General features: G+C 72.3%; 87 protein-coding genes, 1 tRNA gene, 1 pseudogene and 2 riboswitches. Of the genes and pseudogenes, 50 read left to right on the top strand and 39 right to left on the bottom strand.

Annotation, left to right across the window (positions count from 1 at the left end):
• The 5 genes from IH61_RS0112645 to IH61_RS0112625 form a co-directional block, all read left to right on the top strand.
• The coding region (locus IH61_RS0112645; protein WP_031068885.1) for a multifunctional oxoglutarate decarboxylase/oxoglutarate dehydrogenase thiamine pyrophosphate-binding subunit/dihydrolipoyllysine-residue succinyltransferase subunit at positions 1-3,453 on the top strand (3,453 nt) is incomplete at its 5' end.
• A 229-nt stretch (positions 3,454-3,682) separates the two neighbouring features.
• Positions 3,683-5,722: a serine/threonine-protein kinase gene (locus IH61_RS45870; RefSeq protein ID WP_031068883.1), complete on the top strand. Its 2,040-nt coding sequence runs from the start codon at positions 3,683-3,685 to the stop codon at positions 5,720-5,722.
• A gap of 32 nt (positions 5,723-5,754) precedes the next feature.
• Positions 5,755-5,934, top strand: a complete 180-nt coding sequence (locus IH61_RS0112635) for a DUF6104 family protein (RefSeq protein WP_031068881.1) — start codon at positions 5,755-5,757, stop codon at positions 5,932-5,934.
• A gap of 181 nt (positions 5,935-6,115) precedes the next feature.
• Complete coding sequence (locus IH61_RS0112630) at positions 6,116-7,030, top strand: DUF4097 family beta strand repeat-containing protein (protein WP_031068880.1); 915 nt, start codon at positions 6,116-6,118, stop codon at positions 7,028-7,030.
• A gap of 1 nt (position 7,031) precedes the next feature.
• Entirely contained in the window at positions 7,032-8,120 is a 1,089-nt protein-coding gene (locus IH61_RS0112625) for a PadR family transcriptional regulator (protein WP_031068879.1), read from the top strand.
• 96 nt (positions 8,121-8,216) lie between these two features.
• On the opposite strand, the gene IH61_RS0112620 is transcribed toward IH61_RS0112625, so the two are convergent.
• A complete protein-coding gene (locus tag IH61_RS0112620; RefSeq protein ID WP_031068878.1) occupies positions 8,217-9,179 on the bottom strand; it encodes a zinc-binding dehydrogenase in 963 nt (320 codons plus the stop codon).
• Positions 9,180-9,293: 114 nt separating this feature from the next.
• Positions 9,294-10,490 carry an NAD(P)-dependent malic enzyme gene (locus IH61_RS0112615; RefSeq protein WP_031068877.1) on the bottom strand — a complete coding sequence of 399 codons (1,197 nt, stop codon included), beginning with the start codon at positions 10,488-10,490 and terminating at the stop codon, positions 9,294-9,296.
• A gap of 815 nt (positions 10,491-11,305) precedes the next feature.
• Here IH61_RS0112615 and IH61_RS0112610 point away from each other — a divergent pair.
• The 4 genes from IH61_RS0112610 (at position 11,306) to IH61_RS0112595 (ending at position 14,752) form a co-directional block, all read left to right on the top strand.
• Complete coding sequence (locus tag IH61_RS0112610) at positions 11,306-12,241, top strand: ABC transporter substrate-binding protein (RefSeq protein ID WP_037972475.1); 936 nt, start codon at positions 11,306-11,308, stop codon at positions 12,239-12,241.
• Between the two features lie 37 nt (positions 12,242-12,278).
• A complete protein-coding gene (locus tag IH61_RS0112605) occupies positions 12,279-13,250 on the top strand; it encodes an amino acid ABC transporter permease (protein ID WP_051836919.1) in 972 nt (323 codons plus the stop codon).
• A 50-nt stretch (positions 13,251-13,300) separates the two neighbouring features.
• Positions 13,301-14,053 carry an amino acid ABC transporter ATP-binding protein gene (locus IH61_RS0112600; protein WP_031068871.1) on the top strand — a complete coding sequence of 251 codons (753 nt, stop codon included), beginning with the start codon at positions 13,301-13,303 and terminating at the stop codon, positions 14,051-14,053.
• Between the two features lie 111 nt (positions 14,054-14,164).
• The gene (locus IH61_RS0112595) at positions 14,165-14,752 is read left to right on the top strand and encodes a CGNR zinc finger domain-containing protein (protein WP_031068869.1); all 588 of its coding nucleotides are present in this window, start codon (positions 14,165-14,167) and stop codon (positions 14,750-14,752) included.
• Here IH61_RS0112595 and sodX read toward each other — a convergent pair.
• Complete coding sequence (gene sodX, locus IH61_RS40805) at positions 14,749-15,195, bottom strand: nickel-type superoxide dismutase maturation protease (RefSeq protein WP_267884007.1); 447 nt, start codon at positions 15,193-15,195, stop codon at positions 14,749-14,751. The two genes, IH61_RS0112595 and sodX, sit on opposite strands and share 4 nt — an antisense overlap.
• A gap of 189 nt (positions 15,196-15,384) precedes the next feature.
• On the opposite strand from sodX, the gene sodN reads away from it, so the two are divergent.
• The 7 genes from sodN (at position 15,385) to IH61_RS0112555 (ending at position 21,260) form a co-directional block, all read left to right on the top strand.
• A complete protein-coding gene (gene sodN, locus IH61_RS0112585; protein WP_031068859.1) occupies positions 15,385-15,780 on the top strand; it encodes a superoxide dismutase, Ni in 396 nt (131 codons plus the stop codon).
• Positions 15,781-15,862: 82 nt separating this feature from the next.
• A riboswitch (cobalamin riboswitch) is annotated at positions 15,863-16,011 on the top strand.
• A gap of 98 nt (positions 16,012-16,109) precedes the next feature.
• Entirely contained in the window at positions 16,110-17,171 is a 1,062-nt protein-coding gene (locus tag IH61_RS0112580) for a FecCD family ABC transporter permease (protein WP_031068857.1), read from the top strand.
• On the top strand, positions 17,171-17,950 hold the full coding sequence (locus IH61_RS0112575) for an ABC transporter ATP-binding protein (protein ID WP_031068855.1): 780 nt from the start codon (positions 17,171-17,173) through the stop codon (positions 17,948-17,950). Before IH61_RS0112580 ends, IH61_RS0112575 begins: the two co-directional genes overlap by 1 nt.
• Before the next feature lie 22 nt (positions 17,951-17,972).
• Positions 17,973-18,971, top strand: a complete 999-nt coding sequence (locus tag IH61_RS0112570; RefSeq protein WP_031068853.1) for an ABC transporter substrate-binding protein — start codon at positions 17,973-17,975, stop codon at positions 18,969-18,971.
• A 62-nt stretch (positions 18,972-19,033) separates the two neighbouring features.
• Positions 19,034-19,513 carry a GNAT family N-acetyltransferase gene (locus IH61_RS0112565; protein ID WP_031068851.1) on the top strand — a complete coding sequence of 160 codons (480 nt, stop codon included), beginning with the start codon at positions 19,034-19,036 and terminating at the stop codon, positions 19,511-19,513.
• 186 nt (positions 19,514-19,699) lie between these two features.
• Positions 19,700-20,110: an anti-sigma regulatory factor gene (locus IH61_RS0112560; RefSeq protein ID WP_031068849.1), complete on the top strand. Its 411-nt coding sequence runs from the start codon at positions 19,700-19,702 to the stop codon at positions 20,108-20,110.
• A gap of 157 nt (positions 20,111-20,267) precedes the next feature.
• Complete coding sequence (locus IH61_RS0112555) at positions 20,268-21,260, top strand: RNA polymerase sigma factor SigF (RefSeq protein WP_234327155.1); 993 nt, start codon at positions 20,268-20,270, stop codon at positions 21,258-21,260.
• A gap of 48 nt (positions 21,261-21,308) precedes the next feature.
• Here IH61_RS0112555 and IH61_RS0112550 read toward each other — a convergent pair whose 3' ends face one another.
• Positions 21,309-21,725 carry a hypothetical protein gene (locus IH61_RS0112550; protein WP_031068847.1) on the bottom strand — a complete coding sequence of 139 codons (417 nt, stop codon included), beginning with the start codon at positions 21,723-21,725 and terminating at the stop codon, positions 21,309-21,311.
• 50 nt (positions 21,726-21,775) lie between these two features.
• Here IH61_RS0112550 and IH61_RS0112545 point away from each other — a divergent pair, with 50 nt between their 5' ends.
• Positions 21,776-22,747, top strand: a complete 972-nt coding sequence (locus tag IH61_RS0112545; protein WP_031068846.1) for a diacylglycerol/lipid kinase family protein — start codon at positions 21,776-21,778, stop codon at positions 22,745-22,747.
• Positions 22,748-23,118: 371 nt separating this feature from the next.
• Entirely contained in the window at positions 23,119-23,370 is a 252-nt protein-coding gene (locus tag IH61_RS0112540) for a WhiB family transcriptional regulator (protein WP_014138019.1), read from the top strand.
• 524 nt (positions 23,371-23,894) lie between these two features.
• Here the strand turns inward: IH61_RS0112540 and IH61_RS0112535 are convergent.
• The 7 genes from IH61_RS0112535 to IH61_RS0112505 form a co-directional block, all read right to left on the bottom strand.
• Complete coding sequence (locus IH61_RS0112535; RefSeq protein ID WP_199823308.1) at positions 23,895-25,406, bottom strand: sensor histidine kinase; 1,512 nt, start codon at positions 25,404-25,406, stop codon at positions 23,895-23,897.
• A 442-nt stretch (positions 25,407-25,848) separates the two neighbouring features.
• Positions 25,849-26,901 (bottom strand): SIS domain-containing protein, encoded by a 1,053-nt coding sequence (locus tag IH61_RS0112530; protein ID WP_031068841.1) that lies wholly within the window; start codon positions 26,899-26,901, stop codon positions 25,849-25,851.
• A gap of 127 nt (positions 26,902-27,028) precedes the next feature.
• Positions 27,029-28,336, bottom strand: coding sequence for an extracellular solute-binding protein (locus IH61_RS0112525; RefSeq protein WP_031068839.1), 1,308 nt, complete (start codon positions 28,334-28,336; stop codon positions 27,029-27,031).
• A 303-nt stretch (positions 28,337-28,639) separates the two neighbouring features.
• Positions 28,640-30,193: a glycoside hydrolase family 3 protein gene (locus tag IH61_RS0112520; RefSeq protein ID WP_078911049.1), complete on the bottom strand. Its 1,554-nt coding sequence runs from the start codon at positions 30,191-30,193 to the stop codon at positions 28,640-28,642.
• Between the two features lie 6 nt (positions 30,194-30,199).
• The gene (locus tag IH61_RS0112515) at positions 30,200-31,027 is read right to left on the bottom strand and encodes a carbohydrate ABC transporter permease (protein WP_031068830.1); all 828 of its coding nucleotides are present in this window, start codon (positions 31,025-31,027) and stop codon (positions 30,200-30,202) included.
• On the bottom strand, positions 31,024-32,052 hold the full coding sequence (locus IH61_RS0112510; protein ID WP_031068829.1) for a carbohydrate ABC transporter permease: 1,029 nt from the start codon (positions 32,050-32,052) through the stop codon (positions 31,024-31,026). The genes IH61_RS0112515 and IH61_RS0112510 overlap by 4 nt, the downstream gene beginning before the upstream one ends.
• Positions 32,053-32,140: 88 nt before the next feature.
• Positions 32,141-33,430 (bottom strand): extracellular solute-binding protein, encoded by a 1,290-nt coding sequence (locus IH61_RS0112505; RefSeq protein WP_031068827.1) that lies wholly within the window; start codon positions 33,428-33,430, stop codon positions 32,141-32,143.
• 340 nt (positions 33,431-33,770) lie between these two features.
• Here IH61_RS0112505 and IH61_RS0112500 point away from each other — a divergent pair, with 340 nt between their 5' ends.
• The 4 genes from IH61_RS0112500 to IH61_RS0112485 all read left to right on the top strand — a co-directional run bounded on the left by IH61_RS0112500 (position 33,771) and on the right by IH61_RS0112485 (position 37,693).
• Positions 33,771-34,562, top strand: coding sequence for a GntR family transcriptional regulator (locus IH61_RS0112500; RefSeq protein WP_031068825.1), 792 nt, complete (start codon positions 33,771-33,773; stop codon positions 34,560-34,562).
• Positions 34,563-34,830: 268 nt separating this feature from the next.
• Complete coding sequence (locus IH61_RS0112495; RefSeq protein WP_031068819.1) at positions 34,831-35,094, top strand: DUF3311 domain-containing protein; 264 nt, start codon at positions 34,831-34,833, stop codon at positions 35,092-35,094.
• Positions 35,091-36,701, top strand: a complete 1,611-nt coding sequence (gene mctP, locus IH61_RS0112490; protein WP_031068818.1) for a monocarboxylate uptake permease MctP — start codon at positions 35,091-35,093, stop codon at positions 36,699-36,701. Before IH61_RS0112495 ends, mctP begins: the two co-directional genes overlap by 4 nt.
• 155 nt (positions 36,702-36,856) lie before the next feature.
• On the top strand, positions 36,857-37,693 hold the full coding sequence (locus IH61_RS0112485; RefSeq protein WP_078911047.1) for a histidine phosphatase family protein: 837 nt from the start codon (positions 36,857-36,859) through the stop codon (positions 37,691-37,693).
• A gap of 36 nt (positions 37,694-37,729) precedes the next feature.
• Here the strand turns inward: IH61_RS0112485 and IH61_RS0112480 are convergent, their stop codons facing one another.
• Positions 37,730-38,677 (bottom strand): helix-turn-helix domain-containing protein, encoded by a 948-nt coding sequence (locus IH61_RS0112480; RefSeq protein ID WP_031068813.1) that lies wholly within the window; start codon positions 38,675-38,677, stop codon positions 37,730-37,732.
• Between the two features lie 342 nt (positions 38,678-39,019).
• On the opposite strand from IH61_RS0112480, the gene IH61_RS0112475 reads away from it, so the two are divergent.
• The 9 genes and pseudogenes from IH61_RS0112475 (at position 39,020) to IH61_RS0112435 (ending at position 49,961) form a co-directional block, all read left to right on the top strand.
• Positions 39,020-39,514 carry a GNAT family N-acetyltransferase gene (locus tag IH61_RS0112475; RefSeq protein WP_031068812.1) on the top strand — a complete coding sequence of 165 codons (495 nt, stop codon included), beginning with the start codon at positions 39,020-39,022 and terminating at the stop codon, positions 39,512-39,514.
• Positions 39,515-39,588: 74 nt separating this feature from the next.
• A pseudogene (locus IH61_RS50255) lies at positions 39,589-39,699 on the top strand (DUF2510 domain-containing protein); the annotation flags it as partial.
• Positions 39,700-39,867: 168 nt separating this feature from the next.
• Complete coding sequence (locus IH61_RS45865; protein ID WP_234327154.1) at positions 39,868-40,710, top strand: hypothetical protein; 843 nt, start codon at positions 39,868-39,870, stop codon at positions 40,708-40,710.
• A gap of 191 nt (positions 40,711-40,901) precedes the next feature.
• Positions 40,902-42,914 (top strand): glycosyltransferase family 2 protein, encoded by a 2,013-nt coding sequence (locus IH61_RS0112460; RefSeq protein WP_051836915.1) that lies wholly within the window; start codon positions 40,902-40,904, stop codon positions 42,912-42,914.
• The gene (locus IH61_RS0112455; protein ID WP_063763189.1) at positions 42,914-44,227 is read left to right on the top strand and encodes a glycoside hydrolase family 26 protein; all 1,314 of its coding nucleotides are present in this window, start codon (positions 42,914-42,916) and stop codon (positions 44,225-44,227) included. Before IH61_RS0112460 ends, IH61_RS0112455 begins: the two co-directional genes overlap by 1 nt.
• A 62-nt stretch (positions 44,228-44,289) precedes the next feature.
• Entirely contained in the window at positions 44,290-45,558 is a 1,269-nt protein-coding gene (locus IH61_RS42835; protein WP_051836912.1) for a GH12 family glycosyl hydrolase domain-containing protein, read from the top strand.
• 65 nt (positions 45,559-45,623) lie between these two features.
• Positions 45,624-45,767, top strand: a riboswitch (cobalamin riboswitch).
• Between the two features lie 192 nt (positions 45,768-45,959).
• On the top strand, positions 45,960-48,371 hold the full coding sequence (locus IH61_RS0112445; protein WP_051836928.1) for a ribonucleoside-diphosphate reductase subunit alpha: 2,412 nt from the start codon (positions 45,960-45,962) through the stop codon (positions 48,369-48,371).
• Positions 48,371-49,393: a ribonucleotide-diphosphate reductase subunit beta gene (locus IH61_RS0112440; RefSeq protein WP_031068799.1), complete on the top strand. Its 1,023-nt coding sequence runs from the start codon at positions 48,371-48,373 to the stop codon at positions 49,391-49,393. The genes IH61_RS0112445 and IH61_RS0112440 overlap by 1 nt, the downstream gene beginning before the upstream one ends.
• 88 nt (positions 49,394-49,481) lie before the next feature.
• On the top strand, positions 49,482-49,961 hold the full coding sequence (locus IH61_RS0112435) for a hypothetical protein (protein WP_031068791.1): 480 nt from the start codon (positions 49,482-49,484) through the stop codon (positions 49,959-49,961).
• Here IH61_RS0112435 and IH61_RS48450 read toward each other — a convergent pair.
• The gene (locus IH61_RS48450; protein ID WP_234327157.1) at positions 49,891-50,265 is read right to left on the bottom strand and encodes a Scr1 family TA system antitoxin-like transcriptional regulator; all 375 of its coding nucleotides are present in this window, start codon (positions 50,263-50,265) and stop codon (positions 49,891-49,893) included. The genes IH61_RS0112435 and IH61_RS48450 overlap by 71 nt on opposite strands.
• A 72-nt stretch (positions 50,266-50,337) precedes the next feature.
• Here IH61_RS48450 and IH61_RS0112430 point away from each other — a divergent pair, with 72 nt between their 5' ends.
• Both IH61_RS0112430 and IH61_RS0112425 read left to right on the top strand, forming a co-directional pair.
• Positions 50,338-50,577 (top strand): hypothetical protein, encoded by a 240-nt coding sequence (locus tag IH61_RS0112430; protein ID WP_158844935.1) that lies wholly within the window; start codon positions 50,338-50,340, stop codon positions 50,575-50,577.
• Positions 50,578-50,695: 118 nt separating this feature from the next.
• A complete protein-coding gene (locus IH61_RS0112425) occupies positions 50,696-51,208 on the top strand; it encodes an NUDIX hydrolase (protein WP_031068789.1) in 513 nt (170 codons plus the stop codon).
• Positions 51,209-51,248: 40 nt separating this feature from the next.
• Here the strand turns inward: IH61_RS0112425 and IH61_RS0112420 are convergent, their stop codons facing one another.
• From IH61_RS0112420 to IH61_RS0112405, 4 genes are all read right to left on the bottom strand, one after another.
• Complete coding sequence (locus IH61_RS0112420) at positions 51,249-52,040, bottom strand: hypothetical protein (protein WP_031068788.1); 792 nt, start codon at positions 52,038-52,040, stop codon at positions 51,249-51,251.
• A gap of 15 nt (positions 52,041-52,055) precedes the next feature.
• On the bottom strand, positions 52,056-52,382 hold the full coding sequence (locus IH61_RS0112415) for a hypothetical protein (protein WP_031068787.1): 327 nt from the start codon (positions 52,380-52,382) through the stop codon (positions 52,056-52,058).
• Between the two features lie 3 nt (positions 52,383-52,385).
• A complete protein-coding gene (locus IH61_RS0112410) occupies positions 52,386-53,306 on the bottom strand; it encodes a hypothetical protein (RefSeq protein ID WP_031068786.1) in 921 nt (306 codons plus the stop codon).
• 161 nt (positions 53,307-53,467) lie between these two features.
• Positions 53,468-54,025 (bottom strand): ester cyclase, encoded by a 558-nt coding sequence (locus tag IH61_RS0112405; protein ID WP_037972466.1) that lies wholly within the window; start codon positions 54,023-54,025, stop codon positions 53,468-53,470.
• Between the two features lie 110 nt (positions 54,026-54,135).
• Here IH61_RS0112405 and IH61_RS0112400 point away from each other — a divergent pair, with 110 nt between their 5' ends.
• A complete protein-coding gene (locus IH61_RS0112400) occupies positions 54,136-54,741 on the top strand; it encodes a TetR/AcrR family transcriptional regulator (RefSeq protein ID WP_031068784.1) in 606 nt (201 codons plus the stop codon).
• A 51-nt stretch (positions 54,742-54,792) separates the two neighbouring features.
• Here the strand turns inward: IH61_RS0112400 and IH61_RS0112395 are convergent, their stop codons facing one another.
• Together IH61_RS0112395 and IH61_RS0112390 are read right to left on the bottom strand one after the other, a co-directional pair.
• Positions 54,793-55,983, bottom strand: a complete 1,191-nt coding sequence (locus tag IH61_RS0112395) for a trans-2-enoyl-CoA reductase (protein WP_031068782.1) — start codon at positions 55,981-55,983, stop codon at positions 54,793-54,795.
• Between the two features lie 128 nt (positions 55,984-56,111).
• Entirely contained in the window at positions 56,112-57,050 is a 939-nt protein-coding gene (locus IH61_RS0112390) for a LysR family transcriptional regulator (RefSeq protein ID WP_031068780.1), read from the bottom strand.
• Between the two features lie 128 nt (positions 57,051-57,178).
• On the opposite strand from IH61_RS0112390, the gene IH61_RS0112385 reads away from it, so the two are divergent.
• Positions 57,179-58,402, top strand: coding sequence for an MFS transporter (locus IH61_RS0112385; RefSeq protein WP_031068779.1), 1,224 nt, complete (start codon positions 57,179-57,181; stop codon positions 58,400-58,402).
• A gap of 18 nt (positions 58,403-58,420) precedes the next feature.
• Complete coding sequence (locus IH61_RS0112380; RefSeq protein WP_031068776.1) at positions 58,421-59,005, top strand: cysteine hydrolase family protein; 585 nt, start codon at positions 58,421-58,423, stop codon at positions 59,003-59,005.
• 56 nt (positions 59,006-59,061) lie between these two features.
• Here the strand turns inward: IH61_RS0112380 and IH61_RS0112375 are convergent, their stop codons facing one another.
• Entirely contained in the window at positions 59,062-59,979 is a 918-nt protein-coding gene (locus IH61_RS0112375) for an oxidoreductase (RefSeq protein WP_031068774.1), read from the bottom strand.
• A gap of 82 nt (positions 59,980-60,061) precedes the next feature.
• Here IH61_RS0112375 and IH61_RS0112370 point away from each other — a divergent pair, with 82 nt between their 5' ends.
• Both IH61_RS0112370 and IH61_RS0112365 read left to right on the top strand, forming a co-directional pair.
• The gene (locus tag IH61_RS0112370) at positions 60,062-60,649 is read left to right on the top strand and encodes a TetR family transcriptional regulator (RefSeq protein ID WP_031068772.1); all 588 of its coding nucleotides are present in this window, start codon (positions 60,062-60,064) and stop codon (positions 60,647-60,649) included.
• Positions 60,650-60,704: 55 nt separating this feature from the next.
• Positions 60,705-61,805, top strand: coding sequence for a threonine aldolase family protein (locus IH61_RS0112365; RefSeq protein ID WP_031068771.1), 1,101 nt, complete (start codon positions 60,705-60,707; stop codon positions 61,803-61,805).
• 32 nt (positions 61,806-61,837) lie between these two features.
• Here the strand turns inward: IH61_RS0112365 and IH61_RS0112360 are convergent, their stop codons facing one another.
• Both IH61_RS0112360 and IH61_RS0112355 read right to left on the bottom strand, forming a co-directional pair.
• Positions 61,838-62,860, bottom strand: a complete 1,023-nt coding sequence (locus IH61_RS0112360; protein ID WP_234327153.1) for an endonuclease/exonuclease/phosphatase family protein — start codon at positions 62,858-62,860, stop codon at positions 61,838-61,840.
• Positions 62,861-62,865: 5 nt separating this feature from the next.
• On the bottom strand, positions 62,866-63,483 hold the full coding sequence (locus tag IH61_RS0112355) for a M15 family metallopeptidase (protein WP_031068769.1): 618 nt from the start codon (positions 63,481-63,483) through the stop codon (positions 62,866-62,868).
• 172 nt (positions 63,484-63,655) lie between these two features.
• Between IH61_RS0112355 and IH61_RS0112350 the strand changes: the two genes are divergently transcribed.
• Positions 63,656-64,348: a response regulator transcription factor gene (locus IH61_RS0112350; protein ID WP_031068767.1), complete on the top strand. Its 693-nt coding sequence runs from the start codon at positions 63,656-63,658 to the stop codon at positions 64,346-64,348.
• Positions 64,345-65,463 (top strand): sensor histidine kinase, encoded by a 1,119-nt coding sequence (locus tag IH61_RS0112345; protein ID WP_031068764.1) that lies wholly within the window; start codon positions 64,345-64,347, stop codon positions 65,461-65,463. The genes IH61_RS0112350 and IH61_RS0112345 overlap by 4 nt, the downstream gene beginning before the upstream one ends.
• Positions 65,464-65,524: 61 nt before the next feature.
• Here IH61_RS0112345 and def read toward each other — a convergent pair whose 3' ends face one another.
• From def to IH61_RS0112305, 8 genes are all read right to left on the bottom strand, one after another.
• Positions 65,525-66,091 carry a peptide deformylase gene (def, locus tag IH61_RS0112340; RefSeq protein ID WP_078911053.1) on the bottom strand — a complete coding sequence of 189 codons (567 nt, stop codon included), beginning with the start codon at positions 66,089-66,091 and terminating at the stop codon, positions 65,525-65,527.
• A gap of 133 nt (positions 66,092-66,224) precedes the next feature.
• Positions 66,225-67,211, bottom strand: coding sequence for a tetratricopeptide repeat protein (locus tag IH61_RS0112335; protein ID WP_031068759.1), 987 nt, complete (start codon positions 67,209-67,211; stop codon positions 66,225-66,227).
• Between the two features lie 341 nt (positions 67,212-67,552).
• Positions 67,553-68,854, bottom strand: coding sequence for an HD-GYP domain-containing protein (locus IH61_RS0112330; protein ID WP_420713901.1), 1,302 nt, complete (start codon positions 68,852-68,854; stop codon positions 67,553-67,555).
• Positions 68,851-70,287, bottom strand: a complete 1,437-nt coding sequence (locus IH61_RS0112325) for an HD-GYP domain-containing protein (RefSeq protein ID WP_051836908.1) — start codon at positions 70,285-70,287, stop codon at positions 68,851-68,853. Before IH61_RS0112325 ends, IH61_RS0112330 begins: the two co-directional genes overlap by 4 nt.
• 337 nt (positions 70,288-70,624) lie before the next feature.
• Entirely contained in the window at positions 70,625-71,029 is a 405-nt protein-coding gene (gene rsrA, locus IH61_RS48445) for a mycothiol system anti-sigma-R factor (RefSeq protein WP_078911044.1), read from the bottom strand.
• On the bottom strand, positions 71,026-71,769 hold the full coding sequence (locus IH61_RS0112315) for a sigma-70 family RNA polymerase sigma factor (protein ID WP_031068745.1): 744 nt from the start codon (positions 71,767-71,769) through the stop codon (positions 71,026-71,028). The genes rsrA and IH61_RS0112315 overlap by 4 nt, the downstream gene beginning before the upstream one ends.
• 305 nt (positions 71,770-72,074) lie before the next feature.
• Positions 72,075-72,710, bottom strand: coding sequence for an alpha/beta family hydrolase (locus tag IH61_RS0112310; RefSeq protein ID WP_031068743.1), 636 nt, complete (start codon positions 72,708-72,710; stop codon positions 72,075-72,077).
• Between the two features lie 20 nt (positions 72,711-72,730).
• Positions 72,731-73,483, bottom strand: a complete 753-nt coding sequence (locus tag IH61_RS0112305) for an SOS response-associated peptidase (RefSeq protein WP_031068740.1) — start codon at positions 73,481-73,483, stop codon at positions 72,731-72,733.
• Between the two features lie 155 nt (positions 73,484-73,638).
• Here IH61_RS0112305 and IH61_RS0112300 point away from each other — a divergent pair, with 155 nt between their 5' ends.
• The 5 genes from IH61_RS0112300 to hisN all read left to right on the top strand — a co-directional run bounded on the left by IH61_RS0112300 (position 73,639) and on the right by hisN (position 78,161).
• Positions 73,639-74,373 carry a M50 family metallopeptidase gene (locus tag IH61_RS0112300; RefSeq protein WP_031068738.1) on the top strand — a complete coding sequence of 245 codons (735 nt, stop codon included), beginning with the start codon at positions 73,639-73,641 and terminating at the stop codon, positions 74,371-74,373.
• 66 nt (positions 74,374-74,439) lie between these two features.
• Positions 74,440-75,771: a 3-phosphoshikimate 1-carboxyvinyltransferase gene (gene aroA / locus IH61_RS0112295; protein ID WP_031068737.1), complete on the top strand. Its 1,332-nt coding sequence runs from the start codon at positions 74,440-74,442 to the stop codon at positions 75,769-75,771.
• 15 nt (positions 75,772-75,786) lie between these two features.
• The gene (gene rsgA, locus IH61_RS0112290; RefSeq protein WP_031068735.1) at positions 75,787-76,842 is read left to right on the top strand and encodes a ribosome small subunit-dependent GTPase A; all 1,056 of its coding nucleotides are present in this window, start codon (positions 75,787-75,789) and stop codon (positions 76,840-76,842) included.
• Positions 76,843-76,951: 109 nt separating this feature from the next.
• Positions 76,952-77,275, top strand: a complete 324-nt coding sequence (locus IH61_RS0112285; RefSeq protein ID WP_031068733.1) for a DMT family transporter — start codon at positions 76,952-76,954, stop codon at positions 77,273-77,275.
• 88 nt (positions 77,276-77,363) lie between these two features.
• Entirely contained in the window at positions 77,364-78,161 is a 798-nt protein-coding gene (hisN, locus tag IH61_RS0112280; protein WP_031068730.1) for a histidinol-phosphatase, read from the top strand.
• A 187-nt stretch (positions 78,162-78,348) separates the two neighbouring features.
• On the opposite strand, the gene IH61_RS0112275 is transcribed toward hisN, so the two are convergent.
• Complete coding sequence (locus tag IH61_RS0112275; RefSeq protein ID WP_031068728.1) at positions 78,349-79,824, bottom strand: catalase; 1,476 nt, start codon at positions 79,822-79,824, stop codon at positions 78,349-78,351.
• Positions 79,825-79,929: 105 nt separating this feature from the next.
• On the opposite strand from IH61_RS0112275, the gene IH61_RS0112270 reads away from it, so the two are divergent.
• Positions 79,930-80,355, top strand: a complete 426-nt coding sequence (locus IH61_RS0112270) for a Fur family transcriptional regulator (RefSeq protein WP_031068726.1) — start codon at positions 79,930-79,932, stop codon at positions 80,353-80,355.
• A gap of 7 nt (positions 80,356-80,362) precedes the next feature.
• Here the strand turns inward: IH61_RS0112270 and IH61_RS0112265 are convergent, their stop codons facing one another.
• From IH61_RS0112265 to IH61_RS0112255, 3 genes are all read right to left on the bottom strand, one after another.
• Positions 80,363-82,330 (bottom strand): tetratricopeptide repeat protein, encoded by a 1,968-nt coding sequence (locus tag IH61_RS0112265; protein ID WP_158844932.1) that lies wholly within the window; start codon positions 82,328-82,330, stop codon positions 80,363-80,365.
• A 353-nt stretch (positions 82,331-82,683) separates the two neighbouring features.
• Positions 82,684-82,757 (bottom strand) — tRNA-Met (locus tag IH61_RS0112260).
• A gap of 65 nt (positions 82,758-82,822) precedes the next feature.
• Positions 82,823-85,816: a UPF0182 family protein gene (locus IH61_RS0112255; RefSeq protein WP_031068724.1), complete on the bottom strand. Its 2,994-nt coding sequence runs from the start codon at positions 85,814-85,816 to the stop codon at positions 82,823-82,825.
• 166 nt (positions 85,817-85,982) lie between these two features.
• Between IH61_RS0112255 and IH61_RS0112250 the strand changes: the two genes are divergently transcribed.
• A complete protein-coding gene (locus IH61_RS0112250) occupies positions 85,983-86,555 on the top strand; it encodes a PPA1309 family protein (RefSeq protein WP_031068722.1) in 573 nt (190 codons plus the stop codon).
• Positions 86,556-86,582: 27 nt separating this feature from the next.
• Here IH61_RS0112250 and IH61_RS0112245 read toward each other — a convergent pair whose 3' ends face one another.
• The 4 genes from IH61_RS0112245 to IH61_RS0112230 form a co-directional block, all read right to left on the bottom strand.
• On the bottom strand, positions 86,583-87,677 hold the full coding sequence (locus IH61_RS0112245; protein WP_031068721.1) for a PDZ domain-containing protein: 1,095 nt from the start codon (positions 87,675-87,677) through the stop codon (positions 86,583-86,585).
• A gap of 42 nt (positions 87,678-87,719) precedes the next feature.
• Positions 87,720-87,911, bottom strand: coding sequence for a hypothetical protein (locus IH61_RS0112240; protein WP_031068720.1), 192 nt, complete (start codon positions 87,909-87,911; stop codon positions 87,720-87,722).
• Positions 87,912-88,105: 194 nt separating this feature from the next.
• Complete coding sequence (locus IH61_RS0112235; protein ID WP_234327152.1) at positions 88,106-88,546, bottom strand: molybdenum cofactor biosynthesis protein MoaE; 441 nt, start codon at positions 88,544-88,546, stop codon at positions 88,106-88,108.
• Positions 88,547-88,707: 161 nt separating this feature from the next.
• Positions 88,708-89,856 (bottom strand): NAD-dependent epimerase/dehydratase family protein, encoded by a 1,149-nt coding sequence (locus IH61_RS0112230; RefSeq protein WP_031068718.1) that lies wholly within the window; start codon positions 89,854-89,856, stop codon positions 88,708-88,710.
• Between the two features lie 199 nt (positions 89,857-90,055).
• Between IH61_RS0112230 and IH61_RS0112225 the strand changes: the two genes are divergently transcribed.
• Both IH61_RS0112225 and IH61_RS0112220 read left to right on the top strand, forming a co-directional pair.
• Complete coding sequence (locus tag IH61_RS0112225; RefSeq protein ID WP_031068717.1) at positions 90,056-91,663, top strand: zinc-dependent metalloprotease; 1,608 nt, start codon at positions 90,056-90,058, stop codon at positions 91,661-91,663.
• Entirely contained in the window at positions 91,660-92,247 is a 588-nt protein-coding gene (locus IH61_RS0112220) for an NUDIX hydrolase (RefSeq protein WP_031068714.1), read from the top strand. Before IH61_RS0112225 ends, IH61_RS0112220 begins: the two co-directional genes overlap by 4 nt.
• A 68-nt stretch (positions 92,248-92,315) precedes the next feature.
• On the opposite strand, the gene IH61_RS0112215 is transcribed toward IH61_RS0112220, so the two are convergent.
• Positions 92,316-92,903, bottom strand: a complete 588-nt coding sequence (locus IH61_RS0112215) for a M48 family metallopeptidase (protein WP_234327151.1) — start codon at positions 92,901-92,903, stop codon at positions 92,316-92,318.
• Positions 92,904-93,276: 373 nt separating this feature from the next.
• On the opposite strand from IH61_RS0112215, the gene IH61_RS0112210 reads away from it, so the two are divergent.
• The gene (locus IH61_RS0112210) at positions 93,277-94,365 is read left to right on the top strand and encodes a ThiF family adenylyltransferase (RefSeq protein ID WP_051836903.1); all 1,089 of its coding nucleotides are present in this window, start codon (positions 93,277-93,279) and stop codon (positions 94,363-94,365) included.
• Positions 94,366-94,710 lie beyond the last annotated feature (345 nt).

Raw genomic sequence — 94,710 nt, 5'->3', positions numbered from 1 at the left:
GCCCCCGCCGCACCGCTCGCCGCAGCCCCCGCCGCGCCCCCGGCGCCGAAGGCCGCCGCCCCGGCCGCACCCGCCGCCGCTGCCCCGGCCGGCCCCGAGCTGGTCCAGCTGCGCGGCCCGGCGAAGGCCGTCGCCACCAACATGGACGCCTCGCTGGAGGTGCCGACCGCGACCTCGGTCCGCGCCGTCCCGGCGAAGCTGTTGATCGACAACCGCATCGTCATCAACAACCACCTGCAGCGCGCCCGTGGCGGCAAGGTCTCCTTCACCCACCTGATCGGCTACGCCCTGGTCCAGGCCATCAAGGCTTCGCCGGGCATGAACCACAGCTACAAGGTGGAGGACGGCAAGTCCTACCTGGTCAAGCCGGAGCACATCAACCTCGGCCTGGCCATCGACCTGGTCAAGCCCAACGGCGACCGCCAGCTCGTCGTCGCGGCCATCAAGAAGGCCGAGACGCTCGACTTCTTCGGCTTCTGGCAGGCGTACGAGGACATCGTCCGCCGGGCCCGCGCCAACAAGCTGACCATGGACGACTTCACCGGCGTCACGGTCTCGCTGACCAACCCCGGCGGCATCGGCACCGTGCACTCCGTGCCGCGCCTGATGCAGAACCAGGGCACCATCGTCGGCGTCGGCGCCATGGAGTACCCGGCCGAGTTCCAGGGCTCCGCCCCGGAGACCCTCTCGCGCCTGGGCGTCTCCAAGATCATGACGCTGACCTCGACCTACGACCACCGCGTCATCCAGGGCGCGGCCTCGGGCGAGTTCCTGCGCGAGATCCACCGCCTGCTGCTCGGCGAGAACGGCTTCTACGACGAGATCTTCGAGTCGCTGCGGATCCCGTACGAGCCGGTCCGCTGGGCCACCGACGTCGCCACCACCCACGACGACGAGGTCAACAAGACCGCCCGCGTCATGGAGCTCATCCACGCGTACCGCGTGCGCGGCCACCTGATGGCCGACACCGACCCGCTGGAGTACAAGCAGCGCAAGCACCCCGACTTGGACGTCGTCCAGCACGGCCTCACCCTGTGGGACCTGGAGCGCGAGTTCGCGGTCGGCGGCTTCGGCGGCCAGAAGATGATGAAGCTCCGCGACATCCTCGGCCTGCTGCGCAACACGTACTGCCGCACCGTCGGCATCGAGTACATGCACATCCAGGACCCGAAGCAGCGCAAGTGGCTGCAGGAGCGCCTGGAGAAGCCGTACACCAAGCCCGAGCGCGAGGAGCAGCTGCGCATCCTGCGCCGCCTGAACTCCGCCGAGGCGTTCGAGACGTTCCTGCAGACCAAGTACGTCGGGCAGAAGCGGTTCTCCCTGGAGGGCGGCGAGTCCCTCATCCCGCTGCTGGACGCCACGATCGACGCCGCCGCCGAGCACCGCCTCGACGAGGCCGTCATCGGCATGGCCCACCGCGGCCGCCTGAACGTGCTGGCCAACATCGTCGGCAAGCCGTACGGCAAGATCTTCGGCGAGTTCGAGGGCAACCTCGACCCGAAGTCCATGCACGGCTCCGGCGACGTCAAGTACCACCTGGGCGCCGAGGGCACCTTCACGGGCCTGGACGGCGAGACCATCAAGGTCTCCCTCGCCGCGAACCCCTCCCACCTGGAGACGGTCGACCCGGTCGTCGAGGGCATCGTCCGCGCCAAGCAGGACGTCCTGGACCAGGGCGGCACCACCTTCCCGGTGCTCCCGATCCAGGTCCACGGCGACGCGGCCTTCGCCGGCCAGGGCGTCGTCGCGGAGACCCTGAACATGTCGCAGTTGCGGGGCTACCGCACCGGCGGCACGATCCACCTCGTGGTCAACAACCAGGTCGGCTTCACCGCCGCCCCGGCGTCCTCGCGCTCGTCGATGTACTGCACCGACGTGGCCCGCATGATCGAGGCGCCGATCTTCCACGTGAACGGCGACGACCCGGAGGCCGTGGTCCGCGTCGCGCGGCTCGCCTTCGAGTTCCGGCAGGAGTTCCACAAGGACGTCGTCATCGACCTCATCTGCTACCGCCGCCGCGGTCACAACGAGGCCGACAACCCGTCGTTCACCCAGCCGCTGATGTACGACCTGATCGACAAGAAGCGCTCGGTGCGCAAGCTGTACACCGAGGGCCTGATCGGTCGCGGCGACATCACCATGGAAGAGGCGGAGCAGGCGCTCCAGGACTTCCAGGGCCAGCTGGAGAAGGTCTTCGCCGAGGTCCGCGACGCGGCCCAGGCCCCGGCCGACGCCACCGCCGCCCGCCCGGTCGCGAACTTCCCGGTCACCATCCAGACCGGCATCTCCCAGGAGATGGTCAAGCGGATCGCCGCCTCGCAGGTCAACCACCCGGACTGGCTGACCGTCCACCCGCGCCTGCTGCCGCAGCTCCAGCGCCGCGCCGCCTCGGTCGAGGACAACACCATCGACTGGGCGACCGGCGAGGCCCTCGCCATCGGCTCGCTGCTCATGGAGGGCCACCCGGTCCGCCTGGCCGGCCAGGACAGCCGCCGCGGCACCTTCGGCCAGCGGCACGCCGTCCTGATCGACCGCAAGACCGGCGAGGACTACACCCCGCTGCAGTACCTCACCGAGGACCAGGCCCGCTTCACCGTCTACGACAGCCTGCTGTCGGAGTACGCGGCCATGGGCTTCGAGTACGGCTACTCGCTGACCCGCCCGAACGCGCTGGTCATGTGGGAGGCGCAGTTCGGCGACTTCGTCAACGGCGCGCAGACCATGGTGGACGAGTACATCGCCTCCGCCGAGCAGAAGTGGGGCCAGCACTCCGGCGTCACCCTGCTGCTGCCGCACGGCTACGAGGGCCAGGGCCCGGACCACTCGTCCGCCCGCCCGGAGCGCTTCCTCCAGCTGTGCGCGCAGGACAACATGACGGTCGCCATGCCGACCCTGCCGTCGAACTACTTCCACCTGCTGCGCTGGCAGGCGCACAACCCGCACCACAAGCCGCTCATCGTCTTCACCCCGAAGTCGATGCTGCGTCTGAAGGCCGCGGCGAGTGCGACCGAGGAGTTCCTGTCGGGCTCGTTCCGCCCGGTCATCGGTGACACCACCGTCGACCCGGCGCAGGTCCGCAAGGTCGTCATCACCTCCGGCAAGTTCTACTACGACCTGGCGGCGGCCCGGACCGAGCGCGGCGTCACCGACACCGCCATCGTCCGCATGGAGCGGCTCTACCCGCTCCCGGTCGCCGAGCTCCAGGAGGAGCTGGCCCGCTACGGCGAGAACGTCCAGTTCGTCTGGGCCCAGGAGGAGCCGGCCAACCAGGGTGCCTGGCCGTTCATCGCCATGAACCTGGTCGACCACCTCCAGGTCGTCGTCGGCCGCACCGGCGGCGACGCCCGTCTGCGCCGCGTGGCCCGTACGGCCTCCTCGGCCCCGGCGGTCGGCTCGGCCAAGCGCCACGGCGCCGAGCAGGCGGCCCTGGTGGACGAGGTGTTCACCATCTGACGACGGCCCCCGCGCCGACGCTCCGACGCCCGCGGCCCCCGCCCTCCCGACCAGGGAGGACGGGGGCCGCGGGCGTTCGCAGTTCACGGTTGTGCAACCGATGCGTATCCCCGCTGCACGCCCCACTGACGGGTCGATAGGTTATGCCTCGCCATGTCGGCCGCCCGGTGCCCGTCTTCGCGCCGGCGGCCCGGCCGTACGACCTCACCGCTCAGGGGGACCTCACCACATGACCGCCGACACTCCCCGGGATGCCAGCAAGCTCCCTCCGGTCTTCCAGCCTCTGCTCCCCGACGACCCCCGCGAGGTGGGGGGCTACCGGCTGTACGCCCGGCTCGGCGCCGGCGGCATGGGCCGGGTCTACCTCTCCTACACCCCCGGCGGGCGCCCGGTCGCGCTCAAGGTGGTGCGCCCCGAGTTCGCCGAGGACAGCGAGTTCCGCCGCCGCTTCGCCCAGGAGGTCAGCAGCGCCCAGCGCATCCACGGCCTCTACACCGCGCAGGTGATCGACTCCGGCGGCCTGGACTCGGACGCCCCATGGCTGGTCACCGCGTACGTCCCCGGCCCCTCCCTCCAGCAGGTGGTGCGCGAGCACGGCGCCCTGCCGGTGCGCACCGTGCTGCTGCTCATGGGCGGCATCGCCGAGGCGCTCCAGGCGATCCACAGCGTGGAGGTCGTGCACCGCGACCTCAAGCCGGCCAACGTCCTGGTCGCCGGGGACGGCCCCCGGGTCATCGACTTCGGCATCGCCCGGGCCGCCGACGCCACCGCCCTCACCGGCACCGGCTACCGGATCGGCTCCCCCTCCTTCATGGCCCCCGAGCAGGCCCAGGGCCGGGCCGTCACCCCGGCCACCGACGTGTTCGCCCTCGGCGCCCTGGCCGCGTACGTGGCCGGCGGCGCGGCGCCCTTCGGCGACGGCCCGGACACCGCGGTGCTCTACCGCGTCGTGCACGAGGAGGCCGACCTCACCGGCGTCCCCGAGGACCTGCGGGAGCTGATCCAGCGCTGCCTGGCGAAGTCCCCCGAGGACCGGCCGACGCCCGCCGAGATCATCGGCGTCGCCCGCAACCACCCGGAGGTCGGCGGACAGCTGCGCTTCGGGGAGGACTGGCTGCCGCGCCAGGTCAACACCGAGATCCCCCGCCGCTCGGACCTCCCGAAGACCCCGCCCACCCCGGTACTGGCCGCCCCCGTCGTCCCGGCCGCGCCCACCGCGCCTCCGGCCGCCCCCGCCACTCCCCCGCCGCCGGCCGCGGCGCCGACCAACCAGACCCACCCGACCCATCAGCCTCACCAGACCCACCCGGCCACCGCGGCCGCCCCGCTCCCGCCGCAGCAGCCCGTCACCCCGCCGCCCGGCTTCGCGCCGCCCGCGCTGGGCGCGTACGGCCCGCCGCAGCCCGTCACCGAGGCGCCCACCGCGCCGGTGCTCTCCGCCCCGCCGACCGTGCAGCTGCGCGCCGAGCCCCCGACCTTCGACACCCCGCCGCCGGGCCCGGTGGTCACCTCCGCCCCGGAGCCCGAGAAGAAGGAGCCGGAGCCCGCGAAGAAGAAGGGCGGGGTCTCCTGGAAGGTGCTGCTCGTCGTCGCCCTGGTGATGGCGATCGGCGGCACCGCGGGCGGCGTCGCCCTGATGAAGAAGCTGGACGACGGCAAGAAGGACACCAGCTCCTCCGCCCAGTCGCCGTCGACGGGCCCCGCGGCCAACCCGCCGGCGCCGATCGGGGGCGACACGTCGCCGAGCTCGGGCCCCGTCTCCAACGCTCCGGTGACGGCCTCGCCCTCGAAGACCCCCCGGAGCACCGTCTCGGCCCCCTCGCGGCCGACCGGCTACACCGCCGCGCTCAGCAAGGTCTCCCTCGCCATCCCCGGGGCGAACGACTCCACTGACGCCTACCGGATCGACCTGGAGTCGGGCAAGGTCGTCCCCCGGCAGACCAAGCTGAAGTGGGGCTTCGGCGTCGGCAAGAAGGACTGCTGCGGCGGCAAGGCCGACACCTTCTACGCCTTCGGCGACGACGCCTCCGACTTCGCGCTGATCACCGACGCCACGGTCACCCCCGAGCAGTGCCAGACGGCGATCGACTCCCGGCCCGACACCGACCTGAGCTTCAACCGCGTCACCGCGGGCCGGCTGCTCTGCATCCGGGACCGGGTCACCCGCAACATCTCGGTCGCGGCCATCGACTCCGTCGACACCACCTCCGGGGGCGTCACGGTGACGGTGAGCACCTGGCGGGCGAACGACCAGCCCGGTCTATCCTGACCAGGTCAATCCCCACCTGACCGGAGCGAACCGTGTACTTCACCGACCGCGGCATCGAGGAGCTGGAGAGCCGGCGCGGCGACGAGGAGGTCACCTTCGGGTGGCTGGCCGAGCGCCTGCGCGAGTTCGTCGACCTCAACCCGGACTTCGAGATCCCGGTCGAGCGGCTGGCCACCTGGCTGGCCCGCCTCGACGACGAGGACGACGAGTGACCTGAGGGCACGCCGATGAGGGCCCCCGGAGGCAACCGCCTCCGGGGGCCCTCGCGTTCTCCCGTAGGGGTCGCGTCCGGGACGGTCTCGGGGGCGGAACCACTTGCTTTTCCCGGCACGCGATATATCGTCTTTGGAAGAGAACGCGATACATCGCGATCCGGGACGGGAGGCGGCAGAGATGAACCAGTGGACGGTCGAGGGGCCCGAGAGGATCACCGTCGACGAGGCGATCCGGGCGCTGCACGTGCGCGTCATCGACGGCACGGTCAACGTCGTGGCCGCCGAGGGCCCGGCGCGTCTGGAGGTCACCGAACTGCGCGGCGAGCCGCTGCACGTGACGCTGGTGGACGGCGTGCTCACCGTGACGTACAAGGACCTCAACAGCTGGGGGGACTTCGGCAACGTCCTCAAGTCGATGGACTCGGTCAAGACCTGGTTCTCCGCCCTGCGCAACAAGCGGGTCGTCGGCGTCACCGTCACCGTCCCGGCCTCCACCGAGGTCAGGGTCGGCACCGTCTCCGCCGGCACCACCGTCTCCGGGGTCGCGGAGCACGTCTCGGTGCAGAGCCTCAGCGGCGACGCCACCCTGGTCGGCCTGACCGGCAGGACGGACGCCAACACCGTCAGCGGCGACGTGGACGCCCAGTCGGTGGCCGGCCAGCTCAAGGTCAACACCGCCTCCGGCCGGCTGACCGTGGTCGCCGGCACCGCCGACCGCGTCCAGGTGAACTCGGTGACCGGCGCCGTCACCCTGGACCTCGACGTCGCGGCCGAGACGGACGTCAAGGTCACCACCGTCAGCGGCGCGGTCGCCATCCGCATCCCCTCCCTGGCCGACGCCAAGGTCGAGGCCGGCTCCACCAGCGGCGACATCACCAGCACCTTCGAGCAGCTCAAGATCGCCGGCAACTGGGGCGCCAAGCGCCTGTCCGGCCAGCTCGGCGAGGGCCGCGGCAGCCTCAACGTCACCACCGTCTCCGGCGCCGTGACGGTCCTGCGCCGCCCCGAGAGCGAGGAGGAGGCCCCGGTCCGCGAGCTCCCCGGCCCGAACCTCGACAAGCCGGCCGGCCCCGACTTCACCAAGGAGGCGTGAGATGACCCCCGTCTTCGGCCACGGCCGGCTCCGGCTCTACCTGCTCAAGCTCCTCGACGAGTCCCCCCGGCACGGCTACGAGGTGATCCGCCTGCTGGAGGAGCGCTTCCAGGGCCTGTACGCGCCCTCCGCCGGCACGGTCTACCCGCGCCTGGCCAAGCTGGAACAGGAGGGACTCGTCAGCCACAGCACCGAGGGCGGCCGCAAGGTGTACCGGCTCACCGACGCCGGGCAGGCCGAACTCGAAGCCCGGGAGGGCGAGTTGGAAGAGCTGGAGCGGGAGATCCACGACTCGGTGGCGCAGCTGGCCGGGGCGATCCGCGAGGACGTCAAGGACAGCGCCAAGAACCTGCGCGAGGAGCTGTGGCGGGCCGCCGGCCAGGCGCCGAAGCCCGAGCGCTCCGAGGGCGGCGACCCGTGGTCCGGCCCCTGGGGCGACAACGAGTCCTGGCAGCGCGCCAAGGAGGAGTTCGCCCAGTTCAAGCAGCAGGCCAAGGAGCAGGCCAAGCGGGCCCGCGAGCAGGAGAAGGCCGCCAAGGCCAAGGCGAAGGCCGCCGAGGAGGAGGCCCGCCGGCTGCGCGAGGAGGCCAAGGCTTCGCGCACGGCAGCGCAGCAGGAGGCGCTGCGGATCAAGCGCCGGGTCGAGCAGCAGGTGCGCGAGCACGCCGCCAAGGGCGACTGGCCGACGGGGCTGGCCGAGGGCCTGTCCGAGCTGACCAAGGGCCTGGCCGGGCTGGCCGACGCGGCCCGCTGGGGCCACCCGGCAGGCGACCAGCCCTCGCCGTCCTCGCCGTCCTCGCCGCCGAGCCCGCCGTCCCCGCCCTCGGGCGAGCGGATCACCGTCACCCGGGTCGACCTGGACAAGCCGGACGAGCCGGTCGAGGAGACCGCCGAGCCCGCCGACCTGCCGGCCTGGGCGCACACCGACCCCGCCGGGGACCCGGCCCGCGAGCTGGAGCGGCTGCTCGACCGCTTCCGCGACCAGGTCCGCGACGCGGCCCGCGACGGCGGGGTCGACGCCGACCGCCTGGCCCGGGCCCGCACGGTGCTGGGCACGGCCGGCGAGCGGCTGCGACGACTGCTGGGCTGACGGGCTGACGGGCTGACGGGCTGACGGGCGACCGTACGGACGGACGGTCCGGTGCCTCCGGGGGGAGGCACCGGACCGTCTTTCACGTTCCTGCACTCAGGGGTTCAGCACGATCTTGCCGAAGAGGTCCCCGGCGGCGAGCCGGGCGAAGCCGTCCCGGGCCCCGGCCAGCGGCAGCACGCTGTCGATCACCGGCCGCACCCCGGAGGTGGCGCACAGGGAGAGCAGCCCGGCCAGCTCCTCCTTGGAGCCCATCGTCGAGCCGACCACCTTGAGCTCCAGGAAGAAGATCCGGTTCAGCTCGGTGGCGCTCGGGTTGGCGCCGGAGGTGGCACCCGAGATGACGATCGTGCCGCCCGGGCGCAGCGACTTCACCGAGTGCGACCAGGTCGCGGCGCCGACGGTCTCCATCACCGCGTCCACCCGCTCGGGCAGCCGGGCGCCGCTCTCGAACACCGCGTCGGCGCCGAGCCCCAGGGCCCGCTCCCGCTTGGCGCCGTCCCGTCCGGTGACCCAGACCCGCAGGCCCGCCGCCTTGCCGAGGACGACCAGCGCGGTCGACACCCCGCCGCCGGCGCCCTGCACCAGCACGGTGTCGCCGGGCTTGACCCCGGCGTTGGTGAACAGCATCCGGTAAGCCGTCAGCCAGGCGGTGGGCAGGCAGGCGGCCTGCTCGAAGCTCAGCTCGGCGGGCTTGGGCAGCAGGTTCCAGGTGGGCACGGCCACCTTCTGGGCGAAGGTGCCCTGGTAGCGCTCGGTCAGGATGGAGCGGGGCTCGGCCGGTCCCACCCCGTGGCCGCTCTGGCCGATCACGGAGTGGATGACGACCTCGTTGCCGTCCTCGTCGATCCCGGCGGCGTCGCAGCCGAGGATCATCGGCAGCCGCTCGGCGGGCAGACCGACCCCGCGCAGCGACCAGAGGTCGTGGTGGTTGAGGCTGGCGGCCCGGACGGTGACCACGCTCCAGCCCGGACGGGCCTGCGGCTCGGGCAACTCCCCGAGCTCCAGCCCGCTCAGCGGATCGTCGGCGTCGATGCGTGCGGCGTAGGCGGCGAACATGCCCAGGACGTTAGCCCGGCACGGCCGAGGCCGGGAAGCACGCGAACATGTGACGCGTGTCCCGGCCTCGGAAGGCACGGCTCAGGAAGGCACGGCCCAGACGGGTCGAAGCCCTTACGCCCGGGCGACGCCCTCCGCGCGGGCGGCCTCGGCGACGGCCTTGGTCACCGCCGGGGCGACCCGCTCGTCGAAGGGCGAGGGGATGACCTTCTGCGGGGTCAGCTCGTCGGCCACCACGCCGGCCAGCGCCTTGGCGGCGGCCAGCTTCATGCCCTCGGTGATCCGGGAGGCCCGCACCTGGAGGGCGCCCGCGAAGATGCCGGGGAAGGCCAGCACGTTGTTGATCTGGTTCGGGAAGTCGCTGCGCCCGGTGGCGACGACCGCCGCGTACCTGTGCGCGACCTCGGGGTGGATCTCCGGGTTGGGGTTGGCCATCGCGAAGATGAACGCGCCCTCGGCCATGGTCGCCACGGCCTCCTCCGGGACGGTGCCGCCGGAGACGCCGATGAAGACGTCGGCGCCCTTCAGCGCCTCGGCCAGGCTGCCCTTGAGGCCCGTGCGGTTGGTCCGCGCGGCGATCTCGGCCTTGACGTCGGTCAGGTCGCCGCGGCCGTCGTACACCACGCCCTTGCGGTCGCACACCGCGACGTCGCCGATCCCGGCGGCCACCAGCATCTTGGCGATGGCGATGCCGGCCGCGCCGGCGCCGGAGATGACGGCCCGCAGCGAGCCGATCTCGCGGCCGGTCACCTTGGCCGCGTTCCACAGGGCGGCGGTGGTGACGATCGCGGTGCCGTGCTGGTCGTCGTGGAAGATCGGGATGTCCAGGGCCTCCTGGAGCCGGCGCTCGATCTCGAAGCAGCGCGGCGCGGAGATGTCCTCCAGGTTGACGCCGCCGAAGGAGGGCGCCATCCGCACCACGGTCTCGACGATCTCGTCGACCCCGGTGCAGGCCAGCGCGATCGGCACCGCGTCCACGCCGCCGAACTGCTTGAACAGGATGGCCTTGCCCTCCATCACGGGCAGCGAGGCTTCGGGACCGATGTCACCCAGGCCCAGCACGGCGGTGCCGTCGGTGACCACCGCGACGACGTTGGACTTCCAGGTGTAGTCGTTGACCAGCTCCGGCTGCTCGGCGATGGCCGTGCAGACCCGGGCGACACCGGGGGTGTAGGCGAGGGACAGGTCGTCCGCGTCGCGCACCGGGACGGTCGACCGGATCTCCATCTTGCCGCCGCGGTGAAGCGCGAACACGGCGTCGACCGGATCGTCGGTGTCCTGGGTGCTGCTGTGGATGATCTCCGCTGCCACGATGACCTCTTCGTCATTGATCTGGCGAGGTGCGCGGCCGACGGACTGGGCGACCCGTCCGGGAAACCGGAAACCGGGTACGCGAAAGCGGTACCCGGGGGCGGGGTCGGGGCGCAGCCGCCGGGCGGCGCCCTCGGATGAGGGTTATGGGGTCTGTTGGACTGATGAGTGCTTCCGGGGCGAGCGTAGGTCGGACGAAGGCATCGCACCTATGCCTTTTCGTCCTCGTCGCGCACTGTTCATCGCCGTGCCGTCGCGTCACAGGGGCCCTGCGGCGAGGCGCCGGGGCTCCGGCGGCGGCAAGGTGGGAACACGCACTTACCCGCGGGAGTGAACGCGGACCTGGAGGGAGCCGGTGCCATGGATACGGAGCCTCGTGATGACTTCCGTTCCCGGGCACCCCGAGCCTGTCGGGGCTCGTCGGTCCGGTTCGAGCGTCCGGGGGTCACCCGGGTACCGAATTCTGGCACACCCACCCCCCGCCCCGGCAGGGCGGGCGGCCTCCGGAAGCCTCCGGCGGGCCTCCGGGCCGAGACCGGAGAGGTCTGCATACTTATACGGAGGGTGACAGGTTCACGATATTGGTCCGAATAGCGGACAGTATCCGCCCTCGTTATCCGATTTTGATCTGAATAAGGGCCACCTGACCGTCCTCAGATGGCAGGATTCCCCCCATCTCGGATCGAGCCGACCACTGGTCGAGGCGGTTCCGTCAACGTCCACCTCGGCGGAGGGTGGCGGACGCAGTACCCGCAAGCCCCCTGCGCGCCCCCGCGCCCAGGCACTGCTTCTCTCCCCAGGAGGAGATCCCCCTCATGACCGCCCGTACCCGCACCCGGCTCCTCGCCACCTGCGCGGTTGCCGCCTCCGTCTCCCTCGTCCTGACCGGCTGCGGCAGCAGCAAGTCCTCCTCCGGTACGACCGCCGGCGCGGGCACCAACCCGAGCGCCACGGTCGGGGCCGTGACGGCCGACCCGAAGCTGGCCGACCTCGTCCCGGCCGACGTCAAGTCCGCGGGCAAGCTCGTGGTCGCCGCCGACGCCTCGTACGCGCCCAACGAGTTCAAGGACGAGAAGGGCAACATCGTCGGCATGGACGTCGACCTGGCCGACGCCATCGCCAAGAAGCTGGGCCTGACCGCCGACGTCCAGAACGCCGACTTCACCTCGATCATCCCGGGCATCTCGGCGAAGAAGTACCAGGTCGGCATGAGCTCCTTCACCGACACCAAGGAGCGCGAGGCGACCGTCGACATGGTCACCTACTTCACCGCCGGCTCGGCCATCGCGGTGAAGAAGGGCAACCCGGACAAGATCGACCCCAAGGACCTCTGCGGCAAGAAGGTCGCCGTCCAGACCGGCACCACCCAGGCCGACGAGATCAAGGACAAGCGCAACCCGGACTGCACCAAGGCCGGCAAGCCGACCATCCCGAACGACGGCGACAAGTTCCCGCTGCAGACGGACGTCACCCAGGCCCTGTTCGCCGGCCGCGACCAGGCCATGATGGCCGACTCGCCGGTGATCGACTACGCCCTCAAGCAGACCAACGGCCAGCTCGAGAAGGTCGGCGACACCTACGACAGCGCCCCCTACGGCGTCGTCCTGGACAAGAACTCGCCGCTCACCAAGGCCGTTCAGGGCGCCGTCCAGTCGCTGATCGCCGACGGCACCTACAAGCAGATCCTGGCGAAGTGGGGCGTCGAGGCCGGCGCGATCGACAAGTCCGAAGTCAACGCCGCCAAGAGCTGACCCTCCGCACCACCACACCCCCTGAGGCCACTCAACTGTGAATTCTTCAGACCAGGGGCTGGCGAAGCCGGGACGGCCTGAGCCCATCAAGGCCGTCCCGGTCCGCCACCCCGGACGCTGGGCCGGAGCCCTCGTCGTCCTCGTCCTCGCGGCGATGCTGCTCCACGCCCTGATCTACAACCCCGCGTTCAAGTGGGACGTCGTCCGCGACACGATGCAGGACGACACGATCATCTCCGGCATCGGCACGACCCTCGAACTCACCCTGTTCGCCATGCTCATGGGCGTGGTCGGCGGTGTGCTCCTGGCGATCATGCGGCTCTCCCCGAACCCGCTGCTGTCCGGGACGGCCTGGTTCTACATCTGGGTGTTCCGCGGCACCCCCGTGCTGGTCCAGCTCGTGTTCTGGAACACCCTGGGCTCGCTCTGGCAGAACCTCTCGGTCGGCATCCCGTTCGGCCCGTCGTTCTGGTCCGAGAACACCAACACCCTCATCCCGACCTTCACCGCCGCGCTCCTCGGCCTCGGCCTCAACGAGGCCGCGTACATGGCGGAGATCGTCCGCGGCGGCATCCAGTCGGTCGACGAGGGCCAGAGCGAGGCCGCGCACGCGCTGGGCATGAGCCGGGCGGCGACGCTGCGCCGGATCGTCCTGCCGCAGGCGATGCGGGTGATCATCCCGCCAACCGGCAACGAGACCATCTCGATGCTGAAGACCACCTCGCTGGTCCAGGTCATCTCGCTGACCGAGCTGTTCACGGCCGGCCACGACATCTACTCGCGCACCTTCCAGACCATCCCGGTGCTGGTCGCGGTCAGCATCTACTACCTGATCATGACCTCGATCCTCACCGTGGGGCAGTACTACATCGAGCGGCACTACGCTCGTGGTGCGAACCGAACGCTGCCGCCGACACCGCTTCAGCGGGTGCGCAGGCTGTTCGGCGGAAAGCCGGCCCCGAAGGAGCACGACGTCGTCCCGGGGCTCGAGGGAGGTGGTCACGTATGACCGATCTGACCAAGACCCCTGCGGACGCCGCACCGGCCGCCACCCGGCCGATGGTCAGGGCCGAGGGCGTGCACAAGTCGTACGGCCTGGTCGAGGTGCTCAAGGGCATCGACCTGGAGGTCAAGCAGAGCGAGGTGTTCTGCCTGGTCGGGCCGTCCGGCTCCGGCAAGTCGACCTTCCTGCGGTGCATCAACCACCTCGAGAAGATAAACGGCGGCCGGCTGTGGGTGGACGGCGAACTCGTCGGCTACCGGCAGAAGGGCGACCGGCTCCACGAGCTGCGCGACCGCGAGGTCGCCCTCAAGCGGCGTGACATCGGCATGGTGTTCCAGCGCTTCAACCTGTTCCCCCACATGACGGCCGTCGAGAACGTCATGGAGGCCCCGGTCCAGGTCAAGAAGGAGAGCAAGGCCGAGGCCCGCGAGCGCGGCATGGCCCTGCTGGAGCGGGTCGGGCTCGCCGACAAGGCGAAGAGCTACCCCTCCCAGCTCTCCGGCGGCCAGCAGCAGCGCGTGGCGATCGCCCGGGCGCTGGCCATGAAGCCCAAGCTGATGCTCTTCGACGAGCCCACCTCGGCGCTCGACCCGGAGCTGGTCGGCGAGGTGCTGGACGTCATGCGCGGTCTCGCCGAGGAGGGGATGACGATGATCGTCGTCACCCACGAGATGGGCTTCGCCCGCGAGGTCGGCGACGCGCTGGTGTTCATGGACGGCGGCGTGGTCGTCGAGTCCGGCAACCCCCGCGAGGTTCTCACCAACCCGCAGCACGAGCGCACCAGGGCCTTCCTGTCCAAGGTGCTCTGAGCACGTACGATCGGCGCCCGGCAGGCGGATCCTGCCGGGCGCCGACGTTTTGCCTCTCAAGGTAATAGGCTGGAAGCTGTCAGCCCGTTACCGATACCTGGAAGGACCGCCGTGGAGCTGGCCTCGTACGCCGACCTCGCCGTTCGGCTGGTGAACACCGAGGAGCCCGAGCGCGGCACCGACACGCTGACCTCGGTGGACGCGGTGCGCGCCCTCTTCTCCGACTCCTCCCGGGCCGGCGCCCTGGCCGACGAGTCCGACGTGCCCCGGCTGCGGGCCGTGCGCACCAGGCTGCGCGGCGTCTTCGAGGCCGCCGCCGAGGGGGACGAGGTCCGCTCCGTCGACCTGCTGAACAGCCTGCTGATGGAGTACCCCGTCAGCCCGGTGGTCTCCGGCCACGACGTCCTGGACGACGCCGGCCGCCCGCGCTGGCACCTGCACCTGGCCGACAACTCCCCCACCGCCACCGCCCACTTCAGCGCGGTGGCCTGCATGGGCCTGGCCGTCCACCTCACCGAGCTGGGCGCCGACCGCCTCGGCATCTGCCAGGCCGCGCCCTGCCGCAACGCCTACCTGGACACCTCGACCAACCGCTCCCGCCGCTACTGCTCCGACCGCTGCGCCACCCGCGCCAACGTCGCCGCCTACCGCGCCCGCAAGCGCCTGGAGGCCGCGGCGGCCCTCCAGGAGCAGTCCTAGGGGGTCTCCTCGACCCACACGCCGAGGCGGCGGGCCAGCCCCGGCAGCCGTGCCAGCCGGGGGCCGAGCAGCAGCCTTTCCAGCCGCCGCCCCGGCGCCAGCCAGGCCGGGGAGGGGCGCAGTCGCAGCAGCACCCGGCCGAGGACCAGTTCGTCCGGCACCGGGCCGTAGGAGCGGCTGTCGCTGTCCACCGGGCGGTTGTCGGAGAGCAGCCACCAGCCCTTCGCCCGGCGCTCGGCGGCCCGCTTCACCACCAGCAGGTCCTGCTGGAGGGGGTGCCGGAAGAGCACCACGGCCCCGGGCCTGATCGGTGCCCCGTAGCGGACCAGCAGCTGGTCGCCCTCGCGCAGGGTCGGCACCATGGACGGGCCGGCCACGTCGACCACCCCGAACGGCAGCGCTCCGCCCTGGGCCACGCCCTCCGCTCCTGTGCTTCGCGCCACGACTCCTCCTCCCGCGCCGACCGTCCCCCAGTCTGCCGTACGGACCGTCACCGGTTCGACGTGCGCTTCGACTCGGCCACGGCCCGTACGCGACTCGGCCTTTTGCCCTAGGCCCACCGCCCGATCGCGAAACCACGAGGGGGTGACGGTAGTCTCGGCCGCGGGAAGACGATCTAAGGAAGGACTCCCATGTTCTCTCGTCTGTTTGCACCGCGCGTCACCGCGCACGCCCACTGCGACCTGCCCTGCGGTGTGTACGACCCCGCGCAGGCCAAGCTGGAGGCCGAGTCGGTCAAGGCCACTCAGGAGAAGTACCAGGCCAACGAGGACCCGCACTTCCGCGCCCGCGCCATCATCATCAAGGAGCAGCGCGCCGAGGCCGTCAAGCACCACATCTCGGTGCTGTGGAGCGACTACTTCAAGGCCCCGCACTTCGAGAAGTACCCGCAGCTGCACCAGCTGATCAACGACACCCTCAAGGCCGCCTCGGCCGCGAAGGCGTCGACGGACCCGGCCACCGGCCAGGCCCTGCTGGACCTGATCGCCGAGGTCGACAAGATCTTCTGGGAGACCAAGCAGGCGTGAGCCTGACGCGTCGCCACCCGACCGCCCCCGTCCGCACCGTCGGCCGGGGGCGGTCGCGCGTTCACGGCCGCCCCACCCCCGGTAAGGGTTGCCTAGCCTGAGTGGCTGTTATGCTGCCAGGGCGTCCGAGGGAGAAGTCCGGTGAGAGTCCGGCGCTGACCCGCAACGGTGAGCGGAGCCCGTACCCGTACGGCCCCGCCAGCCCGATCGCCCCCGGCCGCTGAACTCCCGACGACTCGCCGTGGACTGCGAGGGGACGGCCCCCCGGCGCAGCCCGGCAGGCGGCCCGGCCCGGCGCGCGCCCGGCCCGAGGCAAGGCGCAGCCGCCCGTGACCGTGAGCACCAGCCCGCCCCCACGCCGAACACCCGCCCTGCCCCTCGCACTCGGACTTTCCCTCGCCCTGCTGGTCTCGCTCGTCTGCGGGGTCGCCCTCGGCTCCGCCGGGCTGGGCCTCCCACAGGTCCTGCGGCTGCTGGGCGCCGGTCTGACGGGCGGCCGGCTGGGGGCCGACGAAGCGGCCGCGTACGCGATCGTCTGGCAGATCCGGCTGCCGCGCACCCTCCTGGCCGCCGTGGTCGGGGCGGGCCTGGCCGCCACCGGCGTGGCCGTGCAGGCGCTGGTGCGCAACGCGCTCGCCGATCCCTTCGTCCTCGGCATCTCCTCCGGGGCGGCGGTCGGCGCCAACGCCGTGATGCTGCTCGGCGCCTTCGCCGCGCTCGGGATCTGGGCGATCTCCGTCTCCGCCTTCGCCTCCGCGCTGGCCGCGATGGTGCTGGTCTACCTCGCCGCCCGCACCGCGTACGGGCTCACCCCGCTGCGGCTGGTGCTCACCGGCACCGCACTGTCCTACGGGTTCTCCGCCGTCACCTCCCTGATGGTCTTCGCCGCCGACCGCGGCGAGGCCGCCCGGGACGTCATGATGTGGCTGCTCGGGAGCCTGGGCGGCGCGACCTGGGGCTCGGTGCCGATCGCCGCCGCCACCGTCCTGGCCGGGCTGGTGTACCTGGCCTGCGCCGTTGGGCGCCTCGACGCGCTCGCGATGGGCGACGAGACCTCCGCCTCGCTCGGCGTGGACCCGGACCGGCTGCGCCGCGAGCTGTTCGTGGTGACGGCCGCCGTCACCGGCACCGTGGTCGCCGTCAGCGGGGCGATCGGCTTCGTCGGGCTGCTGATGCCGCATCTGGCCCGGATGCTGGTCGGCGCCTCGCACCGCCGGGTGCTGCTGGTCGCGCCGCCCGCCGGGGCGCTGCTGCTGGTCTGGGTGGACATCGCCTCGCGGACCCTGCTGGCGCCCGCCGAACTGCCCGTCGGGGTGTTCACGGCCGTGCTCGGGGTGCCCGCCTTCCTGCTGATGATGCGCCGCCGCGGCCAGTCCCTGGGAGGCCGGTGATGGCGAAGGCCGAAGAGCTGCTCGTCGAGGGCGTCTCCGTCGAACTGGCGGGCGCCAGGCTCGTCCACGAGGTGGGCCTGAGGGCCGCGCCGGGGCAGGTGGTCGGGCTGATCGGGCCCAACGGCAGCGGCAAGTCCACGCTGCTGCGCTGCGTCTACCGGGTGCTGCGCCCGGCGGGCGGGTCCGTACGGCTGGACGGCGAGGACCTGCACGCGCTGACCCCGCGCGAATCGGCCCGCCGGGTGGCCGCGCTGACGCAGGAGCACTCCGCCGAGTTCGACTTCACCGTGGCCGAGGTGGTCGCCATGGGGCGGCTGCCGCACCGGCGGGGCCTGTCCGGCCCCGGCGCCGCCGACGAGGCGGAGCGCTGCGCCTGGGCGATACGCCGGGTCGGGGTGGAGCACCTGGCCGAGCGGGGCTTCCTGAACCTGTCCGGCGGCGAGAAGCAGCGGACGCTGATCGCCCGCGCGCTCGTCCAGGAGCCGAGGCTGCTGGTGCTGGACGAGCCCACCAACCACCTGGACGTCGCCCACCAGTTGGAGGTGCTGGCGCTGGCCCGCGAGGCCGGCCCGACCGTGCTCACCGCGCTGCACGACCTCAACCTGGCGGCGGCCCACTGCGACCTGCTGTACGTGCTGCGCGCCGGCCGGATCGTCGCCTCCGGGCCGCCCGAGGAGGTGCTCCGGCCCGAGCTGCTGGCCGAGGTGTTCGGCGTGCGGGCCACGCCCGTACGGCACCCGCTGACCGGCGCCCTCCAGTTGCTGTTCGACCGCCTCTGACCTCTCCGGGAGGAGAACCCCCTTGCGTACCAAGGCCCTTGCCGCCACCGCCCTGCTCACCCTCGGCCTCACCGCCTGCGGCGCCGAGATCGCCCCCGCCGACCGGGCTGCCGGAGCCTCGGCGCACTACCCGGTGACCGTCGACAACTGCGGCACCGCGCTCACCTTCTCGCAGAAGCCCGCCCGGACGGTCACCAACGACGTCGGCATCACCGAGATGGTGTTCGCCCTCGGCCTCGCCGACCGGATGGCCGGCTACGTGATGCCCGACGACAGGGGGCGGGTCGACGCGGTGGAGTGGAAGGACGGGTACGGGAAGACCTCCTGGCTCTCCAAGAAGGAGATCACCAAGGAGATCGTCCTGGACGCCAGGGCCGACCTGGTCTTCGCCGGCTGGCACTACGGCTTCGACGAGGGCAGCGGCGTCACCCCCGCGGCGTTCAGGGCCCTCGGCGTGGACTCCTACGTGCTCACCGAGTCCTGCCGCAGCGGCGCGGGCCGCGAGCGCGGCGTGATGGACCCGCTGGAGGCGCTCTACACCGACCTCGCCAACCTCGGCGAGATCTTCGACGTCCGCGAGCGCGCCGACAGGCTGATCGCCCGCTTCAAGGCGCAGATCGACGCCACCCGGCGGCCCACCCGCAGCCCGTCCGTCTTCCTGTACGACAGCGGGAAGGACAAGCCGTTCACCGCGGGCAGGTTCGCCGCCGCGGACGAGATCATCGCCAAGGCCGGCGGTACCAACGTCATGCACGACCTGAACGACTCCTGGGTGACCGCCGGCTGGGAGAGCGTGGTGCAGCGCGACCCCGAGGTGATCGTGATCAACGACTACGGCTCGGTGAGCGCCGAGGAGAAGCGGAACTTCCTCAAGTCCCTGCCCGCGCTGGCCGGCGTCTCCGCGATCAGGAACGACCGGATCTTCGTGATGGACTACGTCGACCTGGTGGAGAGCCCCCGCAACCCGGCGGCGGTCGACTCGCTGGCCCGATTCCTCGGCAATGTGCCGGAAGCCCGCTGAGCTCGAGATCTTCATCGGCCGGGCCCTGGGAGAAGCGGGGCCCGGTCGGTACGCTCGGAGGCATGATCCGCACCGCCGTCGCGAGCGACGTCCCGCTCATCCGCGCCATGATCCGCGATCTCGCGGAGTACGAGAAGGAACCGCAGGCGGCCGTGGCCACGGACGAGCAGCTGCACGACGCGCTGTTCGGCCCCGAGCCCGCGCTGTTCGGCCTGATCGCCGAGGACGGGGCCACCGGCGAGCCGGTCGGCTTCGCGATCTGGTTCCTCAACTTCTCGACCTGGCGCGGCACCCACGGGATCTACCTCGAGGACCTGTACGTCCGCCCCGAGGCGCGCGGCGGCGGCCACGGCAAGGCGCTGCTGCTGGAGCTGGCGCGGATCGCCGTGGAGCGCGGCTACTCCCGCGTCGAGTGGTCGGTGCTGGACTGGAACCGGCCCTCGATCGACTTCTACGAGTCCCTCGGAGCCGTCCCGATGGCCGGCTGGACGGTCTACCGGCTCACCGACGAGGCTCTCACCCGGGCCGGGACCTCCGGGTGAACGACCGGTTCCCGATTGGACCGGCGGAGTCCGGCAAAGCCCCTGCCACCCTGCGTCGCAATGCCTTACCATGAGTAACTCCCGCACCGTGTGCGGAAGGCGATCGACCTCGATGCCGGGAACACCTGGCATCGAACCCCTTCACGGGGTACCAAGGAAGCACAGCACGCCACCCAGGAGGCAAGGGTGTCCCAGATCGACGACGATCTCGGAGTTCAGGACTTCGTGGAGGTCCGGCTGCCCGCAGCGGGGGCCTACCTCTCCGTGCTGCGAACAGCGACCGCCGGGCTCGCGGCCCGGCTGGACTTCACCCTCGACGAGATCGAGGACCTGAGGATCGCGGTCGACGAAGCCTGCGCCATCCTGCTCCAGCAGGCGGTGCCGGGCTCGGTGTTGTCCTGCGAGTTCCGCCTGGTCGGGGACTCGCTCAAGGTCACCGTCTCCGCGCCGACCACCGACGGCAAGGCCCCCGAGCGGGACACCTTCGCCTGGACGGTGCTCTCGGCGCTCGCCGGTGAGGTCGACTCCTCGGTCGGCGAGGACAAGACCGTCACGATCAGCCTGCACAAGAAGCGCGGCGGCTCCGCCGCCCACTAGCCGGCCCCTGAGCAACACCCGTGCAAGGGCCGTCCGCCACTCCCCGTCCGGGGGCGGGGCGGGCGGCTCCCGGTACCGCCCGACAAGCGGTACGACCAACGAGACGAAACCGGGGCCGGTGGCCCCGGTGCTCCCGGAACGGAACGGGGGAATGGCCGTGAGTGATCTGGACCGTACCGGCCTCGCGACGGCGGGCCCTGCCGTACCGACCCAGGCGAGCGTTCCCGGCCTCGCCGCCAACGACGAAGCGCACCCGAAGGACGCCCACCGGATGAGCCAGCCGACCGAGCCGACGTCTGATCCGTCGCACTCCTCGCCGAACCCGCCCGAACCGGCGGACGAGGCCGGGGAGCCGCACGGGGCGGTGCCCGTCCAGAGCGCGCACCGCTCCGGCGCGCCGGACCGGGAGGCGGCCAGGGCGCTGTTCGTCCGGCTGTCCGCGCTGCCCGAGGGCTCCTCGGAGCGCGTCGAGCTGCGCAACCAGCTGGTGCGGATGCACATCCCGCTGGTCGAGCACCTGGCCCGGCGGTTCCGCAACCGGGGTGAGCCGCTGGACGACCTCACCCAGGTCGCCACCATCGGCCTGATCAAGTCGGTGGACCGCTTCGACCACGAGCGCGGGGTCGAGTTCTCCACCTACGCGACGCCGACCATCGTCGGCGAGATCAAGCGGCACTTCCGCGACAAGGGCTGGGCGGTCCGGGTGCCGCGCCGCCTCCAGGAGCTGCGGCTGTCGCTCACCACGGCGACCAGCGAGCTCTCCCAGCGGCACGGCCGCTCCCCCACGGTGCACGAGCTGGCCGAGCACCTGGGGATCTCCGAGGAGGACGTCCTGGAGGGTCTGGAGTCCGCCAACGCGTACTCCACGCTGTCCCTGGACGTCCCGGACAGCGACGACGAGTCGCCGGCCGTGGCGGACACCCTGGGCGCCACCGACGAGGCGCTGGAGGGCGTCGAGTACCGCGAGTCGCTCAAGCCCCTGCTGGCCCAACTGCCGCCCCGGGAGCAGAAGATCCTGGTGCTGCGGTTCTTCCGCAACATGACCCAGTCGCAGATCGCCGCCGAGGTGGGGATCTCCCAGATGCACGTCTCCCGGCTGCTGGCCCGCACGTTGGCCCAGCTGCGCGAGAAGCTCCTCGTGGAGGAGTAGACCTGACGACGGCTCAGGACCTCTCAGGACCTCTCCGGCCCTGTGCGCTCAGCCCTCGTGCTGGGTGTACAGGGCCGCCGTCGTCCTCGGGTTCAGCAGCGCCCCGATGCCCACCAGCCCGAGCAGGCCGACGACCGCGCCGACCGCGATCATCGCCCCGCCGCTCTCGACCATGTAGTAGGCGACCGGCAGGCAGATCGAGTTGGTCAGCACGGCCGGGCTGCGTCCCCAGCGCCGCTCCTTGAGCAGGGCGCGGGCGGCCAGCACCGGCAGGACGCCGAGCAGCACGATGACCACGCCGCCGAACTCGTTGAGGGCCATCTGCTTGGACTGGCCGGACAGTGCGGACACCATGTCCCAGACGCCGACGACGGCCAGCGCGGCGCCCTCCAGGGCGGTGATGGCCGCGCCCAGGGTGAGCGGGACCGGGCGGGCGGTGGCGGGTGCGGTGGTTTCTGCGGTCACTCCAGCAGGGTAGCCGCCGGTTGCTCCGTACCGACCCGTAGGCTTTCCCCATGCGCGCTCTCCTGGTCGTGAACCACAAGGCCACCACCACCAGTGGCCGGACCAGGGACGTACTGATCCACGCCCTGCGCAGCGACCTCAAGCTGGATGTCGCGGAGACGCAGTACCGGGGCCACGCGCGCGACCTCGCGGAGGAGGCGGCCCGGGACGGTGCGGTGGACCTGGTCGTGGCCCTCGGGGGCGACGGCACCGTCAACGAGGTGGTGAACGGGCTGCTCACGCACGGCCCGGGCGAGAAGGTCCCGCGACTGGCCGTGGTGCCGGGCGGTTCGACCAACGTCTTCGCCCGCGCCCTGGGCCTGCCCAACGACCCCGTGGAGGCCACCGGGGCCCTGCTGGACGCGCTGGAGCGCGGGCGGGAGCGCCCGATCGGGCTGGGCAAGGCGATGACGGAGGGGCTGCCGGACCGCTGGTTCACCTTCACCGCCGGCTACGGCTTCGACGCCGGGGTGGTCGGCCGGGTCGAGGCGCAGCGCAGGGCCGGGAGAAAGTCCACCCACGCCCTGTACGTGGGGCAGGCCGTCCGGCACTACTTCACCCAGCGTGAGCAGCGCCGCCGGGGCCCGGTGAGCCTGGAACTACCGGGCCACGAACAGCTTCCGGGCCTGGTCATGGCCATAGTCAGCAACACCTCGCCGTGGACCTTCCTCGGCAACCGCCCGGTCTACCCCTCCCCCCAGGCTTCCTTCGACACGGACCTCGACCTCTTCGGGATCACCCGGATGACGGCGTTCGGTACTGCTCGAACGGTCCGTCAGATCCTGCGGTCGTACGCGCCTTCGAGCGACGGCGCCCCACCGGCCGGGCCCAGCGGGAAGCACGTCGTCTCCTATCACGACGTCAGACACTTCACCTTGGTTTCGGAGGAACCTGCCCCCTTCCAGGTCGACGGGGACCATCTTGGAGACCGGAGTCGGGTCAGTTTCACAGGCGTACGCCGGGCACTGCGTGTGATTGTGTGACCGGAAGGGGGGTTCGCCCTTCTTCTCGAACGCACAAGCCCCCTTCACTCCATAGAAGTACTGGCTGTGAGCTAGGCGACACCGAAGAATCAAAAATTCCTCGCCGAAGGGGGTTGTATCCGAGCCCGAGGTTTGCGAACCTCTACATGGCGATCGGGACACCTCGCAGCGACGGCCACCCCGGCATCACAGGGGAGCTGACCGCGAGACGCCCCTCGAATCGCCGAATCCCCTCCCAGCACAGACCTCCCGGGCCCTATGGGCCTTTGGTCTCTTTTGTTGTTGTGGGATTCGTGAAAGCGTTCACATTCACAAGGCCCATCGATTATGCCGAGCGGGTGACCCCCGTCGGCAGGAGGAGTTGGACGACCATGGACTGGCGCCACCGCGCTGTCTGCCGCGAAGAGGACCCGGAGCTGTTCTTCCCGATCGGGAACACCGGTCCTGCTCTGCTGCAGATCGAGGAAGCCAAGGCCGTGTGCCGCCGCTGTCCGGTCATGGAGCAGTGCCTGCAGTGGGCGCTCGAGACCGGCCAGGACGCGGGCGTCTGGGGCGGTATGAGCGAGGACGAGCGTCGTGCGATGAAGCGCCGCGCCGCCCGCAACCGCGCCCGCACCGCCTGAAACACGCCTTGAATTTCGCCGCCTGATCACACCACGTGACACAGGCTGCACACCAGCAGTAACCGCACCATCGATCGACTCATGATCACAGGCTTCCCTGCACCTCCTGGTGAAGCCTTCCGCACAAGGGGCCTTGCTGGACCGGGCCCTGCGACACCGGATTCGCCCAGGCACTTGATACTGTTCACAGAGAGCAATATCGTGGAGCTTAGGCGCTCACCGTGTGCAACGCACCGGTGAGGTGTCGCACCACCCAGAGCCCCTGCTCCGGCCGACTCCCCCCGACGGCCGGAACGGGTTGAGAGGCCCTGTCGACCCACCCCCCCCGGTCGACAGGGCCTCGTTTCTGTTTCCGCGCCCCTGCGGCCCCACTCCCCCGCCCCCGCACCGTCGCGTTCTCACGCCCGCGCGTGGAGCGTGCACCCGGCGCGTCGGCCGTGCGCACGCCCCCGCCGCACCTCACTGCTTCTCGCTGCTTCTCACTGCACATCCGCGCGTCTCAGCGGTCTCGCGGTCTCGCGGTCTCAGCGGACCGGGATCTCCAGGATCACCTTGGTGCCGCCGTCCGGGCCGGCCACCATGTCGAAGGTCCCGCCCAGCTCCCCGCAGGCGAGCGTGCGGACGATCTGGAGGCCCAGGTTGCCCGCGGACTGCGGGTCGAACCCCTCCGGCATGCCCCGGCCGTCGTCCTGCACCGTGATCAGCAGGTACTCCTCCGGCTTGGCGCCGCCGTTCCAGCTGTCCGACCAGCCCATGCCCGTGGCGGGCGCCCGTCCGCGCAGCGCGCTGACCTCCAGGTTGCCGGAGGCCGTCGGGCCGAACGCGTGTTCCAGCGCGTTCTGCAGCAGCTCGGTCAGCACCATCGACAGCGGGGTGGCCACCTCGGCGGAGAGGATGCCGAAGCTGCCCGTGCGCCGGGTGTGGACCCGGCCGTCCTGGGAGAGCTCCATCGCCATGGCCAGCACCCGGTCGGCGATCTCGTCGAAGGCCACCTGCTCGTCCAGCGCCTGGGAGAGCGTCTCGTGCACGATGGCGATCGAGCCGACCCGGCGCACGGCCTCGTCGAGCGCCGCCCGGGCGGGCTCGGACTCCATCCGGCGCGACTGGAGCCGCAGCAGGGCGGCGACGGTCTGGAGGTTGTTCTTCACCCGGTGGTGGATCTCCCGGATGGTGGCGTCCTTGGTCATCAGCTCGCGGTCGCGGCGGCGCAGCTCCGTCACGTCCCGGCAGAGCACCAGCGAACCGGTCAGCACGCCCTTGGGCTTGAGCGGGATCGCCCGCAGCGTCACCACTCCCCCCTGGGCCTCGACCTCGGTCTGCCGGGGTGCCCAGCCGCTGGCGATCTTCACCAGCGCCTCGTGGACGGCCGAGCGCGAGGGCGGGGCGAGGTCGGCGGTGGCGCGGCCCAGGTGGGTGCCGACCAGGTCGGTGCTCAGGCCGAGGCGGTGGTAGGCGGAGAGGGCGTTGGGGCTGGCGTAGGTGACGATGCCGTCCGCGTCCAGGCGGATCAGGCCGTCGCCGACGCGGGGGGCGGCGTCCATGTCGGCCTGCTCGACGCCGGGGAAGGGGAAGCTGCCGGCGGCGATCATCTGGGCCAGGTCGGAGGCGCTCTGCAGGTAGGTGAGCTCCAGCCGGCTGGGGGTGCGCACGGTCAGCAGGTTGGTGTTGCGGGCGATGACCCCGAGCACCTTGCCCTCGCGCCGCACGGGGATCGACTCGACCCGTACGGGCACTTCCTCCCGCCACTCCGGGTCGCCCTCGCGCACGATCCGGCCCTCGTCGAAGGCGGCGTCCAGCAGCGGGCGGCGCCCGCGCGGGACGAGGTGGCCGACCATGTCGTCCTGGTAGGAGGTGGGGCCGGTGTTGGGCCGCATCTGGGCCACGGAGACGTAGCGGATGCCGTCCCAGGTGGGGATCCAGAGCACCAGGTCGGCGAAGGAGAGGTCGGAGAGCAGCTGCCACTCCGAGACCAGCAGGTGGAGCCATTCCACGTCGGCCCCGGTGAGGGTGGTGTGGCGGCGGACGAGTTCGTTCAGCGAGGGCACAGGGCGAGGGTAGCGCCGTACGGGCGGGGCGCGCGGGTCCGGAGGGCTCCGTGGGTCCGGAGGGTTCGGTAGGCCCGGTGGGACCGGTTCGGACCTCCGGGGGTTGTTTAGACCAATTTGCCGCCGGGCCTGGACAAGCCCGATTGGTCTAGTCCACAATGAAAGGGCACCAAGGAGAGGCCCCCCGCGCAACTGCCCTGACCGCGCGAGGCCGCTCCTCGGTCGGACACCGTCGAACGAGGACCCCGCACAGTTCTCGATCGTCACCGGTGGCCGACGACAGCTCCGGGCTGCGGTGCCGCGTGGGTTGAGGGTCCCGCGTCGGCGCCGTGGCCCGTAGTGCTTTCCGCCCTCGGGCCGTTCTCCGCCGCTCACGGGATCGGGGGCCGTCCACAGGCTGTGGACGGCCCCCGATCCTGTCGGTCGGCGTCGGTCAGCGCGTCTCCGTCACCTTCGCCAGGGCGCGCGGGGCGTCCGGGTCCTGGCCGCGGGCGATGGTCACCTCGTACGCCAGCAGTTGCAGCGGCAGGATCTCCAGGATCGGCTGGACCTCCTCCGGCACGCCCGGCGGCAGGGCGAACCCGGCCGAGGCGGCGTCCACCTGGGCCTGCTGGCCGACGACCACCAGGTCCGCCCCGCGGCCGCGCAGCCGGTCCAGGACCGGCTGGAGGGCCTCGCCGCCCTTGCCGTCCGGCACGATCGCGATCACCGGCGAGACGTTGTCCACCATCGCCAGCGGCCCGTGCAGCAGGTCGGCGCCGGAGAACGGGGTGGCGGGGATGTAGGTGGTCTCCATCAGCTTGAGCGCCGCCTCGCGGGCGGTCGGGTAGCCGTAGCCGCGCGAGGTGATCACCAGCCGCTGGGCGAAGCGGTACCGCTCGGCCAGTGCCTTCACCTCGGCCTGGCGCGCCAGCACCCCGGCGGCCAGCGCGGGCAGCTCCCGGGCGGCCCCGCCGTCGCCGCCGCGCAGGCCCTCGACCAGCAGGTAGAGCGCGAGCAGTTCGGCGGTGTACGTCTTGGTGGCGGGCAGCGCCTTCTCCGGCCCGGCCAGCACGTCGATGTGGAACTCCGAGACCTCGGCGAGCGGGGAGTCGGGGTTGTTGGTGACGGCGAGGGTGACCGCCCCCGCCTCGCGGGCGGCCTTGGTGGAGGCCACCAGGTCGGGCGAGCCGCCGGACTGGCTGACGGTGATCACCAGCACGTCGGTCAGGTCGGGCTTGGCGCCGTACGCGGTGGTGGTGGACATCGAGGTCAGGCCGGCCGGCTTGCCGAGCAGGATCTCGATCAGGTACTTGGCGTAGAGCGCGGCGTTGTCCGAGGTGCCGCGCGCGGTCAGCAGGACGAAGCGGGGCTTGCGGGCGGCGATCTCGGCCGCGATCCCGCGGATCTTCGGGGCGCCCTCGTCGAGGATGCGCCGCAGGACGGCCGGCTGCTCGGCCATCTCCGCCGCCATGATCCGGCCGGGAGCGGTCTGGTGGTCGGACATCTGCTGTTGCCTCCGGTCTTCCGGGCCTTCCTGGCGGCAATCCTAGGAACAAACGGCCCGGTGTGCCCGCGATCGCGGGCGCACCGGGCCGTCGGGGTCCAAGGGCCTGTCCCGTGGGTCCCGCAGGTCAGGACTGGGTGTTGATGAGCTGGTCGATCGCGGCGTCGGCGTCCTTGGTGGCCTGGTCCACGGACTTGCCCTTGAGGATCGCGGTCAGCATGTCGGGCAGGATCTTCTGCTTCTCGATCGCGCCCCAGCCGGGGGCCAGCGGGGTGAACCAGGCGTCCGGCACGGCGTTGGCCGCGGCGGCGGTGGACGGCTTGCTCTTGAGCGGGGCCAGCTGGGTGAGGTTGTTCGGCAGGATGTCCTTGTCGGCGAGCGCCTGCTGCGACTTGCCGCTGGTGAACATCCGCACCCAGTCGGCGGCCAGCGCCGTCTGCTGGGACTTGGCGGTGACGGCGAGGTCGGAGCCGCCGATGAAGGTGGGCAGCGGCTTGCCGTCCGGACCGGGCATGGTGGCGAGCTTGACGGCGTCCTTGAGGCTCGGGTCGCCGGTGCCGGGCGCGGCGACGCTGGCGGCCTCGTAGCCGTTGCCGTAGAAGGAGGCGGCGCGGCCGCGCGCCATCGCCTCGTACTGGTTCTGCTCGTTGACCGTCAGGTCGCCCTTGTTGTACTTGCGCACCAGGTCGACGAAGTGGCTGATGCCCTGCTGGGACTTGGCGTCGTGCAGGGTGCCGTGCCAGTTTCCGGAGGAGTCGAACTTGGCGATGCTGCCGCCGTACGCGGCCACGTAGCTCGCCGCCGCGTACCAGTACGGGCCCGGCATGTAGAGCGGGGAGAAGGACTTGTCGGACTTGTTCTTCTCGGCGATGCGGTCCAGGGCGGCCAGCAGGTCGGTCTCCGTCTTCGGGAACTCCCCGCTGCCGGTGGCCTGCTGGAAGGCGGCCGAGTTGTAGATGGCGACGCGGGCGCCGGCGTAGTACGGCACGCACCAGAGCTTGTCCTGGTACGTACAGGTGTTGGCGAGCGCCTTGATCCAGGCGTCGGAGTTGTCGAAGCTGCTGCGGTCCACCGGGGCGAGCGCGCCGGAGAGCACGTACTTCATGGTCTCGGTGTTGCCGAGCTCGACCACGTCGGGGGCGCTGCCGTCGGCGAGGGCCTTGTCCAGCTTGGTGACCTTGTCGGCCCAACCCTGGTACACCAGGCGCAGGGTGACCTTGGGGTACTTCGCGGCGAACTCGTCGTTGACGCGCTGGACCAGGTCGGGCCAGTTCTTCTGGGCGTCGTCCATCAGCCAGACGGTGACGGTGCCGCTCGCGGCCTTGGGGTCGGAGGCGGGGCTTTTGTCGGCCGAGGTCGAGCCGGACGAGGAGCAGGCCGTCATTCCGATTGCCAGGGCTGCGATCCCGAACGTGGAAATGAGCTGACGCTTCATCACGTCATTCTCCGAGGTGCTAGAGCCAAGAGTGGTGCAGGAGGGATGAAGTGGACTTTGGCCTAGACCAAGAGTGCTGTCAACGGCCAACAGCCCTTGTCACCAAGGCCGTTGCAGAGCCGTTGTCACCGCGTGGCGATCAGTCGCCGGGCCATTACCCACAGTGGGATTTCCGGTGGATTTAAGGGCCCAATTGAGGGAGCACGGTCATTTCGGGAATCCGGAGGTCAATTCCTGGAAATGCGCGGGAAAACGAAAAGGGCCCGCCGTGCGCCGTGCGCACGACGGGCCCGCGCCCGGCTCTCAGCCGATCGCTCCCGACTGCCCGGTGAGGACCTCCACGGCCGCCAGCCCGCAGACCCGGGCGGCGCCGTGGGTGGCGATGTGGAGCGCGCCGGAGGGCTCGGACTGGGGCAGGCCCATCTCGACCACGGCGGCGTCCGGCCGGGCCGCCACCAGGCGGCCCAGCGCGGCGGACATCCAGGCGTGCCTGTGCGCGTCCCGGACCACCAGCACCAGGCGGCGGCCCTCGGCGCCGGCCACCAGCTCGTCGACCAGCGCGTCCAGCAGCTCCGGGGCCGCCTCGGCGGCCGACACGTCGCGGGTGCGGGTGCCGGGGAAGCGGTCGGCCAGCATGCCGGCCACGCCCCACGGGGTGACGTCGCCGACGGCGATGTTCGGCTCGTCCGAGAACGAGGCCACGTACGGGCGTTCGGTCACCGCCAGCACCTCGCGGCCCGGCGCCCGGACGACCCTGAGCGCCCGGCGGGCGGCGCGCAGGCCGACCGCGAGGTCCGGCTCCGGCTGGTCGCCCTGGGCCGCGATCCGGCCCCAGCTGCCCAGCGAGCGGACCCGCTGGGCCGCGTCGGCCAGCCGCTCCTCGGAGATCCGGCGCGAGCGCACGGCCGCCACGATGGCGTCGCGCAGCATCAGCACGGTCTCCTCGTCGGCCAGCCCGCCGCCGACGCAGATCGCGTCCGCGCCGGCCGCCAGGGCCAGGACGGTGCCCTCGCCCATGCCGAAGGTGTCGGCGATGGCGCCCATCTCGATCGCGTCGCTGACGATCAGGCCCTGGTAGCCGAGGCCGCCCTCGGCCGGGGCGGCGCGCAGCAGGTCGCGCAGCACGGTCGGGCTCAGGGTGGCCGGAAGCTTCGGGTCGAGCGCCGGGATCATGATGTGGGCCGTCATCACGGCCTTGGTGCCGGCGGCGATGGCTGCCTGGAAGGGCACCAGGTCGCGGGCGCGCAGCACGTCCAGGTCGACGTCGATGACCGGCAGGCCGTGGTGGGAGTCCACCGCGGTGTCGCCGTGGCCGGGGAAGTGCTTGGAGCAGGCGGCCACGCCGGCCGACTGCAGGCCCTCGACCCAGGCGGCGGTGTGCCGGGCGCACAGCTCGGGGTCGGCCCCGAAGGAGCGGACGCCGATGACCGGGTTGCGCGGGTTGGAGTTGACGTCGGCGGTGGGCGCCCAGTTGTAGTTGACGCCGGCGGCGGCCAGCGCCCGGCCCAGCTCGCGGGCGACGTCCCGGGTCAGCTCCGGGTCGTCGATCGCGCCGAGGGCGAGGTTGCCGGGCCAGGAGGAGCCGGAACCGGCCTCCAGGCGGGTGACGTCGCCGCTCTCCTCGTCGATGGCGATGAGGAGGTCGGGGTTCTCGGCGCGCAGCGCGCCGGTGAGCGCGGACAGCTGGTCGAGGTCGACCACGTTGCGGTCGAACAGCGCGACGGAGCCGAGCCCGGCGGCGAGGTGGCGGCGCAGCCACTCCGGCGGCTCGGTGCCGACGAAGCCGGGCTGCAGGACGGTCAGCGCGTCCCGGTGCAGCTGGTCGCTGTCCAGGGAGGTGGGGACGAGGATGCTCACGTCGGCTCAGCCCTTCACGGCGCCGTCGGTCAGACCGCCGACCGCCTTGCGCTGCAGGAAGATGAACAGGATCAGGACCGGCAGGGCGAACATCGTCGAGGCGGCCATGGTGGCGCCCCAGTCGTTGCCGAAGGCGGTCTTGAAGGAGGACAGCCAGAGCGGGAGGGTCTTGCCCTGCTCCTTGTTGAGGGTCAGGACGAGCGGGAACTCGTTCCACGCCGTGATGAAGCCGAACAGCGAGGTCGACATCAGGCCGGGGGCCAGCAGCGGGAAGATCACCTTCACGAACGCCTGGGTGCGGGTGCAGCCGTCCACCATGGCCGACTCCTCCAACTCCTTGGGCACGGCGGCGATGAAGCCGCGCAGCGTCCAGATGGTGAAGGGCAGGACCATCATCATGTAGAAGAGGGTCAGCGGGACCAGGCTGTTCAGCATGTCGTTGTCGCGCGCGATGAGGTAGACCGCGATGGTCATGACCTCCCAGGGCGCCATCTGCGCCATCATCACGACCAGCACGAACGCCTTGCGGCCGCGGAACCTCATGCGCGCGATGGCGAAGGAGGCCATGGTCGCGATCAGCAGCGACAGCAGCACCGCGGCGACGGTGACGACCACGCTGTTGGTGACGTACTCCCAGAACTTCTCCACGCCGGTGGCGGTGGTGTAGTGCTCCAGGGTGCCGTTGAACGGGATGAACACCGGCGTCTTGCTGGTGATGTCCTGGTCCTTCTTGAAGGACGTGGCGATCATCCAGTAGACGGGGAAGATGAAGAAGACGATGAGGACGGCCGCGATCGCGTTCGGCCAGGTACGTCCGAAGAGAGAGCGCCTCACAGCTCGTCCTCCTGCTTGATCAGGATGCGGAAGTAGTACGCCATCAGCACGCACAGCATCAGGATGGTGAGCACGGCGATCGTGGCGCCGACGCCGTAGTGCTGGCTGGAGGTGCCCTCCAGGTAGGCGTGCACGGGCAGGGTCCGGGTGAGCTTGTCGGGGCCGCCGGCGTTGATGGCGTAGACCTGGGTGAAGCTCTTGAAGATCCAGATGATCTCCAGGAACGTCGTGGCCAGGAAGAACGGCTTCAGGTTGGGGAAGATCACCAGGCTGAAGATCTTGCCGGAGCCGGCGCCGTCCATGCGGGCGGCCTCGTACAGCTCCTTGGGGATGGTCGTCAGCGCGGCGTACATGTTGAACGCCACGAACGGGATCGACTGCCAGACGATCAGCAGGGTGACGACGAAGAACGTCGTGTACTCGTCGCTCATCCAGTTGTAGCCGGCCATCGAGTGCCAGCCGGCCTTGTCCAGAAGCCAGTTGACGACGCCGTACTGGGAGTCGAACAGCCAGGTGTAGACGGTGGTGGCGGCGACGATCGGCATGGCCCAGGCCAGGACCAGCGCGATCGACAGCCCCAGGCGCATCTTCTTGCCGAGGATGTTGAGCAGCAGGCCCACCAGGGTGCCGGCGACCATGGTCAGCGCCACGTTGACGCCGGTGAAGACGACGGTGCGCCCGGTGACGGCCCAGAACTCCGGGTCCTTCAGCTGCTCGGAGTAGTTGTCGAAGCCCACCCACTCCGTGAGGTGCATGATGATCTGGCGCCGGTTGAGGTTCTGGAACGACACCAGGAAGATCTTCACCAGCGGCCAGCCCAGCAGGGCGAGGGTCGCCACGGTGGCGGGCAGCAGCAGCGCATACGGCGCGAAGCGGGCGCCCAGGCTCGGACCGCCCGCGGATCTGGTGCCCTTCGGCACGGAGCGCCTGCCCCCGCCGTTCCCGGCACCGCTCACTTCCCTGGCCACGACCTCGTCCCCCGCCTCCGGGGCCGGGGTCTGCACCCGCTCCGAATGCACAGCCATCGTTCTCACTTCCTCACAACCGGCCACGACGGACAGGCGCCGCCCACCGGCCCCCCGCCGGGGGCCGGTGAGCGACGCCGCTCAGCACTTACTGCTTCTGGTTGAGACGCTTCGCGATCTCGTCGTCCGCCTTCTTGGCGGCGGCGGCGTAGTCACCCGTCAGGGCCGCGGTCAGGAACTCCTTGACCGGGTTCGGGTTGTCCTCGACGCTCGCCCAGTTCGGGGTGTTCGGGGTGATGGCACCGACCGCGGCGGCCTTCTGCGCGGCCACGGCGAAGTCGCCCTTGATCTGGCTGTTCAGCTTGGCCTTGTTCGGGATGCTGCCGGCCGCGGCGAACATGCTCTCGTTCTTGTCGTTGAGAGCGATCTTCAGGAAGTCCTTGGCCATGTCGGTGTTCTTGCTCTGCGCGGCGATCGCCAGGTTCGAGCCACCGAGGAACACGCCGGACGCCTTGTCGGCGGTCTTGCCGGGGAGCGGGAAGAAGCCGATCTTGCTGGCCGGAATGACCTCTTCCTTCGGGAGCTCCCAGCCGAGGCCGATGATGGCGCCGACGTCACCCTTGCCGAAGACGTCCTTCTGCTGCGGGGTGGCCTCGTCCTTGTCCTTCGGGCCGGTGACCGAGTGGCTCTGCAGCGCCTTGTAGGTCTCGAACGCCTTCTGCGCCTCGGGGGAGGACAGGCCGCCGACCCACTTGTCGCCCTCCTTCTTGGCGATCTTGCCACCCTCGCTGGTGAGCAGACCGAAGTAGACGTACCACTCCTGGCCCGGCATGTAGATCGGGTCGGAGACGCCGGCGGTGGCCTTGAGCTTGTCGAGGTCGGCGTAGAACTCGTCGAGGGTCTTCGGGGCGTCGGTCAGCTGCGCCTTGGCCCAGAGGTCCTTGTTGTAGGCGACGACGCGGTTGGTGACGTACCACGGCGCGGCGTACTGCTTGCCGTCCAGGACGGCGGACTCGTTCTGGTTGGCGGCCCAGTCGTCGCCACCGAGGGCGGACTTGTCCTTGGTGATGTCCAGCAGACCGCCCGAGGCGGCGTAACCGGCGGTCTGGGTGTTGCCGACCTCCAGGACGTCGACCGAGCCCTCGGAGAGCGCGGCGGTGACCTTGGCGCCGATGCCGCCCCACTCCTGGGTGGCGAACTCGACCTTCGAGCCCGGGTAGGCGGTCTCGAACTCGGTCTTCACGGAGTCGGTCCAGCCCTTGGGGGCCGTGCCGCTCATCGTCCACACCTTGAGCGTCTTGCCCTTGTACTTGTCGGCCGAGGAGGCAGCGGAGGTCGACGAACCCTTGTCGTCCGACTTCTTGCTGTCCGAGCCACAAGCCGCCAGGCCGACGACCATTGCTGCGACGCCGACCGCCGCGATGAGCTGACGCTTCACGCCATCCTCCTGAGGGATGCCATTGGGTTACCCCACGTCGGGCGGCAGCGGCAGACCCACGCAAAGCGGGAGGAAAGGTGCCGCGGACCCCTTCGAACAGGTGGGGGGATTCATCGGAACCGGCCTAGTGGTGTAGACCAGATGCCTGGAGCTTGGCCTAGACCAATGGGCCTGTCAACGGCCGTTGGACCGATCTCGACCACCCGTTATCAAGCCGACACCGCACATCGTTCATCGCGTGATGAGGTATTCGTTCCGTAGCCATACATGCAACGATGTGGTCCGTTAACGATGTGGCGGGGCCCGAAAAGGCCCCGCGAGAAGCGGGAGAACAGGCCGGATGAGCAGCGACGGGGGAACCAGCGCCCAGGTCAACGACCCCGAGGTGAAGAACCTGCCCACGCAGGCCGGCACCGACCCGACCGCACGCGTCCCCAAGTACTACGGCCTCAAGCGCCACCTGCTCCAGCTCACCGAGACCCAGCCCGCCGGCACGCCCGTACCGCCGGAGAGGGCGCTCGCCGCGCAGTTCGACACCTCCCGCACCACCGTGCGCCAGGCCCTCCAGGAGCTGGTGGTCGAAGGCCGGCTGGAGCGCATCCAGGGCAAGGGCACCTTCGTCGCCAAGCCCAAGGTCGCCCAGGCGCTGCAGCTGACCTCCTACACGGAGGACATGCGCGCCCAGGGCCTGGAGCCCGCCTCCCGGCTGATCGAGATCGGCTACATCACCGCCGACGACCGGCTCGCCCCGCTGCTCGACATCAAGCCCGGCGGGCGCGTGCTGCGCATCGAGCGCCTGCGCCTGGCCAACGGCGACCCGATGGCCATCGAGGTCGCCCACCTGTCCGCCAAGCGCTTCCCCGCGCTGCGCAAGAACCTGGCCAAGCACAACTCCCTCTACACCGCGCTGCGCGAGGTCTACGGGGTCAGCGTCGCCGAGGCGGAGGAGACCATCGAGACCACCCTCGCCAACCCGCGCGAGGCCGGGCTGCTCGGCTCCGACCTGGGCCTGCCGATGCTCCAGCTCTCCCGGCACTCCTTCGACGCGGACGGCGACCCGGTCGAGTGGGTGCGCTCCATCTACCGCGGCGACCGCTACAAGTTCATCACCCGCCTCAAGCGTCCGGAGTAGGCCGGAACAGGCCGGAACAGAGGGGGCGGCGCCCGGCCGAGCACCGGCGCGCGGCCCGTCCGACTGGCGGGAAGTTCTGCCGTTCCCGGTGACATGGGTCACGCCATGCTCTACATTTCGCAGCCGTACCGACCGTTGATCACCTCTGGTGCCGCTCGGCGGGCTCGCGGGGGCGTGCGGTTTCCCGGGGGCTGCGGCATCGACGGGTAACGAAGCCCTCCGGAGCGGAGCCGAGATGCCGTCAGAACCCGATCCACTCGAAGATGACATGCCCCAGTCGACCGGGCCCACCGTCCCGGTGGTGACGCCCGAACGGGTGCTCGCCGGGCTCGCCCTGCTCGTGCCCATCGTCGCGATGCTCTGGGTGTCCTCCTACGACAAGACCGACCCGGCGGTGTCCGGTGTCCCCTTCTTCTACTGGTACCAGCTGCTCTGGGTGCCGGTGTCGGCGGTCTTCACCGTCGCCGCCTACCTGCTGATCAACCGTGACGAGAAGGCCCGCAAGGCGGCCCGGACCGGGGGTGCCCGATGAAGGACGTCAACGTTCCGGCCCTCGTGGTCTTCGTCCTCTTCTTCGCCCTGGTCACCGTGATGGGCTTCCTCGCCTCCCGCTGGCGCCGCGCGGACAACGCGGCCCACCTGAGCGAGTGGGGCCTGGGCGGGCGCAGCTTCGGCACCTGGGTGACCTGGTTCCTGCTCGGCGGCGACCTCTACACCGCGTACACCTTCATCGCCGTCCCCGCGGCGGTGTACGCGACGGGCGCGGCGGGCTTCTTCGCGGTGCCGTACACGATCATCGCGTACCCCCTGGTGTTCCTCTTCCTCCCCCGGCTCTGGTCGGTCTCCCGGGTGCACGGCTACGTCACCCCGGCCGACTTCGTACGCGGGCGCTACGGCTCGCGGCCGCTGTCCCTGGTGGTCGCGCTCACCGGCATCCTCGCCACCATGCCGTACATCGCGCTGCAGCTCGTCGGCATCCAGGCGGTGCTGGACGTGCTGGGCCTCGGCGGCGGGGAGAACGCCGGCTGGTTCGTCAAGGACCTGCCGCTGTTCATCGCCTTCGGCGTGCTGGCCGCCTACACCTACTCCTCCGGGCTGCGCGCCCCGGCGCTGATCGCCTTCGTCAAGGACGCGCTGGTCTACATCGTGATCATCGTCGCGGTGATCTACATCCCGATCCGGCTCGGCGGCTACGGCCACATCTTCGACTCGGTCGCGGAGCACTTCAAGCAGACCAAGACCGGCTCGATGACCGTCCCGGCGGACAAGCAGTGGGTGTACGCCACGCTCGGCCTCGGCTCGGCGATGGCGCTGTTCATGTACCCGCACTCGGTGACGGGCGTGCTGGCCTCCAAGTCCCGCAACACCGTGCGCCGCAACATGGCGATCATGCCCGCGTACTCGCTGATGCTGGGCCTGCTGGCGCTGCTGGGCTTCATGGCCCTCGCGGCCGGCGTCGGCACCAAGGAGAAGGGCTACAACGCCCAGCTCTCGGTGCCGCAGCTGTTCGCGAGCATGTTCCCGGACTGGTTCACCGGCGTGGCCTTCGCCGCGATCGGGATCGGCGCGCTGGTGCCGGCCGCCATCATGTCCATCGCGGCGGCCAACCTGTTCACCCGCAACGTCTACAAGGAGTGGTTCAGGCCCGCCGCCACCCCCGCCGACGAGACCCGGGTGGCCAAGCTGGTCTCGCTGCTGGTGAAGGTCGGCGCGCTGGTCTTCGTCCTCGGCATGGACAAGCAGGCCGCGATCAACCTCCAGCTGCTGGGCGGCCTGTGGATCCTGCAGACCTTCGTGGCGATCGTCGGCGGCCTGTTCACCCGCTGGTTCCACCACTGGGCGCTGTTCGCCGGGTGGGCGGCCGGCATGGTCTACGGCACCTGGAAGGCGTACGAGATCCCCAGCAAGGCCACCAAGCACTTCGGCGGCAACTCGGCCGAGATCCCCGTGCTCGGCCAGCTCGGCTACATCGGGCTGACGGCCTTCGTGCTCAACCTGCTCGTCGCGGTGGTGCTCACCCTGGTGCTGCGGGCCGCCAAGGCGCCGGTCGGAGCGGACGAGACCTCGCCCGCCGACTACGGCGCCGAGGACGGCGGGGACGAGCCGAAGAGCGCGCCGGAGCCCGTAGCGGCGCACTGATTCACGCCCCACGCGCCCTGTGGTCGCGCCGCCTTCTCCGTGAACACTGGAAGAGGCGGCGCGATCATATGTATGAACTGACGTGCACGCCGGGCACCACATCACCGGACCGGCGAACGGCCGGGACCTGATCGACCCACGGGGAGCTCGCGGCCATGGCAGAACTCGGCACCACCCTCAACGGCCAGCACCAGCCCACGCAGCACCAGCCCACGCAGCAGCCCACGCAGCACCAGAACGGCCAGCACACGAACGGCCTCCACCACCTGACCTCCCACCGGCACGCCGCCGTCCGGCCGCTGCCGTCCCTGCTGATCGCCACCCGGCACGGCGAGTCCACCGCCAACGTCGAGTTCCAGCTCGCCGATGCCTCCGGCGCCCTCAGCGTCCCGATCAGCTGCCGCGACGCCGACATCCCGCTCTCCCCGCACGGCCGGCAGCAGGCCCAGGACCTCGGCCGCTGGTGGGCGGGCCTGCCCGCCGCCGACCGCCCGCGCAGCGTCTGGTGCTCGCCGTACGTGCGCACCACCGAGACCACCCGCATCGCGCTCGCCCAGGCCGCCGGCCTCGGCGCCGTGCCCGTCACCCTCGCCGTCCGCTACGACGAGCGGCTGCGCGACCGCGAGCTCGGCGTCCTGGAGATGCTGCCCAAGGCCGCCATCGAGGCCAGGCACCCGGAGGAGGCCGCCCGCCGCCGCAAGATGGGCGAGCTGTACTACCGACCGCCCGGCGGCGAGTCCTGGGCCGACGTCGCCCTGAGGGTGCGCAGCCTGCTGCGGGACCTCGGCGAGGAGGAGGCCGGGCGGCCCGTCCTGCTCGTGGCGCACGACTGCACCGTGCTGATGCTGCGCTACGTGCTCGACCGGCTCAGCGAGGAGCAGCTCGTCGGGCTCGGCCCGGTGCACAACTGCTCCACCAGCCTGTGGCGCGCCCAGGACGGGCGGCTGCGCGCCGAGCAGTGGAACGGCCTCGGGCACCTCGACGCGGACTGACCGCCGCTCCCGGCAGCCCTCGGTTCAGCCCTCGCTTCAGCCCTCGCCGAAGACCCGCCGGTAGGCCATCGGTGTCGTGCCCAGCCGACGCCCGAAGTGGTGCCGCAGCGCCGCCGCGTTGCCGAAACCGCAGCGGGTGGCGATCGCGTCCACCGACTCGGCGGTGGACTCCAGCAGCCGCTGCGCGAGCAGCACCCGCTGTCCGACCAGCCAGCGGTGCGGGGTGGTGCCCGTCTCCTGCTGGAAGCGCCGGGCGAAGGTGCGCGGCGACAGGTGCGCCCGGGCGGCCAGCTGCTCGACGGTGGCCTCCTCGGCCAGGTGGTGGCGCATCCAGTCGAGCAGCGGCGCCAGCGAGACGCCGTCGCGCTCCGGCAGCGGGCGGTTGACGAACTGGGCCTGCCCGCCCTCCCGGTGCGGCGCCACCACCATCCGGCGGGCGATCTCCCGGGCCACCTCGGCGCCCTGCACCTTGCGCACCAGGTGCAGGCAGGCGTCGATGCCGGCGGCCGTACCGGCCGAGGTGAGCACCGGGTCGTCGTCCACGTAGAGCACGTCGGGCTCGACGGTGGTGGCCGGGAACCGCCTGGCCAGCTGCCGGCTGTAGCGCCAGTGGGTGGCCGAGCGGCGCCCGTCCAGCAGTCCGGCGGCGCCCAGCACGAACGCGCCGCTGCAGATGGACAGCACCCGGCCGCCGTCGGCCACCACCCGGCGCAGCGCCTCCAGCAGCGGCTCCGGGTACGTCTCGCGCAGCCCGGAGGCCGTCACCACGGCGAGGTCGGCGCCGGCCAGGCGCTCGGGCCCGTGCGGGACGTCGAGGGTGAACCCGGCGTGGGTGACGTGCGGGCCCGGGCGCTCGCCCGCGATCGCGAACTCGTACCCGGGCAGTCCCTCGGCGGTGCGGTCCAGGCCGAACACCTCGCAGGCCACGCCCAGTTCGAAGGGGTGGACCTCCTCCAGCACCACCGCGACGACGTTCTTCAGCATGCCGCCCAGGATGCCCGGCCACCGGTGGGCGGCGGAAGGGCCCCGGTGGCAGGAATTCGCGGTCATCGGCCGTTCCTGCCACTCGTGGGCACCCGCACCGCCCGGCCACAGTGGAGCCATGGACAGCGACATCCTCGCCTCGGCACTGGCCCTCGCGGGCGCCGTCGGCGGCTTCGGCCTGCTGGGCACCCTGATCGGCCGCGACCTCGCCCGCGGTCCGGCCGCCGGCACCTACCACCGCCCCGGCGGCCACCGCGCCGCCGGGGCCGCCTCCCCCGAGACCCTTCCGGTACGGACCACCCCCCTGACCAGCACCGCACCCCGCTCCGGCACACTGGCCCGATGGACATCCTCATCCGCCGCGCCCTCCCCCAGGACCTCGCCGACGCCGGCCGGATCACCGTCGACGCCTTCGTCGGCGGCGGCTTCACCCGGCCCGACAGCCCTTACGTCGCCCTGCTGAGCGACGCCGGGCGCCGCTCCCTCGAGGCCGAGCTCCTGGTCGCCGTCGACGCGTCCGACCAGCGGGTCCTCGGCTGCGTGACCTTCGCCGTCGGCGGCACCGAGTGGGCCGACATCGCCACCCCCGAGGAGGGCGAGATCCGGATGCTCGCCACCGACGGCGCCGCCCGGGGCCGCGGCGTCGGCGAGTCCCTCGTGCGCGCGAGCATCGCCCGCAGCCGCGAGCTGGGCCTGGCCGGCATGGCCTTCTCCACCCAGCCGACCATGACCACCGCCCACCGCGTCTACGAGCGCATCGGCTTCCTGCGCACCCCCGGGCGCGACTGGTCCCCGATCCCGGGCATGAACCTGATGGTCTACACCATGGCGTTCTGAGGCTCAGTCAGCCTGTGCATGTATCCGGTGACTTGAAATGACCATCCCATCGACGCACTGCTAATATCCGCCGCATGACGACGGGGAGTGTTCCTAGCGGCTGGTACGACGATCCATCGGGGCAGCCCAACACGGTGCGTTGGTGGGACGGTTCGACCTGGACCGACAAGGTTCAGGCCAAACCGGCGAGCGGCGCTGCGCCCGTGAGCCCCTTTCCCGGCCACGCCGTGGCGGACGCCGTCTCGCCGACGGCGACCACGCAGACGGCGCCTCCGCGGCAGCCGGCCGCGCCCGTGACTCCGGCACCGGCCCCGGTTCCGGCACCGGTTCCGCCCACGGCGACGATGCCCTCGGTGCCGTTCCAGGCCGCCGCCTCGCCCCAGCCCCGGCCCGAGCCCGTCGCCTCGCCCTCGCCCGGCCTGCCGCCCGTGAAGCCGGTCCCCACCTCGGTGGTGTTCGAGACCGTCGAGCCCAACCGCGGCAAGAAGCGCGTGCTGCTGGCGGTCGGCGCCGTGGTGCTGTCGGCGGTCATGGCCGCGGGCGGCTACCTGGTGGGCCACAGGGGCTCCGGCTCCGACGCGCCGGCCGCCGGCCCGGCCAAGGCCGCGACCCCCGCCGCCGACCCCAAGAGCCCGAACGGCTTCATGGGCACCGCCCTGACCGGCGGTCAGCAGCTGCCGGGCGGGCGGCAGATCACCGGCCAGGACTCGAAGATGAACTTCATGCTGCCCCAGGAGTGGCAGGTCCAGGTCGACGCCAAGGCGCCGAACGAGATCCGCTACGCGGTGAACCCGTACGCCTGCGTGGGCCACGGCAGCGGGGCCTGCACCCGCGGCCTCGTCGTCCAGAACCTCCGGGTGCTCAACGGCGGTTGGTCCGACCCGAAGTCGCTGGTGCTCGGCATGGGCCAGCTGCTCTACAACGCCCGCTACGGCTCCGACGCGCCGACGCCGCCGGAGCCGGTGAAGCAGTCGCCCGTCAAGATCCAGGGCATGGACGGCTACCTCGCGCTCTGGCACGTCCCGATGTCCAGCAACTCCTCCGCGCCGGACAGCTACTGCGGCGTGCTGGAGGTCACCCCGGCCGCCGGGGCCACGACCGTGCCGGTGCTGCAGATCTGCCTGGACCAGGCGACCGAGGCGCCGCCGCTGGCCCTGATGGACCAGATCGCGAACAGCGTCAAGATCACTCCCTGACGGGCTTCCCGACGCGCACCCGGCCCCACCTGCCGAGACGCCCCGGTTCCACGGGAACCGGGGTCCGGCCGTATTCGCTCGACCACGACCCGTATGCTGGGCCGCGTGCAAAGACAGCTTGACTGAACATCAGCCAAACCTATGAGCGCAGGCCCACTGCCGATCGAGGCGGTGGTACGGGGGTTGACCTGGTGGACTCCACCAACGAGCACACGACGGACCGGGGCAAGCGGGGGCGCGGACGCCACGGACGCGTCCTGCCGCGTGCCCGGCACGAACGGCGCATCGTCCGGCGGGAGTTACGCAACGCATCGGCCCAACGCGCCTACATCGCCTGCGCGGAGACCGCCGGGCCACTGACTCCCGGCGAGGACGGCGCCGCCGTCCGCTACCGCTCCGTCTCCTCGCGCGGCGCGACGTTCACGACCACCCTCCTGGTGGCGGTCAACGCCCTCGCGGGCCTCGCCTTCGTCGGCTGGCTGCTCCTTCCCGAGCACATCCCCGGTACCGGCGTGGGCTGGTCCCCGGACTGGCGGATCAACCTCGCGCGAATCTGCTTCTGTGCTGTTATCACGGTGGAAGCCATCCGGTTGGTTCAGAACCTCGCCGTCTGGGTCTTCGCGTTCCGCGCCAAGGACCCGGTACCGGTCACCGCCCCCTCCGGCCTGCGGGTCGCGGTGCTCACCACGATCGTGCCCTCCAAGGAGCCGATCGAGATCGTCGAGCGCACCCTCGCGGCGATGCTGCGGATCGAGTACGACGGCCGGGTCGACGTCTGGATCCTCGACGAGGGCGACGACGACCGCGTCAAGAAGATGGCCGCCCGCCTCGGCGTCCACCACTTCAGCCGCAAGGGACGCCCCGAGTACAACCAGGCCGAGGGCGAGTTCCGCGCCCGGACCAAGTCCGGCAACCACAACTCCTGGCGCGCCGAGCACGAGCACGGCTACGACGTGGTGGCCCAGATGGACCCGGACCACGTCCCGCTGCCCTGCTTCCTGCAGCGCACCCTCGGCTACTTCCGCGACCCCGACGTCGCCTTCGTCGTCGCCCCCCAGGTGTACGGCAACATGTACGACAACTGGGTCGCCCACGGCGCCTCCGTGCAGCAGTACCTCTTCTCCGGCCTGGTCGAGCGCGGCGGCAACGGCATGGACGCGCCGCTGCTGATCGGCACCAACCACCTGTACCGGCCCACCGCCTGGCAGCAGATCGGCGGCTACCAGGACTCGATCATCGAGGACCACCTCACCAGCATGCGGGTCCAGGCCACCGCCAACCCGGCGACGGGCCACCACTGGAAGGGCGTCTACACCCCCGACGTCCTGGCCGTCGGCGAGGGCCCCACCTCCTGGACCGACTACTTCAACCAGCAGAAGCGCTGGGCGTACGGCATCTGGGAGATCCTCACCAGGAGCCGGCTGCGCTCGGGCCTCAGGCTGCGGCTGCGCCAGCGCGTGCTCTACGGGCTCGTCCAGTTCTACTACCCGAGCGTGGCGATCAGCACCCTCCTCGGCAGCCTCGCCACCTCCGTCTACCTCGCCCTCGGCGTCACCTCCATCCACCTCAACAGCACCCACTGGATGGCCCTGTGGGGCGCCAGCATGGGCAGTTGGTTCGTGCTGTGGCTCTGGCTGCGCCGCTTCAACCTGGCCGCCCACGAGCGGCGCGAGATCGGCGTGGCCGGGATGGGGCTCGCCCTGTTCGCCGGGCCGGTCTACGTCGCCGCCGCCATCTCGGCGCTGCTGCGCCGCCCGCTCGCCTACGCCGTCACCGCCAAGGGGGACCTGCGCAGCGCCGAGTCCCTGTCCACGTTCCGGCTGCACCTGATGTGGGCGGCCGTCGCGGGCGGGCTGCTCGGGGCGAGCTTCACGCTCCACCACGACATCTGGATCCTGCGGTTCTGGGCCGGGATCAGCCTGTTCACGGGCGTCGCGCCGCTGGTGATCTCCTTCGTCGGCGCGCGCCGCGAGGCCCGGGCCCAGCGGGCCGCCGAGGCCCGGGCCGAGGCGGAACGGGCCGCCGAGCCCGCGCCCGCGCCCGTCCCCGTCCAGCGGGGCCCGCGTACGGCGGCGGCCGAACCGGTGGGCTCCGGTGGATCCGCCGGAGCCGCCGGAGCCGCCGAACCCTCGGCGCAGGCCGCGTTCGAGGAGCTGCGGGAGCCCGCCCGGGTCGGCGGACGACGCGAGCGGGGGGCCCGCTGATGCTGCGGATCACCGTCCCCCGGATCGCCGCCCTGCTCGCCCTGGCCCTGATGGTCGGGTACACCTTCGTGCTCGCGCCCCGGCTCTCCCGCAACCACGACCAGGACCCGTACGCCTTCGCCGGCAGCGCCCCCACCGCGAAGCCGAGCTGGCTGACCGCCGCCCTGGCCCTGCCGCCGCCCACGCCCACCCCCGCCCCGGGCACCCCCGGCGCGACGCCCTCCGCGACGGCGACCCCCGGGCCGCCCCCGGCGCCGCGCTTCCCGTCCGCGGGCACCGCGTTCACCGGCATCATGACGAAGCCCGGCCCGTACGACCTCGGCCCGCTCGACGAGTTCGCCACGGCCGTCAAGCACCAGCCGAACGTGCTGGAGTTCTCGGTCGGCTGGTGGGACCGGAAGTTCGACCGCCGGGTCTTCGACACCGTCGCCGAACGCGGCATCATGCCGATGGTCGCCTGGGAGCCCTGGGACTACCGCAAGGAGGCGAAGGAGGACAAGCTGCGCGGCCTGCAGCCCGAGTACTCCCTCGCGCACATCGTCGACGGCACCTTCGACGACTACATCAAGGCGTGGGCCCAGGGCATCAAGGACCTCGGCTACCCCGTCGCGCTGCGTTTCGCCCACGAGATGAACGGCTACTGGTACCCGTGGTGCGAGCAGACCAACGGGAACCAGAAGGGCCAGTACGTCCAGGCGTGGAAGCACGTGCACGACATCTTCAAGCAGGCGGGCGCGACCCGGGTCGCCTGGGTGTGGAGCCCCAACGTCGACTACGAGAACGCCACCACCCTGAGCACCCTCTACCCCGGTGACGACTACGTCGACTGGCTCGGCCTGTCCGGCTACTACGGCACCACCGGCGTCGAGAAGTACAAGTCGTTCGACCAGATCTTCGGACCGACCATCGCGCAGCTGCGGGGCTTCAGCCAGAAACCCGTGGTGATCACCGAGACCGGGGCGACCGACACCTCGGGGCTCAAGGCGCAGTGGATCACCGAGATGTTCTCGCAGCTGGCCCAGCACCCCGACATCATCGGCGTGATCTGGTACGAGTCGCGCAAGGAGGTCGACTGGCGGGTCTCCGTCTCCCCCGCCGCCTCCGAGGCGTTCGCCAACGGCGTCTCCGCGCCCCGGTACAACACCTCCTGGACGGTCCACTCCGAGCCGACGCTGACCGTCCCGCCACCGCCCGCACCGGCCCCCGCACCGACGACCGATCCCCCGGCCCCTCCGGCGCCGACCACCAAACCCCCCACGAAGAAGCCGACGCCCACCGCGACCCGGCCCAAGACCCCCACCTCCGACGGGTGAGCGCGCCCCCCACCCGGCCCGCGTACCGGCCGGACACACCGCAGCAGCAAGGCGAGAACCCCATGACCAACCCCGCCATGCCCGGCCCCGGGCGCGCGGACCGGCGCTCGTGGTGGTGGCTCGCGCCGTCCGTCGTGGTCGCGCTGATCCTGTGCGCGGTCCTCCTGCCCCGCGACCGCCCGCAGGGCGCCCCCGGCACCCCGGCGGCCGCCACGACGCCCGCCAGGGCCGTCACGCCGCTCCCGGCCGCCACCGCCGGGGAGATCTGCTCCACCGGGGAGAACCGCTACCCCTCGCAGGCCGTCGACTCCGGCCGCTTCCTGCTCAACCCCAACGAGTGGAACTCCACCGGGGGCCTGTGCATCAGCAGCACCGACGGCGCCACCGGATTCCGGGTGACCCGCAGCGGCGTCGGCCCGGAGAGCCTGACCGACCCCGACCGCGGCCCCGGCGCCTACCCGTACGTCAGCACCCCGCTCCAGGGCGGCGCGGGCCCGCTGCCCATCCCCGTCGGCAACCTGCGGTACGCGACCACCAGCTGGCACACCACCCAGGTCGACTCGGGCGTCTACAACGTCTCGTACGACCTCTGGTACAGCAGCAGCCGCACCAGCTGCTCCTTCACCGAGAGCGCCGAGCTGATGATCTGGCTGCGGGGCAACGGCAAGTCGCCCTTCGGCGACGCGGCCGGGGAGCTGAAGGCCGGCGGCGCCTCCTACCGCGTCTTCCAGGCGCCGAAGAAGAGCAGCCACACCCTGATCACCTACGAGGCCGCCGCCAGCACCACCTCGGTGACCGACCTCGACCTGAGGGCCTTCACCCGCGACGCCGTCCAGCGCGGCTACGTCCCGGCCGGCTCGTACCTGTGCGCCGTCCAGGCCGGGTTCGAGATCTGGGAGGGCGGCGCCGGGCTCGCCGGCGACTCGTTCTCGTTCCAGGCGGCCGCCGGACAGCCCAGCGGGGCGATCACCTCGGCCCTGCCCGGGCTCTGCCTCGACAGCCGCGTGAGCGGCGATCCGGCCGCGGTCGGCGCCGGCACCTGCGACGGCTCCCCCGCGCAGACCTGGACCATGGGGGACGCCGGAACGATCGAACAGAGCGGGCGCTGCGTGGAGGACTCCGACCTCGGCGCGCCCGTCCTCACCGGCTGCGCCCCGGGCTACGGGCGGCGGTGGCGGGTGACGCCGAGCGGGCAGCTCGCGAACCAGGACACGGGGCGCTGCCTGGAGAATCCGGGGGCCTCGGCGGGTGCCCCGGCAGGCGGGTCCACGCCGGTGCGGATGCGCCCGTGCGCGGCCCGTGCGGGCCAGGAATGGCACCCTCCAGCATGATCAGCCTATCGCACACACGGTCGAACAACCCCTGTGCGCGACACTACATGTGGGGCTGCATTGGATTCCTGGCACTAGATGTATGCTCACTCCTGCTGTCGAAGCAGGGGAACCCGGTGGAAGTCCGGACTGCCCCGCAGCGGTGAGCGGGCGGCTCGCAGGAGCCGTGCCCGTAAGTCCGAGTACCTGCCGACGGCGTGCCCACGGCCCTCCCGCAGAGGCCGCGCCAGCACCAGCACCACCACTCCGGGCCTCGCGGGCGGGCCGGGGAGTCACCGTCGCGCGTACGCGTTTCCGCGTTCGCGCCGAGCTCCCCTGCCCCGAACGGTCCGGCGCCCGTCCGATCACGCCGCCGATCGCCGCCAGGAGAGAGCGCCTTGACCACCGCTGCCTCAGCCACCCTGCCCGCCCAGGGCACCGGCACCGCCTTCACCGACCCGACGGTCTCCGACCCGGGCGGTGCGCTCCTGCGGCTGCTGACCGACCGCAGCGCCGATCTCCCCGAGGTGGACCCGGGCCATGTCGCCGCCGCCGCGCTGCGCGGCCGCCACGCCGGCTCGGACTTCGCCGAGCTGCGCGGGCTGGCCGTGGACGCCTCCGCGTCGATGATCGCCGAGGACCCCCAGTACTCGAAGCTGGCCGCCCGCCTGCTCGCCCTGGAGATCGTCGACGAGGCGAACAGCCAGGGCGCGACCTCCTTCTCCGCCTCCATCGCCGTCGGCCACGCCGAGGGCCTCATCGGCGACACCACCGCCGCGTTCGTCGCCAAGCACGCCGCCGCGCTCGACGCCCTGATCGACACCGAGGGCGACGACCGCTTCGAGTACTTCGGCCTGCGCACCGTCCAGTCCCGGTACCTGCTGCGCCACCCGATCACCCGCAAGGTCGTCGAGACCCCGCAGCACTTCCTGCTCCGCGTCGCCTCCGGCCTGGCGGTCGGCGACAACGAGAAGTCCGTGGCCGAGGTCGCCGAGCTGTACCGCCTGATGAGCCGCCTGGAATACCTGACCTCCTCGCCGACGCTCTTCAACTCCGGCACCCGGCACCCGCAGATGTCCAGCTGCTACCTGCTGGACTCCCCGCTGGACAACCTGGACTCGATCTACAGCCGCTACGCGCAGATCGCCCGCCTGTCCAAGCACGCCGGCGGCATCGGCCTGTCCTACTCGCGCATCCGCTCGCGCGGCAGCCTCATCCGCGGCACCAACGGCAAGTCCAACGGCATCGTCCCGTTCCTGCGCACCCTCGACTCCTCCGTCGCCGCCGTCAACCAGGGCGGCCGGCGCAAGGGCGCGGCCTGCGTCTACCTCGAGACCTGGCACGCCGACATCGAGGAGTTCCTGGAGCTCCGCGACAACACCGGCGAGGAAGCCCGCCGCACCCACAACCTCAACCTGGCGCACTGGATCCCGGACGAGTTCATGCGCCGCGTCAACGCCAACGCGGACTGGTCGCTGTTCTCCCCGGCCGACGTCCCCGAGCTGGTCGACCTGTGGGGTGCCGACTTCGACGAGGCGTACCGCAAGGCCGAACTCGCCGGCAAGGCCGTGCGCACCATCCCCGCGCAGACCCTGTACGCCCGCATGATGCGCACCCTCGCGCAGACCGGCAACGGCTGGATGACCTTCAAGGACGCCTCCAACCGCGCCGCCAACCAGACCGCCCTGCCGGGCCGTACGGTGCACTCCTCCAACCTGTGCACCGAGATCCTCGAGGTCACGGACGACTCCGAGACCGCCGTCTGCAACCTGGGGTCGGTCAACCTCGGTGCGCACGTGGCTGCCGGGGCCTCGGCCGACGACCTGCTCGGCGCCATGGACTGGGAGCGCCTCGACGCCACCGTCCGTACGGCCGTGACGTTCCTCGACCGCGTGGTGGACATCAACTTCTACCCGACGACCGAGGCCGGGACGTCCAACTCCCGCTGGCGGCCCGTGGGCCTGGGCGTGATGGGCCTCCAGGACGTCTTCTTCAAGCTGCGGATCGACTTCGACTCGGCCGAGGCCGCGAAGCTGTCCACCCTCATCGCCGAGCGCATCATGCTCACCGCGTACGAGCGCTCCGCCGACCTGGCCGAGCAGCTCGGCCGCCACGAGGCGTACGGCGAGACCCGTGCGGCGCGCGGCGAGCTGCACATCGATCACTTCCCGTCGGCCGCCCCGCAGTGGGCCTCGCGCTGGGACGCGCTGCGGGCGCGGATCGCCGAGACCGGGCTGCGCAACTCGCTGCTGCTCGCCATCGCCCCGACCGCGACCATCGCCTCCATCGCCGGCGTGTACGAGTGCATCGAGCCGCAGGTGTCCAACCTGTTCAAGCGCGAGACGCTGAGCGGTGAGTTCCTCCAGGTCAACCCGTACCTGGTGCGCGAGCTCAAGGACCTCGGCGTCTGGGACCAGCAGACCCGCGACTCCCTGCGCGACGCCAACGGCTCGGTGCAGGACCTGAGCTGGCTGCCCGCCGAGGTGCGCTCCCTGTACCGCACCGCGTGGGAGCTGCCGCAGCGCGCCCTGATCGACCTGGCCGCGGCCCGCATGCCGTACCTCGACCAGAGCCAGTCGCTGAACCTCTTCATGGCGGCGCCCACCATCGGCAAGCTCAGCTCGATGTACGCCTACGCGTGGAAGGTGGGCCTCAAGACCACCTACTACCTGCGCTCGCGCCCGGCCACCCGCATCGCCCAGGCCGCCTCCGGCGCCGCGCGTGCCGCCGCGCCCGCGCCGGTTCCGGTGAACACCCCCACCATGACCCAGGCCGAACAGGACGCCATCGCCTGCTCCCTGGAGAACCCCGAGTCCTGCGAGGCGTGCCAGTGATGTCCCAGTCCGACGACCGCGAGAAGATGCTGCTCGACCCCGGCTTCGAGCTGACCCTGCGCCCGATGCGCTACCCGTCGTTCTACGACCGGTACCGGGACGCGATCAAGAACACCTGGACCGTGGAGGAGGTCGACCTCCACTCGGACGTGGCCGACCTCGCCAAGCTCAGCGAGGGCGAGCGGCACATGATCGGGCGGCTCGTGGCGTTCTTCGCCACGGGTGACTCGATCGTGGCGAACAACGTGGTGCTGAGCCTCTACAAGCACATCAACTCCCCGGAGGCGCGGCTGTACCTGAGCCGTCAGCTGTTCGAGGAGGCCGTGCACGTTCAGTTCTACCTGACGCTGCTCGACACGTACCTTCCGGACCCGGAGGACCGCAACGCGGCCTTCGCCGCGGTGGAGAACATCCCCTCCATCCACCAGAAGGCCCAGTTCTGCTTCAAGTACATGAACGCGGTCGACCACATCGACTCGCTGCAGAGCAAGGAGGATCGGCGGGCGTTCCTGCTGAACCTGATCTGCTTCGCGGCGTGTGTGGAGGGACTGTTCTTCTACGGCGCGTTCGCGTACGTGTACTGGTTCCGGAGCCGGGGTCTGCTGCACGGTCTCGCGACCGGTACGAACTGGGTGTTCCGCGACGAGTCCATGCACATGGACTTCGCGTTCTCGGTGGTGGACACCGTGCGCGAGGAGGAGCCCGACCTCTTCGACGAGGAGATGGCCAAGCAGGTCACGGAGATGCTGGAGGAGGCGGTTGAGGCCGAGCTCCAGTTCGCCCAGGACCTGTGCGGTGAGGGTCTGCCCGGCATGAACACCGCGTCGATGCGGGAGTACCTCCAGGCTGTTGCCGACCAGCGTCTCGCGCGGCTCGGCATGCCGATCCGGTACGGGTCCAGCAACCCGTTCGGCTTCATGGAGCTGCAGAACGTCCAGGAGCTGACGAACTTCTTCGAGCGCCGGGTGTCGGCGTACCAGGTGGCCGTCGAGGGCTCTGTGTCCTTCGACGACGACTTCTAGATCGACCAGTAGCGGAGCTGCCGTAGGCGTTGGCCTACGGCAGCTCCGCTGTATCCACGGGGGATTCTCAGGTATATCGCAACAGCAGGTGATCGACGGCCCGTTCGGGCCGATACAGATCGACTACGATCCGTGGCCCTCGGTAGTCGCCCGCATCCACGGCCCGGGCATCCCGGCCGTCATCGCGGTCCCCGATCGCCGCCACGGCAGAATCAACTTCGGCGGCCACTCGGTCCCCACCAGCCAGAACAGGAGCCGCTGGAACCCCCGCCGCAAGTCCCGCGCGTGGACAGCGGTAGTCGGCGAGCGCACTTATGAGCTGCGCCCCACCACCCTCCGCCGCGCAGAAGTACGCCGCAACGGCACGGTCATCGCCCGAGCAAGCAGCACCCTACGCTCGTACTCCCCCGGCTCCACGATCCCCGGCCGCCACGCAAGGCTTACGTGGTCGCAGGGCCTCGACCCCACCGATGTGGCCATCGCCCAGGCCCTGGTGCTCACCTTCGGCGCGGGCGCCCCCGGTGCCCTGCTGCGGATCTTCTTCTTCTGGTACGACAACGTCTTTTAGACAGCCGCCCCGCACGGCCACGAGCCGTGCGGGGCGCTTCAGTTGTCTCAGCCGGTCGGGAACTCCCCGCCCTTGATCCCCGCAACAAACGAGGCCCAAGCCTCGGCACCGATCGCCGTTCCATCCGCACCTTCGTCAGCTGTTCGACCTGATCGACGCTGGCATCCTCTATCTGCGCCCGAACCACGGCCCGGGTGTAGTCCTCCGTCTGCAAGAGGCCGGGGACGAGGAAGGTCTCCACGCTGTAGGCATCCGAGGCGTCGGCCTCCACCCAGTGGGGCTGCTGCCCGCGCAAGGGCGGCATCGGCAAGTTCGTCTGGTGCCACCTCCAGGCCGCCGCCGCGTGACCCCCGTCCGGGCCGAGATCACCGGACTCATGCCTCCCACGCTCTTCCCCGACCTCGAGCGCGCGCTGCCCGTCCTCTGGGAGCAGGTCCGCAGTCTCCCCGTCCGCGAGGCCCACCGGGACTTCATCCGCCTGTGCATCGGCCCCGCCGGCGGCGACGGCGTCGCCAGCTGCCTGACCCGCCACGGCAGTTGGAGCACCATCCTCTACCTCGGCAGCATGACCACCTGGACCACCCACCGCATCACCACCACCACCCACCGCCCGTGACCTACTGCGCAGGAAGTCGGCCCCGCCGACTTCCTGCGCACCGGGCCAGCCATCGTCCTCCCAGTCCTCCGCGCAGAAGCGGGGCCGCGCTGACGACGGTCATGCGATCGTGGGTCCCGTGGAGGAGCCGGTGGAGCGCGTGGATGATCAGGATCAGGTGCTGGCGGTGGTGGACCGCGGTGAGGCCATCCGTCGAGGCTGGCTGCACCGGGTCGCGACGACGGTCTGCCGTGATCAGCAGGGGCGGGTGCTGATCTACCGGCGGCCCGGGAACCTGTCACGGTTCCCGGGCCACCACGAGGTGATGTTCGGCGGGGCCGTGGGCGTGGGCGAGTCCTATGAGCAGGCGGCGGCCAGGGAGTTGGCCGAGGAGCTGGGCGTTCACGTGCCGGTGCGCTTCCTGTTCAAGTTCCTGTGCCGAGGGGCAGTCAGCCCGTACTGGCTCGGCGTGCACGAGGCCGTGATCACGAGCGAGGTGACGCCGGACCCGGAAGAGGTCGCCTGGCACGCTTGGCTGACGGGGGCGGAGTTGCGAGAGGCCGTCCGGCAGTGGCGCTTCATCCCGGACGGGCAGGAGGCGTTCGCTCGCTATCTCACGCATCGCCACGAACCACCCCGGACCGGGTCGTAACGCGGCTCACCCTGCACGAGAAGTCGGCCGGGCCGACTTCTCAGGAGCGGCCGAACCAGCGGCGCTTGGGGCGGGGGTCGGCGGGCGGGGTGTCGTACTCGCGGGAGATGACCTTGATCTGGCCCGTGTCCGCGTCGTGGTGGACGGTGTCGAGGCCCCTCCGGTCCAGGTCGGCGATGGTGTCGGCGTGGGTAGTGGTGTTCAGGGCGAGCATGCCGACCTTGGGGTGGGTGGGGCCCAGCTCCACCTCCTCTCCCAGCAGCACCTGCATCAGGCGGTCGGCGGAGGCCGAGGGCAGTTCCTCGTCCACCGCGATGTGCAGCAGCAGGTGCTGCTCGCCGCTCTCCTGCCACCGGACCTGCGCGACCCACGCCGAGCGGACGGCGGGAAACTCGCCGATCCGGCGGGAGAGCGCGTCGCGCAGGGCGATGGCCACCGGGTCCGTGGACCAGTCGAGCCGCATCTCCGCCCCCGAGCCGTGGGTCGCCCACTCCCGCAGCGTCTGCTCGGGGAAGATCGCCTGCCCGTTGCCGGAGCGGACCCCCAGCCGGGAGACGCCGGTCTTCGCCAGGATGTCCCTGAGCCGCGCCGCGTCGCAGTGCGCGAACCCGGCGGCCTGCGGGAGCAGTCGGGCGCCGAGGGCCGCGTCGGTGAAGGCGAGCAGGGTGGGCGGCTGGTCGGGGTCCGGGAGGAAGATCACCGATCCGGCCTCGGCGACGGGAACGAACACCCCGCCCTCGAACAGCGCTGCCAACACCTCCTCCGGCGCGGGTTCCACGACCTCGCGCCGGTCGAGGAGTTCGGCAAGACGTACGTTCGACGGCTCGATCATCCGTGCAGCGTAGTGCTACCGCGCGAGCTCCCGGCGGACCGTCGTGAGGACCTCGGCGTCCAACTCCCCCGCGCCCTGGTCGAGGAGCCAGCGTTCCAGCGCCCGTCCGGGGTCCCGCAGCCACCGGACCGGTCCGTCGGCTCCCCGTACAGTCACCAGGCCGCCGAACACGAGGAACTCCTGTGTGCGCAGCCCCCGGTAGCCGAGCCCGACCTCCGGTGGGCCGGTCCCGCCCGTCGGCGCCAGTAGCGCGATCCGGTGCCTCAACTCCCCTTCGACGGCGGCTGCCAGCACGAACCGCGGATTCGGCCGGCCGCTGTAGAGGTCGACTTCCACGAGCATTCGTCAGTTGATCCTTCGCCGTTGGCTGTTGCAGCCGTAGAAGTAGCCGCAGAAGATCGTGTAGGGCCCGCGGTCCGCCGTCTCCGGGTTGGTGATCACGTGCCCGCTGTTGTCGTAGTTGCGGGCCGCCGTCCCGCCCGGCTTGTGGCCCCAGAAGCCCTCCTTCTGCTTGCGGTACCAGTGGTAGTCGCGTCCGCCGGGGATGAGGACCAGGGCGACGAGGCAGCGCGGCTTCTCGCTGTCGGGGAAGCAGTCGAACCGGTGGTGCATCCCGTCGCAGAGCGCCCCTCGGCCGACCTCGGCACAGGTGATCTGGTGGTACATGTTGCCGCAGCCGCGCCCGGGCTGGGCGAAGGTGTTGGTGCGCCAGTTGCTGGCGTAGTTGTAGCAGTTGTTGTGGGCCATGACGTTCGGGTCGTTGTTCCAGAACCCGGGGTTGAAGGCCGCGAACTCGATCTGGCAGGTGACCGAGAGGCCCTCCTCGCCCTGCTCGCCGCCCGCCGGTCCGACCTGGTCCGTCGCGGAGATCCGGCCGCCGCCGAGTTGGCCGAGCAGGAACTCCCGGAAGTCCTCCTCGACCGGCAGTGCTTCGCCGGTGAGCGTCTCGGGCGCCTCGCGCCAGTCCGCGGTGGCGATCAGCCGTTCGGCGACCTCCGCCGCCCGGCCGCGGCCCGCCTGTGCCCCGGCGGGGAGGAAGACCCGGGGCTCCACGTCGAAGTCGCGGGCGAGCTCATCGTCGAAGGTCTCCAGCCATAAGCCCCGCAGGCCCAGGCCACCCGTCTGCGCCTCGGTGGACCGGGCGCCGGAGAGCAGGTCCCGGTCCCTCGCCAGTTCGCGGAGGGCGGCGCGCGCCTCCGCCTCGTCGTCGATGTCCGCCACGGGGTTGGGTCGGCCGGAGTAGATGTCCGCGGTGATCCTCAGCATGGGTGCCGGTCTCCTTGATCGAGGAGTGGGGTGAGGGGCCGGAAGTCGGCGAGGGCGCCTCTACCCCTCCGCCTCCGGCCCGCAACCCGACCGCGCCGGTACGCCCCCGGCCACTGCACGAGAAGTCGGCGGGGCCGACTTCTCGTGCGACCGACTCCCCCTCAGAGGGCCGAATCCGCCGCCTTCATGGCTGATTCGGAGATACGGGCGGCGGCCTCGACCGCGCGGCCGTCGCTCTGCCAGTCCTCGATGACCTGCAGGGTGGCGGGGTTGGGCGGGAAGATGCCGAACTGGCCGAGCAGGGTGAGGTCGTCGCGGACGGCCTCGTGGCGCACGACCTTGCCGTCCCGCAGGTGGAGTACGTGCACCTGGTCGGTGTCGATCTCCACTCCCGTGGGCGGGATCGCCTGGTCGAGCTGCCCGTCGCGGTACCGCACGAACGGTCCGGTGTGCCGGCCGACCATGCGCAGCCGTATCCACACCTGGTCGCCCTCGTGGACCACGGCCGTGACGGGGAAGCCCAGGTCGCTGAAGGCCGCGCGCAGCCACGCGCCGGAGGCGAGGGCGCCGGCGGGGCCGGGGAGGGAGCAGGCGGCGGGGGAGACGACGGCTTCGCGGTTGACGAAGTCCGGGTGGACGACCTCCGCGGCCAGGGCCGGGTCGCCGGTGGCCAGGACGTCGAAGAGGCCGCGGGCCAGGTCCTCGGGTGTCATTCCCATGGTTCGGGTCCTCTCTCAGGAGGGCGGGGCACGTCCCCGCCCTGACCGATATTCAGGTTACTCACCACCTATTGAATAGGTCCAGCACTTTTCGAAGCTAGGCTGATCCCATGCCGACCAAACGCAGGTACGTCTCCCCCTTGCGGGAGCAGGCCGCCGCCCGGACCCGCGCCCAGATCCTCGGGTCGGCGACCCGGCTGTTCGCCGAGCGCGGCTACGGCCGGGTCACCGTCGCCGACATCGCCGCCGACGCGGGCGTCTCCGCCAAGGCCGTGTTCGCCAGCGCCGGGAGCAAGGGCGACATCCTCAACGAGATCGTCGACACCGCCGTACGGTCCTCCGGCGAGGAGCGGGCGATGCGCGACGTACTCGCCGCGCAGAGCCAGGAGGCCACCCTCACCGCGCTGGCCCGCGGCACCCGGGCCGGGAACGAGAGCATGTTCACCGTGCACGAGGCGATCCACAAGGCGCTGCCCTCCCACGAGGACGGCGAGGCCCTCTGGGAGCGCGCCACCGCCTCCTACCGCACCGCCCTCGACGCCACCGCCCAGCACCTGCACGCCCTGGGACAGGCGGAGGAGACCGCGGACCTCCTCTGGTTCTGGTTCGGCCCGGGCAGCTGGCGCACCCTGGTCGTCGAGAACGGCTGGTCCTGGGACCGCGCCGAGGCGTTCCTGCTGCGCACCGCCCTCGCCACCCTGCTCCCGGGCACGTAGAAGCCCCGACCCGCTCGCGACGACGAGCGGGCCGGGGCCACCAGGACGCGACTACCGCGAAGGCCAGGCCACCGCCGTCTCGACCACGGCCTCGTAGTCGACGCCGGGCACGTCCCAGCCGTACAGCTCCCGGAACTGCTGGTAGAACCACGCCGCCCCGGCCGGCTCGGCCGCCAGCGCCGCCGCCGGGTCCGCCCACAGCTCGCGCACGCGCTCCTGCACGGTGCCGTCCAGCTCCCAGCCGTCGAGGCGGATGCGCCCCTGCCCGTCCAGGTTCAGCTCCCGCGCGCCCGTCAGCTGCTCCCACAGGTCCACGGCCTGGTCGGCAGTGGTGCGCCAGCCGTCCTCGCCAAGGACGTTGCGCAGCAGCGAGGTGTAGAGGGCGATGGACGGGATCGCCGTCGACGCCTGGGTGACGGCCGCGCCGGCCACGACGGTGTAAGCCCGGCCGCGCTCGCCCAGCTCCGTCTGCAGCCGGTGCGCGGTGGCCTCCAGGTGCTCCTTGGCCGCGCCGATGGTGCCCTGGCGGTAGACGGGGGCGGTGATCTCGGAGCCGACGTAGGAGAGCGCGGCGGTGGTGAAGCCGTCGGCGAGGAGGTCGGCCTCGGCGAGGGCCTTCACCCACAGCTGCCAGTCCTCGCCGCCCATGACCTTGACGGTGGCGGCGCGCTCGGCCTCGTCGGCCGGGGTGAGGTCGACGCTGCCGATCTGCGGCGCGCCGTCCTCGAAGACCAGGGACGCCGAGGTGTAGGCGCCGCCGATCGGCTTGATGACGGAGTGGTGGACCTCGCCGGTGGCCGGGTCGGTGCGCCGCGGGGAGGCGAGCGAGTAGATCAGGTAGTCGACCTTGCCGTAGCGGTCGGCGACCAGCTTGAGGACGTCCGTACGGGTGGCGTCCGCGTAGGCGTCGGCGTTGACGAACGTGAAGTCGCCGCCGTCCCGCTCGATCAGCTCGGCGCCGGCGGCCGTGCGGTACCAGCCGGCGGTGGCGGTGCGGCGCTCGCTGGCGGGGGTCTCGTAGGCGACGCCGACGCCCCGGATGCCGTGGCGGCGCAGGCCCGCCAGGAGGATGGACAGGCCGTAGCCCGCGCTGGAGCCGAGCACCAGGGCGACCGGGCGCCGGTCGCCGGAGGCGGGCTCGAGGCCCTCCCAGAGCCGCTCGACGGTGGCCGCGCTGCCGGCGGGGTGGGAGTTGACGATCAGGTAGCCCCGCTGCTTGGGGGTGATCTGCTGCGTGCTCACGCGGTGCTTGCCCTCTTCTCCAGGTGTCCTTGTTCGGATCGTAACCATGTCGCGGTCCACAACCGCTGCCAGGGCACCACCGAGGATGCGCCCCGCGCTTGTCGGGATCGCCCTTGCGGTCGGTCGCCTCAGTCGATTACGGGCGTCCACCGCGGCACCCACGTCCCCGCGGCTCCGGGCGCCGGAGCCGCGGTGGCGAGGTGCTCGCGCAGGGTGGCCAGGGCGGGGTGCGGGTTGTCGCGGTGCCACAGCAGCGAGTGCGGGTAGACGGGCACCGGGTCGACGACGGGGATCAGGCGCAGCCCGTACCCGGCGGGCCAGACGACACGGGCGTACGCGCCCATGAAGGTGGCCAGGGCCGGGGTGTCGGCGACGGTGTCCAGCAGGGCGTCCGCGCCGAAGTTGGGGCCGGTGGCCTCGATGGTGAGGCCGAACTCGGCGACGAGGTCCTCGTAGTACGCGGCCCACTCGGTACCGGGGGTGATGCCGGGCATCCAGATCCGGTGCCCGACGAGATCGGCGACGGTCACCGACTTCTCCCCCGCCAGCGCGTGCCCCGGGCCGGTCATCAGCTGGAGCGGCTCGTCGAGCACCCGCGCGGAGGCGAGGTCCTCGGGCAGGGGCCGGCCGGGCGCGCCGACGGCGCGGAAGGTCGCGTCGATCGAGCCGCTTCGCAGGGCCTCGACGGCCCGGTCGATGTCGAACAGCATCAGCACGTCGAGATCGACCTCGGGGTGCGCGCCGTGGAAGCCGCGCACCAGGCCGGCCGTCGCGCCGCGCGAGCTCAGCACGTCGACCCGAAGCGGCCGCCGACCGGCCCGCACGGACGCCGCCGCCCGCTCGGCGACGCGCAGCAGCTCGCGCGCGTGCGGCAGGAACGCCTGCCCGTCGATGGTGAGTTCGGCGCCGCGCGGCGTCCGGGCGAACAGCCGGACGCCGAGGTCGCGCTCCAGCGTGGCGATGCGCTTGGAGACGGCCTGCTGGGTGAGCGACAGGTCGACGGCGGCCTTCTGGAACTGGCCCGCCTCGGCGACCGCGGCGAAGGTCCGCACTGCTTCGAGATCCACGAGGAGCCACCCTACTGAACAACCAGGGGTTGTGGAGAGGACGCGGATCGGTTGTTTGACCGGCCCGTACGCCGCTCGGTTAGCTCTCCCCGATCAACTTCCGTTTGTTCGATCGAGGGGTGAACAGGATGGCCAGGAAGCAGCTCGGCCGGCCGTTCGGCCGACTGTGGGCGGCGTACGCGGTGAGCGCGTACGGGTCGGGGCTGGGGTTCGGGGCGTTCCCGCTGATCGCCGTCCTGGCGCTGCACGCGAGCCCCGCCGAGGTGTCCGTCCTCTCGGCGGTGGGGCCGGCCGTGGGGGCGCTGATCGCGGTGCCGCTCGCGCCGTGGGTGGAGTACCGCCGCAAACGGCCGGTCATGATCGCGATGGACCTCCTCCGCTTCGCCGCGCTGGCGACGATCCCGCTCGCGTACGCCTTAGGCCGGCTCGGCTTCGCCCACCTGCTGGCGGTCTCGGCCGTGGTCGCCGCCGCGAAGATCGCCTTCAACGCGGCGAGCGGCGCCTTCCTCAAGGCCCTCGTCCCGCCGGACGGCCTGCTCACGGCCAACTCCCGCTTCGAGTCCACGAACTGGAGCTCCATCGCGATCGGCCCACCGCTCGGCGGGGCGGCGATCGGACTGTTCGGGCCCGTCGTCACCGTGGTCGCGGACGGGCTCAGCTACCTGCTCTCCGCCCTCGGCATCACGTCGATCGGCGGCCGGGAGGAGGCACCCCGCCGGCCCGAACCCCGCACCGGCGCCGGACTGCTGGACGGCTGGCGCCACCTGTTCGGCCACCCCGGACTGCGCGCGCTCCACCTCAACAACCTGCTCGTCTCCGGCCTCATCATGTCCACCGAACCGCTGCTCGCCGTCCTCCTCCTGCGCCAACTCCACTTCCCCGCCTGGCAGTACGCCCTCGCCTTCGCCGCCCCCTGCTTCGGCGGACTGATCGGCTCCCGACTGGCCGGCCGGGTCGTGGCCCGCTACGGGCAGAGCCGCGTCCTGCGGACGGTCGGCACCCTGCGCGCCGTCTGGCTGATCGGACTGGTCCTCGTCCGCCCCGGCGTCCTCGGGCTGCTCACCGTGATCGCCGTCGAGCTGGCGATCATCGTCCACATGAGCCTGTTCATGCCGGTACTCGCCACCTACCGGCTCGAACAGACCCCCTCACACCTCGTCGCCCGCACCCTCACCGCCTGGTCCATCGGCCAACAGGCCGCCATCGCCGCCTGCACCGCACTCGGCGGACTGCTCGCCGACGCCACCAGCCCCCGCACCGCCCTCGCCGCCGCCGGACTGCTCATCCTCCTCACCCCGCTGCTGCTCCCCCGCCCCGCGAAGACCCCGACGCCGGAACCCGCCAACGCCTGAACCAGGAGAGCCACCCGCATGAGCACCCTCGTCCCCGCCCACACCGCCCTGCTCGTCCTGGACGTCCAGCCCGCCGTCCTCGCCGCGCTGCCCTCCGCCGACGCCGACGCCCTGCTCGAGCGGGTCGAGGCGGCCATCGCCGAGGTCCGAGCCGCCGGCGGGCTCGTCGCCCATGTACGCCTCGGCTTCACCGAGGCCGACTGGGCGGCGATCCCGGCCGCCAACCGCGCCTTCGCCCCGATCGGCCGGCACCGCGCCCTGCACCACGAGGACCCGTCCACCGCCGTCCACCCCCGCCTGGCACCCCGCGACGGCGACCTCCTCGTCCGCAAGACCCGCACCGGCGCCCTCTCCACCACCGACCTCGACCACCAGCTGCGCGAACGCGGCATCACCACCCTGCTCGTCGGCGGCCTGAGCACCGGCGGCGCCGTCCTCGCCACCGTCCTCGACGCGGCCGACCGCGACTACCGCCTCCACGTCCTCGCGGACGCCGTCGCCGACCCGGACCCCGAGGCGCACGACGTCCTGCTCCGCCGCGTCCTCCCCACCAGGGCCGAGGTCATCGCCACCGCCGAACTCGCCACCCTGATGCGGGGATAGAGCCGCCTGCCGCCCCGCCCGGCAGGCGGGGCGGCACCCCCTCGGGCCCGGAGCCGCTACCCCACCGGCAGCCCGTACCGCACGTCCGTCAGCCGCTCGGACACCTCCCACAGGCGCCGCCCGACCTCCTCCTCCGCCGCCCTCGGCGCGAGCTTCACCACCGCCGGAGCGCCCCGCAGCTCCCCCGGCCCGCCCGGCCCGATGAACTGCCCGCCCCGCGCCTCCGGCGCCGTCGCCGCGAACAGCTGCGGCAGCGCGCCCGCCTCAGCCCCCTGGGCCAGCGGGATCAGCAGCCGCCCGAACAGGAACTTCAGCAGTCCCCCCGTCGCACCCGTCTGAATATTCGTCGCCGCATACCCCGGGTGCGCCAGGAGGCTCCGCACCGGGCTGCCGGCAGCAGCCAGCCGCCGGTGCAGCTGCACGCCGAACACCGCGTTCGCCAGCTTCGACCGGTTGTACTGCCCCATCGGCGAGTACCGCCGCTCCCCTCCGAGGTCCTCGAAGTCCAGCCGCCCCTGCCGGTGGTTGATCGAGCTGACGGTGACCACCCGGGGGTCCTCCCCCTCCGCCAGCAGGTCGAGCAGCAGCCCGGTGAGGGCGAAGTGCCCGAGGTGGTTGGCCGCGAACTGCAGCTCGTGCCCCTGGGCGCTGAGCGTGCGCGGCGGCGCGAACACCCCGGCATTGTTGACCAGGACGTCCACCCTGCTGTGCTCCGCCCGCACCCCCTCCGCGAAGGCCCGCACCGACTCCAGATCGGCGAGGTCGAGCCGCCGCACCTCCGTGGACCCGCCCACCCGCTCGGCGGCGGCCCGCCCCTTGGCCTCGTCCCGTACGGCGAGGATCACGTGCCCGCCGCTGCGGACGATCGCCCGGGTGGTCTCCAGCCCGAGGCCGCTGTTGGCCCCGGTGACCACGAACACCCGCCCCGCCTGGTCGGGAATGCGGTCAGCGCTCCAGGACTGATGCTTCGTCATGCGTCACACACTGCCGCTCGTGTCACCAAGTGTCAAGCATGACTCCAAGCGCCAGAGCCGACGCCACGTGTAGCATGCCGAGGTGACCACCACCCCCACCCTGGCCGAACGCAAGCGGCAGCTCGTCGCCGACGAACTCGCGCAGGCCGCACTGGAGTTGCTCGCCCAGAAGGGCTTCGACGCGGTCACCGTCGACGAGATCGCGGCCGCCGCAGGCGTCTCCAAGCGGACGTTCTTCCGCTACTTCGCCTCCAAGGAGGACGTGATCGTCCGCCTCCTGGCCGAGATGGGCGCCGACATGCGCGCCGAACTCGCCGCCCGCCCGCCCGAGGAGCCCCCGTCCGTCGCGCTGCGCCACGCCGTCTCGGTCTCCGTCACCTCCTGCACCGGCCACGCCGAGCAGGCCCTCCAGGTGGTGCGGCTGATCCTCGGCACCCCCGCCCTGCACGCCCGCTTCCTGGAACGCCAGGCCCAGTGGCGCGAGGAACTCGCCACCGAACTGGCCGCCCGCACCGGACAACCCGTCGGCCTCCACCCCCGCCTCGCCGCCGGCACGGCCCTGGCCGCCTTCGACGTCATCCTCCAGCAGTGGAGCACCGGCACCCAGGACCCGGCCGAGCTCACCGCCCGCGCCTTCGCCGCCATCGCCCCCGCCCTGGACGCCTGCTGAGGACCACCGGGTAAAAGCAGTTGGCCCGCCCACCCGGCGAACAGACAATCGCCGAATGACCGACGACCTCCAGCAACGCCGACGCGCCGCCCGCCACGCCTGCGAGCGCCTGCTCTCCGGCCCGCGCCCCCTCACCATCCGCGACCGCCTGACGAACCTCGCCGCCCTCGACGGCCTCGACACCGACCCCGACCACTACGGGGGCGACGGCCCGGTACGGCAGCTGGAGGAGCGCACGGCCGCCCTGCTCGGCACCGAGGACGCCGTCTTCTTCCCCACCGGCACCATGGCCCAGCAGGTCGCCCTGCGCTTCGGCGCCGAGACCACCGGCCGCCGCGCCGTCGCCCTGCACCCGCTCAGCCACCTGGAGCGGCACGAGCGCCACGCCTACACCCAGCTCACGGGCCTGCGCGGCCTCTGGCCCACCAGCGCGGAACGCCACCCCACTGCCGCCGAACTCGCCGAACTGGGCGAGCCGTTCGGCACCCTGACCGTCGAACTCCCGCTGCGCGACCCCGGCTACCTCCTGCCCACCTGGGAGGAGCTGTCCGAGCTCACGGCGGCCGCCCGCGCCACCGGCGCCCGGGTCCACTTCGACGGCGCCCGCCTGTGGAACACCACCACCCACTTCGGCCGACCCCTCCACGAGATCGCGGCCCTCGCCGACAGCGTCTACGTCTCCTTCTACAAGGACCTCGGGGGCCTCAGCGGCGCCGCCCTCGCCGGGGACGCCGCGCTCACCGCCTACGCCCGCACCTGGCGCCACCGCTACGGCGGCACCCTCTACCAGCAGTGGCCCGCCGCCCTGGCCGCGCTCGACGGCCTGGACACCGTCCTGCCGAAGCTGCCCGGGTACGCCCGCCACACCGCCGACCTCGCCCCGGCCCTGGCCGCCCTGCCCGGCGCCCGCCTCCACCCGGCGGTCCCGCCCACCCACGAGTTCCAGCTCTGGCTCCCCCACTCGGCCGAGGCCCTCAACGCCGCCCACCTCCACCTCGCCGAGCAGGAGCGCACCTGGTTCGTCTCGCACTGGCAGGACGCCGCCCCGGGCCTGGCCATGGCCGAGGTCAGCCTCACCGAACCGGCCCTGGAGTGGACGGCGCAGGACGTGACCGAGACCGGCCTGCGCTTCCTCGACCTGGCAGCCGCCCGCTAGGCCCTGTCCCGGCAAGATCGCCCGGACAGGGCCTAACCGGCACGCAGCCGAGCCGCCACCGGCAGATGGTCACTGCCGGTGGCCGGCAGCGTCCAAGCGCCGAGCGCGGGCAGCCCCCGGCTCAGGATGTGGTCGATCCGCGCCAGCGGGAACGCCGCCGGCCAGCTGAAGCCGAACCCCGAGGCCGCCGGGGTGAGGCGGTCGGTCAGCGGCGCCAGGGCCCGGTCGGAGGCAGCGGTGTTGAGGTCCCCGAGCAGCAGCACCCGCCCCAGCCGCTCCTCGTCCAGCGCCGCCGCCAGCGCCCCGATGTTGCGGTCCCGGTGCCCGGCCGCGAAGCCGGAGGCCGTCAGCCGCACCGAGGCCAGGTGGGCGACGTACACGGCCACCGGCCCGCCCGGGGCCCGGACCTCGGCCCGCAGCGAGCGGCTCCACCCGGGGTCGATGGTCAGCCGCCGCGACTCGGTGATCGGGTGGCGGCTCCAGAGCGCGACCGTCCCGATCCGCACATGGTGCGCCAACTCCCGGTCCAGCACGCCCTCGTAGGCTCCCAGCGCGGCGTCCGTCACCTCCTCCAGCGCCACCAGGTCCGGACGGGCCGCCAGCAGCGCCCGCGCCGTCCCCGCCGGATCGCGGTTGTCGGCGCTCACGTTGTGCGTCACCACCACCAGAGCGCCCGTCCCCCCGGAACCACCCGAACCGCTTGAACCGCCCGAACCACCCGCGCCGCCGCCCGCCGACAGCACCGGCCCGAACAGCCCGGCCCACACCGCCACCAGCACCGCCGCCGCACAGCCCGCCGCCGGCGCCCGCCGCACAGCCGCCCACACCAGCGCCGCCACCGCCACCAGCCCGCTCCACGGCAGCACGCTCTCCCACAGGCTCCCCAGCCGCAGCCCCAGGTCCGGCACCCACCGGTGCCCGGCCAGCGCCCCCGCCGTCGCCAGCGCGCACCCGCCCGCCACCCACCCGCGCCGCCACAGCGGCACCACCCGCCGCCGCGCAGCCCGCCGCGCCCGCCGCCGCGAAAGCCGTACGACCCCGGCCGCCGAAGCCACCCGCCTCACCCCGCCGCGTCCGCCAGCGGCGCCGGGCACGTCCCGCCCGGCGTCGTCAGCAGCTCGAAGTGCCAGATCTCGTTGGCGTACACCTGGCACAGCCCGTACTTGGCGCCGTGCTGGATCATCCAGTAGTCGGCGGCGGTCGCCCCCACGTCCACCGCCTTGCCCGACACGTGCGCCGACTTCTCCGGGGTGTTCACGAACCGCCGCGCCTGCTCCAGGCTCCCGTACTTCGCGACCGCCTTGTCCAGCAGCCGCTGCTGGTACGCCTTGCTGCGCCAGCCGGAGGTGACGGACATCTCGATGCCCTGCGCCTTCGCGTCCCCGGCCGCCTTGCGCAGCGCCGCGAGCAGCGCCGGGTCGAGGTTGCGCACCGCCGCCGCCTTGGTGTCGAACGGGCTGAGCGTCACCCCGTCGGGCACCTGCCCGTCCTCCGTGGACGAAGGCGAGGGCGAGCCCCCGGGCGACAGCGAGGCGACCGTCGCCTCGAGCGTGCTCAGCGCCTTCTGCGCGGCGGGCGGATTGCCCGCGCACGCGGCCGCCAGCCCCAGCACCACCGTCGCCACGACCCCCACGGCCACCCGCCGCCGGCCCCCGGCCATCCGTCCGGCCACACCCATTCCCGCCTCCCGAAGCACTCGTCACGCCGCCGCGACGCGCTGTCGCGGCGGCGGTGACCATGGAAGGCGAGCGGGTGTTGCCAGGATGTCTTCGCCGGCCGATACGTTCCCGATATCCCGGCTCGTGTCCAATGGACGCGTACACACGCAGCTCGAGCAGGGAGAACGGCACGTGCGGGTCCTGGTGGTGGAGGACGAGATCTACCTCGCCGAGGCGGTCCAGGCGGGCCTGCGGCTGGAGGCGATCGCCTGCGACATCGTCACCGACGGTGACGCGGCCCTGGAGCGCCTCGCCGTCCACTCCTACGACGTCGTCGTCCTCGACCGCGACATCCCCGGCGTCCACGGCGACGACGTCTGCCGCGAGATCGTCCGCCGCCGGCTCGGCTGCCGGGTGCTGATGCTCACCGCCGCCGCCCGCCTCGACGAGAAGGTCGCCGGCTTCGAGCTCGGCGCCGACGACTACCTCACCAAACCCTTCGACCTGCCCGAACTCGTCGTCCGGCTGCGCTCGTTGGCCCGCCGACCCGCCGAGTCCGCCCCGCCCGTCCTGGAGTACGCGGGCCTGCGGGTGGACCCGTTCCGCCGCGAGGTCTACCGCGACGGCCGCTACGTCACCCTCTCCCGCAAGCAGTTCGCCGTCCTGGAGGTCCTGATCACCGCCCGAGGCGGCGTCATCAGCGCCGAGCAGCTCCTCGAACGCGCCTGGGACGAGAACGCCGACCCCTTCACCAACGCCGTGCGCATCACCATCTCCACCCTGCGCAAACGCCTCGGCGACCCCTGGCTGATCCACACCGTCCCGGGCGTCGGCTACCGCCTCTCCCCCGAAACCCCCGAAGCCGACGACGAGCCCACCCCGTGAGCGCCGCCCGCAAGCGCCCCCGCCGCCTCACCGCCCGGATGCGCCTGACCCTCAGCTACACCCTCTTCGCCGTCACCGCCGGCACCCTCTCCCTCGCCGTCGTCTACGTCGGCATGAAGTACGTCCCCAACTACCCCCTCACCTCCTCCAACCCCCGCTACCGCTCCGACGCCCCCTCCCGCCAGGAGATCCTCGACACCCTCCTCAACGCCTGCGGCTACGCCCTCGCCCTGCTCACCGCCGTCGGCATGATCGGCGGCTGGCTGATCGCCGGAAGGGTGCTGCGCCCGCTGCAGGACATCACCCGCGCCGCCCACGCGGCCGCCGACGGCGCCCTGGAGCACCGCATCGCCCTGACCGGCCCCAAGGACGAGTTCACCGACCTGTCCGACGCCTTCGACGAGATGCTCGAACGCCTCCAGCGCTCCTTCGACGCCCAGCAGCGCTTCGCCGCCAACGCCTCCCACGAGCTGCGCACCCCGCTCGCCATCACCCGCACCATGCTCCAGGTCGCCGCCGCCGACCCGAACGGCCAGGACTGGCCCAAGCTCGTCGGCCGCCTCCAGGACACCAACCAGCGCGGCATCGAGATCAGCGAGGCCCTCCTGCAGCTCGCCGACCTCGGCCACGCCCCGCCCGAGACCGGCCCCGTCGACCTCGCCGACACCACCGGCCGCGCCCTCGCCGCCGTCCGGGACGAGGCTTCCGCCCTCGGCGTCACGATCACCGCCGACCTTCGGCCCGCCCCCGCCACCGGCAACCCGGTGCTGCTGCGCCAGGCGGCCCTCAACCTGCTGCACAACGCGCTGCGCCACAACCTGCCCGCCGACGGCCGCGTCACCGTCACCACCGGCCCCGACCCGGACGACCCGGCCCGCGTACGGCTGACGGTCACCAACTCCGGTGCGCCGCTGGCCCCGGAGGCCGTCGCCACCTTCACCGAACCGTTCCTGCGCGGCCGGGGCCGCACCGCCGAGGCCGACCCGGCCCGCCGGGGCCACGGCCTGGGGCTGGCCATCGTCGCCGCCGTCACCGAGGCCCACCACGGGCGGCTGCACCTGGCCGCCGAACCGTCCGGCGGCATGCGCGCGACGCTCAGCCTGCCCGCGCGCTGAGGAACGACCGTGGGCCGGTACGGGAATCCCGTACCGGCCCACGGCGACAACCGGACGAGGCTTACGCGTTGGGCACCGTCGCGTAGCGCGCCGTGCCCTCGGCCATCTGCTGCAGCGCGTCCTTGCGGTCCCGCTTGGAGAGCTTGTCGATGTACAGCGTCCCGTACAGGTGGTCCGTCTCGTGCTGCAGGCAGCGCGCGAAGAAGCCGGTGCCCTCGACGCGGATCGGCTTGCCGTCCTTGTCCAGGCCGGTCACCGCCGCGTAGTCGGGGCGCGGCAGTTCCGCGTACGCGGTCGGCACGGACAGGCAGCCCTCGTTGCCGTCGTCGAGCACCCGGCGGCGGTCGGCCGGGTACTCCTCCAGCACCGGGTTGATGACGTGGCCGATGTGGCGCACGCCCTCGTCGTCCGGGCAGTCGTAGACGAAGACCTTGAGGTCGACGCCGATCTGGTTGGCGGCCAGGCCCACGCCCTCGGCGGCGTACATCGACTGGAACATGTCGTCGATCAGCGCGGCGAGCTCGTCGTCGAAGGCGGTGACGGTCCTCACCTCGCGGTGCAGGACGGGGTTGCCGACCACGGTGATCGGACGGGCGGTGCCCTTGGTGAGGTCGGGCAGCTCCCCCATCACCTTCGCGGGGGCCTCGGGCGCCGCCCCCTCCACGTCGTGCTCGTGGTCGTGCCCGTGCTGCTCGGCCTGCTCCGCCATGTCTTCCGCTTCCGTCGGTCTAACGCGTACCTCACCAGGGTACTCAGCGCGATCAGCAGACCTCTTCGAGATCCCGGTACGCCCGGCTGTCCGGGGCGGCGGCGACCCAGCGGTCGAGCAGGGCGCGCACCAGGTGCGCGGGGGCGGCGAGGCCGCACTCGCGCTCGACCAGCCAGGACATCCCGGCGGCGCCGCCCTGGCTGAGGTGGCTGAGGTGCCCGGGGTGGGCGGCGTCCCCGTCGTCGTGCGGGTCGTGGTGGGCAGCGAGGCCGTCGTCGGCGGCCATCCGGCTCTCCGAGCAGGCCCGGCACAGCAGCCGCACCGAACTCGTCCAGTCCTCGGCCGCGTACCCGGCGTCGGCGACGAGGCGCTCCAGCGCGTCCCGGTCGGCGGCGGTGGAAGCCTGCAGCAGCACCACGTAGGTGGGCACCGGCGAGGGCGCCCACAGCTCGATCTCGTCGAACACGGGGTAGGCGACGCCGTCGGTGACCCGCTCGCCGTGCGGGGCGCCGTCGTGGAGCACCACCTCGCCCCAGCGGCGGCCGGAGGAAGGCAGCGGGATGGACAGCACCTCGATGCGGGACGGGTCCAGCCGGCGGCCCCAGACCACCTCGGACTCGCCGTCCGGGGACAGCCGCACCGGGGTGGTGCCCAGGTCCAGGCTGACGGGCCCGTCCACGCTGGGGCCGCCGGGCAGCTTCAGCCCGTACGCCTGCCAGGCGCGGCGGGCCAGCGGCCAGTCCTGCAGGGCGGTGGCGGTGATGCCGAGGTTCCACCAGTCGGGGGCGCCGTGCTCGCGGTCCAGCAGGGCGACGGCCCGCAGGCCCGCCGAGCGGGCCTGCTCCCAGTCGCGGCGGAACTTGTGCAGCAGGGCGAGGTTGAACCAGGAGTCGGAGAGCCAGGGCTCCAGGTCGGCGGCCATGACCAGCAGCGCGCCGGCGTCCTCGTAGCGGCCGTCGCCGATCAGCGTGAAGGCCCGGTCGGTCGTCTGCCGCCAGGTGGCGGACGGCCGGTGCCGTGCCCGGTGGAAGATCCTCACGTTCGTCCCTGCCGTCGTCGTCCGCTCAAGTCCCCGTGCCCACCGCGCCCGTGACGCCTGCCGAAGGTCTCGGACGGCGCCGGGACCCGGAGCCCGGGCCGGTGTTCCACGCTACGACCGCATCCAACCACGCCCGCCCCCGCCCGCGCTCCCCACCGCCGAGGTTGGGGCCCGCACCGCCCGGGCCTCACCGCCCGCACCGCCCGGCCCGCACCGCTCGACCCGTCCCCACCCAGCCTGCCCGCCCCGGCCCGCCGTCTCAACCCGTACGGGCCCGCGCGCCAGGTACCGGACACGAGGCTCGGGTACGGGCCTCGGGTACGGGGGCTCGGGTACGGGCCTCAGCCCCGGTACTGCCCGCCCACCCGGGCCAGCGCGTCCACGACCCTGGCGTCGTAGACCCGCCCCCGGCCCAGCCGCAGCACCTCCAGCGCCTCCAGCCGCCCCACGGCCTCCCCCAGGCCCCGGCCCCGGGCGGCGGTGAGCAGGTCGTCGTGGGCGTTGGCGACGCGGATGATCCGGGCGGCCAGCGGTACGGGCCGCTCGCCCCCCGCCGGCCCGACGCACGGATCGGCCAGCCGGGCGACCTGCTCGGCGACCTGCCGGGGCACCCCGGTGCGGCTGATCACCTCGCTGCCCAGGCGGGCGATGCGCTGCTGCTCGGCGCAGGGCAGCAGCGCGGTGGCGCCGTCGGGCACCGGCTCGACCAGCGACAGCTGCCCCACGTCGTGCATCAGCGCCGCGTACTCCAGCAGCGCCAGTTCCCGGGTCCCGAGGCCCAGCTCGCGCCCGAGCGCGCACGCCGTGTCGGCGACCCGGCGCGCGTGCCCGTGCGGGGTGTAGCCGGCCACCTCGGTGGCCCGGGCCAGCGAGGCGATGGTCTGCCCGGTGGTGGCCCGCACGGCGGCGGCCCGCCGGAAGGACACCTGGGCCAGCAGCAGCGGGGTGCAGAACAGCGGCAGCGCCCACAGGCCCACCTCCCCGGCCGCCAGGCTCACCAGCATCCCGGTGGCGACGATCGCCGAGCCGATGCCGAACAGCGAGCGCAGCTCGTCCTCCAGCGCCGCCGGGAAGCGCAGCCCGGTGGAGGAGCGGCGGATCAGTGCCGCCAGCGTCGCGTCGCACAGGGCGGCCAGCGCCGCGACGGCGGTCAGGAACGCCCCGTACGCGGGCCCCTCGGGCGAGAACCGGTCGACCAGGCCCCCGTTGTAGAGCGGCTGGAAGACGGCGGCGGCGAAACCGACCCCGAGCAGCCGCCGGGCGGCGCTGTCCCGCCGCGCCGCGTCCGCCCAGGGGGGCCGCCGGTGCGGCGCGACGAGGCCCGGCAGCCAGGCGAGCAGCAGCCCGGTGCCGGTGACGGCCACGACCTGCAGCGTCCCGTGGGCGGTCGGCACCCCGCGCAGCGGGCCGAGCAGCGCGTACGCCAGGGCGCCGGCCGCGCCGATCGGCGCCTGCTCGCGGTCACCCGGAAGGGTGATCCGTACGCACTCCCCGAGCGCGATCAGCGCGGTGAACGCCAGCGCGACCCCCGGTTCGGCGACCCCGCGCACCGCGACGGCCGCCGCCGCGAGCACCAGCAGCCCCACCGCGCCCGCGTGCACGGCCCGCACCGTCCCGGCCCCGCGCACCGCCGGGGCGCTCACGGCTGCCCGGCCATCGGCGCGGCCCCGCCCTGCGCGGGCACCCGGCCCGGCGCGGCCCGGGCGGGCTCGGGCACCCCGAGCGGGATGTCGGGCACGGCCCGGATGCAGTCCTCGGAGGGCGGCAGCACCGGCTGCCAGTCGTGCACCGCCAGCGCGTCGATGAGCGCCCGCACCATCACCGGGTCGAACTGGCTGCCCGAGCAGCGCTCCAGCTCCGCGACGGCCTCGGCGACGGGGCGCCCGCGCCGGTAGGAGCGGGTGGAGGTCATCGAGTCGAAGGCGTCGGCGACGGAGATGATCCGGGCGAACTCGGGGATCTGCTCCCCGGCGAGTCCGCTGGGGTAGCCGCGCCCGTCCATCCGCTCGTGATGGTGCAGGATCCCGGCGTGCGCCTCGCCGAGGAAGTCGATGCCGCGCACCAGCTCGTACCCGTACACCGGGTGGATCTCCACCGCCCGGCGCTCCTCCTCGCTGAGGGGACCGTTTCTGCGCAGCAGCTCGGTGGCCACCCCCAGCTTGCCGACGTCGTGCAGGACGCCCGCGAAGCGCAGGGTGCGCAGCCGCCCGGGCTCCATGCCGAGCTGACCGGCGATCAGCACCGATGCCCGGCCCACGCGTTCGCTGTGGCCGCGGGTGTACGCGTCCTTGATCTCCACGGCCTGCACCAGCGACTGCACGGTGGCCTGGTGGGCGTCCTGCTCGCGCTGCCCCTGGGCGAAGACCCACGCCGAGATGGACAGCGGCAGCAGCGCCAGCAGCGCGGCGAACGCCCCGTACGGGCCCTGCCACAGCACCGCGACCATCAGCCCGCCGGCCGCGTGCACCAGCACCGGCAGCCCGCACACCGAGCAGGCCCCGCGCAGCAGCACCCCGGGGCGCCGGCCCTCGGTGAGCATCAGCATCCCGCCCACCACGGCGCCGTTGACCAGGCAGAACGCGGCGACGGCGGCGAAGCCTGGCAGCAGCGCGGCGGGGAAGCGCGAGCCGAGCAGCAGCTGCGGGCCGTGCAGCAGGTGCCAGGCGACGGAGGAGGCGAAGGCGCACAGCGCCAGCTGCGAGCCGTTGAACAGCTGCCGGGCCCGCCACCGCGGCCCGGCGGGGCCGCCGAGCAGCGCGGCGGGCACGGCGACCAGCGCGGCGGCGGCGGGCGTCAGCATCAGCACCCCGGCGAACAGCACCGGGAAGAAGGCGTTCGCGCCGGAGCGGATGCGCACCCGTTCGGCGGGCGCGGGGCGGCGCAGCACCCGGCGCACCAGGCGCAGGCAGGGGGTCGGCATGCCCTGGGCGAGCGACTCCCAGCAGCCGTGCAGGAAGGCCAGCAGCGCGACCTTGGGCCAGTCGACGGGCCCGCCGAGCCAGCCCGGCACCCCGGCCAGGAGCCCCGCGGGCAGCAGCGGGACCAGGCAGCACACGGCCGCCGCGGGGACGGCCACCAGGTAGCGCGCCGCCCCGGGCGGCAGGGTCGCGCCTCCACTGTCGGTAGCGATATCGACCTCCCCGCCGTCCTGGCCCGCGCTGTCTCGACCCGCCGGGGGGACCGGCGGTGAGCGTCCGTCAGGAGGATAGGGCGCTCATCGGGCGTGGGGACGCATGATCGCGCAATGGCGCAGTTGGCGCACCGCCAACTCACTCGAACGAGTGAGGGCGCACGTGAGCAGAACGGGAGCGGCCCCGGGAGCGCATGCTCCCGGGGCCGCTGTGGGTCCCTGTTCGAACCATCCGTCGGGCGTGCCCGGCACGCCTCCCGGACGGGAGGATCGGCTCCGCCGGTCAGTCACGCACCGTGACGGCCGACGCGTCCTGCGGCTCCCCGGACGCCTTCGCGTCCTCGGAGTCCAGGACCGGAGCCGGACGCGCCGCCTCGACGTGCACCTCGACGGAGGTCGTCTCCACGACCACCACCGGCTCGCTCGGGCGCTGCCCGGCCCGGATCGAGTCGATCCTCGCCAGCACCTTGCCGCGCAGGTCCGCCGGGGTGTCGTCGCACCCGCAGGAGCGCTTGATCAGCGCCTTGATCGCCTGCTCGAGCCCGTACTGCTTCAGGCACGGCGAGCACTCCTCGAAGTGCACGCGCAGCTTGGCGCAGTCGCCCTCGGCCATCTCGTTGTCGAGGAATTCATAGAGGTGGTCGAGGACCTCGCCACACTCGGTTTCGTGCGGATCGCCGCAGCTCATGAGCCCGAGCCCTTCGCTTCCTGCCCTGCCCCGCTGCCGGCCGGGACGAGCCCGCGCTCACGGGCGTAGTCCTCCAGCATGCCGCGCAGCTGACGACGGCCGCGGTGCAGCCGGGACATCACCGTACCGATGGGAGTACCCATGATGTCCGCGATCTCCTTGTACGCAAAGCCTTCTACGTCCGCGAGGTAGACGGCGATCCTGAATTCCTCCGGGATCGCCTGCAGCGCGTCCTTCACGTCGCTGTCGGGGAGGTGGTCCAGGGCCTGCGTCTCGGCCGAACGCAGACCGGTCGACATGTGCGACTCGGCGCGCGCCAGCTGCCAGTCCTCGATCTCCTCCGCCGCCGTGCGCTGGGGCTCACGCTGCTTCTTGCGGTACGAGTTGATGAACGTGTTGGTGAGGATGCGGTACAGCCAGGCTTTGAGGTTCGTACCCTCGCGGAACTGGTGGAAGGACGCGTACGCCTTCGCGAACGCCTCCTGGAGGAGGTCCTCCGCATCGGCCGGGTTGCGCGTCATGCGCAGCGCCGCCGAGTACATCGGGTCGAGGTACCCCAGGGCGTCGCGCTCGAAGCGCTCCCGCCGGGCCTCCTCGGTCTCCTCCACGGACACCCGGAAGGTGTCCTCGCCGATCGCCTCGGCCAGCTCCTCACCGGTCAGCGCCTCGCCCGCAGGCAGGGCCTCGTCCGGGCCGTGGCCCGACTCGGCCTCATGCTCGGTCCCGACGACCGGACCCACCTCCTCGGCATGACGGGCACGACCCACGGCGGGCCGCCCCGAGAGCGAGGATATCGGGCTCACGGGCTTCTCGCCCGCGTCGAGCCACTCCGACCAGGAGGGTGCGAACGCCGCGGCGGCCTCGCGCTCCTCAGGCCGTTCCGGGCACGCGATCGAACCCATCTGCCCTGCCTCTCACCGGTGACTCGTGCTGACACTCACGCTGACGAAGGCGACAACCACGCGGACCCCGCCCGCATTCCCGCCCACCACCACCGTTCACCCGCACCGGCGACCCCGCCCTCACACCCGGAAAACGGCCCTGCTCACACCAGCCCCAGCACGAAGTCCCCCACCGCCCGGCAGAGCAGCTCCAGCACCTCCTCCTGCCCGACCTCCGCCCGCTTGGGCACCTCGAACCCGTGGTTGCCGTACGGCAGCGCCACCAGCTCGTGCCCCTCGGGCAGTTCGGGGAACTCCCCCGGCCCGCCGAACGGGTCCGCCGGCCCCTGCACCACCAGCGTCGCCAGCCCCGACTCCAGCAGCTCCTGCGCCCGGCTCTTCTCCGGCCTGCCCGGCGGGTGCAGCGGGAACGCCAGCGCCACCACCCCCACCGCCCCGGTCGCCGCGCCCGTACGGCAGGCCACCCGCGCGCCCGCGCTGCGCCCGCCGACCACCAGCGCCGGGCCCTTCGCGGCCAGCCGCTCGGCCACCGGCCGCCAGCCAAGATCCAGCGTCCTCGGCGCGGGCGCCACCCTGCGCCCCGCCACCCGCCAGGGCTGCTCCACCAGCGCCACGGTGATCCCGCGCGGCGGCAGCGCGGCGGCCAGCGCCACCAGGTCCCGCGCCTCGATCCCGCCGCCCGCGCCGTGCCCCAGCGCCAGCACCGCCCGGGGCTTCGCCGCCCGGTGGTACGTGATCCTGGCCTCGCCGGCCTCGGTGTCCACGAGCTCGACGGTCATGACAGATCCCCTTCGGCGATTCAGAACAGCGTGGTCTCGTACTCGACCTCGGTGTACGGCTCCATGAGCTCCGGGCCGTTGTTGCGGATGTTCCCCACCGCGGGCGCCACCGGAGTGGCCAGCAGCGCCCCCGGCGGCGGGGGTATCAGCAGCCTGCGCAGCTCCTCCGGGTCGTCCGCCGCCGGGTCCAGCCACTCGTCCCAGGTGGACGGGTCCAGGAACAGCGGCATCCGCTCGTGGATCGGCGCCAGCAGCTCCTCCGCCTCCGTCGTCACCACCGCGAAGGTCACCAGCCAGGCCCGCGGGTGGTCCGGCGGCACCGTCCGGTCGCGCCAGAACTCGTACAGCCCGGCCAGGGCCAGCGGCGTCCCGTCCGCCCGGGAGACGAAGTACGGCTTCTTGCGCGGCTTGCCCCGCTCGCCCGGCACCGTCTGCCACTCGTAGTAGCCGTCCACCGGCAGGATGCACCGCCGCGCGGCGAACGCCTGCCGGTAGGAGGGCTTCTCGTGCACGGTGTCCGCCCGGGCGTTGATCATCTTCACCGCCGTCTCGGCCGTGTTCGACCACTGCGGCACCAGCCCCCAGCGCAGCACCCGCAGCTGCCGCACCGCCCTCGGCTCGTTCCTCGCCATCCGCTCCAGCACCACGAAGGCGCTGTTCGTCGGCGCGACGTTCCAGTTCGGCTCCAGCGTCTCCTCGGGGTCCCACTGCTCCACGCCGAACAGATCGACGATGTCCTCCGGCCTGCCGCCGGCTGCGAAGCGCCCGCACATACGGGCCAGCTTCCCACGCCACCCGTTCCCGTCCGGCCCGTTCCCGTCCGGCCCGTTCTTCTCATCCGGAACCCAGAACCACCGGCTGCCGCCGCACCGTCCCCGCATGGGAGGCTGCCCCGAACGGCCCAACGCAGCGGACGGAGCCAGGGACCATGAGCACGCACCAGAGCGGACACGACCTCGCCGACCTGTGGAGCCGCGTCACCGGCACCCAGGCCGCCCCGCCGGGCTGGCTGGTCCTCGCCACCGGCGCGGCCGCCCTGCTCACCGTCCTCGCCCGCCCGCTCTGGCACCTGGCCCGCAACGCCGTCACCATCGCCCACGAGGGCGGCCACGGCCTCGCCGCCCTGCTCACCGGCCGCAAGCTCGCCGGCATCCGCCTGCACTCCGACACCTCGGGCCTGACCCTCTCCTACGGCCGCCCCACCGGCCCCGGCATGATCCTCACCGCCCTCGCCGGCTACACCGCCCCCGCCCTGCTCGGCCTCGGCTGCGCCGCCCTGCTCGCCGCCGACCGCATCACCCTGCTGCTCTGGCTCGTCATCGCCCTGCTGCTCGCCCTGCTGGTGCGCATCCGCAACGCCTTCGGCCTGTTCACCGTCCTGATCGCCGGCGGCGCCTTCTTCCTGGTGTCCTGGTTCGGCACCGCCCAGGTCCAGGCCGGCTTCGCCTACCTCGGCTGCTGGTTCCTGCTCTTCGGCGCCGTACGGCCCGTCCTGGAGCTCCAGCACCAGCGCCGCATCGGCTGGGCCCGCGACTCCGACGCCGACCAGCTCGCCCGCCTCACCCACGTCCCCGGCCTCGCCTGGATCACTGTCTTCCTGCTCACCGCCCTCGCCTGCCTCGCCCTCGGCGCCGCCTGGCTCCTCCAGCCCCTGCAGCTCTGAACCGCCCCCGTCCCGCCATACGGCCGCCGCCCGGAGAGGCCACGTCCGGCCCCTAGACTGGCCCCCATGACCGAGACCCTGTGGCCCGCCCCCGTCGCGACCACCCCTGTTGACGCCACCGTCACCATCCCCGGCTCGAAGTCGGTCACCAACCGGGCCCTGGTGCTGGCGGCACTCGCCGACGAGCCCGGCTGGGTGCGCCGCCCGCTGCGCAGCCGCGACTCCCAGCTGATGGCGGACGGGCTGCGCGCCCTGGGCGTCGGCATCGAGGAGAAGGTCAACAACGACTCCGGCGGCACCGGCGGCGGCGAAGCCTGGCGCGTCATCCCCACCCCCGCCCTGCTCGGCCCCGCCACCGTCGACGTCGGCAACGCCGGCACCGTCATGCGCTTCCTGCCTCCGCTCGCCGTCCTCGCCGACGGGCCCGTCCACTTCGACGGCGACCCGCGCAGCCACGAGCGCCCCCAGCACGGCGTCATCAACGCCCTGCGTGCCCTCGGCGCCCGCATCGACGACGACGGCCGCGGCACCTTCCCTTTCACCGTGCACGGCACCGGCGGCCTCGACGGCGGCCCCGTCGAGCTCGACGCCTCCGCCTCCTCCCAGTTCGTCTCCGCCCTGCTGCTGTCCGGCGCCCGCTACCGCCATGGCGTCGAGGTCCGCCACGTCGGCGGCCCCGTCCCCTCCCTGCCGCACATCCGCATGACCGTCGAGATGCTCCGCAAGGCCGGCGTCCAGGTCGACGCCCCCGAGGACGGCGGCGAGAAGGACGTCTGGCGGGTCACCCCCGGCGCCCTGATCGGCCGCGACCTCGTCGTCGAGCCCGACCTGTCCAACGCCGCCCCCTTCTTCGCCGCCGCCCTCGCCACCGGCGGCCGCGTCACCGTCCGCGACTGGCCCGCCCACACCACCCAGCCCGGCGACCAGCTGCGCGAGCTGTACACCCGCATGGGCGGCGCCTGCGAGTTCACCGACGAGGGCCTGCAGTTCACCGGCACCGGCCGCATCCACGGCATCGAGGCCGACCTGCACGACGTCGGCGAGCTCACCCCCGTGATCGCCGCCGTCGCCGCCCTCGCCGACTCCGAGTCCCACCTGTACGGCATCGCCCACCTGCGCCTGCACGAGACCGACCGCCTCGCCGCCCTCGCCAAGGAGATCAACGACCTCGGCGGCGACGTCACCGAGACCGAGGACGGGCTGCGCATCCGCCCCCGCCCCCTGCGCGGCGGAATCTTCCACACCTACGAGGACCACCGCCTCGCCACCGCCGGCGCCGTCATCGGCCTGTCCGTGCCCGGTGTCCAGGTGGAGAACATCGCCACCACCGCCAAGACCCTGCCCGACTTCCCGCAGATGTGGGCGGAACTGCTCGGTGAAGCGGCGGCGGGCGCCTGAGCGGAGACTGAGAGCATGCGCCGCTACGGCAAGGACGCCGACGAGGACGACATCCGCAACCGCCCCGCCCGCCGGGGCTCGCGACCGCGCACCCGCATCCGGCCCAAGCACGATGACGCCGCCGAGGCGATGGTGCTCACCATCGACCGCGGCCGGCTGACCTGCCTGGTCGACCAGGGCACCAAGCAGGAGCGCGAGGTCGTCGCCATGAAGGCCCGCGAACTGGGCCGCAAGGGCGTGGTCGTCGGCGACCACGTCGGCATCGTCGGGGACCTCTCCGGCGACTCCGACACCCTCGCCCGCATCGTCAGGGTCGAGGAGCGCGCCTCCGTCCTGCGGCGCACCGCGGACGACGACGACCCCTACGAGCGGATCGTCGTCGCCAACGCCGAACAGCTCGCCATCGTCACCGCCCTCGCCGACCCCGAGCCCCGCCCCCGGCTGATCGACCGCTGCCTGGTCGCCGCCTACGACGCCGGCATGGAACCCCTGCTGGTGCTCACCAAGTCCGACCTCGCCCCGGCCGAGCCCCTGCTGGAGTCCTACGCCCCGCTCGGCATCACCTACGTGGTCACCCGGCGCGACGAGCTGGAGACCACCGGCGCCGAGGCCGTGCGCGAGCACCTGCGGGGCCTGTCCACCGTCTTCATCGGCCACTCCGGCGTCGGCAAGACCACCCTGGTCAACGCCCTCGTCCCGGACCACCGGCGCCAGACCGGCCACGTCAACGCCGTCACCGGCCGCGGCCGGCACACCACCACCTCCGCGCTCGCGCTGCGCCTGCCCCCGCCGCCCGGCGCCAAGGCCGGCTCCAAGAAGGCCCTGAACCCCGGCTGGGTGATCGACACCCCCGGCTTCCGCTCCTTCGGCCTCTCCCACATCGATCCGTCCCGGGTCATCCACGCCTTCCCCGACCTGGAGCCCGGCACCGTCGACTGCCCGCGCGCGTGCAGCCACGACGAGCCGGACTGTGCCCTGGACGCCTGGGTCGCGGACGGCCACGCGGAGGGCGCCCGGCTCTACTCGCTGCGCCGCCTGCTGGCCAGCAAGGAGGCCCGCGAGGGCGACTGATCCCTCGCACTCCTCCTCCGTTCGAGGTGTCGGACCGCGCCGGCCTGGCGATCATAGGAAAGTCGGGCCGGCGCGCTGCCCGATCCGTCGAACGACTGGGAGGGCACGGATGGCATGGGCCCTGGTGATCCTCGCCGGCCTGCTGGAGACCGGCTTCGCGATCAACCTCAAGCTCAGCGAGGGCTTCACCAAGCTCTGGCCCACCATCAGCTTCTGCGTGTTCGCCCTCAGCAGCTTCGGCCTGCTGACCCTCTCCCTCAAGAGCCTGCCGGTCGGCCCCGCCTACGCCGTCTGGACGGGCATCGGCGCGGCCGGCACCGCGATCTACGGCATGGCCTTCCTCGACGAGACCACCTCGGTGCTCAAACTCGTCTCCGTCTCCCTGGTCATCGCCGGCGTCATCGGCCTCCAGCTCAGCGGCTCCGCCCACTGAGACCCGGCGGGGCCTCGGAACGGAGGGACCCGGGAATGGCCGGACTCGCTCACCCGCCCGCGGGGAAGCCTCGGCTAGGGTTTCGGACATGGCCGACTACCACGACGATCTCCGACTCGCCCACGTCCTCGCCGACTCGGCCGACTCGGTCACCCTGGAGCGCTTCCGTGCCCTCGACCTGAAGGTCGAGACCAAGCCCGACCTCACCCCCGTCAGCGACGCCGACAAGGCCGCCGAGGAACTGGTGCGCAGCATCCTCCAGCGCGCCCGCCCCCGCGACGCCGTCCTCGGCGAGGAGTTCGGCCTGCAGGGCTCCGGCCCGCGCCGCTGGGTGATCGACCCGATCGACGGCACCAAGAACTACATCCGTGGCGTCCCGGTCTGGGCCACCCTGATCGCCCTGCTCGAGGACGGCCCCGACGGCGTCGAGCGCCCGGTGGTCGGCATCGTCTCCGCGCCCGCGCTCCAGCGCCGCTGGTGGGCCGCCAAGGGCCTGGGCGCCTTCGCCGGCCGCAGCCTCGCCAAGGCGTCCCGCATCCACGTCTCCGGGGTCTCCCGGATCGAGGACGCCTCCTTCTCGTACTCCTCCCTCGGCGGCTGGGAGGACCGCGGCCGCCTCGACCCGTTCCTGGACCTCACCCGCGCCTGCTGGCGCACCCGCGCCTACGGCGACTTCTGGTCCTACATGATGGTCGCCGAGGGCGCCGTCGACATCGCCGCCGAGCCCGAGCTGTCCCTGTGGGACATGGCGGCCAACAGCGTCATCGTCGAGGAGGCCGGCGGCCGCTTCACGGGCCTGGACGGCGTCCCGGGCCCCGGCGGCGCGGACGCGGTGGCCTCCAACGGGCTGCTGCACGAGGAGACGCTGCGCCGCCTGTCGGTCTGAGCCCCGCCCCGAGCCGAAGGGGCGCGCCGGTGTCGAAAGGGAGAAGCGACAAGCGAGGCACGAGCGCCGGAGCGCCGGCCACCGACACCGGGTCAAGAGCGCCCCGGAGGCGAGCGGGCGAGTAGCAGCGCAGGCCCCTTCACCAGTGGGAGCTGGTGAAGGGGCCCGCGGTCTGTGCCCGTCCGGCCTACCGCTTGCGCAGCTCGCGGACGGCCGCCTCCAGCCGCTGCCCGTAGTCGGCGTCGGCCTTGCGGAAGTTGTCGACGGCCCGCTCCACGATGTCCTCGCGGTCGGCGGAGACCTTGGCGATGAAGCCGGCCAGGTTGGCGACCAGCCGCTGCTTCTCGTCCTCGGAGTAGAGCCGGTACAGCGCGCCGGCCTGCCCGAAGTCGTCGTCCTCGGTGTGCGAGGGCGCCTCGTGGGTGCCCGTGTACCCGTCCACCGCGGTCGCGGCCCAGAGCGGGCGGCCGGTCTGCACGGGGCCGCCGAAGCTGTTGGGCTCGTAGTTCTTGCTCCGCCCGTGCCGCCCGTCGTACAGGTACCCGTCGCGGCCGTTGGTGCGGGCCTCGGTGGCGTGGGGGCGGTTGACGGGCAGGTGGTCGGCGTTGACGCCGACCCGGTAGCGGTGGGCGTCGGCGTAGGCGAAGAGCCGGCCCTGGAGCATCTTGTCCGGGGAGGGGCCGATGCCGGGCACGAAGTGCGCCGGGGAGAAGGCCGACTGCTCGACCTCGGCGAAGACGTTGTCGGGGTTGCGGTTGAGCTCGAGGCGGCCGATCTCGATCGGCGGGTAGTCGGCGTGCGGCCAGACCTTGGTCAGGTCGAAGGGGTTGAAGCGGTAGGCGGCAGCGTCGGCGGCGGGCATGACCTGCACCTGGACCGTCCAGCTCGGGTACTCGCCGCGCTCGATCGACTCGCGCAGGTCCCGCTGGTGGCTGTCCGGGTCCTCGCCCGCGAGGTGGTTGGCCTCGGCCTGGGTGAGGTTGCGGATGCCCTGGTCGGTCTTGAAGTGGTACTTGACCCAGAAGTGCTCGCCGGCCTCGTTCTGCCACTGGAAGGTGTGCGAGCCGTAGCCGTTCATGTGCCGGTACGAGGCGGGGATGCCGCGGTCGCCGAAGAGCCAGGTCACCTGGTGGGTGGCCTCGGGCGACAGGCCCCAGAAGTCCCAGACGTTGTCCGCCTCCTGGGAGCCGGTGTACGGGTCCCGCTTCTGGGTGTGGATGAAGTCGGGGAACTTGGTGGCGTCCTTGATGAAGAACACCGGGGTGTTGTTGCCGACGAGGTCGTAGTTGCCCTCCTCGGTGTAGAACTTCAGCGCGAAGCCGCGCGGGTCGCGCACGGCGTCGGCCGAGCCGAGGTTGCCGGCCACGGTGGAGAAGCGCAGGAACACCTCGGTCTGCTTGCCGACCTGCGAGAGGAACGCGGCCCGGGTCCAGGCCGACACGTCGGCGGTCACGGTGAACGTGCCGTACGCCCCGGCGCCCCGGGCGTGGACGACGCGCTCCGGGATGCGCTCGCGGTTGAAGTGCGCGAGCTTCTCGAAGAGCAGCTGGTCCTGGATGAGGGCGGGGCCGCCGGGGCCCGCGGTCTCGGTGTTCTGGTTGTCGGCGACGGGGGCACCCGCCTCCGTGGTGAGGGTCGGGCGCAGCTCGTCCTGGGTGGTCATGGGGGTGCCTCCGCGGTTTCCGGTCGTGACGACATCGAACCTAACTTTGGACTTTGTCCAAGTCAACACTGGAACCAATTCCGGATCATGACCTACTCTGGACTCATGAGCGACCTGCTGGAACGACTTCGCGCCCGCGGCTGGCGGCTGACCTCACAGCGCCGGGTCGTCGCCGAGGTCCTCGAAGGCGACCACGTCCACCTCACCGCCGACGAGGTGCACACCCGCGCCACGGCCCGCCTGCCCGAGATCAGCCGCGCCACCGTCTACAACACCCTCGGCGAACTCGTCGCCCTCGGCGAGGTGCTGGAACTCGACGCCGTCGGCCGCGCCAAGCGCTACGACCCCAACGCCCACCGCGCCCACCAGCACCTGGTCTGCTCCGGCTGCGGCACCGTGCGCGACGTGCACCCCCGCGGCGACGCGCTCGCCGCCCTGCCCGCCACCGAACGCCACGGCTTCACCCTCGCCGCGGCCGAGATCACCTACCGGGGGCTGTGCCCGAACTGCCGCCCCCGACAAGGGGCTTGAGCGCTCCTTACGCGCTCAGCTCCGCATTGAGCGCACCCAGCAGCCGCCCGGCCCGCTCCGCCACCTCGGCCGGCCCGTAGTCCGCCGCCCGCCGGCACCAGTTCTCCGCCTGCACCGGCTCCCCCCGGCGCAGCGCCAGCAGCGCCAGGCGCAGCGCCGCCCGCCCGTGCCCGGCGTCGGCGGCCCGGGTGTACCAGAGCATCGCCTCCGCCTCGCTGTCCTGCCGGGCCAGCAGCAGCCCCAGGTTGAACGCCGCGCTGCGGCTGCCCGCCTCCGCCGCCCGCCGGTACCAGCTCTCGGCGATCTCCAGCGCCCCCCGCTCGGCCGCCCGCACGCCCATGCGCACCTGCGCCCGCCGGTGCCCGGCGTCGGCCGCCACCGCGTACCAGTGCTCCGCCTCGGCGTCCGCGTCCCCGCGCCGGTCCAGCAGCGAGGCCAGCCGGAAGCAGCCCTCCGCCGAACCGCCCGCCGCCGCCTGCCGGTAGCGCTCCAGGGCGCCCGCCAGGTTGCCGCGCTGCTCCTGGGCGACGGCCAGTTGCAGCGCCGCCTCCCCGTGCCCCTCGGCGGCGGCCCGCGCGTACCACTCCTGGGCCTGGCGCTGCTCGCCGCGCCCGGCGTGCAGCACGCCCAGGTTGAAGGCGCCGTCCACGCTGCCGGCCTCGGCGGCCTTGGAGAACCACGGCTCGGCGCCGGACTCGTCGCCGCGCTGGAGCAGCACCACGGCCAGCGCGTTGCACGCCTCCCGGTGCCCGGCGTACGCGGCCCGGCGGTACCACTGCTCGGCCTGCTGCTCACGGCCCGTACCGGCGCACAGCAGGCCCAGGTTGAAGGCGCCGTTGTGGTCGCCGGCCTCCAGCGCGGTGCGGTACCAGCGCTCGGCCTCCTTGGCCGAGCCCCGGCCGGCGTGCAGGGCGCCCAGGGCGTTGGCGGCGTTGCCGTCGCCCGCCTCGGCGGCCTCCTGCCACCACTCGGCGGCGGCGGTGAGGTCCCCGCAGTCGCGCAGCAGGAAGCCGAGGGCGCAGGCGGCGCGCGCCTCCCCGTTCTGCGCGGACTGCCGGTACCAGCGGGCGGCCTCGTCCAGCAGCGCCTGCTCGCCGCCGGCGCGCTCCTCCAGCAGCACGCCCAGGCGCAGCGCGGCCCGGGCGTGGCTGCGGGCGGCGGCCGTGCGGTACCAGGTCTCGGCGGTGTCCTTGTCCCCCGCGGCCTCGCGCATCCGGGCCAGCCGGTAGGCGGCCTCGCGGTGCCCGGCGTCGGCGGACACCTTGAACCAGCGCTCGGCGCGCACGTCGCGCCGGTGCTCCATCAGGTCGCCCAGCGCGTAGGCGCCCAGCGGGTGGCCGTGGTCGGCGGCGAAGTGCAGCCAGTACTCGGCGGCCTCCTCCTCGCCCTGGTCGCGCAGCTGCAGCCCGAGCGCGTGCGCGGCCGGGGCGCTGCCCGCCACCGCCGCCTGGCGCCACCACTGGCCGGCCTCGGCGCGGTGGCCCTGCTGGTGCAGCAGCACTCCGAGGTTGTTGGCCGCGGCGCGCACCCCGGCGGCCGAGGCGGCGCGCAGGTACGGTTCGGCGTCCTCCAGGTCCCCGCGGCGCAGCAGCAGGGTGCCCAGGCGGCTGGCGGCGTCCGCGTCCCCGTCGTCGGCGGCCTGCCGGTGCCGGGCCTCCAGCGCGGCGGACTCCCGGGCGGCGAGCGCCGTCTCGAAGCTCGTCGGGTCCAGGGCGGCGGCCTCCAGCACGGCGCCGTCCCCGCCCTGCGGGCCGTACGGGCCGACCTCGGCGGAGAACTGCCGCGAGGGCACGTGGACGAGGCTGTCGGGCCCCGACCCGGCGGCCTGGGGCCGCTCGGACAGGCCGCTGGTGCGCTGGGCGGGCAGGGCTCCGGGGCGGGCGTCCAGGCTCTCGGCGCTCTCCGCCCAGGCGTCGGTGTCCGCCTCGACGGGCGCCGGCTTGGCGCCCGGGCCGTTCTTGCCGATCAGCCTCATGCCGACTCCCGCTCCCCCAGAGTGACGCGGCACCGCGCCCCGGCTCCTCGCCGGGGGGACTCCCAGGGGAGACGCCGGACCGGACGGCCTGTCAGCAGCCGCGCCGCATCCCCCATGTGTCCCATCGTCGCACCACCCGCAACCCGCGTACACCTGCCCCGGCCGAATTCGGGCGGGGCGGACCCGAAGCCGACGAGATTGCTTCGGCGCTTTGTCGATTTCCCGACACCCGGATCCCACAAACCCCGCAGTCGACAGCTCTGGCGACGGTTGATGCTACCGGAGCGGTTCCCTCCCTTCGGGAAACACGGAAGGCCCGGAGGACGAATCCTCCGGGCCTTCCCGCTACTGAGTAGCGGGGACAGGATTTGAACCTGCGACCTCTGGGTTATGAGCCCAGCGAGCTACCGAGCTGCTCCACCCCGCGTCGGTAACTGAACCATAGCACGGGTCGGAGGCGAACCGGAAAACGGTCGCCGCAGCTCAGCGGCACTACGCGTGAGGACTGGGCGATCCCCCCGGGGTCGGCGTCGCGGGCGGCGGGCCGCCGGGAGTCTGCGCCGAGCCGCCGCCGCGCGCCGCCTCGGCCGCCTTCAGGGCGTCCCCGAGCGCCTTCTGCGCGTTGCCGTACGCCACCCAGTCGCCGTTCTTGAACGCCGTCTGGCTGTCGTTGTACGCCTTCTCCGCGTCGGAGAGCGCCTTCGCCAGCTCCGGCGAGATCGTCCCGCCCGGGGCAGGCGTCGCGGGGGCCGTGGGCCCGGGCGTCGCCGGCGAGGTCGGGGTGCCCGGGGTCGTCGGCGTGGTGGCCGCGCCCTGCGAGGAGGCGGCCGGGGCGACCGGCGTCACCGGCGGCGTCCCGTCGCCGAACAGCTTCTTGAGCGCGTCCTCCAGCGTGTTCTCGAAGGCGACGTTGTCGTCCCCGTACACGGCCAGCACCTTCTGCATCGTCGGGTACTTGGCGCCGCGCCCGCGCACGTACACCGGCTCCACGTTCAGCAGGCCCCCGCCGACCGGCAGGGTCAGCAGGTTGCCGTACTCCAGAACCGAGTCGCCGCTCTGCAGCAGCGTGATCTGCTGGGCGACCTCCTTGCGGGAGTTGAACTTCGACTGCACCAGGCCCGGGCCGGGGGCTCCGCTCTCACCCGTCATCTTCAGGAGGCGGATCTTGCCGTAGTCGTCCCCCGGATCCGAGTTCACGGCCATGAAGGCCGCCAGGTTCGGGCGGTCGGTGGGCACCAGCGTGCTCGTCAGCGAGAAGCTCGCCTTCGCCGCGTCCGGCATCCGCACCGTCACGTAGTACGGCGGCTGCACCTGCTTGGTGTTGCTGGTCGGGTCCACCGGGACCTGCCAGACGTCCGTGCCGTTGAAGAACGTGTTGGAGTCCGTCACGTGGTACTGGCCCAGCAGGTCGCGCTGCACCTTGAACATGTCCTGCGGGTAGCGCAGGTGCGGCAGCAGCGAGGCCGGGATCTCGGCCTTCGGCTCCACCGTCCCCGGGAACGCCTTCATCCAGGTCTTCAGGACCGGGTCCTTCTCGTCCCACTGGTAGAGCGTCACCTCGCCGGTGTACGCGTCCACCGTGGCCTTGACCGAGTTGCGGATGTAGTTGACCTGCCCGGCGACGGCCAGCGGCTCACCGCGCTGGTTGGTCAGCGAGTCCTTGGTCGCGGCGCCCAGCGTCGTCTTCGAGGAGAACGGGAAGCCGTCCGAGGTGGTGTAGCCGTCCACGACCCACACCACGCGCTTGTCCATCACCACCGGGTACGGGTCGGCGTCGATCGACAGCCACGGCGCGACCTTCTCCACCCGCTCCTTGGGCGTGCGGTCGTAGATCACCTTCGCGCCGTCGGTGATCGCCCCCGAGTAGAGGATCTGCGGCTCGGTGAAGCGCACCGCGTACGCGGCCCGGGTCAGCGGGTTGTCCAGGGACACCCCGCTGCCGCCCTCGTACGTCGTCTCGACGTTCACGCCCTTCTTGACGTCCGGGTAGTCGATCTCCTTGTTCGAGCCGCCGACGATCGAGTACGTCGTCGTCTTCTCGCCGTAGTAGATCCGCTGCTCGTACGGGCCCAGGTTCCCCGACGTCGGCAGGCCCGACTCGGTCAGCACCGGCTGGCCCGTGGTGTCGACCTGGTTGCCCTTGGCGACCACCGCGCCGTAGCCGTGGGTGTACTTGAAGTGGTCGTTGATCCAGTTGCGCTGCACCCCGTTCAGGTCCAGCTCGCGCAGGCCGATCACGGTGTCCTGCTTGCCCGAGCCCGAGCCGTAGCGGTCCACGTCCAGCGTGTTCGGGAACCCGTAGTAGTTGCGCTGCTGCTCCAGCGTCTGGAGCACCGGCGACACCACGTTCGGGTCCACCAGCCGCACGTCCGCGATCGTCTGCGCGTCCGGCTTCAGCGCCTCACCGTTCGTCGCCCCCTGCGGGGTGTACGGGGTCGTCTGCGAGTCCGCGATCCCGTACGCCTGCCGCGTCGCGTCGATGTTCTTCTGGATGTACGGCGTCTCCTTGGCCTGCTCGTTCGGCTTGACCTGGAACTGCTGCACGATCGCCGGGTACAGCCCGCCGATCAGCACCGCCGACAGCACCATCAGCCCCAGGCCGATCAGCGCCGGCGCCCAGGTGCGGCGCACCGGCGTCAGGAAGAACAGCACCGCGCAGATGATCGCCACGAAGAACAGGATCGTCTTCGCCGGCAGGAACGCGTTCGCGTCCACGTACCGCAGACCCGTCCAGCCCGTGACGCCCTTGTACGTGCCGGTCTTGACCGCCAGCGCGTACCGGTCCAGCCAGTACGCCACCGCCTTCAGCAGCACGAACACGCCCAGCAGCACCGCCAGGTGCCCCTGCGCGCCCGCGCTCGCCCGGCGGCCCGGGCCCTGCAGGCGCAGCCCCCCGTACAGGTAGTGCACCAGGGCCGAGGTCAGCAGCGAGACGATCACCGCGCTGAACGCGAAGCCCAGCACGAACTCGTAGAACGGCAGGTCGAAGGCGTAGAAGGAGACGTCCATGCCGAACTGGGCGTCCTTCTCACCGAAGGAGGTCGCGTTCGTCCACATCAGCCAGGTCCGCCACTGGCCCGAGGCCGCTGCGCCCGCCACCAGGCCGATCACCAGCGAGATCCCGATCAGCGCCCAGCGCTTGAACGGCGCCAGGCCCGCCCGGTAGCGGTCCAGGCTCTGCTGCTCCACCGACATCGCCGACAGCGGCGGCCGCAGCCGGTGCGCCAGCCAGATGTTGAAGCCGACGATCACCGCCATCAGCACGCCGAACACCGCGAACAGTCCGGCCTTCGTCCACAGCTGCGTGGTGAACACCGAGGAGTAGTGGACCGACCTGAACCACAGCCAGTCCGTCCAGAACCCGGCGAACATGACGAACAGCAGGAACAGCACCGCGAGCACGCCCAGGGTCAGCAGGGCCACCCGCGCCCGCCGGGAGGGCGGGCCTACCCTGCGCCGGAAACCCGGCCCTGAGCGTTCCGGCATCTGGAATACCACGGTGGCACCTCAGCTGTGTCGTCTGGAGTCGGTCTGTCTTCAGGGCAACTTAACCAGTCATTGGCCGAGTTCCCACCGTTAGCAGACGGTTACGACGTCCTCCCCCGCCACCGCCCCCGCGCCCGCCGCCCGCCCGGCGTGTGAGGATTGGGGCATGTCCGACGCGTCTGATCCGAAAAACTCCCCCGACGACGTCTCCAAGCTCCCCGCCGCCACCCCGCTCACCCGGGCCGCGCTGGAGATCGACGAGTACGTCGCCACCCTCGGCTGGGACCTGCCCGCCCGCCTCTTCGCCCTGGTGGACACCGCCGCCCTGCGCAAGGCCGACCCCCGCGTCGCCAAGCAGCTCGGGCTGGCCGACGGCGACCAGCCCGGCCTCACCCCCGTCGAGCAGGACGAGATCCCGGCCGGCACGGAACTCGACAAGTTCCTCGGCACCATCGCCTGGCCCGACGCGGTGGTCGGCTGCGCCCTCGTCGTCGAGCGGCTGATGCTCCCGCCGGGCGCCGAGCAGTCCCGCCCCCGCGGCGCCAGCGACGCCCAGCTCGCCGACTGGGTGGCCAACCACCCCAAGCGCGAGGAGGTGCGGATCACCGCCGCCGTGCTGCGCGACGGCAAGAAGGAGATCGCCCTGCGGCTGCGCTCCAAGGACGTCGCCCGCGAGGTGCTGACCGGCCCCGACCTGGTGCCCGGCCTGACCGACGCGCTGCTGGCGACCTTCTCCTGACGCCTGCCCCGTCGTCTACTCCACGGGCTACTTCACGCAGGACGGCAGCGCCGCGGTCTGCCCGGAGCGGATCTGCTCCAGTGACTTGAGCGCGCCGTCCAGCGTGTCCGTCCTGATCAGGGTCAGCCCCGACGGGATGTTCTTGGCGGCCTCGGCGCAGTTCGAGGACGGGGTGAGGAAGTACTCGGCTCCGGCGTCCCGGGCGGCGATGATCTTCATCGATATCCCGCCGATCGCGCCGACCTTGCCGTCGTCGTCGATGGTGCCGGTGCCCGCGACGAACTTCCCGCCGGTCAGGTCCCCGCCCGGGGTCAGCTTGTCGATGATGCCCAGCGAGAACATCAGCCCCGCGCTCGGGCCGCCCACGTCCTGAAGGCCGATGTCGATCTGGAACGGGTAGGTGTGCCGCACCCCGGTGCCGATCCCCACCACCGCGAGGTCCGCCCGCTCCGCCGGGGCCTTCGGGTCGAGGTCCCGGGCCCTGGTCGTCGGCACCGTCACGTCGGTACGGGTGCCGGCCGAGCCGCCCTGCGAGCGGGGCACCACCGTGAACACCACCGACTCGCCCGGCTTGTGCTTGGTCACCACGCCGACGACCTGCTCGGCCGTGGCGACCGCCGTGCCGTCCACCGCCACGATCTGGTCACCGGCGTGCAGCTTGCCCTCCGCCGGAGCGCCGGCGGTGACCGACTTGACGATCAGGTCGTTGCCGACCGGGATGCCCAGCTGCTTGAGCGCCGCGGTGCGCGCGCTGTCCTCGGAGGAGGCGAACTCCTCGGCGTTCAGCTTCTTCGCGTCCGCGTCCGACTGCCCCTTCGGGTAGACGTTGTCGTGCGGAACCACCATCACGTCGTCGCGCAGCCAGCCGATCACCGCGTTCACCAGGCTGGGCTCGTACTTCGCCCCCGTCACCTGGACGGTCGTCATGTTGAGGTGCCCGCTCGTCGGGTACGAGTCGTGCCCGGTGACGGTGATCACCGGCTTGCCCCCCTGTTCGCCGAGCGTGTTGTACGTCGGCCCCGGGCTCATCTCCGTGTACGGCACCTTCATGAGCACCGAGACGCAGAGCAGCGCTATGAGCAGCAGGGTGGCAGCGAGCATCGTCGCGGAGCGGCGTGGCATGCCTCGACAGTACGGGACGCCGCCGACGCCGCGCCCGGCGGGTCAGCGCCCGGACCGCTCCCCGGACGCTCCCGCGCCCGCGGTGGTGCGTTCCATCGCGGCCATGAAGCGCCGGTGCTCGGCGAGGGAGGCCGGGTCCCCCGTGGCCCTGGGGGCCCGCTGCGCCCAGCCCGCCCACACGGCGGCGAGCAGGACGGCGACAACCGGAATGATCAACCAGGCGAGCGCGCTCATGTCGGTACTCCCAGCTCGTCGTGTCTATGAGCAGATTAACCACCCCGGCGGACAACGCCGACGGCGCCGTCCGGGTTACGGGGCCGCCGATCGGCTCACTTCCAGGGAGTATCCGAACCACCCCGCCGGACCCGTTCGAGTGATGGCCCGGCGCGCCTGACACGAGAGGCGCTGCGTGTGTGCTCCCGCGCGGGTCAGCAGCCCCCGGCGCCGACCCACTCCTCCTCGCCGTCCGCGAAGACCTGGTGCTTCCAGATCGGCACCTCGTGCTTGAGGTCGTCGATCAGGCGGCGCGCCGCCGCGAACGCCTCGCCGCGGTGGGCGCAGGAGACGGCGACGATCACGGCCTTGTCGGTGATCTCCAGCCGGCCGATCCGGTGCACCGCGGCGAGCGCCAGGACCGGGAAGTCCGCCGCGACCTTCTCGGCGACCCGGCGCAGCTCCTCCTCGGCACTCGGGTGGCAGCTGTACTCCAGCGCCGTCACCGACTTGCCGCCGTCGTGGTCACGGACCGTCCCGACGAAGACGGTCGTCCCGCCGGCCGCGTCGTCGCCGACCGCCTCGTACACCTCGTCCAGGGAGAGCGGGGTGTCCCGGATGGCGAGCAGGCGGATCGGGTCGTGGTTCTCGGACATGGCCCCATGATCCCCCATCGGGGGCGCACCCGGGCAAGTGCCTTCCGCATCACGATGCCGTGATTTCGCATCGTGAGAACTTTCGCAGGTGTACGGGAGTCGGCGCGGCCTCTCCGCGGCCCCCGTGGTCTCTCCGCCGTCTCTCCGCGGTCTCTCCGGCGTCAGAACCTGCGCCGCTTGCGGGCCCGGCGCACCAGCGCCGCCGTACCGACCAGCGCCACCGTCGCCCCAGCCGCACCCAGGCTCGTCGCGGCCTCCTTGCCGCCCAGCCGCCGCCCCGCCACCGCGTGCTTGCCCGACACCTGCGCCAGCAGCTCCGCCAGCACCTGCTCGTTGGTGTGCGCCGGGCGCCAGCCCGCCTCGTGCAGCCGGCTGCCGGAGACCACCCACGGGTACATGGTGTACGCCAGGTCCCCCGCCGGGGCCGGCGTCAGGCCCAGCCGGTGCAGCCGGGCCGCCGTCCCCAGCGCCAGCGCCGCCGGCAGCTCCATGCGCCGGATGCCCGACAGGCGCTCCACGTCCTCCTGCTCCAGCCAGCCGTCGCAGCCGACCGTCACCTCGCCGTCCACCAGGCCCAGCGCCGCGTACTCCAGCGCCGCCGCCAGGTCGTCCACGTGGCAGAACTGCCAGCACGGCCGGGATCCGGCCACCACCAGCAGCCGGGGCGCCTCGAAGTGCCGGGTCAGCACGGTGTCCACCCCCGGGCCCACCACCACGGCCGGGCGCAGCACCGTCACCTGCAGCCCCGGGTGGGCGCGCGGCGCCCGTCGGGCCAGGCGCTCGATCTCCAGCAGGTCCCCGACGAGGGACGCCTCCTCCGTGGCCCGCAGCTCGGAGTCCTCCGCCAGCGGCACCTCGTTGTCGGGCAGCGCCCCGTAGACCATCGCCGAGGTGCACAGCACCACCCGGTGCACGCCCGCGGCGGCGGCCGCGGTCAGCACCGTCTGCGCGCCGCGCACGTTGTAGGCGCTGCGGGCCCTCGGGTCGGACTCCATCCCGAAGTCCATCGCCAGGTGCACCACCACGTCCACCCCGGCCAGCCGCTCCGCGACCGCCGGGTCCCGCACGTCCAGCACCCGCCACTGCACCCCCGGCACGTCGCCGCGCCGGTCGTCCACCGCCAGGACCCGGCGCACGTGCGGAGAGGCCACCATCCGGGCCGCGACCCGCTCGCCCATCACGCCTGCGGCGCCGGTCACGGCCACGGTCAGCGGCCGTCCGCCGTAGGCTGGAGGCGGCGACGCCGTGGCGTCCGGGTCGTCCTCTCCAGCGGTCAGCCCAGAGCGAACGTCCGAAGGCGGGGAACTCACCGGCCATCCTCCACGGTTAGCTTATGTGCGTACGGACGTGTGTCACGTACGTCCATCCTGCCCGAGGCGAAGGCCCCGCGGTGCACCCGGCGCGGGCCTGCCGTGCGGGAGCCGCGCACGAGTCCCCCACTGAGCCGGTGCCCCGGGCGGCAGCACTTCCCGCCACACCCGTATGACGGCCGACCGGATCGAGGACCCCGTGAGCGACCTTCCCTTCGGATTCGGCGTTCCGCCCGAGGAGCCCGAGGACGGCAAGGCCAAGCCCGACGACGCACAGCAGAAGAAGGACAAGGGCGGCTCCGACGCCGCCTCCGGCGAGTCCCCGTCCGGAGCCTCGGCGTCCGGCGAGGGCGGCCCGCAGCAGTTCGGCTTCTCCGGCGCCAACCCCTTCGGCGCGATCTTCGGCCTGCCCGGCGCCCCGGGCGCAGGCGGCGCAGGCGGGGACAACCCCTTCGCCGCGATGTTCGGGGGCCTGGGCCCCGGCGACCTCGGCGCCGCCTTCCAGCAGCTCGGCCAGATGCTCTCCTTCGAGGGCGGCCCCGTGAACTGGGAGCTCGCCACCAACATCGCCCGGCAGACCGTCGTCGCCGAGCCCGCCGAGGGCAAGAGCAAGGACCGCTCCGTCAGCGCCGCCGAACGCTCCGCCGTCGCCGAGGCCGTACGCCTCGCCGACCTCTGGCTCGACGGCTCCACCGAGTTCCCCTCCGGCGCCGGCACCGCCGTCGCCTGGAGCCGCGCCGAGTGGATCGAGGCCACCCTCCCCGTCTGGAAGGACCTCGTCGACCCCGTCGCCGAGCGCGTCGGCACCGCCATGGGCGGCGTCCTGCCCGAGGAGATGCAGGCCATGGCCGGCCCGCTGATGGGCATGATGCGCTCCATGGGCGGCGCCATGTTCGGCACCCAGATCGGCCAGGCCCTCGGCGCCCTCGCCGCCGAGGTCGTCGGCTCCACCGACGTGGGCCTGCCCCTCGCCCCGGCCGGCAAGGCCGCGCTGCTGCCCCAGAACGTCGCCGAGTTCGGCGAGGGCCTCAACGTCCCCGTCGACGAGGTCCGCCTCTACCTCGCCCTGCGCGAGGCCGCCCACCAGCGGCTCTTCGCCCACGTGCCGTGGCTGCGGGCCCACCTGCTCGGCGCCGTCGAGGCGTACGCGCGCGGCATCAAGGTCGACACCTCCCGCATGGAGGAACTCGTCGGCCAGCTCGACCCGAGCAACCCCGAAGCCCTCCAGGACGCGCTCGCCGGGGGCCTCCTCCAGCCCGAGGACACCCCCGAGCAGAAGGCCGCGCTCGCCCGCCTGGAAACCGCGCTCGCCCTGGTCGAGGGCTGGGTCGACGCCGTCGTCCACGCCGCCGCCGAACCCCACCTGCCGCAGGCCGGCGCGCTGCGCGAGACCGTCCGCCGCCGCCGCGCCGCCGGCGGGCCCGCCGAGCAGACCTTCGCCACCCTCGTCGGCCTCGAACTGCGCCCGCGCCGCCTGCGCGACGCCGCCCGGCTGTGGGCACTGCTCGCCGACGCCCGCGGCATCGAGGGCCGCGACGCCCTCTGGGAGCACCCCGACATGCTGCCCACCGCCGCCGACCTCGACGACCCCGACGCCTTCGTGCACCGGGGCAGCGGCGACCTGGAGGGCGGCATCGACTTCGACGCCCTCGACAAGCTGCTCGGCGAGGCCGCCGCGGGCGGCAAGCCCGACCTCACCAAGGGCCCGGACTCCGGCACCGGCACCGGCACGGGTACCGACCGCGACTCCGGCACCGGCTCCGACTCCGGATCCGACTCCGACGGAAAGGGCGAGCCCACCGCATGACGGCCACCCGGACCGGCACGCCCACCCTCCACCAGGACGCCGTCCGCGCCCTCACCTCCTGGCGGCCCGCCGAGGAGGAGCAGGCCCGGCTGCGCGAGGACTACCTGGCGCACCTGGCCGAGCAGCCCGAGGGCCTCTACCGCTCCTGCCTGCCCGCCCACATCACCGCCAGCGCCGCCGTCGTGGACCCGGCCGCCGGGCGGGTGCTGCTCACCCTGCACCCCAAGGTCGGCAGGTGGCTGCAGATGGGCGGGCACTGCGAGCCCGGCGACGCCACCCTGGCCGCGGCCGCGCTGCGCGAGGCCGTCGAGGAGTCCGGCATCCCCGAACTGACCCTGCTGGAGGCGGACGGCGCCCAGGTGCCCGTCAAACTCGACCGGCACCTGGTGCGCTGCACCGGTAAGGACCGGCCCGAGAACGTCCACCTGGACGTCCAGTACGTCGCCCTGGCCCCGGCCGGCGCGCAGGAGCTGATCAGCGAGGAGTCGCTGGACCTTCGCTGGTTCGACTACGACCGCCTCCCGGACCTGGCCGACCGGTCCGTGCGCGACCTCGTCGCCCGGGCCCGCCTCCTGACCAGCTGAGGTGCGACACCCGAAGGGGGCGTGAGCCGATCCGGCTCACGCCCCCTTTCTCTTCGCTCCCTGTCACCTCAACCACAGGAGCCCGCCGGCTCGGCCCCCGGTGCCGAACCGTGCCGGGCCCCGGGAATGTGCGGCAGCCGCGCCGCCGACACCACGCCCTCCAGATAGCCCCGCGCCCGCTCGGTGCGCGGGTACGCCTCCAGCAGCGCCCAGAACGCCGGGCCGTGGTCCGGCACCAGCAGATGGGCCAGCTCGTGCAGCAGCACGTAGTCGAGAACGTAGTCCGGCATGCCCTGGAGCCGGTGGGACAGGCGGATCGTCCCCTCGCTGGGCGTGCAGGAGCCCCAGCGCGAATTCTGGTTGGTCACCCAACGGACCTGGACCGGCAGCGCCCGACCGCCCAGATAGGCGTCCGACAGCTCACGGGCCCGCGCCATCAGCGCCTCGTCCCCGGGAACGCGCCGCTTCTCCTGCGCGGCGAGCTTCTCCAGCATCTGCGCGACCCAGCGCTGCTCCTCCGCGGGCGACATCCGGGCCGGGATCAGCACCACCGTCCGGTCACCCTCGCGGTACGCGGACACCGTACGGCTGCGGCGGGCACTACGGCGCACCTCGACCCGGCCGCGGTCGTGCGGCTCCTGGGGCGGGGCCGACACCGCCTGCTGTTCCTGATCCGCCCGTCCACGTGTGCTGGGCGCCGCCACTTGCGACCCGGACGCTGCACGGGCACGCCGACGCGACGCCGGTGGATGGGAGTCCCGCTCGGCTGCCATGGCACACGACGTTACCCGCTACCCCTGACAGAAGTCCGCTGCCATGGCCGAAATCTTTCATGGAGTGATCGGGAACGAAAGGCCGACTTGGAGTGTCCGGAACTCGACTCTCCGGGGAGACCTCTCGTTATCCACAGGGCCTGCGAACCGATCATGTGATCACCGCACCGGACCTGTGGATAACTTTCCGCACGAAGTCGGCGAGATGGTGCAAGCTGCGGTCAGCCGTCCGGAAACGATCGGAAGGGAGATCGCCGTGCGCCTTGCCCTGAAACCCGCGCTGTCCCGCAGCTGGCGGGACTCCGAGACCCTGCAGTTCGGAACCGTCACCCGGTTCGCCGGGGTGCTCGGCAACGCCGACAAGACCCTCTGCGCCTTCCTCGCCCTGCTCGACGGAACGCGCGACCGACCGGCACTCCTCGACGAGGGCGAACGCCTCGGGCTCGGCCGCGAGCCGGCCGAGGCACTGCTCACCGAACTGGAGGAGACCGGGCTGCTCGACGACACGGCCGCGGCCGCCGCGGCCCTGGCACGGTTCCCCGAACCGCACCGCAAACAGCTCGGACCCGACCTCGCCTCGCTCACCCTCGTCCACTCCGGCCCCGGCGCCGCACCGGCGATCCTCTCCCGCAGGGCGGACCTGCGGATCGAGGTCCGCGGCGCGGGCCGGGTCGGCGCGGCCGTCGCGGCGGTCCTCGCCGCCGGCGGCGCGGGCGAGGTGACCGTCGTGGACGGCGGCCGCGTCCTGCCCGGCGACTGCTCCCCGGCGGGCGTACCGCCCCAGGACGTCGGCCGGCTGCGCTCCACCGCCGCCAGGGAAGCGGTGCAACGGGCCTCGGCCCGGCCACCGCACCCCGCCCCGCGTCGACCGTCCGGCGCGCCGCCACCCGACTTCGTGGTGCTCGCACCACGGGACGGCAGCGCGGCCTTCGCCGGAGGGACGTACGAGGCCCGACTGCTGCTGCGCGCCGGCGTGCCACACCTCTACGTGGGCGTGGTCGAGGAGTTCGGCATCATCGGGCCCCTCGTGATCCCCGCAATGTCGGCCTGCGGGCACTGCCTGGTTCTGCGCCGCGAGGACGAGGACGCCGCCTGGCCGCGGGTCCTGGCCCAACTCGCCGGCAACGGCCCCGGCCGGGCCCGCACCCCGGCCTGCGACACGGCCCTCGCCACCACCGTCGCCGGCCTGGCGGCCCTGCACGTCCAGATCTACCTGGACGGCGGCCGGCCACCGAGCGTCGACGGCTGGTGCGAGGTGTCCGCCACGGACGGAATGCCACGACGCCTGCGCCTTCGCGGGCACCCGGACTGCGGCTGCCTGTGGCGGCCGCTGCCCCCGGGCTGAGAACCGATTCGAGAGGAGAGCGAGACCGAGGAGAACTCTGACAGGGGCAGGCCCCGCGGCTGCACGGCTCGGCAGCCACCCGGCCTCCCCACGGACCCACGGGCGACCCACCGGCCACACGAGCCGATGGCCAGGTGAAGCCCGCGGTCCCGAACACCCTCAAGGCCGGGCACGATCGACGCCCCCCTTCGGCCAGGGTGCGCAACGCCTCTCGACGGCCCGCGCCCCTGCCCACGGGACAGGGGCGCGGGCCGGGCAGACAACCGGGGAGCCGCCGCCATCCGATGTACGAGGTGGTGGGCGCGGGATGGGTGGGTGGTGGGTGGTCAGGCGGCGGGTGGGTGG

This window comes from Streptomyces sp. NRRL WC-3742, assembly GCF_000720635.1.
Lineage (GTDB): Bacteria > Actinomycetota > Actinomycetes > Streptomycetales > Streptomycetaceae > Kitasatospora.
The sequence above is the reverse complement of the archived record's forward strand: the minus strand, read 5'-3'. Positions and strand labels throughout refer to the sequence as shown.

Excerpts from the sequence above, each read along its gene's own strand:
- IH61_RS0112220 (WP_031068714.1), top strand. The coding sequence starts at position 91,660 with ATGACGGCCACCCGGACCGGCACGCCCACCCTCCACCAGGACGCCGTC.
- aroA (WP_031068737.1), top strand. The coding sequence starts at position 74,440 with ATGACCGAGACCCTGTGGCCCGCCCCCGTCGCGACCACCCCTGTTGAC.
- IH61_RS0112255 (WP_031068724.1), bottom strand. The coding sequence starts at position 85,816 with ATGCCGGAACGCTCAGGGCCGGGTTTCCGGCGCAGGGTAGGCCCGCCC.
- IH61_RS0112630 (WP_031068880.1), top strand. The coding sequence starts at position 6,116 with ATGAACCAGTGGACGGTCGAGGGGCCCGAGAGGATCACCGTCGACGAG.
- IH61_RS0112400 (WP_031068784.1), top strand. The coding sequence starts at position 54,136 with ATGCCGACCAAACGCAGGTACGTCTCCCCCTTGCGGGAGCAGGCCGCC.
- IH61_RS0112410 (WP_031068786.1), bottom strand. The coding sequence starts at position 53,306 with ATGCTGAGGATCACCGCGGACATCTACTCCGGCCGACCCAACCCCGTG.
- IH61_RS0112265 (WP_158844932.1), bottom strand. The coding sequence starts at position 82,330 with ATGAGGCTGATCGGCAAGAACGGCCCGGGCGCCAAGCCGGCGCCCGTC.
- IH61_RS0112495 (WP_031068819.1), top strand. The coding sequence starts at position 34,831 with ATGCCCCAGTCGACCGGGCCCACCGTCCCGGTGGTGACGCCCGAACGG.
- IH61_RS0112565 (WP_031068851.1), top strand. The coding sequence starts at position 19,034 with ATGATCCGCACCGCCGTCGCGAGCGACGTCCCGCTCATCCGCGCCATG.
- IH61_RS0112545 (WP_031068846.1), top strand. The coding sequence starts at position 21,776 with ATGCGCGCTCTCCTGGTCGTGAACCACAAGGCCACCACCACCAGTGGC.
- IH61_RS0112240 (WP_031068720.1), bottom strand. The coding sequence starts at position 87,911 with ATGAGCGCGCTCGCCTGGTTGATCATTCCGGTTGTCGCCGTCCTGCTC.
- IH61_RS42835 (WP_051836912.1), top strand. The coding sequence starts at position 44,290 with ATGACCAACCCCGCCATGCCCGGCCCCGGGCGCGCGGACCGGCGCTCG.
- IH61_RS0112275 (WP_031068728.1), bottom strand. The coding sequence starts at position 79,824 with ATGACCACCCAGGACGAGCTGCGCCCGACCCTCACCACGGAGGCGGGT.
- IH61_RS0112485 (WP_078911047.1), top strand. The coding sequence starts at position 36,857 with ATGGCAGAACTCGGCACCACCCTCAACGGCCAGCACCAGCCCACGCAG.
- sodN (WP_031068859.1), top strand. The coding sequence starts at position 15,385 with ATGTTCTCTCGTCTGTTTGCACCGCGCGTCACCGCGCACGCCCACTGC.
- IH61_RS0112300 (WP_031068738.1), top strand. The coding sequence starts at position 73,639 with ATGAGCACGCACCAGAGCGGACACGACCTCGCCGACCTGTGGAGCCGC.
- IH61_RS0112235 (WP_234327152.1), bottom strand. The coding sequence starts at position 88,546 with ATGTCCGAGAACCACGACCCGATCCGCCTGCTCGCCATCCGGGACACC.
- IH61_RS0112375 (WP_031068774.1), bottom strand. The coding sequence starts at position 59,979 with ATGACGAAGCATCAGTCCTGGAGCGCTGACCGCATTCCCGACCAGGCG.
- IH61_RS0112610 (WP_037972475.1), top strand. The coding sequence starts at position 11,306 with ATGACCGCCCGTACCCGCACCCGGCTCCTCGCCACCTGCGCGGTTGCC.
- IH61_RS0112385 (WP_031068779.1), top strand. The coding sequence starts at position 57,179 with ATGGCCAGGAAGCAGCTCGGCCGGCCGTTCGGCCGACTGTGGGCGGCG.
- IH61_RS0112530 (WP_031068841.1), bottom strand. The coding sequence starts at position 26,901 with ATGTCCGACCACCAGACCGCTCCCGGCCGGATCATGGCGGCGGAGATG.
- IH61_RS0112440 (WP_031068799.1), top strand. The coding sequence starts at position 48,371 with ATGTCCCAGTCCGACGACCGCGAGAAGATGCTGCTCGACCCCGGCTTC.
- IH61_RS0112525 (WP_031068839.1), bottom strand. The coding sequence starts at position 28,336 with ATGAAGCGTCAGCTCATTTCCACGTTCGGGATCGCAGCCCTGGCAATC.
- rsgA (WP_031068735.1), top strand. The coding sequence starts at position 75,787 with ATGCGCCGCTACGGCAAGGACGCCGACGAGGACGACATCCGCAACCGC.
- IH61_RS0112415 (WP_031068787.1), bottom strand. The coding sequence starts at position 52,382 with ATGCTCGTGGAAGTCGACCTCTACAGCGGCCGGCCGAATCCGCGGTTC.
- IH61_RS0112310 (WP_031068743.1), bottom strand. The coding sequence starts at position 72,710 with ATGACCGTCGAGCTCGTGGACACCGAGGCCGGCGAGGCCAGGATCACG.
- IH61_RS0112250 (WP_031068722.1), top strand. The coding sequence starts at position 85,983 with ATGTCCGACGCGTCTGATCCGAAAAACTCCCCCGACGACGTCTCCAAG.
- IH61_RS0112355 (WP_031068769.1), bottom strand. The coding sequence starts at position 63,483 with ATGGGTGTGGCCGGACGGATGGCCGGGGGCCGGCGGCGGGTGGCCGTG.
- IH61_RS0112305 (WP_031068740.1), bottom strand. The coding sequence starts at position 73,483 with ATGTGCGGGCGCTTCGCAGCCGGCGGCAGGCCGGAGGACATCGTCGAT.
- IH61_RS0112540 (WP_014138019.1), top strand. The coding sequence starts at position 23,119 with ATGGACTGGCGCCACCGCGCTGTCTGCCGCGAAGAGGACCCGGAGCTG.
- def (WP_078911053.1), bottom strand. The coding sequence starts at position 66,091 with ATGGGGGAGCTGCCCGACCTCACCAAGGGCACCGCCCGTCCGATCACC.
- IH61_RS45870 (WP_031068883.1), top strand. The coding sequence starts at position 3,683 with ATGACCGCCGACACTCCCCGGGATGCCAGCAAGCTCCCTCCGGTCTTC.
- mctP (WP_031068818.1), top strand. The coding sequence starts at position 35,091 with ATGAAGGACGTCAACGTTCCGGCCCTCGTGGTCTTCGTCCTCTTCTTC.
- IH61_RS48450 (WP_234327157.1), bottom strand. The coding sequence starts at position 50,265 with ATGCCGCCCTTGCGCGGGCAGCAGCCCCACTGGGTGGAGGCCGACGCC.
- IH61_RS0112625 (WP_031068879.1), top strand. The coding sequence starts at position 7,032 with ATGACCCCCGTCTTCGGCCACGGCCGGCTCCGGCTCTACCTGCTCAAG.
- IH61_RS0112245 (WP_031068721.1), bottom strand. The coding sequence starts at position 87,677 with ATGCCACGCCGCTCCGCGACGATGCTCGCTGCCACCCTGCTGCTCATA.
- IH61_RS0112620 (WP_031068878.1), bottom strand. The coding sequence starts at position 9,179 with ATGTTCGCCGCCTACGCCGCACGCATCGACGCCGACGATCCGCTGAGC.
- IH61_RS0112430 (WP_158844935.1), top strand. The coding sequence starts at position 50,338 with ATGCCTCCCACGCTCTTCCCCGACCTCGAGCGCGCGCTGCCCGTCCTC.
- rsrA (WP_078911044.1), bottom strand. The coding sequence starts at position 71,029 with ATGAGCTGCGGCGATCCGCACGAAACCGAGTGTGGCGAGGTCCTCGAC.
- IH61_RS0112365 (WP_031068771.1), top strand. The coding sequence starts at position 60,705 with ATGACCGACGACCTCCAGCAACGCCGACGCGCCGCCCGCCACGCCTGC.
- IH61_RS0112380 (WP_031068776.1), top strand. The coding sequence starts at position 58,421 with ATGAGCACCCTCGTCCCCGCCCACACCGCCCTGCTCGTCCTGGACGTC.
- IH61_RS0112575 (WP_031068855.1), top strand. The coding sequence starts at position 17,171 with ATGGCGAAGGCCGAAGAGCTGCTCGTCGAGGGCGTCTCCGTCGAACTG.
- IH61_RS0112405 (WP_037972466.1), bottom strand. The coding sequence starts at position 54,025 with ATGGGAATGACACCCGAGGACCTGGCCCGCGGCCTCTTCGACGTCCTG.
- IH61_RS0112500 (WP_031068825.1), top strand. The coding sequence starts at position 33,771 with ATGAGCAGCGACGGGGGAACCAGCGCCCAGGTCAACGACCCCGAGGTG.
- hisN (WP_031068730.1), top strand. The coding sequence starts at position 77,364 with ATGGCCGACTACCACGACGATCTCCGACTCGCCCACGTCCTCGCCGAC.
- IH61_RS0112270 (WP_031068726.1), top strand. The coding sequence starts at position 79,930 with ATGAGCGACCTGCTGGAACGACTTCGCGCCCGCGGCTGGCGGCTGACC.
- IH61_RS0112420 (WP_031068788.1), bottom strand. The coding sequence starts at position 52,040 with ATGATCGAGCCGTCGAACGTACGTCTTGCCGAACTCCTCGACCGGCGC.
- IH61_RS0112480 (WP_031068813.1), bottom strand. The coding sequence starts at position 38,677 with ATGCTGAAGAACGTCGTCGCGGTGGTGCTGGAGGAGGTCCACCCCTTC.
- IH61_RS0112475 (WP_031068812.1), top strand. The coding sequence starts at position 39,020 with ATGGACATCCTCATCCGCCGCGCCCTCCCCCAGGACCTCGCCGACGCC.
- IH61_RS0112455 (WP_063763189.1), top strand. The coding sequence starts at position 42,914 with ATGCTGCGGATCACCGTCCCCCGGATCGCCGCCCTGCTCGCCCTGGCC.
- IH61_RS0112600 (WP_031068871.1), top strand. The coding sequence starts at position 13,301 with ATGGTCAGGGCCGAGGGCGTGCACAAGTCGTACGGCCTGGTCGAGGTG.
- IH61_RS0112285 (WP_031068733.1), top strand. The coding sequence starts at position 76,952 with ATGGCATGGGCCCTGGTGATCCTCGCCGGCCTGCTGGAGACCGGCTTC.
- IH61_RS0112510 (WP_031068829.1), bottom strand. The coding sequence starts at position 32,052 with ATGGCTGTGCATTCGGAGCGGGTGCAGACCCCGGCCCCGGAGGCGGGG.